This window comes from Bradyrhizobium sp. HKCCYLRH3097 (genome assembly GCF_051167875.1).
Classification (GTDB): domain Bacteria; phylum Pseudomonadota; class Alphaproteobacteria; order Rhizobiales; family Xanthobacteraceae; genus Bradyrhizobium.
In genome coordinates this window covers 335,207-450,549 of the sequence record NZ_JBNPTX010000005.1, presented here as the reverse complement: position 1 = coordinate 450,549, position 115,343 = coordinate 335,207, and the positions used below count along the sequence as shown (strand labels likewise).

General features: G+C 65.4%; 98 protein-coding genes and 3 tRNA genes (2 of these 101 running past the window's edge). 55 read left to right on the top strand and 46 right to left on the bottom strand.

What is annotated here, in order from left to right; translation table 11 throughout:
- The 7 genes from ACQR0U_RS16000 to ACQR0U_RS15970 form a co-directional block, all read right to left on the bottom strand.
- Positions 1–438, bottom strand: partial view of an amidase gene (locus ACQR0U_RS16000; protein WP_315749425.1) — the 5' portion only. The gene continues 984 nt to the left of window position 1, outside the view; 438 of the gene's 1,422 nt are visible here — the first part of the coding sequence; the start codon lies at positions 436–438; its stop codon lies beyond the left edge, outside the window.
- A gap of 65 nt (positions 439–503) precedes the next feature.
- Positions 504–1,667: a M20 aminoacylase family protein gene (locus ACQR0U_RS15995; RefSeq protein ID WP_315749426.1), complete on the bottom strand. Its 1,164-nt coding sequence runs from the start codon at positions 1,665–1,667 to the stop codon at positions 504–506.
- Positions 1,668–1,687: 20 nt separating this feature from the next.
- Positions 1,688–3,187 (bottom strand): M81 family metallopeptidase, encoded by a 1,500-nt coding sequence (locus ACQR0U_RS15990; protein WP_434843486.1) that lies wholly within the window; start codon positions 3,185–3,187, stop codon positions 1,688–1,690.
- A 295-nt stretch (positions 3,188–3,482) separates the two neighbouring features.
- The gene (locus ACQR0U_RS15985) at positions 3,483–5,129 is read right to left on the bottom strand and encodes an ABC transporter ATP-binding protein (protein WP_315714712.1); all 1,647 of its coding nucleotides are present in this window, start codon (positions 5,127–5,129) and stop codon (positions 3,483–3,485) included.
- 133 nt (positions 5,130–5,262) lie between these two features.
- A complete protein-coding gene (locus ACQR0U_RS15980; RefSeq protein ID WP_315714711.1) occupies positions 5,263–6,153 on the bottom strand; it encodes an ABC transporter permease in 891 nt (296 codons plus the stop codon).
- Between the two features lie 11 nt (positions 6,154–6,164).
- Positions 6,165–7,106, bottom strand: a complete 942-nt coding sequence (locus ACQR0U_RS15975) for an ABC transporter permease (RefSeq protein ID WP_315714710.1) — start codon at positions 7,104–7,106, stop codon at positions 6,165–6,167.
- A 407-nt stretch (positions 7,107–7,513) separates the two neighbouring features.
- Positions 7,514–8,644: a M20/M25/M40 family metallo-hydrolase gene (locus ACQR0U_RS15970; RefSeq protein WP_434843485.1), complete on the bottom strand. Its 1,131-nt coding sequence runs from the start codon at positions 8,642–8,644 to the stop codon at positions 7,514–7,516.
- A 269-nt stretch (positions 8,645–8,913) separates the two neighbouring features.
- On the opposite strand from ACQR0U_RS15970, the gene ACQR0U_RS15965 reads away from it, so the two are divergent.
- Positions 8,914–10,527, top strand: coding sequence for an ABC transporter substrate-binding protein (locus ACQR0U_RS15965; protein WP_315749432.1), 1,614 nt, complete (start codon positions 8,914–8,916; stop codon positions 10,525–10,527).
- 98 nt (positions 10,528–10,625) lie between these two features.
- Here ACQR0U_RS15965 and ACQR0U_RS15960 read toward each other — a convergent pair whose 3' ends face one another.
- Positions 10,626–10,766: a hypothetical protein gene (locus ACQR0U_RS15960; protein WP_434843484.1), complete on the bottom strand. Its 141-nt coding sequence runs from the start codon at positions 10,764–10,766 to the stop codon at positions 10,626–10,628.
- Positions 10,767–11,030: 264 nt separating this feature from the next.
- Between ACQR0U_RS15960 and ACQR0U_RS15955 the strand changes: the two genes are divergently transcribed.
- The gene (locus ACQR0U_RS15955; RefSeq protein ID WP_315826241.1) at positions 11,031–12,644 is read left to right on the top strand and encodes an ABC transporter substrate-binding protein; all 1,614 of its coding nucleotides are present in this window, start codon (positions 11,031–11,033) and stop codon (positions 12,642–12,644) included.
- A gap of 328 nt (positions 12,645–12,972) precedes the next feature.
- On the opposite strand, the gene ACQR0U_RS15950 is transcribed toward ACQR0U_RS15955, so the two are convergent.
- On the bottom strand, positions 12,973–14,376 hold the full coding sequence (locus ACQR0U_RS15950) for a methyl-accepting chemotaxis protein (protein WP_315826240.1): 1,404 nt from the start codon (positions 14,374–14,376) through the stop codon (positions 12,973–12,975).
- Between the two features lie 214 nt (positions 14,377–14,590).
- Between ACQR0U_RS15950 and ACQR0U_RS15945 the strand changes: the two genes are divergently transcribed.
- The 4 genes from ACQR0U_RS15945 (at position 14,591) to ACQR0U_RS15930 (ending at position 17,078) form a co-directional block, all read left to right on the top strand.
- On the top strand, positions 14,591–14,920 hold the full coding sequence (locus ACQR0U_RS15945; RefSeq protein WP_315714704.1) for an ArsR/SmtB family transcription factor: 330 nt from the start codon (positions 14,591–14,593) through the stop codon (positions 14,918–14,920).
- A complete protein-coding gene (locus tag ACQR0U_RS15940; RefSeq protein ID WP_434843483.1) occupies positions 14,913–15,398 on the top strand; it encodes an SRPBCC family protein in 486 nt (161 codons plus the stop codon). Before ACQR0U_RS15945 ends, ACQR0U_RS15940 begins: the two co-directional genes overlap by 8 nt.
- A 31-nt stretch (positions 15,399–15,429) precedes the next feature.
- Entirely contained in the window at positions 15,430–16,089 is a 660-nt protein-coding gene (locus tag ACQR0U_RS15935) for a glutathione S-transferase family protein (RefSeq protein WP_316172943.1), read from the top strand.
- A gap of 263 nt (positions 16,090–16,352) precedes the next feature.
- On the top strand, positions 16,353–17,078 hold the full coding sequence (locus tag ACQR0U_RS15930) for a Crp/Fnr family transcriptional regulator (RefSeq protein ID WP_434843482.1): 726 nt from the start codon (positions 16,353–16,355) through the stop codon (positions 17,076–17,078).
- A 36-nt stretch (positions 17,079–17,114) separates the two neighbouring features.
- Here ACQR0U_RS15930 and ACQR0U_RS15925 read toward each other — a convergent pair.
- The 5 genes from ACQR0U_RS15925 to ACQR0U_RS15905 form a co-directional block, all read right to left on the bottom strand.
- Positions 17,115–17,201: transfer RNA gene (locus ACQR0U_RS15925), tRNA-Leu, on the bottom strand.
- Position 17,202: 1 nt separating this feature from the next.
- Complete coding sequence (locus ACQR0U_RS15920; protein WP_434843481.1) at positions 17,203–17,880, bottom strand: hypothetical protein; 678 nt, start codon at positions 17,878–17,880, stop codon at positions 17,203–17,205.
- 153 nt (positions 17,881–18,033) lie between these two features.
- On the bottom strand, positions 18,034–18,486 hold the full coding sequence (locus ACQR0U_RS15915; RefSeq protein ID WP_315826231.1) for a DUF2721 domain-containing protein: 453 nt from the start codon (positions 18,484–18,486) through the stop codon (positions 18,034–18,036).
- 26 nt (positions 18,487–18,512) lie between these two features.
- Entirely contained in the window at positions 18,513–19,994 is a 1,482-nt protein-coding gene (locus tag ACQR0U_RS15910) for a DUF1254 domain-containing protein (protein ID WP_316175584.1), read from the bottom strand.
- 179 nt (positions 19,995–20,173) lie between these two features.
- Complete coding sequence (locus ACQR0U_RS15905) at positions 20,174–22,660, bottom strand: arylsulfatase (RefSeq protein WP_316175588.1); 2,487 nt, start codon at positions 22,658–22,660, stop codon at positions 20,174–20,176.
- An 896-nt stretch (positions 22,661–23,556) separates the two neighbouring features.
- On the opposite strand from ACQR0U_RS15905, the gene ACQR0U_RS15900 reads away from it, so the two are divergent.
- From ACQR0U_RS15900 to ACQR0U_RS15885, 4 genes are all read left to right on the top strand, one after another.
- Entirely contained in the window at positions 23,557–24,600 is a 1,044-nt protein-coding gene (locus ACQR0U_RS15900) for a SphA family protein (protein WP_315714978.1), read from the top strand.
- A 444-nt stretch (positions 24,601–25,044) separates the two neighbouring features.
- On the top strand, positions 25,045–25,518 hold the full coding sequence (locus tag ACQR0U_RS15895; RefSeq protein ID WP_315826227.1) for a hypothetical protein: 474 nt from the start codon (positions 25,045–25,047) through the stop codon (positions 25,516–25,518).
- A gap of 40 nt (positions 25,519–25,558) precedes the next feature.
- Complete coding sequence (locus ACQR0U_RS15890) at positions 25,559–26,125, top strand: hypothetical protein (RefSeq protein ID WP_316202845.1); 567 nt, start codon at positions 25,559–25,561, stop codon at positions 26,123–26,125.
- Positions 26,126–26,784: 659 nt separating this feature from the next.
- Entirely contained in the window at positions 26,785–27,159 is a 375-nt protein-coding gene (locus ACQR0U_RS15885) for a hypothetical protein (protein WP_409999229.1), read from the top strand.
- A 16-nt stretch (positions 27,160–27,175) separates the two neighbouring features.
- On the opposite strand, the gene ACQR0U_RS15880 is transcribed toward ACQR0U_RS15885, so the two are convergent.
- Positions 27,176–28,375: an FAD-dependent monooxygenase gene (locus ACQR0U_RS15880; protein ID WP_315714693.1), complete on the bottom strand. Its 1,200-nt coding sequence runs from the start codon at positions 28,373–28,375 to the stop codon at positions 27,176–27,178.
- A gap of 10 nt (positions 28,376–28,385) precedes the next feature.
- Positions 28,386–28,628 (bottom strand): zinc-finger domain-containing protein, encoded by a 243-nt coding sequence (locus ACQR0U_RS15875; RefSeq protein ID WP_315714692.1) that lies wholly within the window; start codon positions 28,626–28,628, stop codon positions 28,386–28,388.
- 292 nt (positions 28,629–28,920) lie between these two features.
- Here ACQR0U_RS15875 and ACQR0U_RS15870 point away from each other — a divergent pair, with 292 nt between their 5' ends.
- Together ACQR0U_RS15870 and ACQR0U_RS15865 are read left to right on the top strand one after the other, a co-directional pair.
- Positions 28,921–30,072 (top strand): hypothetical protein, encoded by a 1,152-nt coding sequence (locus ACQR0U_RS15870; protein WP_409999219.1) that lies wholly within the window; start codon positions 28,921–28,923, stop codon positions 30,070–30,072.
- A gap of 147 nt (positions 30,073–30,219) precedes the next feature.
- Positions 30,220–30,969 (top strand): alpha/beta fold hydrolase, encoded by a 750-nt coding sequence (locus ACQR0U_RS15865; protein ID WP_315714691.1) that lies wholly within the window; start codon positions 30,220–30,222, stop codon positions 30,967–30,969.
- Positions 30,970–31,090: 121 nt separating this feature from the next.
- Here the strand turns inward: ACQR0U_RS15865 and ACQR0U_RS15860 are convergent, their stop codons facing one another.
- Positions 31,091–32,455: a hypothetical protein gene (locus ACQR0U_RS15860; protein WP_409999228.1), complete on the bottom strand. Its 1,365-nt coding sequence runs from the start codon at positions 32,453–32,455 to the stop codon at positions 31,091–31,093.
- A gap of 447 nt (positions 32,456–32,902) precedes the next feature.
- On the opposite strand from ACQR0U_RS15860, the gene cysE reads away from it, so the two are divergent.
- Both cysE and ACQR0U_RS15850 read left to right on the top strand, forming a co-directional pair.
- A complete protein-coding gene (cysE, locus tag ACQR0U_RS15855) occupies positions 32,903–33,733 on the top strand; it encodes a serine O-acetyltransferase (RefSeq protein ID WP_315714689.1) in 831 nt (276 codons plus the stop codon).
- Between the two features lie 266 nt (positions 33,734–33,999).
- Positions 34,000–34,212 (top strand): DUF3126 family protein, encoded by a 213-nt coding sequence (locus ACQR0U_RS15850; RefSeq protein ID WP_006611186.1) that lies wholly within the window; start codon positions 34,000–34,002, stop codon positions 34,210–34,212.
- Positions 34,213–34,660: 448 nt separating this feature from the next.
- On the opposite strand, the gene ACQR0U_RS15845 is transcribed toward ACQR0U_RS15850, so the two are convergent.
- On the bottom strand, positions 34,661–35,359 hold the full coding sequence (locus tag ACQR0U_RS15845) for a hypothetical protein (protein WP_316200533.1): 699 nt from the start codon (positions 35,357–35,359) through the stop codon (positions 34,661–34,663).
- Positions 35,360–35,555: 196 nt separating this feature from the next.
- Here ACQR0U_RS15845 and ACQR0U_RS15840 point away from each other — a divergent pair, with 196 nt between their 5' ends.
- Both ACQR0U_RS15840 and ACQR0U_RS15835 read left to right on the top strand, forming a co-directional pair.
- Positions 35,556–35,885, top strand: coding sequence for a DUF6949 family protein (locus ACQR0U_RS15840; protein WP_009027540.1), 330 nt, complete (start codon positions 35,556–35,558; stop codon positions 35,883–35,885).
- An 83-nt stretch (positions 35,886–35,968) separates the two neighbouring features.
- Positions 35,969–36,499: a gamma carbonic anhydrase family protein gene (locus tag ACQR0U_RS15835; RefSeq protein ID WP_316200534.1), complete on the top strand. Its 531-nt coding sequence runs from the start codon at positions 35,969–35,971 to the stop codon at positions 36,497–36,499.
- Between the two features lie 28 nt (positions 36,500–36,527).
- Here the strand turns inward: ACQR0U_RS15835 and ACQR0U_RS15830 are convergent, their stop codons facing one another.
- Both ACQR0U_RS15830 and ACQR0U_RS15825 read right to left on the bottom strand, forming a co-directional pair.
- The gene (locus ACQR0U_RS15830; RefSeq protein ID WP_316164487.1) at positions 36,528–36,695 is read right to left on the bottom strand and encodes a ribosome modulation factor; all 168 of its coding nucleotides are present in this window, start codon (positions 36,693–36,695) and stop codon (positions 36,528–36,530) included.
- Entirely contained in the window at positions 36,692–36,997 is a 306-nt protein-coding gene (locus ACQR0U_RS15825; RefSeq protein WP_316200535.1) for a hypothetical protein, read from the bottom strand. Before ACQR0U_RS15825 ends, ACQR0U_RS15830 begins: the two co-directional genes overlap by 4 nt.
- A gap of 75 nt (positions 36,998–37,072) precedes the next feature.
- On the opposite strand from ACQR0U_RS15825, the gene ACQR0U_RS15820 reads away from it, so the two are divergent.
- The 3 genes from ACQR0U_RS15820 (at position 37,073) to ACQR0U_RS15810 (ending at position 38,296) form a co-directional block, all read left to right on the top strand.
- Positions 37,073–37,555: a hypothetical protein gene (locus tag ACQR0U_RS15820; RefSeq protein ID WP_316200536.1), complete on the top strand. Its 483-nt coding sequence runs from the start codon at positions 37,073–37,075 to the stop codon at positions 37,553–37,555.
- A gap of 158 nt (positions 37,556–37,713) precedes the next feature.
- Positions 37,714–38,013, top strand: a complete 300-nt coding sequence (locus ACQR0U_RS15815; RefSeq protein ID WP_315714683.1) for a hypothetical protein — start codon at positions 37,714–37,716, stop codon at positions 38,011–38,013.
- Positions 38,014–38,143: 130 nt separating this feature from the next.
- The gene (locus ACQR0U_RS15810; RefSeq protein ID WP_315715000.1) at positions 38,144–38,296 is read left to right on the top strand and encodes a hypothetical protein; all 153 of its coding nucleotides are present in this window, start codon (positions 38,144–38,146) and stop codon (positions 38,294–38,296) included.
- Positions 38,297–38,403: 107 nt separating this feature from the next.
- Here ACQR0U_RS15810 and ACQR0U_RS15805 read toward each other — a convergent pair whose 3' ends face one another.
- The 5 genes from ACQR0U_RS15805 to ACQR0U_RS15785 all read right to left on the bottom strand — a co-directional run bounded on the left by ACQR0U_RS15805 (position 38,404) and on the right by ACQR0U_RS15785 (position 42,597).
- Positions 38,404–39,216: a dienelactone hydrolase family protein gene (locus ACQR0U_RS15805; protein ID WP_410052169.1), complete on the bottom strand. Its 813-nt coding sequence runs from the start codon at positions 39,214–39,216 to the stop codon at positions 38,404–38,406.
- Positions 39,217–39,611: 395 nt separating this feature from the next.
- Positions 39,612–40,127, bottom strand: coding sequence for a hypothetical protein (locus ACQR0U_RS15800; RefSeq protein WP_315714681.1), 516 nt, complete (start codon positions 40,125–40,127; stop codon positions 39,612–39,614).
- 254 nt (positions 40,128–40,381) lie between these two features.
- Positions 40,382–40,798 carry a hypothetical protein gene (locus ACQR0U_RS15795; RefSeq protein ID WP_315714680.1) on the bottom strand — a complete coding sequence of 139 codons (417 nt, stop codon included), beginning with the start codon at positions 40,796–40,798 and terminating at the stop codon, positions 40,382–40,384.
- A 225-nt stretch (positions 40,799–41,023) separates the two neighbouring features.
- Complete coding sequence (locus ACQR0U_RS15790) at positions 41,024–41,650, bottom strand: transglutaminase-like cysteine peptidase (RefSeq protein WP_315714679.1); 627 nt, start codon at positions 41,648–41,650, stop codon at positions 41,024–41,026.
- Positions 41,651–41,982: 332 nt separating this feature from the next.
- Positions 41,983–42,597, bottom strand: a complete 615-nt coding sequence (locus ACQR0U_RS15785; protein WP_315714678.1) for a PilZ domain-containing protein — start codon at positions 42,595–42,597, stop codon at positions 41,983–41,985.
- 183 nt (positions 42,598–42,780) lie between these two features.
- On the opposite strand from ACQR0U_RS15785, the gene ACQR0U_RS15780 reads away from it, so the two are divergent.
- Complete coding sequence (locus tag ACQR0U_RS15780; RefSeq protein WP_316203810.1) at positions 42,781–43,767, top strand: MBL fold metallo-hydrolase; 987 nt, start codon at positions 42,781–42,783, stop codon at positions 43,765–43,767.
- A 205-nt stretch (positions 43,768–43,972) separates the two neighbouring features.
- Here ACQR0U_RS15780 and ACQR0U_RS15775 read toward each other — a convergent pair whose 3' ends face one another.
- Positions 43,973–44,530, bottom strand: a complete 558-nt coding sequence (locus tag ACQR0U_RS15775; protein ID WP_315826219.1) for a PAS domain-containing protein — start codon at positions 44,528–44,530, stop codon at positions 43,973–43,975.
- A gap of 522 nt (positions 44,531–45,052) precedes the next feature.
- Between ACQR0U_RS15775 and ACQR0U_RS15770 the strand changes: the two genes are divergently transcribed.
- Positions 45,053–45,850 carry a rhomboid family intramembrane serine protease gene (locus ACQR0U_RS15770; protein ID WP_315714976.1) on the top strand — a complete coding sequence of 266 codons (798 nt, stop codon included), beginning with the start codon at positions 45,053–45,055 and terminating at the stop codon, positions 45,848–45,850.
- Between the two features lie 275 nt (positions 45,851–46,125).
- Positions 46,126–46,554, top strand: a complete 429-nt coding sequence (locus tag ACQR0U_RS15765; RefSeq protein WP_315714675.1) for a CBS domain-containing protein — start codon at positions 46,126–46,128, stop codon at positions 46,552–46,554.
- Here ACQR0U_RS15765 and ACQR0U_RS15760 read toward each other — a convergent pair.
- On the bottom strand, positions 46,541–47,560 hold the full coding sequence (locus ACQR0U_RS15760; RefSeq protein WP_315714674.1) for a patatin-like phospholipase family protein: 1,020 nt from the start codon (positions 47,558–47,560) through the stop codon (positions 46,541–46,543). The two genes, ACQR0U_RS15765 and ACQR0U_RS15760, sit on opposite strands and share 14 nt — an antisense overlap.
- A gap of 240 nt (positions 47,561–47,800) precedes the next feature.
- On the opposite strand from ACQR0U_RS15760, the gene ACQR0U_RS15755 reads away from it, so the two are divergent.
- From ACQR0U_RS15755 to ACQR0U_RS15745, 3 genes are all read left to right on the top strand, one after another.
- Positions 47,801–48,877 (top strand): hypothetical protein, encoded by a 1,077-nt coding sequence (locus tag ACQR0U_RS15755; protein WP_315714673.1) that lies wholly within the window; start codon positions 47,801–47,803, stop codon positions 48,875–48,877.
- Between the two features lie 81 nt (positions 48,878–48,958).
- Positions 48,959–49,129, top strand: coding sequence for an RNA polymerase sigma factor region1.1 domain-containing protein (locus ACQR0U_RS15750; RefSeq protein WP_316170248.1), 171 nt, complete (start codon positions 48,959–48,961; stop codon positions 49,127–49,129).
- A gap of 920 nt (positions 49,130–50,049) precedes the next feature.
- Positions 50,050–52,524: a putative bifunctional diguanylate cyclase/phosphodiesterase gene (locus ACQR0U_RS15745; protein WP_316202883.1), complete on the top strand. Its 2,475-nt coding sequence runs from the start codon at positions 50,050–50,052 to the stop codon at positions 52,522–52,524.
- A 238-nt stretch (positions 52,525–52,762) separates the two neighbouring features.
- Here the strand turns inward: ACQR0U_RS15745 and ACQR0U_RS15740 are convergent, their stop codons facing one another.
- A complete protein-coding gene (locus ACQR0U_RS15740) occupies positions 52,763–53,326 on the bottom strand; it encodes a nitroreductase family protein (RefSeq protein WP_316164494.1) in 564 nt (187 codons plus the stop codon).
- Positions 53,327–53,612: 286 nt separating this feature from the next.
- On the opposite strand from ACQR0U_RS15740, the gene ACQR0U_RS15735 reads away from it, so the two are divergent.
- Complete coding sequence (locus ACQR0U_RS15735; RefSeq protein WP_409998608.1) at positions 53,613–54,515, top strand: hypothetical protein; 903 nt, start codon at positions 53,613–53,615, stop codon at positions 54,513–54,515.
- Between the two features lie 127 nt (positions 54,516–54,642).
- On the opposite strand, the gene thrS is transcribed toward ACQR0U_RS15735, so the two are convergent.
- Entirely contained in the window at positions 54,643–56,709 is a 2,067-nt protein-coding gene (gene thrS / locus ACQR0U_RS15730; RefSeq protein ID WP_315749462.1) for a threonine--tRNA ligase, read from the bottom strand.
- A 315-nt stretch (positions 56,710–57,024) separates the two neighbouring features.
- Between thrS and ACQR0U_RS15725 the strand changes: the two genes are divergently transcribed.
- From ACQR0U_RS15725 to ACQR0U_RS15715, 3 genes are all read left to right on the top strand, one after another.
- Entirely contained in the window at positions 57,025–58,323 is a 1,299-nt protein-coding gene (locus tag ACQR0U_RS15725) for a hypothetical protein (RefSeq protein WP_315750024.1), read from the top strand.
- Positions 58,324–58,425: 102 nt separating this feature from the next.
- Entirely contained in the window at positions 58,426–59,601 is a 1,176-nt protein-coding gene (locus tag ACQR0U_RS15720) for an MFS transporter (RefSeq protein WP_315826214.1), read from the top strand.
- Positions 59,602–59,749: 148 nt separating this feature from the next.
- Positions 59,750–60,100 carry a hypothetical protein gene (locus tag ACQR0U_RS15715; protein WP_315714667.1) on the top strand — a complete coding sequence of 117 codons (351 nt, stop codon included), beginning with the start codon at positions 59,750–59,752 and terminating at the stop codon, positions 60,098–60,100.
- Between the two features lie 21 nt (positions 60,101–60,121).
- Here ACQR0U_RS15715 and ACQR0U_RS15710 read toward each other — a convergent pair whose 3' ends face one another.
- Positions 60,122–61,357: an alpha/beta hydrolase gene (locus ACQR0U_RS15710; protein WP_434843477.1), complete on the bottom strand. Its 1,236-nt coding sequence runs from the start codon at positions 61,355–61,357 to the stop codon at positions 60,122–60,124.
- Between the two features lie 316 nt (positions 61,358–61,673).
- Between ACQR0U_RS15710 and ACQR0U_RS15705 the strand changes: the two genes are divergently transcribed.
- Both ACQR0U_RS15705 and ACQR0U_RS15700 read left to right on the top strand, forming a co-directional pair.
- Entirely contained in the window at positions 61,674–63,047 is a 1,374-nt protein-coding gene (locus ACQR0U_RS15705) for an APC family permease (RefSeq protein WP_315826213.1), read from the top strand.
- A gap of 1 nt (position 63,048) precedes the next feature.
- Positions 63,049–64,287 carry a hypothetical protein gene (locus ACQR0U_RS15700; protein ID WP_434843476.1) on the top strand — a complete coding sequence of 413 codons (1,239 nt, stop codon included), beginning with the start codon at positions 63,049–63,051 and terminating at the stop codon, positions 64,285–64,287.
- 9 nt (positions 64,288–64,296) lie between these two features.
- Here the strand turns inward: ACQR0U_RS15700 and ACQR0U_RS15695 are convergent, their stop codons facing one another.
- Together ACQR0U_RS15695 and yidD are read right to left on the bottom strand one after the other, a co-directional pair.
- Positions 64,297–64,509 carry a hypothetical protein gene (locus ACQR0U_RS15695; protein ID WP_315714664.1) on the bottom strand — a complete coding sequence of 71 codons (213 nt, stop codon included), beginning with the start codon at positions 64,507–64,509 and terminating at the stop codon, positions 64,297–64,299.
- A 157-nt stretch (positions 64,510–64,666) separates the two neighbouring features.
- Complete coding sequence (gene yidD, locus ACQR0U_RS15690; protein WP_315749469.1) at positions 64,667–65,017, bottom strand: membrane protein insertion efficiency factor YidD; 351 nt, start codon at positions 65,015–65,017, stop codon at positions 64,667–64,669.
- A 262-nt stretch (positions 65,018–65,279) separates the two neighbouring features.
- On the opposite strand from yidD, the gene ACQR0U_RS15685 reads away from it, so the two are divergent.
- Positions 65,280–66,170 carry a hypothetical protein gene (locus ACQR0U_RS15685; RefSeq protein WP_434843475.1) on the top strand — a complete coding sequence of 297 codons (891 nt, stop codon included), beginning with the start codon at positions 65,280–65,282 and terminating at the stop codon, positions 66,168–66,170.
- A gap of 110 nt (positions 66,171–66,280) precedes the next feature.
- Here ACQR0U_RS15685 and ACQR0U_RS15680 read toward each other — a convergent pair whose 3' ends face one another.
- Complete coding sequence (locus ACQR0U_RS15680; protein WP_315826211.1) at positions 66,281–66,742, bottom strand: iron-sulfur cluster assembly scaffold protein; 462 nt, start codon at positions 66,740–66,742, stop codon at positions 66,281–66,283.
- Positions 66,743–66,969: 227 nt separating this feature from the next.
- Between ACQR0U_RS15680 and folE the strand changes: the two genes are divergently transcribed.
- The 4 genes from folE to ACQR0U_RS15660 all read left to right on the top strand — a co-directional run bounded on the left by folE (position 66,970) and on the right by ACQR0U_RS15660 (position 70,774).
- Entirely contained in the window at positions 66,970–67,677 is a 708-nt protein-coding gene (gene folE / locus ACQR0U_RS15675) for a GTP cyclohydrolase I FolE (protein ID WP_315714660.1), read from the top strand.
- 29 nt (positions 67,678–67,706) lie between these two features.
- On the top strand, positions 67,707–68,135 hold the full coding sequence (hisI, locus tag ACQR0U_RS15670) for a phosphoribosyl-AMP cyclohydrolase (protein ID WP_315714658.1): 429 nt from the start codon (positions 67,707–67,709) through the stop codon (positions 68,133–68,135).
- Between the two features lie 149 nt (positions 68,136–68,284).
- Entirely contained in the window at positions 68,285–69,310 is a 1,026-nt protein-coding gene (locus ACQR0U_RS15665; protein WP_434843474.1) for a lytic transglycosylase domain-containing protein, read from the top strand.
- Positions 69,311–69,598: 288 nt separating this feature from the next.
- Positions 69,599–70,774: a DUF2336 domain-containing protein gene (locus tag ACQR0U_RS15660; protein WP_315714656.1), complete on the top strand. Its 1,176-nt coding sequence runs from the start codon at positions 69,599–69,601 to the stop codon at positions 70,772–70,774.
- Between the two features lie 270 nt (positions 70,775–71,044).
- Here ACQR0U_RS15660 and ACQR0U_RS15655 read toward each other — a convergent pair whose 3' ends face one another.
- The 5 genes from ACQR0U_RS15655 to ACQR0U_RS15635 all read right to left on the bottom strand — a co-directional run bounded on the left by ACQR0U_RS15655 (position 71,045) and on the right by ACQR0U_RS15635 (position 76,214).
- Positions 71,045–71,629: an Hpt domain-containing protein gene (locus tag ACQR0U_RS15655; protein ID WP_434843473.1), complete on the bottom strand. Its 585-nt coding sequence runs from the start codon at positions 71,627–71,629 to the stop codon at positions 71,045–71,047.
- A 124-nt stretch (positions 71,630–71,753) separates the two neighbouring features.
- Positions 71,754–72,299, bottom strand: coding sequence for a response regulator (locus tag ACQR0U_RS15650; protein ID WP_172107934.1), 546 nt, complete (start codon positions 72,297–72,299; stop codon positions 71,754–71,756).
- 124 nt (positions 72,300–72,423) lie between these two features.
- The gene (locus ACQR0U_RS15645) at positions 72,424–73,203 is read right to left on the bottom strand and encodes an NAD kinase (protein ID WP_315714654.1); all 780 of its coding nucleotides are present in this window, start codon (positions 73,201–73,203) and stop codon (positions 72,424–72,426) included.
- Positions 73,204–73,364: 161 nt separating this feature from the next.
- Complete coding sequence (locus tag ACQR0U_RS15640) at positions 73,365–75,512, bottom strand: CHASE2 domain-containing protein (protein WP_434843472.1); 2,148 nt, start codon at positions 75,510–75,512, stop codon at positions 73,365–73,367.
- Between the two features lie 18 nt (positions 75,513–75,530).
- On the bottom strand, positions 75,531–76,214 hold the full coding sequence (locus tag ACQR0U_RS15635) for a hypothetical protein (RefSeq protein ID WP_315714652.1): 684 nt from the start codon (positions 76,212–76,214) through the stop codon (positions 75,531–75,533).
- Positions 76,215–76,447: 233 nt separating this feature from the next.
- On the opposite strand from ACQR0U_RS15635, the gene ACQR0U_RS15630 reads away from it, so the two are divergent.
- Positions 76,448–78,040, top strand: coding sequence for a S10 family peptidase (locus ACQR0U_RS15630; protein WP_434843471.1), 1,593 nt, complete (start codon positions 76,448–76,450; stop codon positions 78,038–78,040).
- 17 nt (positions 78,041–78,057) lie between these two features.
- Here ACQR0U_RS15630 and ACQR0U_RS15625 read toward each other — a convergent pair whose 3' ends face one another.
- On the bottom strand, positions 78,058–79,446 hold the full coding sequence (locus tag ACQR0U_RS15625) for a serine hydrolase domain-containing protein (RefSeq protein WP_316225266.1): 1,389 nt from the start codon (positions 79,444–79,446) through the stop codon (positions 78,058–78,060).
- A 145-nt stretch (positions 79,447–79,591) separates the two neighbouring features.
- Positions 79,592–80,137, bottom strand: a complete 546-nt coding sequence (locus tag ACQR0U_RS15620) for a tetratricopeptide repeat protein (RefSeq protein ID WP_315714649.1) — start codon at positions 80,135–80,137, stop codon at positions 79,592–79,594.
- A 290-nt stretch (positions 80,138–80,427) separates the two neighbouring features.
- Here ACQR0U_RS15620 and ACQR0U_RS15615 point away from each other — a divergent pair, with 290 nt between their 5' ends.
- The 4 genes from ACQR0U_RS15615 (at position 80,428) to ACQR0U_RS15600 (ending at position 82,850) form a co-directional block, all read left to right on the top strand.
- A complete protein-coding gene (locus ACQR0U_RS15615; protein WP_434843470.1) occupies positions 80,428–80,769 on the top strand; it encodes a hypothetical protein in 342 nt (113 codons plus the stop codon).
- Positions 80,770–80,945: 176 nt separating this feature from the next.
- Positions 80,946–81,377 carry a hypothetical protein gene (locus ACQR0U_RS15610; protein WP_409998611.1) on the top strand — a complete coding sequence of 144 codons (432 nt, stop codon included), beginning with the start codon at positions 80,946–80,948 and terminating at the stop codon, positions 81,375–81,377.
- Positions 81,378–81,676: 299 nt separating this feature from the next.
- Positions 81,677–82,390, top strand: a complete 714-nt coding sequence (locus tag ACQR0U_RS15605) for an outer membrane protein (protein WP_434843469.1) — start codon at positions 81,677–81,679, stop codon at positions 82,388–82,390.
- 220 nt (positions 82,391–82,610) lie between these two features.
- Positions 82,611–82,850, top strand: a complete 240-nt coding sequence (locus ACQR0U_RS15600; protein ID WP_315714646.1) for a DUF6719 family protein — start codon at positions 82,611–82,613, stop codon at positions 82,848–82,850.
- 240 nt (positions 82,851–83,090) lie between these two features.
- Here the strand turns inward: ACQR0U_RS15600 and ACQR0U_RS15595 are convergent, their stop codons facing one another.
- Complete coding sequence (locus tag ACQR0U_RS15595) at positions 83,091–83,336, bottom strand: hypothetical protein (protein WP_315714645.1); 246 nt, start codon at positions 83,334–83,336, stop codon at positions 83,091–83,093.
- Positions 83,337–83,516: 180 nt separating this feature from the next.
- On the opposite strand from ACQR0U_RS15595, the gene ACQR0U_RS15590 reads away from it, so the two are divergent.
- Positions 83,517–83,624 (top strand): hypothetical protein, encoded by a 108-nt coding sequence (locus tag ACQR0U_RS15590; protein WP_041750859.1) that lies wholly within the window; start codon positions 83,517–83,519, stop codon positions 83,622–83,624.
- Positions 83,625–83,688: 64 nt separating this feature from the next.
- Here the strand turns inward: ACQR0U_RS15590 and ACQR0U_RS15585 are convergent, their stop codons facing one another.
- The gene (locus tag ACQR0U_RS15585) at positions 83,689–84,201 is read right to left on the bottom strand and encodes a hypothetical protein (protein ID WP_434843468.1); all 513 of its coding nucleotides are present in this window, start codon (positions 84,199–84,201) and stop codon (positions 83,689–83,691) included.
- A 242-nt stretch (positions 84,202–84,443) separates the two neighbouring features.
- Between ACQR0U_RS15585 and ACQR0U_RS15580 the strand changes: the two genes are divergently transcribed.
- From ACQR0U_RS15580 to ACQR0U_RS15570, 3 genes are all read left to right on the top strand, one after another.
- Entirely contained in the window at positions 84,444–85,109 is a 666-nt protein-coding gene (locus tag ACQR0U_RS15580; RefSeq protein ID WP_316192311.1) for a TetR/AcrR family transcriptional regulator, read from the top strand.
- A gap of 250 nt (positions 85,110–85,359) precedes the next feature.
- On the top strand, positions 85,360–86,001 hold the full coding sequence (locus ACQR0U_RS15575; protein ID WP_434843467.1) for a DUF3313 domain-containing protein: 642 nt from the start codon (positions 85,360–85,362) through the stop codon (positions 85,999–86,001).
- Positions 86,002–86,173: 172 nt separating this feature from the next.
- Positions 86,174–86,770: a DUF2147 domain-containing protein gene (locus tag ACQR0U_RS15570; protein ID WP_316164500.1), complete on the top strand. Its 597-nt coding sequence runs from the start codon at positions 86,174–86,176 to the stop codon at positions 86,768–86,770.
- 53 nt (positions 86,771–86,823) lie between these two features.
- Here ACQR0U_RS15570 and ACQR0U_RS15565 read toward each other — a convergent pair.
- A tRNA-Thr gene (locus tag ACQR0U_RS15565) sits at positions 86,824–86,898 on the bottom strand.
- Positions 86,899–87,087: 189 nt separating this feature from the next.
- Positions 87,088–87,588 carry a hypothetical protein gene (locus ACQR0U_RS15560; RefSeq protein WP_315749493.1) on the bottom strand — a complete coding sequence of 167 codons (501 nt, stop codon included), beginning with the start codon at positions 87,586–87,588 and terminating at the stop codon, positions 87,088–87,090.
- 364 nt (positions 87,589–87,952) lie between these two features.
- Here ACQR0U_RS15560 and ACQR0U_RS15555 point away from each other — a divergent pair, with 364 nt between their 5' ends.
- Both ACQR0U_RS15555 and ACQR0U_RS15550 read left to right on the top strand, forming a co-directional pair.
- Positions 87,953–88,414, top strand: coding sequence for a hypothetical protein (locus tag ACQR0U_RS15555; RefSeq protein WP_316192744.1), 462 nt, complete (start codon positions 87,953–87,955; stop codon positions 88,412–88,414).
- Positions 88,415–88,471: 57 nt separating this feature from the next.
- Complete coding sequence (locus ACQR0U_RS15550) at positions 88,472–88,936, top strand: hypothetical protein (RefSeq protein WP_315714638.1); 465 nt, start codon at positions 88,472–88,474, stop codon at positions 88,934–88,936.
- Positions 88,937–88,993: 57 nt separating this feature from the next.
- Here ACQR0U_RS15550 and rlmB read toward each other — a convergent pair whose 3' ends face one another.
- Entirely contained in the window at positions 88,994–89,824 is an 831-nt protein-coding gene (gene rlmB, locus ACQR0U_RS15545) for a 23S rRNA (guanosine(2251)-2'-O)-methyltransferase RlmB (RefSeq protein WP_316192743.1), read from the bottom strand.
- 216 nt (positions 89,825–90,040) lie between these two features.
- On the opposite strand from rlmB, the gene ACQR0U_RS15540 reads away from it, so the two are divergent.
- The 7 genes from ACQR0U_RS15540 to ACQR0U_RS15510 all read left to right on the top strand — a co-directional run bounded on the left by ACQR0U_RS15540 (position 90,041) and on the right by ACQR0U_RS15510 (position 113,224).
- Positions 90,041–90,126 (top strand) — tRNA-Tyr (locus tag ACQR0U_RS15540).
- A 611-nt stretch (positions 90,127–90,737) separates the two neighbouring features.
- Positions 90,738–92,267, top strand: a complete 1,530-nt coding sequence (locus ACQR0U_RS15535; protein ID WP_315729346.1) for a TolC family outer membrane protein — start codon at positions 90,738–90,740, stop codon at positions 92,265–92,267.
- Between the two features lie 252 nt (positions 92,268–92,519).
- On the top strand, positions 92,520–94,703 hold the full coding sequence (locus tag ACQR0U_RS15530) for a type I secretion system permease/ATPase (protein WP_315714635.1): 2,184 nt from the start codon (positions 92,520–92,522) through the stop codon (positions 94,701–94,703).
- 1 nt (position 94,704) lies between these two features.
- On the top strand, positions 94,705–96,039 hold the full coding sequence (locus ACQR0U_RS15525; RefSeq protein WP_315749499.1) for an HlyD family type I secretion periplasmic adaptor subunit: 1,335 nt from the start codon (positions 94,705–94,707) through the stop codon (positions 96,037–96,039).
- A 301-nt stretch (positions 96,040–96,340) separates the two neighbouring features.
- Positions 96,341–97,324: a transglutaminase-like cysteine peptidase gene (locus ACQR0U_RS15520; RefSeq protein ID WP_316164502.1), complete on the top strand. Its 984-nt coding sequence runs from the start codon at positions 96,341–96,343 to the stop codon at positions 97,322–97,324.
- Between the two features lie 113 nt (positions 97,325–97,437).
- Complete coding sequence (locus ACQR0U_RS15515) at positions 97,438–97,755, top strand: hypothetical protein (protein WP_315714632.1); 318 nt, start codon at positions 97,438–97,440, stop codon at positions 97,753–97,755.
- Between the two features lie 412 nt (positions 97,756–98,167).
- Positions 98,168–113,224, top strand: a complete 15,057-nt coding sequence (locus ACQR0U_RS15510) for a VCBS domain-containing protein (RefSeq protein WP_434872183.1) — start codon at positions 98,168–98,170, stop codon at positions 113,222–113,224.
- A 92-nt stretch (positions 113,225–113,316) separates the two neighbouring features.
- Here ACQR0U_RS15510 and ACQR0U_RS15505 read toward each other — a convergent pair whose 3' ends face one another.
- Positions 113,317–113,745, bottom strand: a complete 429-nt coding sequence (locus tag ACQR0U_RS15505) for a hypothetical protein (RefSeq protein ID WP_434843488.1) — start codon at positions 113,743–113,745, stop codon at positions 113,317–113,319.
- A gap of 276 nt (positions 113,746–114,021) precedes the next feature.
- Here ACQR0U_RS15505 and ACQR0U_RS15500 point away from each other — a divergent pair, with 276 nt between their 5' ends.
- On the top strand, positions 114,022–115,343 hold the 5' portion of the coding sequence (locus ACQR0U_RS15500) for an acyltransferase family protein (protein WP_316202811.1). Its footprint extends 577 nt past the window's final position; 1,322 of the gene's 1,899 nt are visible here — the first part of the coding sequence; the start codon lies at positions 114,022–114,024; its stop codon lies beyond the right edge, outside the window.

Sequence of the window (115,343 nt, the reverse complement as noted above, 5' to 3'; positions counted from 1 at the left end):
GAAGCTCGACAGGCCGGACGACAGCATGCCGTAATCGGGCATCGTGGTCTTGGCGAAGATGATCGCGCCGGCCTCGCGCAGCCGCGCCACCGGCGGCGCATCGGCGGCGAGCGGCGTGCGCGTGACGCTGGCTGCGCCGAGCGGCATCGGCTGACCCTTGGTGGCGAGATTGTCCTTCACCGTCGCCGGTACGCCGTCGAGCACGCCGGCCGGCTCGTCATTGGCCCAGCGCGCGGTCGACGCCTCGGCCGCGGCCCGCGCGGCGTCGGCGTCGAGCAGATACAGCGCCTTGATGTGCGGCTCCCACGCCGCCACGTGCGCCAGGACCTCGTCCATCACCTCGGACGGCGAGAACTGGCGCGCGCGATAGCCGGCGATCAGGTCGACGGCGGAGAGATCGTGAAGCGAGGTGACGTCATCCGAGACGGGCTTGTGCATGCTGGTACTCCCACGCCGAAGTTCATCTCGATCTGCCGCCCGCTCATTGACGTATGTCAGTCGCGCTAGGCCGCCGGCAGCCGCGTCTCGATGATGCGGGCGAACATGCTGGCGCCGATCGGCAGGATCTTGTCGTCGAGCACGTAGCCGGGATTGTGCACCGGCACCGAGCCGTCATGGCCGACCCAGAAATAGGCGCCGGGAATCGTCTGCAGCATGTCGGCGAAATCCTCGCTGCCCATCTTCGGCGTCGAGCGCGTCAGCACCTTGGATGGATCGACCACGGTGCGCGCGACCTGCTCGACGACCTTGGACTGCTCCTCCTGGTTCACCAGCACGCTGAACGTGTCGCGGATGTCGACATCGATCTCGCAATTGAAGGCGGCCGCCATGCCGGCGCAGATCGCGCGCATGCGCTCGCGGACCAACGCGCGCACGGGATCCGAGAACGCGCGCACGGTGCCGCACAGCCAGGCATCGCCGGGAATGACGTTGTAGGCCGAGCCGGCGTGGATCTGCGTGATCGAGACGACCGCGGCCTGCAGCGGCTCGACATTGCGGCTGACGATGGTCTGGATCGCCTGCGCCACGCTGGTCGCGATCACCACCGCATCCTTGGAACGCTCGGGCATGGCGCCATGAGCGCCGTAGCCGGAAATCCGGATGTCGAAGAAGTCGGCGCCGGCCATTGCCGGACCGGGCAGGATCGCGATCTCGCCGTGCTCCAAGTCCGGCGCGTTGTGCAGGCCGTAGAGCTCGTCGCAGGGAAACTTCTGGAACAGGCCGTCCTTGATCATCGCGCGTGCGCCGCCGAGGCCTTCCTCCGCCGGCTGGAAGATGAAGTGCACGGTGCCGTCGAAGTTGCGGGTCTCGGCAAGATAGCGCGCGGTGCCGAGCAGCATCGTGGTGTGGCCGTCATGGCCGCAGCCGTGGAAACGGCCGGGGATGGTCGAGCGCCACGGCAGGTTCGTGTTCTCCTCCATCGGCAGCGCATCCATGTCGGCGCGCAGGCCGATCTTCCTGCCGCTGTCGTTCTTGCCCTTCAGCACGCCGATCACCCCGGTGCCGCCGAGGCCGCGATGCACCTCGATGCCCCATTGCGCAAGCTTCTCGGCCACGATGCCGGAGGTGCGCGTCTCCTCGAAGCCGATCTCCGGATGCGCGTGCAGGTCGCGGCGGATGGCGGTGAGCTCGTCGGCGTAAGCCTGGATGCGATCGATGGTGGGCATGGGGCGTTTCCGTTGTCGGGTTAAGCTTCGAACGCCGGGCCGTTCGGCTTGAGGCGGATGCCCGGACGCAAGCTGGTCCAGGGCAGGGTGGAGGGATCGGCGGGCATCGCGCCGGGCGCGGCGCAGATCAGGAGATGTTCGGCGATCGGTTCGAAATCGGCGCGGAAATGCACCGAGCTCTTGTTGACCAGGATCGCCTGCGCGGTCGGCTCGATGCCGACGAAGCGGTACATCTCCTGGTCGGCAAGCTGGGACTTGTGCGAGGCCACGACGACGCGGACGTCGCCAATGCGCAAACACGCTGACGGTCCCATTTCCATCTTGCGGCCGCCGTAGAACGGGCCGGGTGCGACGAAGCGGCCGTCGGAGATCTTCTCGACGATGAAGCTCTCCTCGAACGGCGCATCGCCGGGAATGCCGCTCTTGCCGCCGAGCGACAGCGTCACGGTGGCCCCTTCGCCGGCCGCATGCGCGGCGATCGCCGCTTGCGGATCGTAGATCATGCCGATCGCGGCGCGGCTGGCGCGATTGCGCACCAGCGCGCGCAGCATGCCGGTCGTATCGGAATCGCCGCCCGCGCCGGGATTGTCCTGGGTGTCGGCGATCACGATCGGACGCGTCGCCGTCTTCGCCAGCATCATCGCATGGCGCACGCCGTCATCGGGCGTGTAGATGCGGCCGTCGAAATCATCCTCGTGGCCCGCGACGATCGCCGCGATCGCATCCGCCGCGGCGTCCGCGTCGGCCTGCGTCCGGCCATAAGCGAACACGCTCGGGCCGCAATGCGCGAAATCGGCGGCGGGAAAGCCGGGCGCGAACGACAGCGTCGGCACCGCCTCGCTCTGCAGCGCCGCAAGCTTCTCGTAGATGCCCTTGGTCGGCTGGTCATTGGTGCACTGCCAGCTGATCGGGATCAGGAACGGCAACTGCCGGAAGGCTTTCGCCAGCGGCGTCTTTGCGCGCAGCAGCAGCGCGAGGTGCTCGGCGCTGGCGCGACCGGTGTCGGCCATGTCGGTGTGCGGATATTTCCGGTAGGCGATCAGCGCATCGGCATGTGCCATCATCTCGGGGGTGACGTTGGCATGCAGGTCGAGGCTCGCGACGAGCGGCACGTTCGGGCCGATCACCTCGCGCACGCGCGCCAGGATCTCGCCTTCGCCGTCGTCGAGATGCTCCGTCACCATCGCACCATGCAGGTCGAGATAGACGCCGTCGAGCGGGCCGGCGGCCTTGATGCGGTCGACCATCACGCCCGTGATGCGCTCGAACGCATCCCTGGCGACATGCGCGGAGGGACTCGCCGCGCAGGCGATGGTGGGCACGACGTCCCAACCGTTGGCTTCCGCGACTGCCATGAAGCCGGCCTGGCCGGCATTGATGCCGCGCATCGTCGTGAGCACGGAGGCCGCATCGGCGATCGAGGCGCGGCCGCCGCCGTGCATGAACGCGTCGTAGTCGGCTTTCGTCGGTGCGAATGTATTGGTCTCGTGCAGGAAGCCGCCGATCGCGACGCGCGTCATTACTTCGCCTCAGGCCGTTGAACGTGTCATGACGTTAGACCGGCCCTCGTGGCGCAGGCAAGCGAAGGAGCGATGCCGTTTTGCATGCGGGCCACGATGACGGCGCGCCGGCCTGCACGGACTCTCTCCGCGCGTCATTCCGGGGCATCGCGCGGCGATGAGCCCGGAATCCATACCCACAGGCGGTCGTTGGGAAGCAGGCTGTCGACCAGCCGATATCACCACACCCGCCTGTGGGTATGGATTCCGGGTTCGTGCTGCGCACGCCCCGGAATGACAGCGGTGGGTGGCGCTGCTACGCCACCGCCTCCGCCACCGGCCGGAAGTTCGCGAAATCCCAGTTCCGTCCCGGCGCGGCCTCGAGCAGGGACTTGGTATAGGCCTCCTTCGGATGCGTCAGGATCTCGCCGGCCGGGCCCTGCTCGACGATGCGGCCCTTCTGCATCACGACGACGTCGTCGCAGATCTGCGCGGCGACGCGCAGGTCATGCGTGATGAACAGGATGGCGATGCCGAGCCGGCGCTGGATCTCGTCGAGCAGCTCCAGCACCTGCGCCTGCACCGAGACGTCGAGCGCGGAGACCGCTTCATCCGCCACCAGCACGTCGGGATCGAGCGCGAGCGCGCGCGCGATCGCGATGCGCTGGCGCTGGCCGCCGGAGAACTGGTGCGGGTAGCGCGAGATCGCGTCCGCGGGCAGGCCGACCAGCTCGAGCAGCTCGCGCGCCCGCGCCATCGCCTTGTCATGCGAGGTGCCGTAGTTGACCGGTCCCTCGGCGATGCTCTCGCCGACGGTCAGCCGCGGGTTGAGCGAGCGGTAGGGGTCCTGGAACACGATCTGGATGCGCTTGCGGTGCGGCTGCAGCAGCCGCCGGGTCAGGATCGAGATCTCGTGGCCGGCGAGGCGGACGCCGCCGGAGGTCGGATCGATCAGGCGCACGATGCAGCGTGCCACCGTCGACTTGCCGGAGCCGCTTTCGCCGACGATGCCGAGCGTGCGGCCCTTGCGCAGGGTGAGCGTGACGTTCTGCGCCGCGACGACTTCGCGCGCCTTGCCGAGGAACGAGCGCTCGCGATAGACCTTGCCGAGCTCGTTGGTCTCCAGCACCACCGGCTCGGTGCTCTCGGGCCGCGGCGGGCGTGGGATCAGGCTGGGGACGGAGGCGAGCAGGTTGCGCGTGTAGTCCATCTCGGGGCTGCGCAGGATCTTGTCGAGCGCGCCGGTCTCGACCAGGCGGCCCTGGCGCATCACCGAGACGCGGTCGGCGATCTCGGCGACGACGCCCATGTCGTGGGTGATGAACAGCACGGCGGTGCCGTGATCGCGCTGCAACTCGCGGATCAGCGAGAGGATCTGCTTCTGCGTGGTGACGTCGAGTGCGGTGGTCGGCTCGTCGGCGATCAGGAGTTTCGGCTCGAGCACCAGCGCCATCGCGATCATGATGCGCTGGCGCTGGCCGCCGGACAGGCGATGGGGATAGGAGCCGAAAATGCGCTCGACGTCGGGCAGGTGGACCTGCTCCATCATGTCGAGGATGCGCTTGCGCCGCGTCCGCGCATCGAGGGACGTATGCGCGCGCAGGACCTCGTCGATCTGGCGGCCCACCGGCACGACCGGATTGAGCGCGGTCATCGGCTCCTGGAAGATCATCGCCATCCGGGTGGCGCGCAGCTCGCGCAGCCGGCGATCGCTCGCGGTGAGCAGCTCTTCGCCGACCAGCTTGACGCTGCCGCCGACGGCATGCAGCGCGTTCTTCGGCAGCAGGCCCATCGTGGTCAGCGAGGTCACCGATTTGCCGGAGCCGCTTTCGCCGACGACGCAGAGCGTCTCGCCCTTTTCGACCTTGATCGAGACGCCGTCGATGATGCGCGGGCCGTTCGGGTTCTTCGTCTTGCCGACGGTGACGACGAGATTGTCGATGTCGAGGATGGTGTCGGTCATGTGTTCATTTCTCCAGCGTCATTGCGAGGAGCGAAGCGACGAAGCAATCCAGAGTTCCGGGCGTGGCCCTGGATTGCTTCGCTTCGCTCGCAATGACGAAAAGTGAGATGATCATCCGGGCTACGAAGGGCCGTCACTTGCCGGCCTCGCGCTGCTTCATGCGCGGGTCGAGCGCGTCGCGGGCGGCGTCGCCGATCAGGTTGATCGAGAGGATCGCGATCGACAGCAGCAGGCCCGGCCAGAAGATCAGCGACGGCTTGATCTGGAAGTAGGAGCGGCCCTCGGCCATGATGTTGCCCCAGGTCGGCGTCTCCGGGCTGATGCCGGCGCCGAGGAACGACAGGATCGCCTCGGTGAGGATCGCGGCGGCGCAGATGTAGGTGCCCTGGACGATCAGCGGCGCGATCGTGTTCGGCATCAGATGCCGCCACATGATCTTGGGCATCGACGTCCCCAGCGAAATCGCAGCTTCGACATAGGGCTCCTCGCGTGCCGTCAGCACGACCGAGCGGACCAGGCGCGCGACGCGCGGGATCTCGACGATGGTGATCGCGATCATCACGGTGCCGACGCTGGCGCCCGACAGCGAGACGACGGCGATGGCGAGCAGGATGCTCGGGATCGCCATCAGGCCGTCCATGACGCGCATCAGGATGGCGTCGACCCAGCGGAAGAAGCCGGAGACGAGGCCGATCACGAGCCCGATCGCGATCGAGATGATCGCGGCGCCGACGCCGACCAGAAGCGAGATGCGGCCGCCATAGATCGTGCGCGACAGCAGGTCGCGGCCATAGGCGTCGGTGCCGAGCAGGTGTTGCGCGCTCGACGGCTTGAGCCGCTGCGCCGGCGCGAGCAGCACGGGATCGTGCGGCGCCAGCAGCGGTGCGAGGATCGATATCAGCACGATGAGCGACAGGCAGACGGTCGCCACGGCGATGATCGGGGTCGAGGTGAGAAAGCCGAACCGGGGCCCCAGTCGCGTGGTGACCGGGATCGACGGCTCAGGGGTGGTGACGATCGCCATCGGAAAGGGCCTCAGTAGCGGATGCGTGGATCGAGCAGGGTGTAGGCGAGGTCGATCAGGAGATTGACCGCGAGATAGATGAAGGAGGTCAGAAGGATCATGCCCTGGATGACCGGATAGTCGCGCGCCAGCACGGCGTCGACGGTGAGGCGGCCGATGCCGGGCAGGTTGAACACGCTCTCGGTGACCACGACGCCGGAGATCAACAGCGCGAAGCCGGAGCCGATCACCGTGATGACGGGCACGGCCGCATTGCGCAACGCGTGGCGCAGCAGCACCGCGATCTCGCTGACGCCCTTGGCGCGCGCGGTGCGCACGAAGTCCTCGCCGAGCACGTCGAGCATCGCGGCGCGCGTCATGCGCGCGATCAGCGCGACGTAGATGAAGGACAATGCGCAGGTCGGCAGGATGATGCGCTCGAAGAACGGGCCGAAGCCGGCGCTGAGACTCTTGAAGCCCTGGACGGGGACCCAGCGCAGGTTGATCGCGAACAGCTGGATCAGGATGTAGCCGATGACGAACACCGGCACCGAGAAGCCGATCACCGAGAGCGCCATCACGAAACGATCGATCCAGGTGCCGTGCTTCCAGGCCGCGATGACGCCGAGCGGGACCGCGACGAGAATCGACAGGATGATGGTCGAGATCGCGACCGAGATCGACGGCTCGATGCGCTGGCCGATCATCTGCAGCACCGGCACCTTCGAGATCAGCGACACGCCGAGATCGCCATGCAGCAGCTGATTGATCCAGGTGATGAACTGGATGTAGAGCGGCTCGTTCAGTCCGAGCGTGGTGCGGATGCGCTCGAGCTGCTCAGGGGTCGCGTTGTCGCCGGCGAGAATCGCGGCGGGATCGCCCGGCGTCAGCCGCAGCAGCAGAAAGACGAACAGCGCCACCACGCCCATCACGGGGATGGATGCGAGGATGCGGCGAAGCAGATAACCGATCATCTTGAGAGAACCGCCTTCATGGTGCTGGGGCGACGCGCGCAACGTCGTGAGAGAGTGTGCATGTCACCGATATCCATCGCTTTCAAGGTCTCCGGTGTTCGCTCGTCCGCTCGTGCACGCGCGATGACACGGCGTTCGTGATCCGCGCGAACCGTCGCATTTGCGAACAATGTCGCAGCACTTTGCGGCGAACCTTGCGCGAAACTTTGCAAGCCGCATGCCATCATGCGCGCGCCGTGGAGCCGTTGTCTACTCACCGTCCTGGTCCCGGAAAATGAAACCGTGCTGCTGCGCAGCAGGCGGTGCGTAGCCGCGAGAGCGAAGCGACCCCGGGGTCTCGCGCTGCGGCGGTGACCCCGCATGTCGCTGCGCTCATGCGGGCTACGAGATCTTGCCCGGAGGCAATCCTACGCCAGGGTCGCGAGCAGACCCGCCATCAGGCGGCCACGCTCGGCAAGGCTGTCGATCTCGATGTGCTCGTTCAGGGTGTGCATGTCGGTGCCGCGCACCCCGAGGCCGTCGAGGGTCGGAATGCCGAGCGCGCCGGTAAAGTTGCCATCCGAGCCGCCGCCTGCCGAGCCGTGCGGCAGCGACAGGCCGAGCTGTTCGGCGATGCTGCGCGCCTTGTCGTACAGCGCCATGGTTCCGGAATCCGGCTCCCACACCGGCCGCGTCACGCCGCGCGTCACCTTGAAGGTCACGTCGTCGGTGGTGCCGGACAGCGCCAGCATCCGCTCCACGCCGCGGTCGAGATCGGCCTGCCGCTTCGCCATGCTGAGCGCTTCGCCGGTGGCGGTGGTGGCGACGCAGTTGACCCACTGGCCGGCATGCACGATGCCGACCGAGAAGGTGCAGTCCTCCGTCGTCATGCCGTCGATGGCGAGGATCTGTCGCGCCATTTCCCGGATCGCGGAACGGCCCGCGCCGAGCCGCGCGCCGGCATGGCTCGGACGTCCGATCGCCTCGAGATTGAAGCGGGCGATGGCATAGCGGCCGGTCACCACGCCGTTGTCCTGACGGCCCGGCTCGGGCACCAGCACGTATTTGTTGCGCTGCGCCTCGGCTTCGATGATGTCGCGGGTCGAGGGCGTGCCGACCTCCTCGTCCGGCGTGAACAGGATGGTGATCGGCAGCGGCGTCGCGATGGAAGCCTTGATCAGCTGGCGGATCGCTTCCAGCGTGAGATAGTTGCCGCCTTTCATGTCGCAGATGCCGGGCCCGTAGCATTTGTTGCCCTCGCGGCGCCAAGGCAGCCTGGCCAGCGTGCCGACGGGGTGAACGGTATCCATGTGGCCGGCGATCAGGATGCCGGGCTCACCCTGCCGCGGGTGCGGGAAGCGGGCGCGCACGCAGCCGGCGAAACCCTGGCGCCCGGCGATGCGCTCGATCGTCGCACCCAGGATGGCCATGTCGCGCGCGGCAAGATCCAGCATGCGCTCCACCGCGGCGGCGTCCCAGGTCGGACTTTCGCATTCGACCCAGCCGCGCAAGCCCTGCAGCATGATGTCGGTATCGAAGGGAAGATGGGCTGGATTCATTTGTGCTCTCTCAAGGCTTTGTCGCGATCTCATGACACGAGACGGAGTTGCGCACGTCTTGTAAAGCGAAAGCTACGCAGACGTTAACGGCATTCTCAGCCCAGGGCCGCATGCGCTGAATGCGGATTGACGCGAAAGGCGACGTCTGCAACTGTCGAAAGCTCGCGACTTACAGCATGTTAGTTCGCACAAGGATTGATCTGCACGCCCAACGAATGGTCTGGATCTGATGAGTTTCAGGTCAAGCCATCCACTCAGGAGACCTCGTAATGTTCCACAGCCCGCGCTGGAAACGTCTGACGCTCGCGACGAGCCTCGCCGTTTCCATGCTTTCGCTCTCGACGGCGCTGAGCACCCAGGCCATCGCAGCCGGCAAGAAGACGATCACGGCGGTGATGCATTCGGATCTGCGCGTCATCGATCCCGGATTCACGACGGCCTACATCACCCGCGACCATGGCTACATGGTTTATGACACGCTGCTGGCGACCGATTCGAATTTCAAGGTCCAGCCGCAGATGGCGGACTGGAAGGTCTCCGACGACAAGCTGACCTACACCTTCACCCTGCGCGACGGCCTGAAATGGCATGACGGCACGCCCGTGACCGCCGAGGACTGCGTCGCCTCGCTGAAGCGCTGGGGCCGCAATGACGGCATGGGCCAGAAGCTGATGGACTTCACGGCGAGCCTGGAGGCGCCGGATGCCAAGACCATCGTGCTCAAGTTGAAGGAGCCCTACGGACTCGTCCTGGAGTCGATCGCCAAGCCGTCCTCGCTGGTGCCGTTCATGATGCCGAAGCGTCTCGCCGAGACGCCGCAGGGCCAGCAGATTCCCGAGCAGATCGGCTCGGGCCCGTTCAAATTCGTCAAGGCGGAATTCCAGCCGGGCGTGAAGGCGGTGTACGAGAAGAACACCGACTACGTGCCGCGCAAGGAGCCGGCGAGCTGGACGTCCGGCGGCAAGGTGGTGAAGGTCGACCGCGTCGAGTGGATCACGATGCCTGACGCGCAGACCGCTGTGAACGCGCTGCAGTCCGGCGACATCGACTTCATGGAGAACCTTCCCTACGACATGCTGCCGGTGCTGGAGTCGAACTCCGAGCTCAAGATCGACGTGCTGAACAAGTTCGGCTACCAGACGCTCGGCCGCATGAACTTCCTCAACCCGCCGTTCGACAACGTGAAGGTGCGCCGCGCGGCCTTCCTCGCCCTGAACCAGAAGGACGTGCTCGACGCGCTGGTCGGCAACGAGAAGTACCAGAAGGTCTGCGGCGCCGTGTTCGTGTGCGGCACGCCGCTCGAGACCGACGTCGGTGCCGAGACGCTGATCAAGGGCAACGGCATGGCCGAGGCCAAGAAGGCGCTCGCCGAGTCCGGCTATGACGGCACGCCGATCGCGATCATGGCGCCGGGCGACGTCACCACCTTGAAGGCGCAGCCCGTGGTGGCGGCGCAGCTGTTGCGCGAGGCCGGCTTCAAGGTCGACCTGCAGGCCACCGACTGGCAGACGGTGGTGACGCGGCGCGCCAGCCAGAAGCCCGTGAAGGAGGGCGGCTGGAACATGTTCTTCACCAACTGGGTCGGCGCCGACGTCGCCAATCCCGTGGCGAACGTCTCGGTCGGCGGCCGCGGCACCAAGGGCGGCTGGTTCGGCTGGGCCGAGGATGCCGACATCGAGAAGCTGCGCGACGCCTATGCGCGGTCGTCCTCGCTCGACGAGCAGAAGAAGATCGCCACCGAAATCCAGAAGCAGAACTACGAGAAGGTGATCTACATCCCGCTCGGACAATATCTGCTGCCGAGTGGCTGGCGCAAATCGCTGACCGGCGTGCTCGACGGCCCGGCGACGCCGGTGTTCTGGAATGTCGACAAGAGCGAGTAGGCGGCGGACGCACTCGTGACGCAAACAAAGACGCGGCGAAGTGGAGACTTCGCCGCGTCTCTTTCTTGTTCCTGCATTCGCCCGTGCGTTAGCGCCCTTCAGCAGTGCGGATCGCGCACCGCTTCGAGACCCTCGACCATCAAGGGTGGGCTGATCTGATCCCGGGACGGGTTCTTATCGGTGCGGATCGGCATGGCCGGATGTCGGCTGTCCCGCGGTTTGGTGACTTCATTCGGCATCATCAGGCTCCTTGCTGCTGCGCATAACGGACGGGGCGCAGCCGAGTTCCAGATGGCGGGACGCCATCGTCGGCAGTCACGATGTGTGCAGCCGCTTGATGCGGTGACCCATGCGTCCATGGCGATTGACCTCCGATGGAACTGCTGCAAATCTTCCTCGCCGAGACTGTTTGCTGAGCGTTTGCAGACGCGACGCAGGACGCCTCGTCAGGCCTTGATCGGTATCGGGGCCCTCGGATGGATGCTCACGCCAAGAGAGATCGCATGTCACATACTCCGCGCCGGACCGCATCCGCGCTCGTTTCATGGTTCGTCGCCTCGGTCATGGCCGTGTCGATGGCGGGCGTGACGACCCAGGCCCTCGCCGCCGGCAAGAAGACGATTACGGCGGTGATGCATTCGGATCTGCGCGTCATCGATCCCGTGTTCACGCCGGCCTACATCACGCGCGACCACGGCTACATGGTATACGACACCCTGCTCGGGACCGACGCCAAGTTTCAGGTCCAGCCGCAGATGGCAGAGTGGACGGTTTCGGACGACAAGCTGACCTACACCTTCACCTTGCGCGACGGCCTGAAGTGGCACGACGGCGCGCCGGTCACCGCCGAAGATTGCGTCGCCTCGTTGAAGCGCTGGAGCCGCAACGACAGCATGGGCCAGAAGCTGATGGAGGCCACGGCCTCGCTCGAGGCCACCGATGCCAAGACCATCACCTTGAAGCTGAAGGAGCCGTACGGCCTGGTGCTGGAGTCGATCGGCAAGCCGTCCTCCTACGTACCGTTCATGATGCCGAAGCGTTTGGCCGAGACGCCTGCGAACCAGCAGATCTCGGAGCAGATCGGCTCCGGACCGTTCAAGTTCGTCAAGGCGGAATTCCAGCCGGGCGTGAAGGCGGTGTATGAGAAGAACACCGACTACGTGCCGCGCAAGGAGCCGCCGAGCTGGACGGCCGGCGGCAAGGTGGTGAAGGTCGACCGCGTCGAGTGGGTCTCGATGCCCGATGCGCAGACGGCCGTCAACGCGCTGCAGGCCGGCGACATCGACTTCATGGAATTCCCGCCGCTCGATCTCGAGCCGGTGCTATCAGCCAATCCCGATCTTTCGATGAACGTGCTGAACAAGTTCGGCTACCAGACCTTGGGACGCATGAACTTCCTGTTTCCGCCGTTCGACAATGTGAAGATCCGCCGTGCGGCGTTCCTGGCGCTGAACCAGAAGGATGTGCTCGACGCGCTCGTCGGTAACGCCAAGTACTACACGATCTGCGGCGCCGTGTTCGGCTGCGGCACGCCGCTCGAATCCGACATCGGCTCGGAGACGCTGGTGAAGGGCAACGGCATGGAGCAGGCCAAGAAGCTGCTGGCCGAGGCCGGCTATGACGGTACGCCCGTCGTGATCCTCGCGCCGGGCGATGCGATCACCCTGAAGGCGCAGCCGGTGGTTGCCGCGCAGCTATTGCGCGAGGCCGGCTTCAAGGTCGATCTGCAGACGACGGACTGGCAGACCGTGGTGACGCGGCGTGCCAGCCAGAAGCCGCCCAAGGAGGGCGGCTGGAACATGTTCTTCACCAACTCGGTGATCGCCGACTCCGGCAATCCGATCGGCAGCACCTTCGTCGGCGCACGCGGCCAGAAGAGCCCGTTCGGCTGGCCCGACGATCCCAAGATGGAGGAGCTGCGCGACGCCTTCGCCAAGGCCACGAAGCCGGAGGACCAGAAGCGGATCGCCGCCCAGATTCAGCAGGAGGTCTACGACCAGGTGATCTACGTGCCGCTCGGCCAATGGTTCATGCCGAGCGCCTGGCGCAAATCGATCACCGGCGTCCTGGAAGGGCAGGCCGTGCCGGTGTTCTGGAACGTCGACAAGAGCGAGTGACGAGATGTCGGCCGCGGCCCGTAGCCGCAGCCCGGATGAGCGATAGCGACATCCGGGTTCAAACGCGCTGTGGAGGAGACCCGGATGTCGCTATCGCTCATCCGGGCTACACGACTGCCGACGGGGCCGGCTCTCTCGCCGTCATTCCGGGGCATCGCGCAGCGATGAGCCCGGAATCCATATCCACGCGCCGTCATGTGGCGAAGACAAGCGCCACGGCCATCTCACACCACACCCTGTCCTGTGGCATTGGATTCCGGGCTCGTGCTGCGCACGCCCCGGAATGACGCGAGGATGGAGTGACGTGACGTCGGCAGCAGCCTCGTAGCTATGAGGCCCTGATCTCGTCCAGCGCCGCCAACACCTCGCTGGAAGCGACCTCGACCCTGCCGATCTCGTTGAGTGCTTCATCGATGCGCCCTGAGCTGAACAGGCGCGCGGCTTCCTTGCCGTGGCGGTGCACCGCCTCGTGAGGGCGTTCGAGGTTGCGAAATGCCGGATCGCCGGCCAGACGCTGGCCGCCTTCGCCATAGTACCATTTGCCGAGCCGGCACGTGTGATGATCGGAGAGCTCGTCGGCGCGAAGTTGCAGCCGGCCGACCGACATGTCCACCAGCCGCTTCTTCCAGATCACGTGATCGGCCTTGGCCAATCTCACCACCTGGTTGTCGAGCGAGAGCTTGGCGATCTCGCCCAGCATCTTGCCGACCTTTGCGTCCGTCTTGCCCATGGTGTCCGCGAGCGACATCACCTCGTTGGCATTGGCGGTCGCGAGATCGGCGATGATGGTGATGCCCTGCGCGACCTCGTCGGTTGCGGCGGACTGCTCGGCGAGAATGCCGGAGATCTCATCCATCTTGGTGCTGACCACCGCGGTCCGGGTGCCGGCCTGATCGATCGCCTGCGCCAGATCGTTCATCTCGGACATGCCGACCTCGACCGCCTTGGCGCCGCCGGCCATGGCCTCGACGATGCCGCTCATCTCGGCCTGCAGCCGCTCGATACGACCCTTGATGTCCTCCGTCGCCTTGGTGGTCTGCTGCGACAGGTTCTTGACCTCGGCGGCGACCACCGCGAAGCCCCTGCCGAATTCGCCGGCGCGCGCCGCCTCGATGGTGGCATTGAGTGCCAGCAGGTTGGTCTGGTTGGCGATCGCGTCGATGGTGCCGACGATGGATCCGATCTCGGCGGAGGCGGCGCTGAGATCGGCGATCTTCGCCGAGGTGTCGCGCACGGAGCTGGCGATGCCGTTCATCGTCTGCAACGTCCGTTGTACCGCGGTCACGCTGTTCTCGACGGCCTGGCGCGTCGCGGCAGCCTCGGCAGCGGCTTCGGTCGACGTCGACCGGATGGTGTGCACGGAGGCCTGCATCTCCACCGATGCGGCAGCGAGACTCTGACAGCGTTCGGACTGATTGTTGGAGGCGCCGATCAGGCGCGCCGCGCTGATCGAGGCTTCGTTGCTGTTGATGCAGATGTCGACGACGGAATCGAGATCCTGGGACGCGCGGGCCGCGAGCGCGGTGCCGAGACGATGGATGGCCTCGATCAGTTGCGGCTTGAGCTGGGCGCGCAGCGCGGCAGCATCGACGCCTCCGATATCGCGATTGAGCTTGCCGTCCGCCCAGTCACCGAGGCACTGGGCCAGCGCGTCCTGGAAGGCGTCGTGTGCGGAGGTGTCGGACGCAAGCGGGGCGTCCGATGGTTCGTTCTTTCGGCGGAATCCCAGCATCGTGCCTCTCATTGATGGCGAGCCCCGGCCAGCCTGAGCGACGTCGCACAACCCGCCCGGACGCCGGCAACCGTTGGTTCCACCCTGGTTCGGTTATGGTTAATGGCGGGTTTCTCCTTGCAACCGGCGGTGGCGAGATCTGCAGGGATCGGGGCTCTCGCGTTCTCCGGCCTGCCGCCTTGACGTTTATGTAAGTAGTGGCTTACAGTAAGCCATGACTTACGGAACGACACTGAATGTGCTGGCGGACCCGACGCGGCGGGAGGTGTTCGAACGGCTGCGCGGTGGACCGCGGCCGGTCCATGCGATCGCGGCCGGGATGCCGGTGTCGCGGCCGGCGGTCTCGCAGCATCTGAAGGTGCTGAAGGATGCCGGGCTGGTCGAGGAGCGCAGCGAAGGCGTGCGCCGCATCTACGCGTTGCGCCGTGAGGGGTTGGCCGAGCTGCGCGACTGGCTCGACAGCTTCTGGGACGACGCGCTGCTCGCCTTCAAGATCGAGGCGGAGCGCACGCATCGGCAGACGAAAGGGGGGATCGATGAGTGAGGGGGCCGTGATCGCGCCGGTGCGGAAGCTCGTCCATGTCCGGGCGCCGATCGATCATGCGTTCGACGTGTTCACGCGCGGCCTGACGCGCTGGTGGCCGCATACGCATGGGGTCGGCCGCAAGCCGATCGAGAAGGTGATGCTGGAGCCGAAGCTCGGCGGCCGCTGGCTCGAGATCGCCGAGGACGGCACGGCGACCACGGTCGCGACCATCACGCTATGGGAGCCGCCGCATCGCTTCGTCATGCTGTGGCAGATCGATGCGCAGTGGAAGCCGGACGCGGCGATGCGCTCGGAGATCGATGTGCAATTCGTTGCCGAGGGCCCGGACGTGACCCGCGTCGAGCTGCTGCACCACAAGTTCGAAACCATGGGCCGCGAGGCCGGCGCGTCGATGCGGCGGGATGTCGACGGCGGCTGGCCGGGGCTGCTGCAGCGCTTCGTGGCCGAGGCCGAGCGGCCGCCGGCGTCATCGTGAGCAGTTCATCATCAGCGTGGGGGAGATCGTGATGTCCGAGTTCGTCGTCCATTCCGTGCCGGGGAGCCCGTTCGGGCGCAGCGTGCTGATCGCACTGGAGGAGAAAGGCGCGCCGTATCGGCTCGCGGCGCTGGCGCCGGGCGACTCCAAGGGCGCGGCGCATCTGGCGCGTCATCCCTTCGGGCGCGTGCCGGTGCTCGCGCATGACGGCTTCGTGTTGTACGAGACCCAGGCGATCCTGCGCTATCTCGACCGCGTGCTGCCCGAGCCGGCCCTGACGCCCGCGGATATCAGGCAGGCCGCGCGCATGGACCAGGTGATGAACATCAGCGACTGGTACCTGTTCCAGGGCGTCTGCAACGTCATCATCTTCCAGCGCATCGTCGGCCCGCAATTCTTCGGCACGACCACCGACGAAGCCGCGATCGCGCGCGCGATGCCGCAGGCGAGAACCGTCATCGCGGAGTTGTCGCGGCTGCTCGGCGAGCAGCCGTTCATGGTCGGCGATCATCTGTCGCTGGCCGATCTGCAGGCCGCGCCGCAGGCGAGCTTCCTGTCGTTGACGCCGGAATGGGCGGAGCTGACCGCCGGCCATCCCAACCTTGTCGCCTGGATCGAACGGCTGGAGGCGCGGCCGAGCTTCAAGTCCACCACCATGGCGGAGCTGACGGCGCGAGCGCGAGCGGCGTAGGCGCGTGTGGCGTCAATCATGCTTCGGGTGAGATCCAAAGCCCAAGCGAGCGATCGCGCCGCGACGGCCGCCGGGATGGATGCGCGACTTTCAGCCGTCTGATTAATCCAGGTTATATCGCTGCGGGCCGGTTCCATTTTAGCTGCGACGTAGGTCGAAGGGCCTCGGCATCCGCCGCACCCGATCGACCGCCACAGCGTCCCGATGACCGAATGACGAAGCCGGGTCGGCGGGACGGATTGGACACAAGCGCGCACCCCTTGATGCTGCGATCAGAACCCGATCTCCCCGGCTGCTGCGTCTCCTGCACCCACGTCGATTCCGGATTCTGTGCCGCGCTTTTCAAGGCCTGCCGGGCGCAGTCGGCGCTGCCGCGGCTCCATCAGCAGTTCTTCACCGTCCGGGCCGGCCAGCAGATCAAATGCCAGAGCGAGGCGCGCGACGATGTGCTCGTGCTCTGCAGCGGCTGGGCATTCCGTTACATCCAGTTGTCGGATGGCGGCCGCCAGATCCTGCGCTTCCTGCTGCCGGGCGACATCTTCTCGCCGGCGGCGATCTTCGCCAAAGGCATGAGCTTCTCGGCCAAGGCATTGACCCAGGTCCAGGTCAGCCGGCTCGATGGCGAGGAGGTCCGCAAGCAGTGCCGCGCCGACGAGCTGGTCATGATGGAGGTGTTCCGCTCTCTCGGCGACAACGGCCGGGCCTCCTACGAGCTCATCACCGTGCTCGGCCAGCGTCCGGCCGAGCGTCGGATCGCGCATCTGCTGCTCAGCCTGATGCGGCGCGTCGCGGTGGACGGTGTGGTCCGGCACCACCGCTATCCGTTTCCCTTGAAGCAGCAGCACATCGCCGACGCCGTCGGCCTGACCTCGGTCCATGTCAGCCGCGTGCTCGCGCTGTTTCGCGATCGCAAGATCCTGACGATCTCGGAGGGCAGGCTGGAGGTTACCGATCTCGCCGAGCTCGAGCGGCTGGCGGCGTTGAACTGAGCCGGGCAGGGCGGTCAAGGAAGGTGCGCATAGCGTTGGTGCGGACGGTGGGACTCGAACCCACACGACGTTGCCATCGAGGGATTTTAAGTCCCTTGCGTCTACCTGTTCCGCCACGTCCGCCCTATTGATTTCCATAGCTTTTTCGTTCCAGGCCGGCAAATGTTTTCCAATCGAACCCTTGCGTTTTGCCGGCGCCAACGTGGCCGGCGCGCTCCCGGTCGCGCAGCCAGTGGCTCACCCGGGTCTGCAACTGCTTCTCGGACGGCCACACCGTCCCGTCGTCGCGGACAGCGATCAGCCCGTCCGCCCGCTGCACCTTCAGCTCGCCCATGAAGGCCTGCAACTCGGGCAGCACCGGTAGGTTCACGAATTTGTCGTTCTTGCGCGCCCTGTAGCGTGCGAGGAACAGGCAAATCTTGATTTCGAGCGGAGCGTTCTCGCGCGCGAATTGCCACTCCTCTGGCTCCCACTCGCGGTTAGCGTTGGGATCGGCCTTGTGGGCCTTCTCGACCAAGAATTTCCGGTCTTTGCGGAAGAAGCGCGAGCGCGTTCCGGCATATTCGAACGCGGTATCGTTGAAGTCGCCGCGGACCGACGTGTCGTTCGCGTGATCCATAGCGTGGCGATGTTGCGAGCTTTGCCATAGCCCTGTCTCCGCCTGATGGCAGCCGCTGCACGCTTGGCTGCCGACAAAGCTCAGCTCTGCTACGCTGGTCGGCCGAGACGAGGTATCCGGCGTCTTGAACCAGGACAGCCCGCTTGCAAGCAGAGGAAACAGCGCACCCGACCCGATTGCCAAGAGCGCGGCAGTCCGCAAGCGGAATGTTGGCGCGGAGCGTTGAGCAGGAGTCGGGCTTGTTCAGGCCGGGCCGTCGCGGTGGCCTTCTGACGCCCGCGCCTCTTCCGAGACCTCTTCGTCACATCCGATCACCCCTCGACTGCCCTGGAAGACTTACACGCGCAGGTCGTTGTCGTGAAGTGCAATTCGGGTTTCGCGGGCGAGGTCGATGAGAGAAGCGCAGAACGTCAGCAGCGCAGCCATGAACAGCAGCGCCACGCCATATTCGTGGGCAACATCGAACAGGGCGCTGATGAAGGCAACGATGATGATGAGGGCGGTGAGGATCGCAGAAAGGATGGAGCAGAACAGCGACCTGTTCAGGAGCGAAGCCCGGTGCCGCAGCCGGGGAATATCCGTCTTGAGGTAAGCCTTTGAAGCATCATCATCGGTGATGCCGTGAAGGAACTGGGCCCGGTCGACCACACGGTTGATGCGGGAAATAAGAACCGAGATGAAGGACGCGACGGCTCCCAGCAGGAAAGCCGGGGCCGCCACGTTGCCGATGATCCGTGCCAGCTGGTCGATTGAAGGCGTTACCGGCACTAACTGGATTACACTGTCCATCTCCTCGCGCAGTCCTTGCAAGTTCTTCAGGTGTCGCGAACGCGCCGGATGGGCGGGATCTTGAACGTGCCATCCTTAAGGGCAGTCTTGGGCTGATAGACCCTGACGCTGAGATTGAAGGGCAGGCTCGGCGGACACGGAAGCCAATTCGTCTCCTTGTCGGCGCCTGGTGATTGCGCCTGGATGTAGATATCGAGCGAGCCGTCTGGATTGTATTTGATCGGCATCGCCGAAGTGATGCCGTAGCGGTTGATCGCGTTCCGAACATAGAAATTCTCGCGATAGGGCGAGACCGACCAGACCCCAGCTTCGGATGGGAATATCTCGTCCTTCTCCAGATGGAGAACATACTTCGCCGCGCCGTCCAGCACGTTGCCGTCGCCATCGACAAAGGCGGTTGGATAGACCGCATCGTCCGATGTCAGCGCCCCCAATCCAAACCAGGCGATGAATGCCCGCGTGGTGTAGTCGGTACCGAAGCGACCGATATTCAGCGCGCCCTGCCAGCCGTTGACGGTCGGCGCAGTGTAGGGGCCTGTTTCCAGCTTGTACCAGACCTCGGCCGGCGCCCGGTTGATCCCCCGCAGAACGGCCGGATCGAGCTTGGACGGTTCAAAGTCCTTGCCGACCTCGATCCCGATGCGCTTGAGCTTGTCGATAGTCTTGGCGTCGTCAGGGTAAGGCGGGTTGTCCTTCAACGCAGCGGCGAGGCGCTTGAAGAACATCTCGCCGGTCATGAGCCGCACCTGATCGTACGGCGTCGCCGTTGTATCGACACTGGTGTCGATCGGCACATCGGAGGGTGGCGTGTAGGACTTGCCCCAGGCGCTGAGCGGCGTCAGTTGCAATTCATCCTGCAGCTTGTTGATTGCAACGAACTCCTTGGGGCTGTCGCATGCGATCTGGACCAGAACAGATGCGTAGCGGGTCGTCGAACGGAACGTTTGCTTGATGCCATTGGGCGCAACACCGTTCCATTTGGGGCCGGCGATCAGGAAGTTTCCGGCGCCAGTTCCGGTCGTCCGACTGCCCGCCGAGGCGAAATCGTCGGTCCACATGTTGAGCGCCTGCATGATGATGTATCGCCCCTGAGTGTCGGGCTGAGAATAGACGAACGGCTCCTTGTCCAGGTCGATGAATGAAAACGCCCAGAGGGAGTTGACGCTGATGCGGACGCAGTCTTTGAAATCCGGATCGACATAAGTCCGCATCCTGCCGAACTGGTTGACAGGCGCTTTATACTGTTCGGACTTCGACGTGGCCGTCATCACCGCTCGGGTTGCGTCCATCATGACAAGCGGAAAGCCGTAGACATAGCATTCCAACGCAAGAACATACGCCAGTTCTTCCTCGACATCGCCCTTCAGGTCGCCGAGTGCGCGCAGCAGCGGGCCGGCGGCCTCGCTTCTTGTGGATGACAAGGCTGTGCCCAGCCCGGCACCGAGTGCGGTCGTGAGCAGGCAGCGGCGATGAAGCGAAATGCCTTCCTGTCCAGCAGATGAATTCATGAGCGATCTCCTTTTCATTAGCGCGCCGCTCGACCCATATTTGACCTAAGCTCGAAACGTCCCGTCTTTCGGTCGCAAGCCGTGGAAGAGGGAGACCGCCGCAGATGACGCCCGGAACATATCGGGTTCTGAGAGTGGGGAGCTTTTTGCTCCCCACTGCTTTGCTGGGAATGACCAGGCTAGTCGTTTGCTTTGGTCGCGGCCTTCTGCATGGCTTTGAGATCTTCCTCAGCCAACTGTTCCGGCTTGATGTTGTAGGTCAGTTTGTCGATCTTGCCGGTGAATCGGAATGGCAGCGTATAGCTATCATCGACCGCGGTGCGGGTATCGAGCCCAACGTCCATGGATTCATCGATCGCCATCATGAATGGAATCGTGTGTTCCATTTTTTGTTGCGACAGCACTCGGCCGTCAACCGAAAGGACACCGCTGCCGCCTTTGCCGAGTCCGGGTCCATCGTATTTGAAGTCGAAGACGATCTTGTGCTTACCCGGACTGAGCGCCTGGCCCAGCCAGTCATCGGCTCCAACGCCGCCCTCCCAGCGGTAACGTTTGAGATTGAGAAGATTGTAGACGAAGACCGGTTTACCCTTGAGCAGGTAAAGGCCGTAGCCACCGAACCTCCCGCCCATCGTAGCGATCATCCCTTCGGCACCGCCACTGGGCACGGTGATCTCGGCTGTGATTGTGTAGTCCCTGTTCAGGAGGCTGGGAGCATTGGCAATCGGAATGTCAGCGTTCTCACCGACATAGGTGAACTCCGTTCGCCCTGCCGTCCCACTCGGCCGCGGCGTGAGAAGCCGCGGGAGCACCGAGTTATCCAGCGGAAACACCTGGTACCTGCTCGCCTCCGCCGCAAACACCGCCTGCAGTTCCTTGAGCTTCTCGGGATTCGTCGCCGCAAGGTCGTCCGCCTGCGAGAAGTCCTCGGCAAGATTGTAGAGCTCCCACTTGTACTGCTCGACCGGCGGCAGCGCCTTCGTGCCGACAAGCCACGGCGGCTCGGGTGGTGTGGTCGCGGCGTACCAGCCTTCGTGGTAAATGCCGCGGTTGGCGAACATCTCGAAGTACTGGGTCGTGCGCTTCGACGGTGCGTTGGCATTTGCCTTGTCGAACGTGTACGCCATGCTAACGCCTTCAATGGGCTTCTGCTTGATGCCGTCGACCATGTCGGGCGCCTTGATGCCGGCCGCCTCAAGGATTGTGGGCACGATGTCGATCACGTGATGAAACTGGGGGCGAATGCCTCCGACATCGTTGATGTGGCCGGGCCACGAGATAGCCATACCCTGCCGCGTCCCACCGAAATGCGACGCGATCTGCTTGGTCCACTTGAAGGGCGTGTCGAACGCCCACGCCCACGGCACGGCCATGTGCGGATAGGTCTGGTCCGAACCCCAGGATTCGTAATATCGAAGATACTCGACCTCCGGCAAATCGAGCACGCCATTGGCGACCGTCAGCCAGTTTGGCGTACCCATCATCGAGCCTTCCGAACTCGTGCCGTTGTCGCCGTTGATGTAGATGATCAACGTGTTGTCGAGCTTGCCCATGTCTTCGACGGCCTGGATCACCCGGCCGATCTCATCGTCGACATAGGCGGTATAGGCCGCGAACACGTCGGCCTCGCGAATGACGATCTTTTTCTTCACCTCCGAGAGCGAATCCCACTTCGGCAAGACGTCCGGCCACGGCGTGAGCTGCGTGTTTGCGGGAATCACGCCCAATCGCTTCTGGTTGGCGAAGATCTGGTCTCGCAACTTCTCCCAGCCCTGGTCGAACAGGTGCATCTTGCTGATCTTGTCGATCCATTCCTTGGTTGGCTGGTGCGGGTCATGGGTCGCGCCAGGTACGTAGTAGACGAAGAACGGTTTCTCGGGCGCCGCGGCGTCAAGTTCCTTCATGTAACGGATCGCGTCGTCCGCCATGTCGGTGATCAGGTTGTAGCCCTTCTTCCCGACCCACGGGTAAACGGGGGTGTGGTCGCGGAACAGGTACGGCGTCCACTGGTCGGTCTCGCCACCCATGAAGCCGTAGAAGTACTGGAAGCCCATCCCGCTCGGCCATTGGTCGAACGGACCGGCCGCGCTGTATTGGAAGGACGGCGTGTTGTGGTTCTTGCCGAACCACGATGTGGCATATCCGTTGTCGCTCAGAATCCGGCCGATAGTCGCGTTCTCCGGACCGATGACCGAGTCATAGCCCGGATATCCAGTCGCCAGTTCGCTGATCTGGCCGAAGCCGACCGAGTGATGGTTGCGACCGGTGATCAGAGCCGCTCGCGTCGGCGAGCAGAGCGCCGTCGAGTGGAATTGGGTGTAGCGCAGGCCATTCTTGGCGATGCGATCGAGCGTTGGCGTTGGGATCACCCCGCCGAATGTGCTCGGCACGCCATAACCGGAATCGTCGGTCATGATCAGCAGAACGTTCGGCGCACCTTTACGCGGCACGACCGTCGGAGGCCACCACGGCTTCGAGGTCTTCGCATCCTCCGTGATCGTGCCGCCGAATTTCGGCGGTGGCGGTGGAAGCTGGTCGCCCGGAATGGTGATGGTCGCGGCCGGGGAGCCGAGCGGCGGCGTAGTCGGTTGCGCTTGCTGTGCAAACGCGGGGGCGGATATCGCCGACGTCAAAAACAATATGGAAGCAATCGCACGAAAATTCATCGCAGGCCCTCCCCAAGAGGTGCGCGCAACCGCGCAGATGCTTGTGATCCTCTAGGACGGCGCAAGGAGCGACGTTGACGCAGATCAACCCACGCGCGAAGGCGCCTACGGGCAGATGCGATCGCCTGGCTGTGCTAACCAGCGGGGCACGCTCATCTATTGTATGGACCTGCCGATGTCTCACGCCGGTCAGGCATCTGCAAAGAGCCATCAAATATCGAAGAAATATTGAAGAGCAGGACACGCGCACACGCTCGGCATCGTGCTGCACCGAACAAGTCGAATGACGGACCTTGGGCGAAATCAATGGGGAACATTTTCTGAGTCTCAAACCGTCAAGGGCAAGCTTTCCTGGTCTTCCTGGATCGACAGCGATACGCTATGCTCGCTTACAAGCTCAATCATCCCGTCGTCGGCGCCGCGCTCGCGATCACCTTGGTTGCAGCAGTTTCGTTGGTTTCTTGGCAGAAGCTTTCTGCGAAGCATCGGCTTGCGATCAAGAGCGATCGTCTCGAGTAGGGCAATCGTCTTGATCTGGGAGATGGCTGTGCGGAGGCCGCGTGGCCCTATGGATGTAGCTGGCAGCTGCCTCCTGAAAGACGAGAAACCAAAAGGCACTTTCCCAAACGGCGACAAGGTTTGTCTCTCATGATCACGCGCGAGGCTGTCCTGTCTCTCAGAGCGCCGCGTGAATTTCCCTAGGAACAAACAAGCAATTCTTTGCTAAGCGGCGGACCAGCGCGACACTGTGCTTCACTTGCAACATCCGGTTGCAAATTGTTCCCTGTCATCGTGACGGCTATCGCCCGGCGCAGTACGGCCTGTCATACTGTCAGCATCATGCTCGTCACTCACTATGAGCGAGGGTCGTGGTTCGGCAGGAGATTGCCATGAGAATGACGAGGGCGCTTGGCGCTATTGCATTTGCGACCATTGCATCAGTACCGACGATTGTCTCGGCAGATGAGAGCGGCATCAGCTTTTGGATTCCGGGCACATTCGGTAGCCTTGCCGCCACGCCTCAGCAGCCCGGTTGGTCGGCTGCGTCAATTTACTATCATACCTCAGTGTCTGCCGGCAGGGACGTGGCGCGCGCTCGTGAGATCCAGATCGGCCGTATTCCTGCGAATCTGACAGCTACCTTGAACGCAAACGTCAATGCGAACGTCGATCTTGGCCTGCTGAACGCGACCTACGTCTTCGCGACACCGGTTCTCGGTGGTCAGGCGTCTGCAAGCCTGATCGGAATCTACGGCGCAAATACAACCTCGCTCAATGGATTGGTGACGGGCTCGCTTTCAACACCGGGCGGCTCAATTCCGTTCTCGCGCTTTGATTCCGTCAGCGATTCCATCACTGGCTTCGGCGATTTGATCCCCCAATTCGCACTGCGCTGGAACGCGGGCGTCAACAACTACATGACCTATGTGATGGGTGACATCCCTGTCGGCGCTTACCAGTCCACGCGCCTCGCCAATATCGGGATCGGGCATGGGACGATCGATGCGGGCGGCGGCTACACCTATTTCAATCCACAGAGCGGACATGAGCTCTCCGGCGTGCTAGGCTTCACCTACAATTTCACAAATCCTGACACGCAGTATCAAAGCGGCGTCGACATGCACTTCGACTGGGGCGCTTCGCAATTCCTGAGCAAGCAGGTCCAGATCGGGCTGGTGGGCTACGTCTACAAGCAACTTGGCTGCGATAGCGGCTCCGGCGATCGCGTCGGCTGCTTCCGCTCGCAGGTCGCGGGTGTCGGCCCGCAGGTCGGGTTTATCTTCCCGGTTGGTGACATGCAAGGCTACCTCAACTTCAAGGCCTACAAGGAATTTGCCGCGGAAAACCGGCCTGACGGCTGGAACGCCTGGGTGACGTTTGTCATCTCGCCGGCAGCACCAACACCGACCGCGCCACCGAGGCGGATGATAACGAAATAAGGCTTTGATGAGCCGTGGCGGCCCAGCTCCCGCCTCCGGCAATCGCCAGCTGACCTGCCCGGCTCTCCCCGGCGAACGCGCTGCGCCACCGCTAGCTACACCACCACCGGGGACACGACCTCGGATCCGGCACGGTTGGTTGTGGATGCACGAGGAGCGGGGACTGATGTGAAGATTGCGCCTGCTGGAGTCGAGCTGTTCGCATGAGAAATTGCCACAGAGCATTCAACTCTTGCGGGTGTGGCGCTATTTTTGCAGCTTTGTGACTAGCAACGACTAATCGTCATCTTTGCGGCATATGGTACCTCCAGCCCACGCAAGGGCGATCATTCGATCAGGGAGGCTATTTTGCATCGCTCTTCCATTCTGGTCCTCGTCGGTGTCACTGCAAGCGCGGCGGCGTTTGCTCATGATCACCCCAGTCGGCTTCGCGGGACCTATGCGATGACGGGCGCATCGGACTGTATCCAGAACTCGGCGTCGATCGGATTCGACTCGAACTTCTTGCCGAAGGGTCCGGTCGTGTTCTTCGCCACCACCGTCGACGGCGTCATGGTGTTTCGCGCCGACGGCACCGGCACGGTGAACAACCGGTCCTTCACGGTCGACGCCGGCGAAGGGACGACCAGCGATATCTCGTACCAGATCACCTACTCGATTGACCCCGGTGGCAAGCTGTCGGTCAAGGCGGTGCCAGGTACGTACAGCTCCACGACCCTGACCGGACCGAACGCCGGGTTGACGCAAGTCGTCGATGTTCCCGACACCAGCGGATTCATCGGCGAAGGAGCACGGGCCATCGTCCTCGCTCCGCCCGCGCCGACCGTCCTGACGGTCAGTCGTTCCAATGGCACCCAGTTTGCCCGGATCTGCAATGGATCTCTCATCATGACCCGCCTCAGCGACGACGACCGCTGATGTAAGGGCGAGCCATTGTTCTGATCGGGGAGGAAACCATATGCACCGCTTTCTTATTTTGGCCGCCGCTGCGACGGCAAGCACGGCCGCGTCTGCGAATGATCATGCAAGTCTACGCGGAACCTATGCGTTAGCTGGCAAATCGTTGTGCATCCGGAATCCGGCCGCTGTCGGATTCAATTCGAACTTCACGCCAAAGGGCGGCCCGCTGAAGCTCTTTTCCTTCACCGTCGAAGGCGTCATGGTGCTTCGCGCCGATGGCACCGGGATGATGGATGTCCAGGACTTCTCGGTGGACACCGGCGGAGGCGAGACCGGCGTTACCTCATACAAGTTCACCTACACGATCGCCTCCGATGAGAGAGTGTTGCTCAAGGCGGTGCCGGGCACGTACAGCCACACGATCCTGACCGGCCCGATCGCCGGGCTGACGCAAGTCGCCGACGTTGCAGATGCGACTGGGGTGATCAGCGAGGGCGCGCGGACCATCACATTCGCCCAGCCCGCGCCGATCGTCCAATTGGTCAGCCGTTCCGATGGCAACCGGTACGCTCAGATCTGCAATGGATCGCGCATCTATATTCGCATCGGTGATGCCGATCGCTGATCTCGCCAACGGCGGCGCTCTGTGGCCGGCGCCGCCGTCCCGCCCCGAAGCTTGTTTCTCTCGCTCGGGCGGCCTCCTCGTCGCTCCCTTGGGCGCGGGGAGATCGGGGCCGACCTGTCCCGCCGCCCGCAGCAAGGGATAAGAGGGGATGGTGTCGAAACCGATTGACCGCCCGCACCATGAAAGGGATCGGATCAAGGTGAAAAACCGTAAGCGTCCGGCAATGGCGTGCCTGACGAAGCTCCTGCTCAAGCCAGCGCGAGCGCCTTGGTAAAGCCTCAATCCGGCCGTCACCAGCTGCTTTGAGATGCCTTCGCGTTGAGGCGCTTTGCCAAGTCTGGGATCACGTGGTGCAAGACATGGACGAAGCGGCCGTTGTAAGGCACGGACCCATCACGAGAATCCGATTCGGATCCGCATCCCTTGCGGGCCGGTCGTTGGGCGAGGTGAGCGTGACGAATCCGAGGACCATCGCAGAGACGAATGCTGCCGCCGTTCGGGCCGATGTCCGCGGCCGATCAGCCCATGATCGAGCCCAGGATCGAGCCAATGGCTCGACGCCGCTGCACGGTCGAGGCTGCGTGACCAGCGATCGGCTTCGCGTCGCGCTGGCCGCGGGACTGCTGGGGTTGGGATCGTTGCTGTCGGGCTGCGCCGGCATGAGCGACAGCGTGTCGACCGCCTTCGCGGATCCGGCCAAGTATGAGCTCTATGACTGCAAGCAGCTCGAGGCCGAGCGCAAGGCGCTGGCCGGGCGCGCAGCCGAGCTGCAGGGCCTGATGGCCAAGGCAGAGACCGGAGCCGGCGGCGCGGTGGTGGCCGAGGTCGCCTATCGCAACGACTATATCGCGATCCGTGGCCAGACCCAGTTCGCCGAAGAGGCCTGGCGCCGCAACAAGTGCCAGGAGACCCCGGCACCGCAGCCGGCTGCTGCGAAATCCGGCAAGCCGGTCAAGCCGGCGCGTCCCGCGCGGCCGATGGCCTCCGGTGCGGGCACGCCGTCGACCCTGCCGCGGGACGGCTCGGTCTACTGAGACCGGGCCGCTTCGCCTACGGCCGCCAGTCGTAGATCCAGCTCTGCCGCGCCGACAGGCGCTGCGGGCCGAGCGCCTTGATGCTGAGGTCGCGGGCCAGCGCCAGCGGTCCGGTCATGTGATAGAGGCGGCCCTGATTGCGTGCGGTGCGCTGCACCTGGCCGACGCGCGGGCGGCGCAGCTTGGCGTAGCGTTTCAGCGCAGCCGGGATCGCGCCCGGACCGTCCGGGCGCGCCTCGCTCAGGCACTTGGCGAGCACCACCGCGTCCTCGATCGCCATTCCCGCGCCCTGCGCTGCAAAGGGCAGCATGGCGTGCGCGGCGTCGCCCAGCAGCGCGACGCTGCCCTCGGTCCATTCGATGCCTTCGGGGACGCCGAACAGCGCCCATTTGCGCCAGCCGTCGACCGCATTGAGCAGCAGCCGCGCCGTCGCGGGCCAGCGCGGCGGCGCGAACGCCGCCTTCAGCTCGCTCGGATCACCCTCCGTGCTCCAGCCCGGCCGGTTCCAGGTCCCCGGCACCACCGCGACCACGTTGACCTGGCGGCCGGCCGAAATCGGATAGGCGACGAGATGGGCCTCGGGGCCCATCCAGAGCTGCACCCGCGCTGCCGTCAATTCGCGTGGCAATTGCCGGGCGTCGAGCGTGCCACGCCAGGCGATCAGGCCGGAGAACTCGGCGCGGACCTGCGGAAACAGGTGGTGCCGGACCGCCGACCACACGCCGTCGGCGCCGATCAGCGCCAGCGCCACGTCCTGGCGGCGCTCATTGCCGCGGCGATGCACCACGGTCAGACCCTTGGCGTGGGCGGCGACGTCCTCGAACTGGCAGCCGAGCCGCAGTTCGACGTCCGGATGCGCCATCACCTCCGCGGCCAGCGCCGCCTGCAGATCGGCGCGGTGGATCACCCAATAAGGCGCGCCAGCCGCCTGGCTCGCGGCCTCGCCGAGCGGCAGGCGGGCGATCTCGCCGCCGGCCCGCGCGCTCATGATGCTGACGGCGTCGGGCACCACGGCACGCGCGGTCAGCCGCGGCCCCAGGCCGAGATCGAGCAGGATACGGCTGGCGTTGGGCGAGAGCTGCAGGCCGGCGCCGACCTCCTCGAGCCGTTCGGCCTTCTCCAGCACGACGACGCGGAAGCCCTTGGTGGCGAGCGCGAGCGCAGCCGTCAGGCCGCCAATTCCGGCCCCCGCCACATAGACGGTACGCGATGCCACGACACGCCGATCAGGCGACGTCCTTCAGCACGCATTCCGGCGGCCGCGCCTCGCCGGCGGCGAGGTCCGGCGCATAGCGGTACAGCGTCGAGCAGTACGGGCAGATGATCTCTTTGTCGTTGCCGAGATCGAGGAACACGTGCGGATGATCGAACGGCGGATTGGCGCCCACGCACATGAACTCATGCGAGCCGATCTCGATGACGGGGACTCCGGCATCGTTGTTGAAATGCGGGACGATGTTATCGGCCATCGGTATCACCTCGCGTGGCAACGGGAGCGTATGCGGTCAGCACGACGGAGCAGGACGGGACTGAGGTCGCACGGCCGCGCGCGTCGAAAACGGCGCGACCATACTGAGCCTTAAGGCCAATTCCTAGTGCTGGGAACCCGCGTTTGGTGCAACGCACGCCGTTATGTTGTGGCCTGTGGATTCGACACAAACTCAGGGCCGCCGAGAAGCCCTTCTTTCGTCGGGGCCGTTGTGTCAGGCACAAAAATTATTATGTCTCTCCGCATCGTTCCCGCGAAAACGTGAAGGCGGCGTGATCTCGAAGCGAATCAAGCTGGGACTCGGTCTGGCGCTGGCCGGGCTCGCCGTGAGCGCCGCGGTCGGCGCTGCGATATGGCCGCACGCCTATGGGGCCGGAGCCATCGTCGTGGCGCAGGACGATCCGGCGAGGCTGTCGGAGCTTCAGATCGCGTCCGTTCTGCAGAACGATCCGGCGCGGATCATCAGCAATATCGAGGACGCGCTCGCCGCCGGCGATCCAGATCTCGCGGAGAGCTTCGTCGCGCTCGCGCGGGATCAGCAGGTGGTGCTCGACGAGGGGCTGGTGCAGCGCGTGAGCGATGCGGTGGCCGCCGAGAAGGCGCCGGCCAGCGTTGCCAAGCGGTTCGCGACCGGGCTCGTCACCGGCCAGGCCGACGACGTCGCGAGCCTGTCCGGCACGGTAGCCGGCGATCTCTTCGTGTTCGGCGACATCCGCGACGCGGTCCGCGAAGGCAAGCATCTGGTGATGGGCGAGGAGACCGACCGCCTGGTGCTGGGCCTGGCCACGGCCGGTCTTGCCGTCACCGCCGCAACCTATGCCTCGGCCGGCACCGCCGCGCCAGTGCGGGCCGGGCTGACGCTGGTGAAGGATGCGCGAAAGGTTGGCCGGCTCGGCGAGGGGCTCGCCGCCTGGGCGGGACGCTCCGCGCGCGAGGTGGTCGATGCGCCGCTGTTGCAGCAGGCGGTGGCCTCGGGCTCGGTGCTTCGTCCGGGCCAGACCGCGACCGCGATCCGGGCGGCGTTCCGCGCCGAGAAGGCCGGCGCGCTGGTGCGGCTCGCCAAGGATGTCGGCCGCATCACCGAAAAGGCCGGCACGCGCGGCGCACTGGATTCGCTCAAGCTCGCCGAAGGACCGAAGGACATCGCCCGCGCGGCCCGCCTGGCGGAGGCCAAGGGCGGGCAGACGCGGGCGATCCTGAAGCTGCTCGGCCGCGGCGCGCTGCTGCTGACCGCGGGGGCATTCAATCTCGCGCTCTGGCTGTTCGGCGCGCTGATGACGCTGCTCAGCTTCGTCGCATCGCTGAAGGCGATGACCGAGCGGGCCACCCAGGCCTGGCTCGACCGGCGCCGGCGGCGCCGCCTGCGCCGGATGCAGGCCGCGGCCGTCGCTCCCGAACTGGCCGCAACCGCGTCCTGCGGCTAGAGCATGATCCGGAAAAGTGGAAGCCGGTTTTCCGAAAAGATCATGCTCAAACAAAGGGATAAGATCATGATGCGATTCCGTGGAATCGCATCATGATCTAGACTTCGTCCGACCAGCTTCACTCCAGCGTTCCGGGATTCGCGACCGATGCCGAGCTTTCACAACGGCGCCGTTGAAATTGCCTTCATCGACGAGGGGGAGGGCGATCCGATCGTGCTCGTCCATGGCTTTGCCTCGAGCAAGAACGTCAACTGGGTCTATCCGGCCTGGATCTCCGAATTGCGCAAGGATGGCCGCCGGGTGATCGCGCTCGACAACCGCGGCCATGGCGATTCGGCCAAGCTGTACGACCCCACGCTGTATTCGATCGCGGAGATGGCGAGCGACGTCACGGCGCTGATGGATCATCTCGGCCTCGCCAGCGCCGACGTGATGGGCTACTCGCTCGGCGGCCGCATCGCCGCGCATATCGCGCTGACCGCGCCAGAGCGGCTGCGTTCGGCGATCTTCGGCGGCATCGGCATGGCGATGATCGAAGGCGGCGGTCCCGGCGAGAACGTCGCCGCCGCGCTCGAGGCGCCCTCGATCGATAACGTGACCGATCCCGTGGGCCGCACCTTCCGCGCCTTCGCCGACCAGACCCGCTCGGACCGCCTGGCGCTGGCCGCCTGCATGCGCGGCTCGCGCGGCCTGATCTCGCGCGACGACGCCCGCCGTATCGCCGTGCCGGTGCTGGTCGCGGTCGGCACGGCCGACGAAGTGTCGGGCTCCGGTCCGGCGCTCGGCGCGCTCATCCCCGGTGCCGAAGTGCTCGATATCCCCAATCGCGATCACATGCGCGCGGTCGGCGACAAGGTCTACAAGGCCGGGGTGATCGACTTTCTGTCACGGCGCTGAAGCCGTAGCCCGGGCGAGCGCAGCGCCCCCCCGGGGTCTCCGGCACAGCGCGCGAGATCCCGCATGTCGCTATCCCGACGCCTTGCGGCGCCGGCTGTCGCTGATGCGGGCTACGGAGGCGTCATGCGGCGGAGCCGTCCACACGCTCGCCGCTGAACCACCTCGTCGCCGCGATCAGCGCGGTGAAGGTGGCGATCCACACCATCCGGGCGCCGTAGCGGTCATGCGGGCCGGAGATGACGCCGCAGATCACGGCATTGCCGAGCAGTGCCAGGGTCACGGTGATGGCGAGCAGGGCCACGTCGTCGCGTCGCCGGCGCCAGATCGCGTGCGCCGCGATCGCCGCCGCCGCCAGCATCGAGGCCAGCGCGACCGGCACGTGCAGCCAGTTGATGACGGCGAAACTGATCTCCCAGTGCTGCTGGTGTGCGGCGCGCATCTTCTTGACCTGCGAGGGGATGTAGCGCTCGATGATGCCATAGGTGTGCGGTAGCCAGCCGTTGGTGCCCTCGCCGGTCGCCACATGCACCAGCTGCTCGGCGGTGGCGACCGCGGCGGCCCTGGCCTGCCACAGCGGGTAGGCCGCGAGCGACCGCTTCACGATGAAGCCCATCTCGTCGTTCATGCCCTCGAAGCGGCCGAGCTTGTTGAACATGCTGTTGCCCCACAGGAAGTCGTCGGCGGTGGGCGGCAGCTCGTTGCGATAGGGGCAGAGCTTCAGCTTCTCGCGGGCGCAATGGTCCTTCAGATATTGCGCCACGATGCCGTCCTGGAGCATGCGGCCGAAGGCGACGCCGGTACCGCCCGGCGTCCACGCGAGCTGGCCGGACAGGGCAAAGTTGGCCGCGAGCAGCATCGCCGCACCCGCGACGATCGTCATGCTGGCCTGGATCAGGCCGGAGAGCGCGATCTGCCGGCGCAGCCAGGGATAGGCGATCCAGCCGGCGCAGCACAGGCCGAACAGCACGCCGAGCGTGGCGCTGTGGGTGGCGGAGGCGAAGGCGACGAAGCCGAACAGCGCGCACTTTTCCAGGACGGTGGTCCGGCGCGCCTGGGTGACCATGATGTAGAGCGCGAGCACCGACAGGCCGGCGAAGATGTCGGTCAGCAGCATGCTGGCGAGCCAGGGCAGGGCGGTGGTCAGGATCAGCAGCAGGCCGATCCAGAGCAGACGCAGCGGTTGGGCCAGTCCCAGCAGGCGCAAGGTGAGCTGCAGGATCCACAGCGTCGCCAGCGCCTGCAGGCCGAGATTGAGCCAGAAGCTCGAGCCCTCGCCCCAATGCAGATAGAGCCCGAACACGGTCGAGCGGCTCGGCACCAGATAGCCTTCGTACCAGCGCGCGAGATAGCCCCCGGTGTCCCACTGCAGCAGCGGGTAGCCGTTCCACAGCGCCGGCGCGACCAGGAAGAGCGGGATGACGATGACGGGGAGCCAGGCCAATCCGGCCTCGGTCGCGCGTTCGTCCAGGATCTGAGTGTTACTGATACCCGTGTCCCCCCGATCAGGAGCACCGTGGCCGAAGTATGGTCAGGGCGATATTCACTAGTAGACGCAGAGCGATGGATGGTAAAGCCGATCCTGTGATCGAACGGGGGCCGCCGGCCTTCGATCCCCCGGGTGGTTCCTTTTTGCCGCAGCCACCGGTATCCGCCCCATCCGCCCGCAGGGTGCTCCAGGGGCGGGAACCGATTGCTTCCCCGGTGATCGTCTTGATTTCGGGTTCCTGCTGCCCACCTTGAGCCGACGCGGTGCCGAATGGCATGGCGGCGCAACCGGGACGTCACCGGCGGGGCGTAACGGAAATGTCTCAATCCCGTGTTCTCTGGGAGGCAGGCTGGCTGGAATGGATCCCCGGCCTCGCGCAGCCCGCTGAGGACATCGTTCCATGCGCCGTGCTATAAGGCCCGCCCACTGAAACTGCGAGAAGCAGCCATGGCTATGCATCAGACCAATCCGCAGCAGGGCAGCAAGCTGGCGACGCTTGATCCGATATGGGATCGGATCCGCCACGAGGCAGAAGAGATCGTGCGTCGCGAGCCCGAGCTTGCGACCTTCATCTATTCAACCGTTCTGCACCACGGCCGTCTCGAGGATTCGGTCGTGCACCGGGTTGCCGATCGTCTCGATCATTCCGCGCTGTCGGGCGACCTGATCCGCCAGACCTTCGACGACGCGCTGCGCGACGAGCCGGACCTCGGCCATGCGTTTCGCGCCGATCTCGTCGCCGTCTACGATCGCGATCCCGCCACCACGCGCTTCATCGATCCGTTGCTCTACTTCAAGGGCTTTCACGCGCTGCAGACGCACCGGCTGGCGCATTGGCTGTACCGCAAGAGCCGCAAGGATTTCGCGTTCTATCTGCAGAGCCGGTCTTCGGCGGTGTTCCAGACCGACATCAATCCGGCGGCGCGCATCGGCCGCGGCATCTTCCTCGATCACGCCACCGGCTTCGTCTGCGGCGAAACGGCCATCATCGAGGACAACGTCTCGATTCTGCACGGCGTGACGCTCGGCGGCACCGGCAAGGAGAACGAGGATCGGCATCCCAAGATTCGTCACGGCGTGCTGATCGGCGCCGGCGCCAAGGTGCTCGGCAACATCGAAGTCGGTCATTGCGCGCGCATTGCCGCCGGTTCAGTCGTCGTGAAGCCGGTGCCGAACAACGTCACCGTCGCAGGCGTGCCGGCGAAGATCGTCGGCGAGGCCGGTTGTGCGGAGCCGTCGCGCACCATGGATCAGATGATCAACGCGATCGGGATCTGAGCCGCGAGCGCGTCGGCGACAGCGAAGTCAAGACCTTCTCATCCAGGGAAATTCGTGCGAACACATTGGCGTCTGTGGATTTGACGATCCGCCGTTTGTCTTGGCGGAGTGAATGTGAGATCCACGGCGTCCCTTTCAGGTCGTTCGACATCGCCGGCTCGTCTTGCCTCGATCGATGGGCTGGAATGTCGAACTCATAAGGACACGGACGTTCGCGCTGCAACGTCCGCATCATCTGCAAACCTCGCTGTCGATTGGAGATCACCGTGGACGTTCAGGAAGTCAGGAAGCTCGACGCGTATCTGAAGCGCGTGTTCGGCAATCCCAAGATCCGTGTGGTGCCGCGGCCGAAGAAGGAAGACTCCGCCGAGGTCTATATCGGCGAAGAGTTCATCGGCGTGCTGTTCGTCGACGACGAGGACGACGACCGCTCGTTCCAGTTCCAGATGGCGATCCTGGAAGACGATCTGGTCGAGTAGTTGCCGGATGCAGCGGCCCGCATGAGCGCGAAGCGCATGCGGGGACGCTTGCGAAGATGGCGGCGTTGCCAGAACGAATCGTGGTGCAGGCGCGCCCAGGGGCGCGCTCGCGCGGGTTGAGAGAGCAGCTCCCGCAGACCGGCTCCAGTGTGCTTACGCACACGCTGTCAGCACGCAATCCGTCCGCGGATGAGCCCGGCTTCCATCCACGCCGTTATTCCGGGGCGCGCGAAGCGCGAGCCCGGAATCCATAGCCCCAGGACGGCGTGAGACGCGCGATGGCCGTGGCGCATGTGGTCGCCCCAACATCCGCTCGTGAGTATGGATTCCGGGCTCACGCTTCGCGTGCCCCGGAATGACGATCGGAGAGAGTTTGGCAGCTCTCACATTTGACGTCCGTGCGCGGGCTGCGCTCATCCGGCCCACGATTTCAACGATTGCCTACGACCTACTTCACCGCGTGCATCTGCGCAGTCAGCCGCTCCATCGCGCTCGCCACGTCCTGCCATTGCGACAGCCAGCTGCGAGGGTAGCGAAACACGAGATCCGCGCCCTCGACGCGGCGCTCGCTGAGGCACATGCCCGGCGTGGCGGCATCACGCGTGCAGCGGGCGACCAGCAAAGGCTGCTCGGCCGTGAACAGATCCTCCATGTCGTACGCTGTGCCCGCGCGGAAGCTTCGCATGCTCAATCCGTCCTGCACCGGCACGGCCGTCGGATTGAGATAGCGCGGATAGATCGTCTTCAGTCGCATCTCGGGCGACATCGCGTCGTGATGCGCCGATATCGAGACGAAGATGCGATCGATCGGGTGCGGCGCCTGATCGATCTGGTCGGCGCTGACGTGATGCGGCGCCTCGGGCGGCGTGAGCGAGGGATATTCGAAGCCGAGATCGACGCGCTCCTGCGGCCCCGTATGGCGCTGGATCTTCACCCGGATGGCGGCCGCCGGCACGTTGAACACGGTGCCGCCGATGCTGACCGGCAGGCGCTCGGGCCCCTTGAAGGTGCTGGCGCGCCAGGTCGGCCAGAGCAGGTAGGCGACCAGCGCGATTGCCGCTGCCGCCAGCACGCAGCCCAGGATGATCGGCACGGCATGGCCATGTCCGTTCGAAGGGCGGGCACTGCGGACCGAAAACATCGTCATGGCGGGCAGGGGATCTCAAGGACCGAATCAGCGCCGACTATGCCATGGCGATGCGGCATTCTGCAGAAACTTACCTGCAGGGAGCCGCGCACCGGCCGTGGCCGCCATTAACCCTTCCTTAAGGATAATGTGGCGGGCGCGGTCGCTTTTTGCCAAACCAGCATCGGTCAGTTCTGCAAGTGTGTGAGTGCGTACGATGTCGGCAGAGGCGTTCAATTCCCTGTTCTCGCTCCTCATCGGTTTCGCCTTGGCCGGCGCCTTGGCGAGCGGCTACCAGGCCTATGCCGAACGTCCGCCGGGATTCGAGCTGCTGCAGGAGGGCGTCACGCCCCGGCGGTTCGCCGCGGTGCCATTCCTGGTGTTCGCCGCGCCCTTCATCATCATGCGCAACACGCTGCGCGGCGCCCGCATCGAGCGCCGTCGCTTCGAGTTCGTGATGCTGGCGACCGTGATCGCCGGCTTCTGGAGCATGATGTGCGGCACCTTCGTGGTCATGACGCTGCGCGCCGCGGGCGTGCTGGCCTAGTTCCCGCGCCGGGCGCCGCAGCGGCGCTTGCTTGAAATCGCTCTGGGGGCTGTGCCAAAGTCGCCTGCGAACGGGAGACCTCGATGGCCATCTACGAACTCGACGGGCAGGCGCCCGAGCTGCCGGCGGACGGCAACTACTACATCGCCGACAATGCCACCGTGATCGGCCGGGTGAAGCTCGCCAAGGAGGTCACGGTCTGGTTCGGCGCGGTGATCCGCGGCGACAATGACTGGATCGAGATCGGCGAGAGCTCCAACATCCAGGACAACGCCACCTGTCACGTCGATCCTGGCTTCCCGCTGCGCGTCGGCCGCAACGTCACCGTCGGCCATAACGTGATCCTGCACGGCTGCACGGTCGAGGATGATGCCCTGATCGGCATGGGCTCGATCATCATGAATGGCGCGCATATCCGCCGCGGCAGCGTCGTCGGCGCCGGCGCCATCATCACCGAGGACAAGGATTTTCCGGAATACTCGCTGATCATCGGCGCGCCCGCGCGTGTCGTGCGCACGCTGGAGCCGGCGCAGGTCGAGCGCATGGGCATCGCGGCCAAGGCCTATGTCGCCAAGGGACCGCGCTACACCAAGGGTCTGAAGAAGATCGGCTGACATCACGGCCGATGGAGTCGGAGATTCTTCACGTCCCTTCGGACTCGCCTGCCTCCACTGCGCTGGCGACACGTTCGTGGCCGCTCGCCCACAGCGCATGCTGTTCGCTGCCGTCCTGATAGGGATTGGCCTCGGCCGGAATGTTCGCGCGCGCGGCGCGCTCGCCCTGTTCGAACGGATCGGGGTCGGTGCTCATGCTGGCGTCCTGCTCCTCTGCTTCGGCTTGTGCTTCGACTGGTTTCTGGACTTGTCGTCGGGCTCGTTCTTGCGTTTGCGCGCAGGCTTGCCTGCGCCATCGCCATCCTCCGCAGCGCTCTTGCGCAGCGCGTCCTTCAGATCCGCCGGTACGCCGTGCTTTTCCAACAGGTCCATGAACGCCTCGTCGGCGAGGTCCTGCAGACTCAGCATCTGATCGCGGCCGAGCTGCTTGAGCTTGTCGAACGTGTCCTCGTCGAAGGCGATCAGCTTGCGCACGGCTCCTTGCTCTCCTCGCCCCATCAATCCTCTCCGATCAACATTCGTTCCGGAACGCGGTCCGTCCGGCTGGGTTGAAGTGTAAAGGGAGACGGTCCCATGGCCAGGTTTTCATTGGGCACCTTGATCGTGATTGCAGGCCTCGGCACGGCCACTGCGGTGTTCGCGCAAGGCGGTGGCGGCGGTGCGGGAGGCGCTGGCGGTGGAGCGAGCGCAGGTGGCGCGGCGAGCGCGGGAGCCGCCGGCATCGGCACGACCGGTACCGCTGCAGGATCAGGGAACGTCGCCGGTCTCGGCAACGCGCAGAACGGAGCCGGAAGCGGCAGCAATCCCTCGCGGCTGTCGCAACCGGGGGCGGCAGCTGCAAACGGGACTAACAGCCTCGGCACAGCGCAGTCGTCCGGCTCGGGCGCAAGCCGGGTGGGGTCGAGCAATTCCGGCGTCACGACCGGCGTGGGTCGTGGAGCGGCGGGAGGCACCGCGGCGACGGGACCGAACCGCGCCAGTGATACCGATGAGCAGGTTCAGCAGGAGAACAAGACGGCCGACCGGAAGGTGAAGAGCATCTGCCGCGGTTGCTGAATATTGCCCGCGGCTCCGGACGTCACCTAACGACATCGAAATCGCGCAGATGTGAGCGGGGTTGCCCGCGCGCCGTTCCAAATCCGGCTTAGAGACATTCGATGGACAGTACCGAGTGCAATGACATTGTCATGCCGGTTGAATTTGGAGACGGATCGATGCGCAAGAGATTGATGGGATTGCTGGCGGGCGCCGTAATCGCGGCCGCAATGATTCCGGGCATGGCGTCGGCGCACGGGCCGGGCGGTTTCCATCATGGCTTCGGCCATCGTGGCTTTGGCCCGGGTTTTGGACTCGGGTTTGGCTTGGGTTTTGGTTATCCCGGCTACTACGGATACGGAGGCTATCCCTATTACTACCCGTACACCTACGAGGACCTCGGCGGCTGTTACGTCGCCCGCAAGCGTGTGCGGACAGCGCGCGGCTGGCGCTTCCGCAACGTCGAGGTGTGTGAATGAAGCTTGGGCGAGGCGACCGGCCGATCCGGTCACTTCGCCTTAACGACATCTCGTGACGATTTGTTGCCGCTCCGATCGGCGGAGCGGCGGCGGAGAAGTAGCTGGCGCAACGCTTGCATGGGATCCAGGCATGATCAACACACTCACATCCCCTGAACTCACGTTTGTCTTCATGGGCGTCGTCGTCAGCCTGGGCGCCGCGCTGGTCTGGATGGCCTGGGAGCTCGAGCAGGGCGGCAGGCAGCTGGCGAAGATCCGTCGCGACGATCGTCGCCTGCGCTAGCAGCCGACGGTCCGGCGCCCGCATGAACGCAAGCGACATGCGGCAAGCGACATGCGGGAAGCCTCGCGGGCGCAGTCTGACGGGTTCGCTCGCCCGGGCCGCGGCTGTCAGCTCAGCACGCCATATTTCTTGAACCACGCCTGCATCTGCGCCCAGCCGTCCTCGGCGGCGTCCTTGCGATAACTGGGGCGATAATCGGCGTGGAAGCCATGCGGCGCGCCGGGATAGATCTTGAACTCGGCGGTCTTCTTGTTGGCGGCGAGCGCGGCCTTCATGGCCTCGACGCTGGCGCCGGGAATGCCGGTGTCGGCTTCGCCGTAGAGGCCGAGCACGGGCGCCTTCATCTCGGGTGCGAGCTGCGTCGGGCTCTTCGGCCAGGCGGGATTGGGCGGATCGATCAGCGGGCCGTAGAACGCAACGCCCGCCTTCAGCGCCGAACTATGCGCCGCATATTCCCACACGGTGCGGCCGCCGCGGCAGAAGCCGACGATGCCGAGACGCGAGGTGTCGCCGCCCTGCGACTTGGCCCAGGCCACCGTCGCGTCGAGGTCCGACAGCAGCTCCGCGTCGGGCTTGGCATTCACGATCGGCAGCAGGTCCTTGATCTCGGTGATCTTGGTGAGGTCGGTCCCGCTGCGGAAGTAGTAGTCCGGCGCCACGGCGAGCGCGCCGAGCTTGGCGAGACGGCGCGTCACGTCCTTGATGTACTGATGCAGGCCGAAGATCTCCATCGCGACCAGCACGACGGGCGGATTGCTGGCGCTGGCGGGGCGCGCGAAATAGGCCGGCATGTCGCGGTCGCCGACCTTGATCTTCGCATCTCCGGCATTCAGGCCGTTGGTGTCGGTGGTAATGACCTCGGCCCGCACCGGGCCGGCAGCCAGCGTGTAGCCGGCCGTCACGGCAGCGGACGCGGTCATGAAGCCGCGGCGTGAGAAGGGGGCGACTTTTGTCAGACCGATGACATCGGACGTCAGTGCTGGATCGGCGGACATGGGGGCTCCTCTGCGTCTTACGGGCGCATTGAGCCGAGAATTGACGGGGAAAAGCAAGTCACCAGCCGGAGAGCCGCGGCGTCGGATCCGTTCCGGGCGGTCGAACGCGCCGCCACAAAAAACAAGGCCGTCGGCGCAGTATGGCGCCAACGACCTTGCCAGCCCCGGATATTGAAATTGGCCCTGTGCCATCCTGAAATTGGCTCGCCATCCGGTGAAGGCAGGATGGCGTGACTCCCGGTTTCAATCTGTGAAGCACTTCACAGGATCCTGGGAATATTCGGCGGGAATTCTACGAGCAGGCGTCGGGACCGGCCGTCTCAGGATCGGTTGCGACGATGCCGATGGCCGCCGCGGCTGGCATGGGCGCGGGCGCGGATGCTGCGGTTGCGTGGAGCAGGCGCGGCCTGCTCCGAGCTCTGCGTGCTGGCGAACGACTGGCGCAGGCCATCGATGGAGTCCTTCAGGGTCGAGACCTGGTCCGACAGGCGCTTGGTGTCGGCCTGCTGGGCCGCGAGCAGGCGGCGCATGCTCTGCAACTGCTCCTGCATCATCTGCAACTGGTCGATCGATTCCTGCTGGGTGGCCTCCAGGCCCTTGGTCTTCTCCACCAACTGCTCGGACGCCTGCACCGTGCGCGCCTGCAACTGCCGCGTCACCGCGCCGCGCTCGGCTTCCGGCGCGCCGCCATAGGCACGCCACAACATGATGCCGCCGATGCCCGCGATCAGCACCACGAGCGTCGCGGCTGCGAGCGCGATCGGCTGGGCGCCCTTGACGGGGGCCGGGCTGAGCTTCTCGGGGTAGCGTCTGGTGTCGCGCGTCACCGGATTCATCACGAAACCACCCAAATTGAAAAAGCTTCGGATGCTCCTCCCGAAAACTGGGAGAGGCGAAAAACTCGAGCAGAGAACGCTGTCCGCCCAGCCCGCAAATCGTGCATCTGGCGAACGAACCAAGTCGTCAGGTTTTGATTAGGAAATCCGACAAAAGCGAGGCCTGCAAGCCCGAAATGGCGCGCCCGCCGCATGCACCACGCCGGTTCCGGGGCGCGGTCGCGACCAGCCGAAAACTGCGGCCGGACAAATGCTTACTGCGTTGCGCTGCAGTTCCGGCAGATCGTGAGCTTCTGCTTGAGGCGGGCCTCGTCGGCGAGGTCGGCCGCCTGTTCCTCCTCCCAGCTCATCCGGCCGCGATAGCCGGAGCTCGACTGCGCGGACATCACGTCGACCCGCGAGTCGCCACGGCGCTTCGCGCCTTTGCGCGACGTGCCGATGTCCGGCTCCGTCACCATCTCGGTGTCGGCGTCGGAGGTGGCGACACGGCCGTCCCAGTCGGCCGCAGCGCTCGTCGGCTGCGCGGTAATCACCGCGGGCGTAGCGGCCATCGCCGGCGCGGCTGGGCCCGCCGCGGCCAGCGGTCCCGAGCAGCCGGCGCCGGACATGCAGCAGTTCGCCAGGGTCAGGGCCGCGGCCAGCAAGGTCGCGCTTCGCAGGATCATCATCATGCCGAAAACCTAAACCCGACGGTCGAGGGAAAACAAGGTTGGCCGGCCGTTGCCGCGCCCCGCCTGCGACATATCGTCAAAGCAAGGCCAAAAAAAGTTGCGGCCAGGCCTTGGGGGAGGCCTGGCCGCGCGCGAACCGGTCTGGGACGGGGAGGGGTGGGGATGTGACCGGGTCGCGTAACTCGAATTCGTGTCTCGCCTCTCTGATCAGCGCTTGCGGACGCCTTAGCGTTCTCTGGCGCTGGCGGTGGCCACTGCCGGGCGGCCGTCGCCGAGCGAGACCCAGACGTTGGGGTCGCTCTGCGACTGCCGCTTGACGAAGCGGTAGCCGGTCTCGGTCCAGGCGACGACGCTCTCGTTCTGATTGTCGAGCACGTACTCGCCCTTGTCGGTCTTCACGGTGAGGACGGCGTGTCCTTCACCCTTCTTGTCGCGCACCACCGTGATCAGCAGCGCCTCGCGGGGCCAGCCGGCATCGATCAGCAGCTTGCGCTTCAGCAGCACGTAATCCTCGCAGTCGCCGTAGCCGTCCGTCGGCAGCGACCATTTCTCGACCACGCCCCAATGGTCCATGTCGGTGATGGGTTTGACGTTCTCGTTGACCCAGCGATTGACCTTTAGCAGATCGCGCCAGGCGGTCTGGGACAGCACGATGTCGCGGGGCTGCGACGCGCCGCCGCGGCATTCCTCGGGCGCCTCGGTGCAGAACTCGACCCAGCCGATCGGCGCCCGTGCGGTGTCGCCCAGGCTCGCATAGAGCACCCGGTCATCACCGGCATGCGCCATCCCGCCCATCGCCATCAGGAAGGCTGCGACCGCCCACCCCGTTGCCTGTCCCGTCCGCTTGACCATTTTGGCCCCCGTTTTCGTTGGGACCATGTGTCTCACAAAGATTTTTCGCTGCCGCTAAATCGCCACGATGGATTTGACACAAATCCAAGTAAAACAAAGGGCTTATTCGACTTTCACTTGAATCGAATCTAGCTAAAATTTGAATCATTCGCGGTTGAATCGAATGCGCTGCATTAAGCCGGGAACCACTGCCGTTGCAGGGTCCCCTGCGCTTTTCCCGTCAACTATTAACTGCGCCGGATCACCTGTGCGCTGGCCGAACGCCACACGGCGCCCGTGGTGGCGGACGCCGTGTGCTCCGTGAAGTTGCGGGATTTCAGAGGCTTGCGGCTTTACCGCGCGGTAACGCTGTCTTCGAGCGTTTCGGCGAGCTGGGCGTGCGTGAACTCGATCGCGAAGCCGCCTTCGAGATTTCGCACCACGCGCGCCTGGACGCGGCCGAGCATGACCTGCGATTTCAGCGGCGGCCTGGTCTCGGCCGCAATCGCCGCGCCCGACAGCGACATGTCGATGATGCGGCAGGTCATCTTGGTGCCGTCCTCGAGCGTCAGCACCGCGATCGGGTTGCGCGGAATGATACGGTCGTGGCGGCGATCCTCCGGCAGATTGAGGATGTCGCGGTTGGCGAGCCAGGTCAGCTGCGCGGCGAGCTTGTCGCGCTTGCGCGCGGTGGCGCCGATCGTCATGGCGAAGCCATTGTCGATGATGCGGGTGATCTTGCCCTCGACGCGGCCGATATGGTCGAGATAGGCGATCACGCGGTCGCCGACATTGCCGATGCCGGGCGCGAGCAGCGCCAGCCCGCCCGGCGACATGTTGATCACCTGGCAGGGAAACTCGCGCCGGTCGGGCAGCATGTAGCGGCCGAGCAGGTGGACCTTGACCCGCTGGAAACGGCGGCGCTCCTCGGCGGCCGGAAGAGAGAGTTTTTTGTTCGGCAACGCCATGTTTCGCCACTCAAAGCCGGCTCTTAGCGTGCCGGATGATCCAGTGTTGAAACTAAGTCCTTCACGGTTAATTCAGCGTTACGTTGTGCTCCTGCAGCACTCTGCCGCGGGCCATGACGAGCTGATAGAATGGGCAGGCGCGACATCGCGCCAATGACGCCAACGGAGATGGGAGAGACGTTCATGCGGAGCTTGTTGGGAGCCGTCGTGGCGGTCGTGGTCTGCGTGGTGGCTGGATCGCCGCCGGCCGCGGCAGCCGAGATGAAGGTGACCCTGCTCGGGACAGGCACTCCGACGCCGCGGCTGTCGAGCTTCAGCGCCTCGACCCTGATCGAGGCCGGGCCTGAGCGGCTGCTGTTCGACCTCGGACGCGGCTCCACGATCCGCCTGTTCCAGAAGAGCATCCCGCTCGGCAGCATCACCGCGCATTTCCTCACCCATCTGCATTCCGATCACGTGGTGGGACTGCCCGACATGTGGCTGAGCGGCTGGATCGGCACGCCCTGGGCCTCGCGCAAGGGGCCGATGGTCGTGTTCGGACCGAAGGGGACAGTGGCGATGACGGAGAATCTCACCAAGGCCTTCTCCGAGGACATCCGCATCCGCATCGATGACGAGCACTATCCGCCGGAAGGCGTCGCCTTCGCCGCGGCCGACATCGGGCCCGGCGTCGTCTACGAGCGCAACGGCGTCAGGGTGAGCGCCATCGAGGTCAATCACGGCGAGAAGATCAAGCCGGCGCTCGGCTATGTCGTCGAATTCGACGGCAAGAAGGTCGTGCTGTCCGGCGACACCAAGCCCGATCCGCGGGTGGAGAAGGCGGCGGAGGGCGCCGATCTTCTGATCCACGAGGTGGCGGTGATCGATCCCGAACTGATCAAGACCTATCCGAACTATCGTGCGATCGAGGACCATCACACCTCGCCGGAGGAGGCCGGCAGGATCTTCACCGAGGCGAAGCCGAAGCTGGCGGTCTACTCGCACATCGTGTTCGCCACCGTGAAGCCGGTCCAGGACGTGCCCGAAGAGGCGCTGATCGCGCGCACGCGGACGAGCTATCAGGGCCCGCTCGTGGTCGGGCGCGATCTCACGTCGTTCGTCATCTCGGATCAGGTCGCCGCGTTTGCTCCCGACGGCAGTCCGATCACGCCGCTGACCGGCTCACATTGAGGAGGCGGGACGGCAGCCCAGATCCCGTAGCCCGCATGAGCGCAGCGACATGCGGGGACGTCTGTCCGCCGGCGATTCACCGTCGGCGTGCGACAGCTTCGACGCGGGCACGCGATGTAAGGATGGTCTGTCCCGGATGTCGCTTTCGCCTGCGCCCTTCGGGCTCCGGCTGGCGCTCATCCGGGCCACGAGATCGGCGCTGCACTCAGCGCAGTCCCTCATACACCATCAGGCCGCGGGCGAGCGCGAGCTTGCGCAACGCGCGCGGCACGATCGGTCCGGCGGGCGGATGGATGTAGCGCCATGACACCATCTCCAGCGGACCGAGCGCGCCTTGCGGCGTCTCGAACGGGGCGAGCAGGCCGGTCAGGCTGATCGGCTCATGCGCGCGGGCGGCGAACGGCAGCAGCAGCAGTTCGAAATGCGCGGTCGTGCGATCCGGCGCCTGCGCCGTCACGCCGGCGATCGCCGGCAGCGTCTCTTCGCAGACCACCGCGGTGATCTCCTCGATCTCGCGGCGGCTGGCGGGCGCGAACTGCGCCGGAAAGCTCCTGTCCTTGACGTCGCCGCCGAGCAGGGCGCACAGCCGCGTGCCCGCCATGCGGAACGGAAAGCCGCTGTCGGCATCGCAGGACAAGACGAAGATGTCGCCGAGCAGCTCGCGCACGGCCGACGGCTCGAAGTCGCAGCGCTCCGGCGCTTTGGCATGGCCGCGCCTGTCGTTCCAATAGGCGAAGAGCTCGCGATTGGACGGATGTTTCATCTCGGTGATCCCTCGCGCCCTCGACGTCACGGAGGACATTGCTGTCCCGCTTTCGTCCAGGCGCCTCCCTGGTTTGTTTTCGCAGGAGGGGTGGTGCAGCGTCCATGCCGATGGTGCGATCGTGCCGGCTTTCCCCCGGCCTTCCGCGCGTTAAGGTTAAATTAACGATGAGCTTGGCGGCCGCCGAGCGATCGTTAACAATGCGTTCATCAGATCGCGGCCGGAAGGTGGAAGGTCCGCCGCGATACGGTGAGTTACACGCAGGCGGCGTCAAACAAGTCTGGTCGTCGCGACGGGGCGGGGTGGGGAAAACGACCCCGGGCGCTCCGGACGCGGCAAAGGCCGGCAAGTCTCGGAGGGAGGGTTTTCTCAGAACCCTCCCTCTTTCTTTTGGCGGATCGGCTGTCCTTTCGCCTCCGCAGCCCGGGGCTGCACATCAACTCTGCCGCCATGCGCTTGCACAGGCCGGCCAAAGCCGCCTATCTGACGGATCTGTTCCTCTCGTCGAAGGCGTGCGTTCCGTTGGATTCCCCCTCGTCAGACCTCACGCAGGATCCGCCGCTCCAGCAGGCGCGGGAGCCGATCCTCAATCTGCCGGGCGCACTGACCGCCTACATCCTGCTGATCGCGGTGATCCATCTGCGTGTGCTGCTGCCGGACGAGTGGAACGGCTGGATCATCGACCTGTTCGCCTTCGTCCCGAAACGATACGACCAGACCCTGATGGACGGGGCGTTTCCCGGCGGCACGCCGGCCAAGATCTGGACCTTTTTCAGCTACTCGCTGCTGCACGCCAATCTGGCGCATATCGGTTTCAACGTGCTTTGGCTGCTGCCGTTCGGCAGCGCGCTCGCGCGCCGCTTCGGGGCGGTCCGGTTCTATCTGTTCATGGCGGTGACGGCGGCGGCCGGTGCGCTGGCGCATCTGCTCACGCACGAGCACGCGCTGGCGCCGATGATCGGCGCCTCGGCCTCGGTGTCCGGCACCATGGCGGCGGCGATGCGCTTTGCCTTCGTGAGCGGCAGCTTCCTGTCGTTCACCCGCGGCGATGCCGAGGCGGCGGCCAGGGTTCCGGCGCTGTCGCTGACGCGTGCGCTGCGCAATCCGCGGGTGCTCGGCTTTCTGGCAGTGTGGTTCGGCGTCAACATCGTGTTCGGCATTGGCGGCATCACGCCCGGCGCCGAGGGCGCCGACGTCGCCTGGCAGGCTCATATCGGCGGATTCATCGCCGGACTGATCCTGTTTGCGCTGTTCGATCCCACCCCGCATGTGCGTGACGATGCTGCGCCTGCGTTGCCATCCGACGTGGTCGACCGTTAGGTGCCGCGATCCTGCGCTTGCGAGCGCAGGTGATTTCATTCATCATTTGCGTCCACTGCAACCGGGGCACGATTCCGGATGAACGAAAGCAGGCGATTTGTGCCGCGCAGGCCAGCTTGCGGAGTGCAATGCAACCAAAGCGCGATCAGAAGGATTGGATCCGTTGCATTGCCAGACTGTTGATTGAAGACTCGCTTGACTGACGATCGCTGGAAGCATCGGCCGCAACGACGCCTCGCTCAAGAAGGCACACCGGCCCCTCAAGGAGACGAGCAATGACAGTACGTGCGATCCTCGACACCAAGGGCCATCAGGTCGAGAGCGTCGAGTCCCAGACTACACTCGCCGAAGCCGCCAAGCGGCTCGCCGACCGCAAGATCGGCGCGGTGCTGGTGATGTCGGGTTCCCGGATGGAGGGCATCCTCTCGGAGCGCGACATCGTCCGCGCGCTCGGCGAGCGCGGCGCCGCCGCGCTGACCGAGCCGGTGTCGAACGTGATGACGCGGCGGGTGGTGAGCTGCAAGCCTGCGGATACCGTCGCCTCGATCATGGAAATGATGACCAACGGCAAGTTCCGCCATCTGCCGGTGATCGAGGGCGGCGTCGTGGCCGGCCTGATCTCGATCGGCGACGTCGTGAAGTGGCGCGTCCAGGAATACGAGGCCGAGCAGGAAGCACTGCGCCAGTACATCAAGACGGCGTAGTCGCTCCGCCGCCGGTCGGCGTCACCGCGCCGATCGCTTCCTGGATGGAATCCAGCGCACGTTCGGCCGCCCTGGTGCCGAACGCGATGAGGTCGGCCGCGCGATGAAAGTCGAACCAGCCGATCTGGCCGACGCGCGGCGAGATCAGAAGGTCCGGCGGATCGCCCGCGAGGCGCGCGCGGGTGATGCGGTCCTGCATGATGTTGAAGGCGTCGACCATCACCGACGAGATGCCCGGCCGGCCGCCCTCGCCGAAGAACTGCCGCTTCACCGCGCGCTCCGGCGAGAACAGCCTGCGGAAGCGCCGCTTCGGCGGCGCGCTCTCCATCACTGTCTCCGGCACCTCGACCGGCTGGCCATGCGAGTAGATCGTCGTCGAATGCGTGAACACGTCGCTCGACAGGTTGGCGGCGATCACGATCTCGGCGCCGAGCGCGCGCGCCGCCGACACCGGCACCGGATTGACCATGGCGCCGTCGACCAGCCAGCGGTCGCCGATCAGGACCGGCGCGAAGATGCCGGGCAGGGCGTAGGAGGCGCGCATCGCGTCGACGAGGCTGCCATGGGTCAGCCAGATCTCGTGCCCGGTGCGGATCTCGGTCGCCACGGTCGCCACCTTCATCGGCAGCTCCTCGATGGTGACGCGGCCGAGCGAGGCTTCGAGTTGGGCGGCGAGCTTCTCGCCGCCGATCAGGCCGGAGCCGTTGAGGCGGATGTCGAGATAGCCGAGGATGTTGCGCATCTGCAGGCTGCGCGCCCATTCCTCCAGCGTATCGAGCTGGCCGGCCGCATAGGCGCCGCCGACCACGGCGCCGATCGAGGTGCCGACCACGACATCGGGCACGATGCCGTGCGCCATCAGGGTCCGGATCACGCCGATATGGGCAAAACCGCGCGCCGCGCCGCCGCCAAGCGCAAGGCCGATGACCGGCTTGCGGATCGTGCCGAGACCGACATCGGAACCTTCGGTTCCGTTCGCACGGCGTCCTTTCAGAATGTCCAGCACCGAGATCTCCACGCCTACGCAAACTGTGTGCAACGAGTCGGCAACGGACTCATGACGCATGACAGCCTAGCACCAGCCTACCAGAAGCATCCTTTATGCCGGGTCGACGGGAGCGCCGGATGCCGCTGATTTGAACTCTCCGCCGGAGAATGCGACCAAGTCGCGCGCTGCTTACGGGGTTCCTCCGGGACAGTTGAGTAGAGGCTTGAATTTGCCGCGTTTTTGTTCAAAAGCAAGACGATGACGACAGGTCGCGGGTTCACCAGATTCCGGCGCAGCGGGCGGCTATGGCTTGTGCTCGCCTTGTCGTGGCCGCTGACCGGGCTCGTGACGCCGCCGGCCGCGGCGCAACTGTTCAGCGACCGGCCACCGCCGATTCCGCCGGCTTCGGTGCCCGATCCCGGGGCGGCGGTGAGCCTGGCGCCACCCTCCGGCCCCGCCGCCGGTCCCATTCCGCCGCCGGCCCCGCAGGTGCTGCCGGGACCGCCCGTCGCCGCGATCCCACCCGGCGCGCCGGCTGCGATCCCGCCGGTTGCTGCTCCACCCGCCGCGGCTCCCAATCAGGGCGTGCTGTCGCTGTCGGCGCGGTTCGGAAAGGACCTGCCGAACATCAATGGCGGTCTGGTCTGGCGCGTGTTCGCCGACCGGCCGGACGAATCCGGCGCCTTCAAGATGCTGCGCGAGGATCGCGGCCCGACGCCGAACATCGTGCTGCCGCCCGGCACCTATGTCGTGCATGTCGCGCTCGGCCTCGTCAGCGCGGTCAGGTCGGTGAACCTGAAGACGGAGACCGATCGCGAATCTTTCGTGCTGCCGGCCGGGGGCCTGCGCCTCGAGGGCAGGGTCGGCACCAGCAAGATCCCGCAGAACCAGATCTCGTTTGCCATCTACAAGGGCAGCCAGTTCGACGGCCGCGAGCGGGCGCCGCTGGTGCCGAACGTCGCCGCCGGCGACATGCTGATGCTGCCGGAGGGCACCTATTACATCGTCTCCAACTATGGCGACGCCAACTCGGTGGTGCGCTCCGACATCCGCGTCCAGGCTGGCAAGCTCACCGACGTCACGGTGACGCACCGCGCCGCGGTCATCACCTTGAAGCTCGTCTCCGACAAGGGCGGCGAGGCGCTCGCCAACACCGCCTGGTCGGTCATCAACCCCGGCGGCGACGTGATCAAGGAATCGATCGGCGCCTTCCCCAAGGTCGTGCTGTCCGAAGGCGACTACCGCGCCATCGCCAAGAACGAAGGCAAGGTGTTCGAGCGCTCCTTCAGCGTCGTCAACGGCGTCGACGGCGAGGTCGAGGTGCTCGCGCGCTGAGCGGCTCGCACGCGAAATGGCCCCGCAGAAGGACACCGACTCTCCCCGCTATCTATGAGAGCCAGTCTCCGGGAGAGCCGCATGCAGATATCCCACATCATCCGCCAGGCCATCGAGATCGGCGAGCGCAAGGGCTGGATCACGTTCGACGAGCTGAACGCACTTTGCCCGGGTAACACAGTCGAACCCGAGGACATCGAGCGGATCATGCGGGCGCTCAGCGACGCAGGCATCCGTCTCGAGGAGGACTGATGCAAGAACAGCGTTTTTGGCAGGAGCGCGCCTGACCACGGGTGTCGTCCCGGCGAACGCCGGACCCATACCGCGGATGCTATCGGGGGACGTCGCTGTCAGTGGTCCGCATCACCGCGGCCGGTGGCTATGGGTCCGGCTCAAGGCCGGGACGACAGCGGTGATTGTCGAAGCAGTGGTGCGCGACACGACTCGCTAAGTCGTGCACATCTGCCCGTCGGGTTACTTTGTCGCAGTTATTAGTTCTTGTGTCGTCGGGCAAATCAGGCGGATCTTTCCGCGCATCCCGCCTCGAGATGAGGGGCGTATCGCGGTCGTCACGAGACGCGAGGCGGGGAGCGGTGGGCGTGGTGGATTGCAGCGCGGGTTGCCCGCGCCGACGAACAATTCGCCACGCACGGTCAAGTCGCGCGGTCCTGATATCCCGATGCTGATGTCAACTCACGTTGAGGCTTCGCTTCGCGTGGGGATGGTGGCCAGAAAGCCCGGCGCACCAGGGAGAACGCGAAGCAGCCGTTCAGCCATCGCGCAGGGAGGGCCGGGTTTCCGGCTGACCTGTGGTACCTGCCGCCTGCATTTTTTTCGCAGGCGGGCCACGGGCCTCAGTCGAGGTCCGGCTCTCCCTGCGCCCTCTGTTCGAAGGGGGCGGTTCGATTAGCAAAACTCGGGCAGATATTGTCGCGAGATCGCAGGTTCACGTCCGCATCTATGCCGTATCCGTATCGACCTCGCCGTTGCGACATCGGCGACGAACGTGAAGCGATGCTGTCATAGTCGCTAATGCGCGATAACCATGGAACCACTTAAAACTGTCACAATCGCTGCGCGCGAGGCGCGAAGCCAATGCATTTACAGCTCGTTAAAGCCGTGTCTGCTTCAGATACCGTCGGGACCGACAGGGTGGCGATTGAGTGGGAATGATGCGTGCCGCGACGACCAAGGCGTTGACGACGATCAGCAGCGATCTGTTTGACGACATTCCGGTGCTCAGGCGCAAATGGCAGGCGGCATTGAAGCCGGGCCAGCGCCTGCCGCGCTACGAGGACGTCATGCTGGGCAGCCTCGGCCGTCTCGCCGATCATATCGCGGTGCTCAACAACGAGGACGGTGGCCTCCAGATTTCGCGCAGCGGCCGCTACGTCCAGCAATGGCTGCAGGACGAGCGCTGGGACGTCGCGGTCGAAGCCGTGTCGCCGGATTGCGCCACCGTGCTGGTGGAGGCGGCCAATTGCGCGCTCGTTAGCGGCCAGCCCTATCTCGCTCATGCGCATTGCGTCCGCGACGGCATGGTCCGCAGTTATGACGTGCTGGCGCTGCCGACCAACTCGCGGTGGGGCAGTACGCTGGTCGGGACCTACGTCAACGAGCGCGACGCGCAATATAATCTGCTCGATGCGATCTTCTCGACGACGGACGACGGCGTGGTCTCGCTCGCGACCATCCGCGACAGCGTCGGCATGCCCTGCGATTTCCAGGTGGTTCATCACAATCGCGCGGCGGCCGACCTGCTCAGGCTGCCGTCGGCGACGCTGCAATGGCATCGGCTGAAGCAGGGCGGCAACATGCTGTGCACGCCCGAGGTGATGGCGCGGCTGTTCGACGTCGTCACGCACGGGCGGAGCGACCAGTTCGAGCTCGACAGCGAGGCGCGCAGTCTCAGGCTCGGCGCCCACGCCTTTGGCGACATCATTTCATTGACCATTGCCGACGTGACCGCGCTGAAGCGGCGCGAGGCCTCGTTCCGGCTGCTGTTCGACGCCAACCCGGTGCCGATGTGCATCCTCGATGCGAAGACCGCGCAGATCCTCAATGTCAACGATGCGATGGTCGGGCACTATGGCTACGGCCGGGCGGATCTGCTGTGCATGAATGTCTGGGATCTCTGGCCGCCGGGCGAATGGGAAAGCCTCGATGACGCGCTGCTGCGGCTGGCCGACGGTGATCTGTTTCACCGCGACTGGCGCCATCGCAAGGCCGATGGCAGCGAGATCGAGGTGCTGACCTACGGCCGCGAGATCACCTTCGATGGCCGCGACGGCGTGCTGGTCGCGATCGTCGACATCACCGAGCGTCGTCGCGCCGAGGCGCGCATCGCCTACATGGCGCACCACGACGGGCTGACCGGCCTGCCGAACCGCGAATTCTTCCAGCAGCGCCTCGCGCAGGAGCTCGACGGCGCCGGGGCGGCCGACCGCCGCATCGCGGTGATGTGCATCGACCTCGATCTGTTCAAGACCGTCAACGACTCCTTCGGTCATCCGATGGGCGACCGGCTGCTGCAGGCGGTCGCGGGCCGCCTGACACAGCAGATGCATGGCGGCAAGCTGGCGGCGCGGCTGGGCGGCGACGAGTTCGCGGTGATCATCAGTCAGAGCTGCGGCGCCAGCGACGCCAGCGAGTGTGCCGCCCGCCTGATCGCGGCGCTCAGCGCGCCCTATGACATCGACGGCAACGAGCTCGTGATCGGTGCCTCCATCGGCATCGCGCTGTCGCCGGGCGACGGCGCGAGCTGCGAGGAGCTGATGAAGAACGCCGACATGGCGCTGTACCGCGCCAAACAGGACGGCGGCCGCGTGCATCGGTTCTTCGAAAAGGAGATGGACCGCCAGGCGCAGAAGCGCCGCGACATGGAGCACGATCTGCGCCGTGCCTTCGCCCAGGGCGAGTTCGAGCTGCACTACCAGCCGCTGGTCGACGTCGCGACCGGCGCGATCTCCGCATTCGAATGCCTGCTGCGCTGGCGTCATCCCGACAAGGGCATGATCTCGCCCGCCGATTTCATTCCCGTGGCCGAGGACATCGGCCTGATCGTGCCGCTCGGCGAGTGGGTTCTGCGCGAGGCCTGTCACGAGGCGGCGCGATGGCCCGACGGCATCAAGGTCGCGGTGAATCTCTCTGCGGTGCAGTTCCGCAGCCGCAACCTCGTGCAGGTCGTGGTCCAGGCGCTGGCGCAGTCGGCGCTGGCGCCGGAGCGGCTCGAGCTGGAGATCACCGAGTCTATCCTGCTGGCCGAGACCGAGGCCAATCTGGCGACGCTGCATCAGCTTCGCCAGCTCGGCATCCGCATCTCGATGGACGATTTCGGCACCGGCTATTCCAGCCTGAGCTATCTGCGCAGCTTCCCGTTCGACAAGATCAAGATCGACCGCTCCTTCGTGAAGGATCTCGCGCAGCGCTCCGACTGCCTCGCCATCGTCCGCGCCATCTCCGGCCTCGGCAAGAGCCTCAACATCATCACCACCGCCGAGGGTGTCGAGACATCGGATCAGCTCGAGTGGCTGCGCGCCGAGGGCTGCAACCAGGTCCAGGGCTTTCTGTTCAGCGCGGCCAAGCCGGCCTCGGAGATCGCGGGCCTGCTGGCGCAGTTCGGCGCGAGATCATCGCAGGCGGCGTGAGGATTAGAGGGAAGCGTACGGAATGTTGCACGCGGCTTCGGAGTGCCAATTAGTTGGGGGCTGAGGCATCTCCGCGCGTCATTGCGAGCGCAGCGAAGCAATCCGGACGGCTTCCGCGGAGGAATCCTGGATTGTTTGCGCTCGCAATGTTGGGCGGATGGAGCGTGGCGCGGCAATGAGCCGAGCGATCGCCGGGCGTCTGCTCCTGAAGGTCGCGCCGGTCCCGCGCGTGCCTTCGTCAGAACCGCGTCACGATGTCCGCGAGCGCCGGACGCGGCCGGTCCTCGCTCGGCTTGGCCGGCTTGCCGATGTGAATGAGCCCGGCGAGCTTCTCCTCCGTCTTGAGGCCGAGACCGTCCATCACGTCGCGGTCGAACATGAACCAGCCAGACAGCCAGCAGCCGCCATAGCCGAGTGCGGTGGCCGCGGTCAGGATGTTCATCGCGCTCGCGCCGGCGGAGAGCTCCTGCTCATAGGCCGGCACCTTGGGATGCGGCCGGGTGAAGCTGACGAGGCCGATCACCAGCGGCGCCTCCATGAGGCGATTCTTCTCGACCTCCAGCTCGGCGGCGCTCGCCTGCGGGTTCTTCCTGGCGAACACGGCCGCGATGACCTCGCCGGCGCGGCGGCGGCCGTCGCCCTCGAACACGATGAAGCGCCATGGCGCAAGCTTGCCGTGGTCTGGCACGCGGGCGCCGATGGTCAGAATGGTGTCGAGCTCGGCGGGCGAGGGGCCGGGGCCGCTCATCTCGCGCGGCTTCACGGAGCGGCGGGTCTTCAGCAGTTCAATCGCGTCGGTCACGTCGGTGGGTCTCGTTCGTTGCACGCGCGACAGATAGCATGGGCCTCCGCCTGCAACGAGACCACGGCACGGCGTTTTGATCGGTTCTACTGCACCCGGCGCTGCAGCCTTTGCGGGTTTCGGCGAAGACTTCGCGCGGGACGACGCGGATCGGGGCATATCCGATGCGGCCATCTGTCCTAAGCACGATATTCCCAGCGAATTGTCGAACCTTGGGCGGGCCGGTAAAAACATAGTGCTAAGAGATCCGCCGGGAGTTGCCTCGAGTGCAAGATCTGACGTGCCGATGACCGCACTGATTCCGTCACCTGACGCCGTCGCGCGGCTGCGCGGGACGGCTGGTTTCGCACGGGCGATGCGGGCGTCGACGGCATCGGCGATCAGGCTGTATCGGGGCGATCGCATCCTCAATGCGCTGCTGAGCGACCGGGCGCGGGCGCTGTTTCCGCACGTCGCGCTGTATCTGCATTTTGCCGAGGAGCGCGACGGCGAGCTCGGTCTCACCGTCGGCGCCATGAAGGAGATGTGTGCCAGGCTCGACCTGTGCAGCGGCGGCCGCTGCGAGGCCATGCTGGCGCTGATGCGGGCGACCGGGCTGGTGGCGTCGGCCTCGAATCTGGACCGCCGGCGGCGGCCGCTGGTCCCGACCGACAAGCTGATCGCGCTGCATCGCGAGCGCTGGGGCGTACAGTTCGACGCCATGAGCGCGGTGCTGCCGGCCGCCGTGGGTTACCGGGCTGCGTTGAACGATCCGGCCTTCGTGAAGAGCTTCGTGCTCGAGCTCGGCCGTCGTTTCATCGCCGGCGTCCGGATCCTCGACGGAGCGCCGGAGCTCGAGCCGTTTGCCGAACGGACCGCGGGCATGGTGATCCTGTTCAGCCTGGCCCAAGGCGCCGGGCCGGACCAGCCATTCCCGCCCGACGGCCCCGTGCCGTTCTCAATCAACGGTCTGGCGACCCGCTTTTCGGTGTCGCGCAAGCACGTGCTGACGCTGCTGCGAGACGCAGAGGAGAAGCGCCTGCTCATCCGCAGCACCGACGCCATCACCATTCTGCCGCTGGGGCGCGAGGCGATCGAGCGGATGCTCGCGACGATGTTTCTCTACATGGCCGAATGCGCCGACGTGGCGCTGCAGGCCGCGGGTCGAGACAGAGGTTCGGCGGATGCTGTCGCCAGTCTGTCGGCGTAGCCGCGTAGCCCGGATGAGCGCGCGCCGGAGCCCGTCAGGGCGACGGCGGGAGCGACATCCGGGATCTCACGCGCTGTCGCGGCGACACCGCATGTCGCTGCGCTCGTGCGGGCTACGCGCTACGACGTCACGCCGCCTCGCGCTGACGGCGCCGCACGTCCGGCGGCGTCGCCTCGTCCACCAGGGCGGCGATGGCCTCCGCGGTCGGCATCACGGTCTGGCCGTCGCGGCCGAGCCGGCGGACGGAGACCGAATGCGTCTCGGCCTCCTTCTTGCCGACGACGAGCAGGGCCGGGATCTTCTGCAGCGAGTGCTCGCGGACCTTGTAGTTGATCTTCTCGTTGCGCAGGTCGATCTCGCATCTGAGCCCGGCGCGGCGCAGCGCAGCCAGCACCTGCTTGGCGTATTCGTCGCCTTCCGAGGTGATGGTGGTGACGACGACCTGGGTCGGCGCCAGCCACAGCGGGAAGCTGCCGGCATAGTGCTCGATCAGGATGCCGATGAAGCGCTCCATCGAGCCGCAGATCGCGCGATGGACCATCACCGGCGCCTTCTTGGCGCCGTCGGCGTCGATGTAGAACGCACCGAACCGCTCCGGCAGGTTGAAGTCGACCTGCGTGGTGCCGCACTGCCAGTCGCGGCCGATGGCATCGCGCAACACATATTCGAACTTCGGCCCGTAGAACGCGCCTTCGCCTGGATTGATCTCGGTGCGGATGTGGTTGCTCTGCGCCTTGATCTCGTTCAGCACGGTCGCCATCACGCGCTCGGCGTGATCCCACATCTCGTCGGTGCCGACGCGCTTCTCCGGGCGGGTCGAGAGCTTCACCGTCAGTTCGCCCTCGAAGCCAAAATCCGAGTAGGTCGACAGAATCAGGTCGTTGATCTTCAGGCACTCGTCGGCGAGTTGGTCCTCGGTGCAGAACACATGCGCGTCGTCCTGGGTGAAGCCGCGCACGCGCATCAGGCCGTGCATCGCGCCGGAGGCCTCGTAGCGGTGCACGACGCCGAATTCGGCGAGCCGCAGCGGCAGGTCGCGGTAGCTCTTCAGGCCATGCTTGAAGATCTGCACGTGACCCGGACAGTTCATCGGCTTCAGCGCGAACCAGCGCTTGTCCTCGGCCTCGTCGCCGGCGGACTGCGCCGCGAACATGTTCTCGCGATACCAGTTCCAGTGGCCCGAGGTCTCCCACAGCGACTTGTCGAGGATCTGCGGCGCATTCACCTCGTCATAGTCGCCGGCGAGGCGCCGGCGCATGTAGGCGATCAGCGCCTGGAAGATGCTCCAGCCTTTCGGATGCCAGAACACGACGCCCGGGCCTTCCTCCTGGAAGTGGAACAGGTCGAGCTCGCGGCCGAGCTTGCGGTGGTCCCGCTTTTCGGCCTCCTCGATCTGCTTGAGGTAGGCGTCGAGCTGCTCCTGCTTGGCGAAGGCCGTGCCGTAGATGCGGGTCAGCATCGGATTGTTGGAATCGCCGCGCCAATACGCGCCCGCCACCTTCATCAGCTTGAAGGCGTTGCCGATCTTGCCCGTCGAGGTCATGTGCGGACCGCGGCAGAGATCGAACCAGTCGCCCTGGTAGTAGATCTTGATCGGCTCCTCGCCGGGAATGGCGTCGACCAGCTCGACCTTGAAGGCCTCGCCCTTGTCGCGGAACACCTGCTTGGTCTTCTCGCGGTCCCACACCTCTTTGGTGAAGGGTTTGTCGCGGCCGATGATCTCGCGCATCTTCTTCTCGATCGCGGCGAAGTCTTCGGGCGTGAACGGCTCGTTGCGGAAGAAGTCGTAGTAGAAGCCGTTCTCGATGACAGGGCCGATGGTGACCTGGGTGCCCGGCCACAGCGCCTGCACAGCCTCGGCCAGCACATGCGCGCAATCGTGCCGGATCAATTCCAGCGCGCGCGGATCGTCGCGGTCGACGAACTCGAGCCTGGCGTCCTCATTGATCGGATCGTTGAGGTCGACGAGATCGCCGTTCAGCGCCATGGCGACGGTGCGCTTGGCGAGCGAGGGCGAGATGCCCTTGGCGATGTCGAAGCCGGTGGTGCCCCGGGGATATTCACGCCGGGCGCCGTCGGGGAAGCTGATGGTGATCTTCTCGACCGGAGCGGCGGGCTTCAGGTTGCTGAGGCTGTATTGGAAATTGGACTTTTGCTGGTCGGACTTGGAATCAGGCGATTTCGGATCGGACATGGGTCACTCCTTGAGCTCACTCCTGCGAACGAGCGCAGGTAAGCGGGAGCAAGGGGTATAGCAGGGGATTTTCAGGCTGCAACCGGGAGAGGGACGGGAAAACCGCCCAATTGCGGCTGGTGCGGCGATGCGGAGATTGCCGCCGCGGGCCGGTATGATACAACTTCAAGTGTTCGGGGCGTGGGGACGCGTTTGGCGATGGAGTCTGCAGGAGAGGCGCCGCTGTCTGTGTGTCGGCGCGGCGGCATTCATGTTGGGGCCGCGCTGATCGTGTTCGTGTTGTCGAGCCTGTCGTCGCTCGCGGCCGTTCCGGCGATGCCAAAGCCGGCGACCCAGCCAAAGCCCGCGGCACATGCGAGGCCGGGTGCCCCGGCCAGGCCTGCAACGGAGTCCAGGCCGGCCGCGCGCCGCGCCGCGTCGCCGTGGGTCGCCGACGGCTCGACGCCGATTGCGTTCGCTCTCGTCAAGGGCTCCTCGGACGCCTGTGGACATGGCTGTGACAGCTGGATCGCCGCCGAAGGCAAGATCGACGGCGGCGCCGCGGCGCGCTTTCGCAAGTTCATGAAGCAGATCGGGGAGCGCAGACTGCCGATCTACTTCAATTCGCCAGGCGGCAATCTGCAGCAGGCGCTCGCCATCGGCGACATGCTGCGCGAGCGCAAGGCCGCCGTGCGGGTGGGACGCACCACCTTGCGCGAGTGCGGCTTCGAGCCTCAGGAGGGCGAGGCTTGTACCAAGCTGAAGCTGTCCGGGCGCGAGCTGCATGGCGAGGTCTGGACGCGGGGGGCGATGTGCAATTCGGCCTGTCCCTACATGCTGCTCGGCGCGCCCACGCGTGAGATCGCAGCGGATGCGACGCTCGCGGTGCATTCGCCGCGCGTCATCCTGAACTTCACCGGCGGCGTGCCGACCCGCGAGATGCGGGCGCAGGCGATGCAGCAGGCGATGGCGCGGGCCGACAAGATGGTGCTCGACTACATCACCAAGCTCGGCGCGGATCCCGCTCTGCTCACGGTGGCGCGGTCTGTCCCGTTCGAGAGCATGCGCATCCTGACGCGGGAGGAGATCGCGCGGTTTGCGCTCGACAGGCGGCAGCGGGTCGAAAGCTCCTGGATGTTCGAGACCGCCAGCCGTGGGATTGCCTACAAGACCATTCTCGCACGCAAGGACGGTGAGAGCACGTTCCAGACCACGCGCTTGCAGATGGTCTGCTTCGATCAGGACCGCTTCGAGCTCGACGTCGAGCGCATCGCGCCGGCCGGCTCGCCGCCGGGTCCGCTGGCGATGGCGAGCGGAGATATGCGGCTCAATTTCCTCTCGCCGCCGCGGCGGTCGGGCGATCGCGAGACCTGGGGCGTGTTCCTGAATGCAAGCCAGGTGAAAACGCTGTCCTTGATGCCGTCGGCCGAGCTGAGCGATTCCCTGTTGAATGTCGCGCGTCGCAATGTCTCGACATTTCCGGTGAGCAGCGAAGGCCTGCAATCTGCTCTGAAGATGCTGACCGAGAGCTGCCCGCCGTCCAAGGCCATCGCCCGTCCGACGAGTACGCCGGTTCCGTGGACGCAGATTCCCTCGCCGCAGGCCTCGGCGGCGCAGTCCGCCCCCGCGCCCTGACGAGAAGGGCGGCCAGGACGAAGGAGGGAGGACGAGAGAAAGTCATGGGCGGCATGAGACATTTTCATGCAAATGCATGAAATTCTCTGCTATTGAGGCGCGATGACATCCACTTTCGCTTCCGGGCGCTTTGCGCCGACCGCGCTCATGCTCGGCAATCTCGTCACCGGCTGCTCGGTGCTCGCGCCCGCCGGCCTGCTGTCCGAGCTCGCCGCGGATCTCGCTGTCGGCGTTCAGACGGCGGGACTCCTGATCACCTTCGGCGCGGTGGTGCTCTGCATCTGCTCGCCCTTGACCGCCTGGCTGACGAGCCGCTTCGATCGCCGCCGTCTGCTCGCAGCGACGCTCATGGTCCTCACGCTCGGCAATCTCGCCTCGGCGTTTGCGCCCGATTATGCGAGCCTGCTGGTGCTGCGCTTGGTGATGCTCGCGGTCGGCGCGCTCTATACACCGCAGGCCGCCGGGACGGCGGCGCTGATCAGCCCGGTCGAGAGACGCGGCAGCACCATCGCCTATGTCTTCCTGGGCTGGTCGCTGGCGGCCGCCGTGGGGCTGCCCATGATCACCTTCATCGGCAGTCATTCTGGTTGGCGGGCTGCCTATCTCGCCGTCGGTGCGGCCGGCGCGGTCAGCTTTGTTCTGCTGACATGGCGCCTGCCATCCGGCCTGAAGGGCGCGCCGGTTGCGTTGAAGACCTGGACCGAGCTCGGCCGTAACCGTCTGGTGGTTCTGCTGCTCCTGGTCACGACCCTGCAGATGTCGGGGCAGTTCGTGATCTTCACCTTCATGGGACCGCTGTTGAAGCGCCTGACTGGCGCGGACTCCAACCAGATCGGGCTGGTGTTCGCGATCTACGGCGCCTGCGGCTTTCTCGGCGTCGTTATCGCAACCCGGATCGTCGATGGCTGGGGGGCCTACCGGACATCGCTCTTGTTCACCTGCCTGATGTTCGCCGGTGTGTCGGCCTGGACGCTGGCGGCGGGCACCTACGGCCTCATGGCGGTGGCGGTCGCCATCTGGGGGTTGGGGTTTGCGTCCACCAATTCGATGCAGCAGGTTCGGCTGGTGGCAGCCGCGCCGCCGCTTGCCTCGGCCTCGGTGTCGCTCAACACCTCCGTGCTCTATATCGGCCAGGCCATCGGCTCCGCGATCGGCGGCAGCCTGTTTGCACGCGACCTGCTCGGAGCCACCGGCTACGTCGCACTGATGTTCCTGACCCTGGCGTTGCTGGCAATTCTGGCCAGCCGCCAGCGCGCGCGGACCGCGGTTCCGGCCTGAGCAGCGGGTTGGCGCTTGGCAAAGCCGGCCCGACCGGATTAAAGGCCGATGTCGTGGGGGGCTGCTGGGGCGTGGATTCTGCCACGGCCGGCGAGTAGCATCGACGGACGTCCTCGCGTGCCCACGGGTCGGATGAGAGAGATATGGCATGAAGAAGATGATGTTGAGCCTGGCCGCAGTGCTGCTGTGCACCCCTGCGCTGGCCCAGAGCGCGCCGATGGTCGGTGACCGTCCGCTGGTGCAGGTCAAGCCGAAGGGGACGAAGACCGCCGCCGCCGCGCCGGCCAAGCCGCAATCGGCGGCCGCCAAGCTCCAGGCCTGCCTGGAGATCGACGACGGAACCAAGGAGCGCCTGAACTGCTACGACGCCGTCATTCCGCCGGCGGCCAAGCCGAAGGCGATGAAGGCCAAGGTGGTCGGCGACTGCAAGTTCACCAAGGAAGAGGATGAGCGGCTCGCCTGCTTCAACGGCTTCGTCGAGAAGCTTCCGAAGTCCTGAGGCATTGCGGCGGCCTCTGTCTCAGCGGCTCGACACGCGGTTCGACATGTCCTGGGCTCCGGCCGCGATCCGGATCGGCGGCTGGGCGGCCGCCATCTTGACCAGCAAATCCTTGATCGGGTTGCGGGTCCATGCCTGCGTGACGTAGTCGCGATGGGTGATGCCCTCGTCGGTCTCGACGAAGACGACGCTGCCCGGGCGCAGCGGCCGGTCCATGTCTTCGGAGACTTCGATGCCGCGATTGCGCAGCATCGCCATCAGTTCCTGATCATGCCGCGCAGTGTAGCGCGTGTAGGAGCTGATGAAAAAGCCGGAGCGGTTGCGCTCGACCCAGTTGGCGAACTTGTCGAGCTGGCCGTAGACCGCATCGAGCAGCACGACGCCGCGCACGCGGTCGCCGATGCCGCCGACCTCGAGGCTCCAGGCCGTGGGAAGGAAGCCACCGCTGTAGCCGACGATCACGATGGGCATGCCGGCGAACGTCTTCGCGGTGGCCGGATTGCCGGTCAGGCGGGCGAGGCTGGCCGCGGCCTCGTCCATGAATCGCTTGAAGCCGCCGGGCTGCCAGAACTTGCCGGCGCTCGAATCGGCGGCGTCGACGGCCATCTGCGGCGCGAGCAGCACCGCGTTGACGCCCGCCGCGGTGATCTGCTGCGGCACCAACTGGCGGTCGCGCACGTCGCGCTCCAGCGTGGCGCCGTTGCCGTGGAAGAACACGACGATCACGCCCGGCTTGCGCACATCGAATTGTTCGGGGACGTGCACCAGCACACGGCTGTCGTTGTAGGTCTGGTCCTGCCAGTAGACGCGGCCGGACAAGCTGCGGTGGCCGCGGCGCTCACCGTTACTGACGTTCAGGAATGGCGCGTCGGATGCCGGATTGTTACCGAAATAGGGAAAGGCCGACGACTGCATGCTGACGAGGGTCGTCAGATCCTCACGCTGCCGCCGTTCCGACCGTTGCGGCTCCAGGGATGCGATCTGTGAGGGCGCCGGCTTCGGAGCGAAGTCGGAGGGCGTGTGAAGCCGGAAGCTCTCCTGCGCGGACGGGAAGCGGTCGCTGAATTCAGGTGCCGGAAAACGATCGTCGAAGGTCAGCCCCTGGGCCGTCGATGCGTTGGCGGCCAACGCCTCGGGATTGGGCGCCTTGCCGCAATGCGTGAAGGAAAGGCAGATTGCCAGCGCCGATGCCGCGCGCCACCAGAGGCACGAGCCCCTGCGCACAGACGTCACCGCTTTCTCGTCTTCCCCGATCATCCGTCCCCAAAGACGCGTTTGAGCCGCAACACGGCTCTTCAACCAGCGGATTTCGTTCAACCTGCGCCGCCGAAATTGAGGTCGCGTTAAGGATCGTGTCCGGTCGACCCCGGGCGTACCGGGACACACCACGCGAACGTGTCGCGATTGTGGGACGGCCGGCGGCCCGATGCAATGCCGTAGCCCAGCCCGGCCGAAATCGGTTCAAAAATACCCTTGAGGAAGGTCATATTTAACGCCCGTTAACGATGTTTGAATGCTTCGGCGGGAACCTGGGCTGAGGCAGAGGAAGGGGCGCCGGGCGTCCCTCGACGAGATGGCTGCATCCGAGGCGGACGATCCCGGCCGGGGCCGGACAGACGGCGACCGGGTTCCATCCGTGTCCTTGCCGGTCGCGACCGCGATCGTCATCGCCGACATGATCGGAGTCGGCGTCTTCACCAGCCTCGGCTTCCAGGTCCGGGACATCCCGTCCGGCTTCTCCATTCTGGCGCTGTGGGCGGTCGGGGGACTGGTGTCGATCTGCGGGGCGCTGTCCTATGCCGAACTCGGCACGATGTTTCCGCGCTCGAGCGGCGAATACAATTTCCTCACACGAGCGTTCCATCCGGCGATCGGCTTCATGGCCGGGTGGGTCTCGGCGACGGTGGGCTTCGCGGCGCCGGTGGCGCTCGCGGCCATGGCGTTCGGCGAATATGGTCGGGCCGTCATCACCAGTGCTCCGCCGATGCTGCTCGCCACGGGTGCAGTCTGGCTCGTGACAGCGGTGCAGCTCGGCGGCATCAGGCAGTCGAGCCGCTTCCAGCTGTTGTCGACCATGCTGAAGCTCGCGCTCATCACCGCCTTTCTCATCGCAGGCTACACCATTGCCGCCCCGCAGTCGGTCACTTTCCTGCCGACCGCGGCCGATATCGGCCACGTGACGAGTGCGGCGTTCGCAACCGGACTGGTGTTCGTGATGTACGCGTTTTCCGGCTGGAACGCGGCGACCTACATCATCGGCGAACTGCATGCGCCGGAGCGGACCTTGCCGCGCGCGCTGCTGCTGGGCACGGTGATCGTTCTGGTACTCTACATCGCGCTCAACGCTGTTTTCCTGCGGGCTGCACCGATGGACGCGCTCGCAGGCCAGCTCCAGGTCGCGAGCATCGCGGGCAGTCATATCTTCGGCGAGACCGGCGGGCGCTTCGTGGCCGCGATGATCTGCGTCGGACTGGTTCCTTCCATTGCCGCGATGATGTGGATCGGCCCGCGCGTGCTGATGACGATGGGCGAGGACATTCCGGCGCTGTCGGTGTTTGCGCGGCGCTCGCGTAATGGGGCGCCGGCCTATGCCGTGCTGTTCCAGCTCACGGTCGCCACCCTGATGCTGTTCACGGAAAGCTTCGAGGCGGTGCTGGACGTCGTCCAGTTCTCGCTGTTGTCCTGCTCGCTTCTCGCTGTGCTCGGACTGATCAAGCTGCGCATCGCGCAGCCCGAACTCACGCGACCCTACCGCGCCTGGGGCTATCCGGTCACGCCGTTGATTTTCCTCAGCGTGACCTTCTTCATGATGTACTATCTCATCACAACGCGGCCCTTGCAGGCAGGGCTCGGCGCAGGCGCAATGGCGTCGGGATTGGTGATCTATTGGTTCGCTCACGCGCGATCGCGCCGTATCGCCGCAACGCTCGCATCGGGTTCGGATTGAAATGCTGTTGGTCTCGAGAGTCTGGTTCGCCGTCGCATGTCTGATCCTTGCCATGAGCTTCGAGGCTCGGGCTCAGACCACCACGCCGGACGACACGGCGCGGGTGCTGGCGGGCATGCCGCCAGCAGCGGGCTCGCCGCTCCTGCCCTTCGTGCAGGATCCGGCGTGGCGGCGCCACGCGGCGTTCTTCGACAACGCCTTCAATCAGCTCGAGCAGCGACAATTGTCGAAGATCAGGGCCTGGGCGGATGCCAATCTGGCCGCGCCGCGGCCGTCGATGTTCTATTTCTTCTCGGGGCCGGATTTTCTCTATGCCGATGCCTTTCATCCGAAGGCAACGACCTATGTCCTGGCGGCACTCGAGCCGACCGGCCCGATCCCGGACCTGACCAGATTGCCCCGAGGCAGCATCGGCCCGGCGCTGTCCTATGTCGAACGCTCGTTGCAATCGGTCCTGAGCTTCTCCTTCTTCATCACCAAGGACATGAAGGTCGACCTGCGCGAAGGCGAGCTCGAAGGGACCCTGCCGATCCTCTACGTCTTCCTGGCGCGCACCGGCAAGACGATCCGCGAGGCCAGTCTGATCTGGTTGGACGAGAACGGCGGATTGCACGGCAACGACGAGGCGCCGACGCGCAATGCGACCAAGGGCGCGCGCATCCTGTTTGCCGGCGCCGACGGGGCCGCCAAGACGCTCTACTACTTCTCCAGCGATCTCTCCGATTCCGGCGTGAAGGCGAGCGGGTTGCTCAAGTTCTGCGCGCCGCTGGGGCCGGGCGACAGTCTCCTGAAGAGCGCGTCCTATCTGTTGCATGAGAACGGCTTCGGGCGGGTCCGTAGCTGGCTGCTGAAGAACAGCGCCACCGTCATCCAGGACGATTCCGGCATCCCGCTCGCAAGCTACGAAGCGCGGGCTTGGCGTTTCCTGCCGTTCGGACGCTACGCCGGGCCGATCGACAAGTTTCCGGACATGTATCAGAGGAGCTATGCGAAGCTGTTCGAGCGCGCGCAGCCGCTGGAGTTCGGGATCGGCTATCGCTGGCGCACGCGTGAATCGAATGTCCTGCTCGCGGTGAGATCGCCTCCGGCCGACGCGACAGTCTCGGCCGAAGCGAGCGTCCTTCCAGAGACGGATTACCAGCCGCCGCCGCGCGCCCGGCGCGTGCCGCGGGCGCCGGAGCCGGTTCCTCTCTATCCGCCGCCGCGGCGCGACGATTTCATCTTCTGGCCGAGATGGTAGGGGCGAATCTCACCAGTGCACGCTCTGGCTGGGCACGATGTAGGACGTCGTCGGCGGGGGCAGGGCGGTGCTGTCCGTGAGATAGCGCCAGGCACCGACAATGACGATCAACAAAGCGATGATGCAGAGCAGGTCCACCTGGCGTGCGTCATGATGGCCGGCATGATCGGGACCGACACTCTTGCGCGCTCGGTGGCTTCTGGGGCTGATTGTCCAGCGCATCGTTGTTTCCTCCCGAAGGAAGCGTCACATCAATGCCAGTCCAAGCGGCGCGGTTCCTGCTGACAGCGCCGTCGCATTACAGAAGCATAGTCCCGGCGTGGGATTTCGCCAGCGCCATCTGCGAGGTCGATCGATTCGGTACTTGTTGCGCTGCACCTCAGTTCGGCCCGTTGACGCCGCGCCATCGCGCATAGCGCCAAGGCAGGTACCAGCGGGCGCGCGCAGGAGCCGTCGTTGGGACGTTGTCGATGCCGGAGGTGCCAAAGGGCTGGCAGCGCAGCAGCCGGGCGAGCGTCATCCAGCCGCCTGCCCAGAGCCCGAAGCGCTCGATGGCTTCATCAGCATAGACCGAGCACGTCGGCAGGTGCCGGCAATTGTAGCCGACCAGCGGCGACAATGTGTGGCGATAAAGCCAGATCAGCGCGTGAGCCGCGCGGCGCGGGAGTCGCCCCAGCAGCGACCCGATGTGCGCAGAATGGCAGCCGATGTCGGAGCATGAGTGCTTCATGAGCGAAATGCCAGATGGATGTGCGAGCTTCTGACCGGTTCCTCGGCAGGGAACCTTGCTCTCGTTCATTTGTGGTGATGTGATGCAACAATGGCCAGTTTTCAGCGGCGCCGCAGCACGCCGCAGCTGGACGGTCGGTGATTGCCCGGATACGTTTCCCGACAAGGATGTGACAGACTAATAACGGATTTGAGGCCAGCTTGTCAGGTCTTTCCGCAAGAAAACCGAGGAACTGCGTACCGAGCTATACGAGGGGGACGGATTGCGCGTGAGATTGCTGCGGTCGCATGAATTGCGCTGGATGCTACTCGGTGTGGCAGCGCTTGGTTTGGTGGTCGGTGGGGCGATCACCGTTATGTCCAACACGGCGCGCGCCGGCGGCGCGCTCGAAGAGCGCAAACTCCCGATGCGGTTCGGTTGGGTCGCCTGCGAGCCGAATTGCGGCTGGGTCAGCGCGGTCGGGATCGTTACCGGCGATACGCCGAAGGATTTCGAGGATTTCGCGAGGGATCGCGACCTGACGGGCACCACCCTGGTGCTCGACTCCAGCGGCGGTTCGGTCAACGACGCCATCACCCTGGGTCGCCGGTTCCGTGGGCTGAAGATGCGCACGACGGTCGGCATGACCCAGCGTCCGAGCCGCGCGGGTGACCGGCCGCGCGTGGTGCCCGAGGCCTATTGCGAGTCGATGTGCGTGTTCCTGCTGTTGGCTGGAACCACGCGTTACGTTCCGGACACCGCCCATGTCCGCGTTCACCAGATCTGGATGGGAGACCGCGCCGACGACGCCAAGGCGGCGAGCTATACGGCGCAGGACCTGATGATCGTCGAGCGCGACATCGGGCGTCTCGCCAAATACACCTTCGACATGGGCGGAGCGGGCGATCTGCTGTCGCTGGCGCTGAACGTGCCGCCCTGGGAGGACCTGCATGAGCTGTCGCGCGCCGAGCTGCGGCTGACCAATATCGTGACCACGGATCTGGTCGCCGAGGTGCTGCCGCCAAAGGGGGCGGTACCCGTCGCCGAGCTCGCGCCGAAGCCGCAGGCCAGGGACAAGCAGCAGGACCGCTTCCCGGCCGCGCTCGACAAGCAACTCTCCCGCACCGCCGAAGCGCTTCCGGCGGCGACGGTGGCGGCGACGCCGCCGCAATAGGCAGCGACGTCGCTGGCGAACCGGCGCCAGCGTCCGAAAGGGGCGACAGATGCCGCTACGCTCGCGCGAGCTGGCTATGCGATTTTGACGTGCGGGAGAATGATGCCGCCTCAGCCCTGGGCCGCGGCCGGCTGCTCGCCGTTGGCTTTGGCCTCGATCTGGCCGATCGCATCCACCACGGCATCGAAGGTCAGCATCGTGGAGGCGTGGCGGGCCTTGTAGTCGCGCACCGGCTCGAGCAGGGCGATGTCGGCCCATTTGCCTTCCGGCGGCGCACCGTTCTCCTTCAGCATCCTTCTCACCGTCTCCCGCAGCTCGCGCAGCTCCGCGGCGCTGGAACCGATGACGTGGCGAGCCATGATCGAGGAGGAGGCCTGGCCGAGGGCGCAGGCCTTCACGTCGTGGGCGAAGTCGGTCACCACGGGCCCGTCCATCTTGAGGTCGACCTTGACGGTCGAGCCGCACAGCTTGGAATGGGCGGTGGCGGTGGCGTCCGGGTGGTCCAGCCGTCCGAGCCGCGGAATGTTGCCAGCCAGCTCGATGATGCGCTTGTTGTAGATGTCGTTCAGCATGTGCCTGACGTCCCGGAATTACCGGCGTGGCGGCCTTGGCGGCCGGGTTTCATCGCCCTATATTGCGAGTATATGGAAACGATTGGCAGGAATTCCAGCCACATCCACAGGCGTCCGGCGCGAGAGGCGCTCAGCCTGCGTGTGGCACCTCTGCAGGTGACGCCCTCAAGGTGATGCTGTGCCGGTGACACTCCGGTCGGACCGCCGACCGGTCGAACGGAGTTGAGATGGACACTTTGATCAAGACGTTGCGCGCGAACAAGCCCGAGGGCAAGCCGTTAGACGCCAAGCTGACTGACCCCCGCGCTGCAGAGCTCGATCCTGCCGATTTTCTCGCCGCCGCCGTGCGGCCGGATCGGCCACGGCCGTCGCGCGCGGAAGCCGAGGCCGCGGTTTACACGCTCCTGAATTACATCGGCGAGGATCCGACCCGCGAGGGGCTGGTCGACACGCCGCGCCGGGTCGTCGAGGCCTATGATGAATTGTACCAGGGCTATCACCAGTGCCCGGCCGAGGTGCTCGACCGCACCTTCGGCGAGACCGCCGGCTATGACGACTTCGTGCTGATTCGCGACATCGAGTTCACGTCGCAATGCGAGCATCACATGATGCCCTTCTACGGCCGCGCGCATATCGCCTATACGCCGGTCGAGCGGGTGGTCGGCCTGTCCAAGCTGGCGCGCCTGACCGACATCTTCGCCCGCCGCCTGCAGACCCAGGAGCATCTCACCGCCCAGATCGCGGCTGCGATCGACGAGGTGCTGAAGCCGCGCGGCGTCGCCGTCATGATCGAGGCCGAGCACACCTGCATGTCGGTGCGGGGCGTCGCCAAGCACGGCGCCATCACCTTCACCAGCCGCTTCACCGGCATGTTCAGGGACAATCCGGCCGAGCAGTCGCGCTTCCTGTCCATGGTGCGGTCGCCGCAACGGTAAGCCTGCCAACCCGTTGAGCAGAGAGTTTCGTGTCTTCATCCTCAGTTGAGCGCGAGGAGGGCTTGGCCTTCCTGCCCAAGTTCGACGCGGCCGGCCTCGTCACCTGTGTGACGACCGATGCCGTGAGCGGCGACGTGCTGATGGTCGCCCACATGAACGAGGAGGCCCTGCGCAAGACGGTGGCGACCGGCGAAGCTTGGTATTTCAGTCGCTCGCGCAATGCGTTGTGGCGCAAGGGTGAGAGCTCGGGCCAGACCCAGCGCGTGGTCGAGATGCGCACCGATTGCGACCAGGACGCGGTCTGGCTGCGCGTCGAGCAGGCCGGCGCGGCGTGCCACACCGGCCGCCATTCCTGCTTCTATCGCAAGGTCGAGCGATCGGATGACGGCAGCGGTGCGCAGCTCGTCTTCGTCGATGCCGACCGGCTGTTCGATCCGGCCGAGGTCTATCGCAAGTAGGCCAGCGACCTGCCTCCGGGTCTATCCGGTCGTTCATTGGCCCGGCCGGGCCCAGCGAATTAACTCGCCATTAACCATGCCCGCCGCATTTTGCCGGACGTTTCCGGCGCGTTCGTCTGCCAGCAAATCTGCAAACAGCGGGTCTTCCCATGTCGGTCGACGCATCCAACTCCTCGTCCACCGGTTTCCTCGATGGCGTCCGGGCGAAGGTCGCCGGCGCGATCAAGCAGGCCGCTGACAGCGTCGGCACCAGCTTCGAATATCTGCTGTCGACCGCCAAGATGGAGTCCGACTTCAATCCGACCGCCGGCGCCTCGACGTCATCAGCGCGCGGGCTCTACCAGTTCATCGACCAGACCTGGCTCGGCACGGTGAAGGAAGCCGGCGCCGATCTCGGCTATGGCCAATATGCCGACGCAATCACCCGGACACCGTCGGGCGACTACACGGTCAGCGATCCCGCCATGCGGCAGGCGATCATGAAGCTGCGTGACGACCCGCAGGCGTCGTCCGCAATGGCGGCGGCGCTTACGCAATCGAACAGCTTTCAGCTCACCGGCAAGATCGGCCGCCGGCCGACCGACGCCGAGCTCTACATGGCGCACTTCATGGGCGTTGGCGGTGCCGCGAAGCTGATCACCAGCACCCAGGAGACGCCGAATGCGTCGGCTGCGCGGATGTTTCCCGGCGCCGCCGCGGCCAACCGGCCGATCTTCTACGATCGCGACGGACAAGCCCGCAGCGTGTCCCAGGTCTATGCGGTCCTGAACACGCGCTATGCCGGCGCCGCCAATTCCTCGGCCACCCGGGGCGCGCTTGCACTCTATGGTGGGACGAATGTCGCAGCCAATGCGGCCGGCGGCGGCGCGCTGCCGACCACCGACACCGCAACCTTCCTGTCGATGTTTCCGGATGCGCGCGGCTCATCCCGGTCCGGCTCCTCGACGACGGCCGATGCGTCGGCGGTCAACCGGCCGGCAGATCCGATGTTTCGTTCGCTATTCCAGGTTGACGGCCAGTCGAGCCAGGCGGTCTCGCCGACCGTGCGCGAGTTGTGGGGCCATTCATCGGTTGCTAGCGCGACCCCGTCGGAGAGCGGTAGTATCGATGCCAGCGGCAATGGTCAGCGCAGGCTCGACCTGTTCAGCGATCCGCACGGCACCTTCTCGGGCTGATGCGCCGGCGAAGGCGGTCGCGCTCGTCGCTGAACCATTGATCAAAAAGAACTATTTTGAAGTCCCGCCGCGGCTCGCGCCGCTGGCGGCGGCCGCATTTCCCCCGTCGGATTACGGCCAAATGCGGCGTTGAGTGGTATCATAGTATGTAAACAACCTGCCGCCTTAACAAAACATCAACAAAACCAGCCACTTATGGTGAACGCTTTGTTAAGCGTCGTGGTTTATTTTCGGTGCTGTTGAGGCCCTCGTGGCCTTTGTCTGCAAGTTGCGTAAGCCGGAAAGACCATGATCGTTCGGCAGTTTCTCAGTTGGGTCAGAACCGCACCCGCCGGTGAGCGGGCAGAGGCCACCAGGGCGCTCGCGCGGGCGTGGCTGTTGTCGGATCTTTGCGATGAGGATCGCGGCGCCGCGGAGGGCGCGCTCCTCATGCTGCTGGACGATCCGTCGCCGCTGGTGCGGCAGGCGATGGCGGAGGTGTTCGCCCGCTCGGAGGAGGCGCCGGCCGCCATCGTCCAGGCGCTCGCCACGGACCAGGCTTCCGTGGCCGCCATCATCCTCGAACATTCGCCGCTCTTGATCGATGCCGACCTCGTCGACATCGTCGCGACCGGCAACTCCGACACGCAATGCGCGATCGCGCGCCGCGTCGGCCTGCCCGCGCCGGTGTGCGCCGCGATCGCCGAGGTCGGCAGCGCCGCCGCCGCGCTCGAGCTGATCGAGAATGCCTATGCCGAGCTCGCGCCGTTCTCCTGGGACCGCATCGTCGAGCGCCACGGCCACCTCGCCGCCATCCGCGAAGCGATGCTGGTGCTGGACGACCTGCCGGCCGCGACGCGCGCGGCGCTGGTCGACAAGCTGTCCGAGACGCTGGCGCAGTTCGTCGTCGCCAGGAACTGGCTCAGCGCCGACAGGGCAGGGCGCATCACCAATGAGGCGCGCGACCGCTCGACCATCACCATCGCGGCGCGCTCGCGCGGCGAGGAGCTGCGCGGGCTGGTCCAGCATCTGCGCGCAACCTCGCAACTCACCGCGGGCCTGATCCTGCGCGCGCTTCTCTCCGGCAACGTCGAATTGTTCGAGATCGCGCTATCGGAGCTCGCCGACATGCCGCGGGCGCGGGTGTCAGCGCTGCTCAACGATCGCGGTCGCGCCAGCCTGCAGGGGCTGCTGCGCAAGGCCGGCATTCCCGACACCACCTTCGACGCGTTCAGCATCGCGCTCGAGGTCTGCCGCGAGAACGGCTTTGCCGACACCCTGAGCGGAGCAGCGATCCTGCGTCGCAAGATGGTGGAGCGCGTGCTCACCCATTGCGCCACCGACCGCGACGCGGCCGCGCCGCTCTTGATCCTGCTGCGGCGCTTCGCCACCGAATCCGCACGCGACGAGGCCCGCGAGTTCTGCGACGAGGTGATGGCGGAGGATTTCGTCGCCGGGCTGGAGTTCGGACTGATCGCGGCCTAGCGCAGCTCGCCTGTTCGTCCGCGGATTCCTCAGCAGATCAAGGCCGACATCTCTCCGCCCGTCATTCCGGGGCGCGCGAAGCGCGAGCCCGGAATCCATAACCACAGGGCAACGTGCCGAGGCAAGCTGTCACCGCTCGCGCGCCTCACATTCCATTCTATGGCGATGGATTCCGGGCTCATCGCTGCGCGATGCCCCGAAATGACGCCAGGATGGATGGTGGCCAACGATCCTGCGATGGAATGAATGGATAGTGAGCGGCCAGCCGGCCTATGGCTGATCGCTCGGCACGAGGCTCGGCGCCAGGATCGCTTCGAGATGCTCAGGCCGGTTGCGGTTGACCTGGATCAGATAGTCGTCCGCCACGCGGCGCAGCCGGCGGCTCAATTCGCCTGCGACCGTCGCGCTGTCATACTTCGTATGATCATGCACGATCGCCTGGATGGCGTTGACGTGATGCTCGAACAGCTCGGCGGGGACCTTTTCGAGGTCGGGCGCGTGCTCGATGATCCGGCACAGGCTATCGGCAACCTCGGCAGCGGCGGGATAGCCGAAGGTCGCTGCGTCGCCCTTGATGTCGTGGGCGGCGCGAAACATCTCCTCGCAGGCGTCGTCGTCGAAGCCGGTCCTGAGCACTGCTGCATAGGCCTTGGTCAGACGATCGGCCTCGGTGTCCATCCACGATTTGAACTCGCCGGACAGCTCGGCCAGCGCGGCTTCCGCGCGTGCGATCGGATCGTCGAGATCCTTCTCCTCGGCGCGGCGCAGCACCTTCTTCAGCGGATTGGGCTGGGTGATGACGTGATGCGAGGCGTAGGTCTTGACCTGGACCGCCGGGGCCTTGTCTTTCGCCATCTCGATATCCCCTGATGATGCCGACCAACGCAAATCGACTCACTTCCCCGATTCATAGCCGAGGACCTTGGCGCGCTGGGCGCCGATCCCCCGATTGCGTTAACGCGGGCTCACTGCCGCGCCCCTAAACTGCGGAGCGCGCTTTATCCAGAAGTGACGGCTGCTGGAAGATCTCCGCCTCGCCGCCGATCCGGCGCTCCGGCCCGATATAGGCGGTGTTGGTGTTGCGGCGCCGGTCCGGGCCGAAATAGGTCTTGGTCTTGATGAAGGGCCGCGGATTGGCGACCACGTTGAGGATGCGCTGATACAGGCCCTTGGCCGAGATCGGCTTGGCGAGGAATTCCGTGACGCCGGCGTCGCGCGCGACGGTGACGCGGCGCTTCTCCGAATGTCCCGTCAGCATGATGATCGGCGCGTAGGGATTGCCCTTGGCTTCCGGCTGCCGGATCATCTGCGCGAGCTCGAGGCCGTCGAAGATCGGCATTGCCCAGTCGGTGATGACGATATCCGGCGAGAAATGAGTATACATCTCGAGTGCGGTCGCGCCGTCCTCGGCCTCGTTGACCTCGCGGGCGCCGAACGAATGCAGCAGCGTGCGCAGGATGCGGCGCATGTGCGGGTTGTCGTCGCAGACGAGAAAGCGCAGCTTGTTGAAGTCGATGCGGTACATTTGGCCGGCCCGAAGGGATCACCGGTGATGGCGGTATACCCGCATTAACCATACGGAGCCGCGGGTTAACAAAGCGTTGCGCAGGGCGGCCACGGAGCAAAAAGGCGCGGAAAACCGCCCGATGTCAGTAGCCGAACTGCTCGCTCAGGATCCGCTCTTCCAGGCTGTGGCCGGCGTCGAACAGCATCCGCATCGAGATCGTCTTGTCGGAGAGCACCTCGACCCGCTGGACGTTGCGGACCTCGTCATGGTCGGCCACCGCCGCGACCGGCCGCTTGTCGCCTTCGAGCACCTCGATGATCACATAGGCCGTGTTCGGCAGCAGGGCGCCGCGCCAGCGACGCGGCCGGAACGCGCTGATCGGCGTCAGCGCCAGCAGCGCGGCGTTGATCGGCAGGATCGGGCCCTGCACCGAGAGGTTATAGGCGGTGGAGCCTGCGGGCGTGGCGACGAGCACGCCGTCGGCGATCAGCTCCGGCATGCGCTCGCGCTCATCGATCAGGATGCGCAGCCGCGCCGTCTGTGCCGTCTGTCGGAACAGGTAGACCTCGTTGATGGCGTGGTGGATGTGAACGACGCCCGCGGCATCGGTCGCCCGCATCAGCAGCGGATGGATCACCGATTCCTGGGCCGCTTCGAGCCGTCCGTGCAGATCGATCGTGCTGAACTCGTTCATCAGGAAGCCGACCGTGCCGCGATGCATGCCGTAGATCGGCTTGCCCGAGCGCATGTGGTCGTGCAGCGTCTGCAGCATCAGGCCATCGCCGCCGAGCGCGACCACGACGTCCGCCAGGTCCGGATCGGAGTTGCCGTACAGCGCGGAGAGCTGCGTCAGGGCGGCCTGGGCTTCGGCACTCGGACTCGCGACGAAGGCGATCCGCTCATATCGCTTGGACGTGGTCATGCGTCGCAGGGCTCGCTGGTCAGTTGGCCGGTGACAGGCGCCGTGTCGTCTAGCCGACCTTGCCCGTGCTTGTCCATCGCGGCCGGTATCCTGGGGCAATGGGGCCGGGATGAGGCTGATATGGCCCGGACGTGCGCGCACGCACGGAAGTCATCGTGGCGTCATTTTTCCTGCAGGCTGCGCACGGGGTCCCAGGCCAGGGACCCGGTCGCCAAGCTTGCTTTCACGCGTTCGGCGAAGAAGTGGCTTGGCCGATCGCTCAGTGCGCTGTGCGCGAAGCAGTCGACCGCTTGCGGCAGCTCGCCGGCGCGCCAGTGCGCAAGGCCTGTGGCATAGCTGGTGAGGAGGGTCTGTTCCTCCGGCGTGAGCTCGGCTGCGCGGCCATGCAGCTCGTAGATCTTCAGTGACTGCTCGCGGCCCTTGACCCGGATGGTGTCGAGCTCGCGCCAGGCAAACTCGGTGCCGGCGAGCGCCACCGTGCTCTCCGAGGCGATGATCGTGGTGCCGTAGAATTTGTTGGCGCCCTCCAGCCGCGAGGCCACGTTCACGGCGTCGCTCATGACGGAGTAGTTGAAGCGGCGTTGCGAGCCGAAATTGCCGACCAGCGCGGCGCCGCTGTTGATGCCGATGCGCTGTGCCACCTTGATGCCCTGGAACGCCGTCGACGAATGGTTGAGCTCGGCGAGCTTCGCCTTGCAGTCGAGCGCCGCACGCGCCGCGCTGCGCGCATGGTCGGGATCGTCGAGCGGAGCGCCGAACACGGCGACCACGGAGTCGCCGATGTATTTGTCGACATAGCCGTCGTGGCTTTCGATGACGTCGGTCATGGCCGAGAGATATTCGTTGGTGAGCGCCATGAGCTGCTCCGGCGTCATCTGCTCGGCGAGGCGCGAGAAGCCCTCGATGTCGGAGAAGAACACGGTGACCTCGCGGGTCTCGCCGCCGAGCTGCGGCAGCCGGCGCGAGGCGAGCATGCGGTCGATCTCGTGCGGTGCGAGGTAATAGGCGAAGCTCTTCTGCAGCAGCCTGCGGTCCTTGTCGGTGACCATGAAACGATAGCCGGTGGTCGCAGCCAGCGCGAGCACACCGGCTGCGAGCGGCTCCGTCAAGGGCAGCCCGTAGGCATGGTCGAAGAGGATGGTGGCGAGCGCGGTGTAGAGCAGCGCGAGCCCTGCCAGGATTGCCGCTGCAGAGGCGGGGCGCAGCAATCGGGCGAGCAGCGCAGCCAGCAGGGCGATGGTTGCGGCGATGGCGAAGATCGCTGGGCGTCCGAGCTCGGTGACCGCGTCCTGCCGAACCAGATTGTTCACCGCCGTGGCGTGGATGTAGACGCCGGCAATGGTGCTGCGGGCGAACGTCTCGGAGATCCTGCGCTCGTCCAGAACGCAGCGCGGCCGCCGCGCGCCCTCGGCGCGGGTTGCGAAGCGCTTCGAGGTGAGCCGCCGATCCTCGATCCCGACGGTGCCGAGCAGGACGACCTTGCCGGCGAACTCGCGGCGAAAATAGTCCTTGTCGCCCTTGAGCGCGCAGGCGCGCAAGTCGGCAAACGAATAGGTCGGAATGTCCTGGGCGCCGCCGGCGAAATTCAGGGTCATGGTGCTCGGCACGCTGCCGGGCACCTCGTACGCACCGAGTGTGACGCCATCGGCGGCAATGACCGGCGCGGTGCCGGTTGCGCGCCCCGCCAATTCCAGCGCCATGCTCGGAACGGCCTTGCCGTCGACCGACAGCGTCAGCGGATGGCGGCGGACGACATCGTCGCTGTCGGTATAGGTGTTGAGCGGACGAAGGTTCTGCTGCTGACGCACCGCGATGCGCTGGCCGGGCGCGGGCAGGATCGGCGGCTCGGCAAAGATCTCGCCCAGCACCACCTTGCCGCCGGCGGCCGCGGCCGCGAGCGCACGCAGGAAGTCGCGATCGAAGCCGCGCGTCTTCTCGCCGAGAGTGCTGTCGCCGAGCGGAATCTCCGACTGCTCGATCGAAGTCTGGAACACGATGTCGAAACCGACCACCTTGGCGCCGCCGTCGAGGACGGCCGTCAGCACGCGCCCGATCTCGCCGGTCCAGGTCAACAGCGGCGCGCCCTTGAAGGGGGGCGCCTGATAGCTCTCCTCGTCGACCGCGATCACCACCGCCGGACTCGCTGCTGCATCGTGACGGTTGCCGAAGGTCTCGAAGCGCAGCCATGTCAGCGCATCCAGCGACAGGCCGCGGCCGCGCTCGAAGAGGGGCGACACGAACAGGCCCGCGCACGCCAGCGCGATGGCGATGACGGCAAGCGCGTCGCGCGTCCGGCGTCCGATCGCCACCGACGAGAGCCTTCGGTCTCAGTTGAACCGGATCAATCGCCCGACCGCAGGGCCGGGGCCCGCCTTGGCCTGTGCGTCGACCTTGAACACGATGCGCAAGTTGCTGAAGCTCGCGACATAGGTGCCGCCGGGCGTGAGCGGGTGACTGGTGCCGGCGAAATCGTAGAATCGTCCCTTGTATTGCCGGCCCGAGAGCTCGACCTGCTGGCGCTCGCCGGGCTGGTCGAGGCGTTCGACGGTCAGCGTGCCGCGCCCTTTGGCCTCGAAGATGGGTGACGCGCTGTAGATGATCGCCTGCGCCACCGGCGCGCTGTCCGGTCCAACGCTGCGCACGATCGTGGCCGCGACCTCGCTGGTCTCGCGCGAGGTGGCCTGTGCATGGCTGGCGTCGCAATTGACGATGTCGCTCTTGAGCGTCGCGCCGTCGACCGTGCTTTCGCCGGGGCCGACGGTGACACTGCCGGCGCCGTTGACCGTCTCGCGCCGGCACGATTTGAGGTAGCTCATCACCACGGCGCCATCCGGGCCGAGCTTGATCACCTGGCCGGGCGCGACATAGTCCATCAGCTCGGCGCCGGCCACATCACCCTGGACGTCCTCGACCAGCGCCGCCGGCGGACCGGCCCAGGCTGCCGGCGATCCGATCACGGCCGGTCCGGCGAGCCCGGAGAGGGCTGCGATGATGAGCGTCGGCAACTTCATGATGAACTCCGTGATCGCAATCGGCGGCGGCCTCTTGCCCCAAACCTGGGTGTCCCAGTGATGGGACGTCGGAGGCGATGGAGAGGTTCGAGCCCATAACACACCTGAGGGGAACAGGCACTGGTGCGGATGTGACTTGGATCACGGAAGAGTTGCTTGAGCTTGCTTCCAAGCCGCGGTTCATGCCCTTGCAGAGGTGGCGTGTTGCGCCAAGCGCCTAGGGGAGTGAGCTGATGGCAGGGATGAGATCATCCGTCGCGTGGCCGAGACTGATGGCTTTCGCCTTGACGGCACTGCTCGCCGGCCCGGCCCTGCACGCCGAGGATGCGCCACCGGCGGCGCACGACGCCGCAGCGCCGGGCTCGCATCGCACCGGCTCGGCCGGAAATCGCGCCGCGAGCCCGCCCGGCTCAGCATCGACCGCCGAGCAGCACAAGCTGCCGCCGGACTCTACCACGACACAGAAGCTCGAACTGCCCGGCCGCACGCTGTCGTTCACGGCGACTGCCGGTTCGATCCGCCTGTTCGACGACAAGAGCGAGCCGCAGGCCGACATCGCCTACACTTCGTATCAGCTCGATGGCGCCGACCGCGCCAGCCGCCCGGTGACCTTCTTCTTCAACGGCGGGCCGGGTGCCTCGTCCGCCTATCTGCAGCTCGGCAATGCCGGTCCGTGGCGGATCGGAATCGACGCGGCCAGCGTGACGCCGTCGTCGAAGCTGGAGCTGATGCCGAATGCAGACACCTGGCTCGACTTTACCGATCTGGTGTTCATTGATCCCGTCGGGACCGGCTACAGCCGTTTCGTCGCAACCGGCGACGAGGTGCGCAAACGGTTCTTCTCGGTCGACGGCGACGTGCGTTCGCTGTCGCTCGTGGTGCGTCGCTGGCTGGAGAAGCACGACCGTCTCGCATCGCCCAAATTCATCACGGCCGAGAGCTATGGCGGCATTCGCGGTCCGAAGATCGTCAACAACCTGCAGCATGACCAGGGCATCGGCATCAGCGGCCTGATCCTGCTGTCGCCGCTGATGGACTTTCGCGACTATTCCGGCTCGAGCCTGATGCAATATGTCGCGAGCCTGCCGAGCTATGCGGCCGTCGCGAAGCAGATGAAGGGGCCGGTGACCCGCGCCGATCTTGCCGATGTCGAGCGTTACGCCAGCGGCGACTTCCTGCTCGATCTCGTCAAGGGCGAGGCCGATACGGAAGCCACCAATCGGCTCGCCGACAGGGTCGCGACCCTGACCGGCATCGACCAGGTGGTCAGCCGCAGGCTGGCCGGCCGCTTCGACGTCTCGGAGTTTCGCCGTGAGTTCGACCGCAAGAACGGCCGCATCACCGGGCGCTATGACGGCTCGGTGCTGGGCATCGATCCCTATCCGGATTCGAGCCGCTCGCGCAGCTCCGATCCATCCGGGGACGTGCTCACCGCGCCGTTGACCAGCGCCGCGGTCGAGCTGACGACACGCAAGCTGAACTGGCACCCCGACGGCTCCTATGAGCTGTTGAGCGGGGCGGTGAACCGGTCATGGGATTTCGGAAAGGGCACCAACCCGCCGGAGTCCACCGGCGAACTCCGGCAGATTCTCGCGCTCGATCCCAAGCTCAAACTCCTGGTCGGCCACGGCCTGTTCGATCTCGCCACGCCATATTACGGCTCGAAGATCCTGCTCGACCAATTGCCGGCCTTCGCGCGGCCGCCGCGGGTCAAGCTCGTGGTCTATCCGGGCGGCCACATGTTCTATTCCCGCGACGATGCGCGCAAAGCCTTCCGCGGCGAGGCCGAGGCGTTGATGAAGGAGGGCAGGGAGGAGGCCCGATGAGTGCAGCGACACCCGGGCTATGAGTCTTTCTTGCGCCGGCCCTTGGGATATTTCCGCTCCATCTCGGCCTTCACCACGCGCTCCGGCCGCACCCGTGCGCCGGCGAGCCAGATCTCGCTGACGCCGGACTTGGTGCGCACGCGCCGCACCGCCTCACCATGGCTGGCATAGCCGGCCGCGTGCACGATGCGCCCGGTGTCGCGTCCGGTCACCTCGATGCGGGCGGCATCGAGGAACGGGTTGATGAATACCGGATTGGCGACCATGACCTTGTCACCAAACGGGACGAGATCGACGGCGCCCCACAGCGTCCACCAGCGGCCGGTCCAGTCGCGCGTCTTGCGCGACGGCGCGCCGTGGGTGGCGAAGGCCTGCAGGATGAACTTGACGCCATTGGCCCAGCCGGGTGCCCAGCCGTCGACGGCATTGGTCAGCACGGTGATCGTGATGTCGCGGGCGGGAATGACCGACGTCCGCGAGATGTAGCCCTGGAAGCCGCCGCCATGGCCGAACCAGTCGAAGCCGGCCGTTGTCCCGCTCATGAGCGCCAGGCCGTAATAGGCCTCTTCGACGTCCTGGGGCACGCGCCATTGCCGGCGCACCATCTCGCGCCGGCTCGCGACCGACAGCAGGCTCTTCTTCGCGTTCGGGGCAAGCTGGGCGAAGAAGCGGGCGGTGTCGGCCGCGGTCGCGACGATGCCCGCTGCCGGCATGATCGCGTTGGTCGGATTGTCGCCGGGAATCACGACGCGGCGGCCCACGGGGACGACGCGTGAATGGCCGCGCGCGAACGGGACACTCTTGCCGAGCAGCGTCATGTCGGGCGCGCTTTCTCGCAAGGCCAGGGGCGTCATGACCTCGCGCTGCAGCCAGGCCGGGTAGGGCTCGCCGGTGATCGCCTCGATGACCAGGCCGAGCAGGCCGTAGCCATGGTTGGAATATTTGAACCGGCTGTTGGGATCGATCGCCGGCGGCTGCTTCAGCTCGGCCAGCAGTTCGTCCTTGTCGAGATATGACCGGCCATCCGTGAACTGGCCGGAATCCTTGCCGTCACGGATCAGGCCTGCCGTGTGCGACAGCAGCTGGTTCAGTGTGGCCGCGGCGACATCCGGATGCAGATCCTCGACGTACTGTCCGACGGTGTCGTCGAGCTTCAACCGCTTCTGCTCGCGCAGGCGCATGATGGCGGCGGCGGTGAACGCCTTGGTGTGCGAAGCGATACGGAAGCGGTGCCGCGGCGTCAGCTTCTCGCCGCTGTCGAGATTGGCGTGCCCGAAGGCCGCCTCCAGCACGATCTCACCGCGATGGGCGATCGCAATAATGCAGCCGGGTTGCTCGGAGACCGCGACCTGAAAGGCCAGCCAATCCCTGATGTAATCGAGTGCTGCGCCAAGCCAGGACTCCACGAGGCAATCTCCCATTCAAAAATCTGATGAAAATCGTCTGCACGAGGTTTCATCCATAGCGGATCAACGACAGCGGACAAACGAAAATGGCGCAACCCTTTCGGGTTGCGCCACTGTCGAGATCGGAGCTGGTCCGATCGCGTCGTCAGTAGACGAGGCCGGTGCCCGGCTGCTTCTCGAGCGCGTCGGCCAGCGAGCGATATTCGGGGCTGTTGGTGCCGGCGAGCTGCGCGACCTTGTCGAGGTGGTACTTGGCCTGCTCGCGGTTGCCCTGTTCGAGCTGCCACAGGCCGTAGTACTGCCAGGTGCGCACGTGGTTCGGATCATCCGCCAGGGCCTGCTCGTAGTACTGCTTGGAGGCCTGGTAGTTGCCGAGCTTGCGGTAGGAGTAGCCGATCAGATTGGCAACGTCGGCGACGTCCTCGCGGTTCAGCGCCTTGAGCTGCTGGATCGCGGTGGCGTAGTCGCCGCGATCATAGATCGAGGTATAGGCCGTGCGATAGGCCGCCAGGAACTTCGGATCTTCGATGCTCGAGCTCTTGTCCTTCTTCTTCTTGCCCGAATCCGACGCCGGCGGCGACGACGGGGTATCGCTGCCCGCGGCATAGGCCTTCGACAGAAGCAGCGGCCCGGAGGCCACGGCCATCGAGAACAGAGCCAGCGTGGCAATCCTGAGCGCAGACTTTTTCATTCGTATCTCCCGAGTTGTCGATCCAACAGGTGACTGCGTACGGGGAAGAACTCCCGCAGCTGCGAAATATTCCCGGCCATTTGCGCGGATTTTGCGCCGCGATCGGTGCATTATACGGACGACATGATGACAGACCAGTCACCTCGATGACTATCCCTTCATGTCCATGAACCGAAAACAGCGCTTTACTTCAGGGTGGGTTCAGTGCCGGTTCCCTATCGTCGTCTCCATGATCACGAGCCCATCCAGACTGGATGGTGCCTCCAGATCTTCACATCACGGAGACGACCATGCTGAAGTCAATGTCTGTTGCGCTGCTCGCCGCGTCGATCCTGACTGCGCCCGCGTTCGCTGCTGGTGCTGCAAAAACCGATACGTCCGCGAAGTTCAGCCAGACCACTGGCACCGCGAAGACCGATGTGAGCAAGACCGATGCGGCCAAGACCAACGCCACCAAGCCGGGCGCGACGCAGGCCGGCGACAAGGCGAACGAGATGAAGCCCACCGTCGGCAAGACGAAGACCAAGCCGCATGCCTCGCTTGTCCGCCACAAGCATCGCCACGTGGCGCATCTCAGCCATCACAACAAGGTGAGCTTCAAGCGCGTGACGCCGGCGACCCGCCGCGGCTGATCTAGCCAAGGCCACGCAGAGCCGATCTGGTCGTTGACCGCCGGGGCGCGCCAGAGCGCTCCGGCGGCAGCGGCTTGACGAAGGCGTGAGCCGGGACGGATTTCCCGGCCTCTGGCTTTGAGCTAGAACGGCCCCGGGATTGGCTTTCAAGAGTTGGGCGCCTGGGGATGGGGAGAATGAGCTGGTGGCCGGCAACCGCGCTGGCGCTGCTGTTGGCGGGGTGCGCCAGCGGAGGTCCTGCCGCGTTCATGAGCGAGGACAATCGCGGCATCTCCTACACCGGCGATCGTGGTGTCGGCAGCCAGCCGTTTCCAGCCAACCACCGCAGCGAGATCCTGTCCTATCTCAGGACCTACCTGAACAATCCGGTCGGGGTGCGCGACGGCGTCATGGCGGAGCCGGTGCAACGGACGGTCGGTGGCCGGCTGCGCTATGTGAGCTGCCTCCGCTATGCGGCGCGCGAGTCCGACGGCAGCTACCGTCCGGCGCAGGAGCGCGCGGCGGTGTTCGTCGACGGCCGGTTCGACCGTCTGGTCGAGGATGCCGGCGAGCTCTGTGCCGGGTCGACTTACGCGCCATTCCCGGAGCTGGCCGGCCTCACGCGCTAGGCCGCGGCGTTTTCAGGTCCCGGCGTTTTCGAAGGATGGCCACGTCGTCGCAGCGCCTTGCCAAGCCGCTTGCCCGATCACAAATCAGGGATGGACCGAACGCTTTGTCGCCTCGCGGCGACCAAATATCGGGCGAGGCGTCAGCTTCACGAAATATTCGGGAAGCCTATGGAACAAAAGGCCTTTGTTGCCCTCTGGTGACACCGCAGCAGCAATCACAGCTGCGTCACCGCCACCGGGCAACCCAAATGCGGCCATGATGTTCGATAGATGTCGCAAACGAATAACGGGGACGTCCCATGAAGCGGTTTTTATTCAGTGCAGTGGCTTTGACCACATTGGCTGCCCCGGCTTTCGCCGCCGATATGCCTCCGCGCACCTACACCAAGGCACCGGTCTACACGCCGCCTCAGGCGATCTACAACTGGACCGGCTTCTATCTCGGTGGTCACCTCGGCGGCGCCTTCGCGGGCAATAACAGCCTGGAAGGCAACAACGGCCGCTTCCTGGGCGGCGTGCAGGGCGGCTTCGACTACCAGTTCGCCCCGAACTGGGTGCTCGGCATCGAAGCCCAGTACAGCTGGATGGATCGCAATACGACCAATTTCGGCTTCCCGGGGGCTGCGGTCGTGACCTCGACCGGCGCCAACCAGCTCGGCTCGGTCGCCGGCCGCCTCGGCTACACCTGGGGACCGGCATTGCTCTATGCCAAGGGCGGTTATGCCTGGCGGGACGGCAACAATCTCGGGGTGAGCGTCGCCGGCGTGCCGACGGGCTTCACCACGTCCGGCAATACCAAGGACGGCTACACCGTCGGCGCCGGCCTCGAATACATGTTCGCGCCGAACTGGTCGGCCAAGGCTGAATACCAGTACTACAATTTCGGCAATACGACCTTCACGGGTGGGCCGGCTCCGGTTGTGGGCAGCCGCTTCAACAGCGACGAGCATACGGTGAAGGTCGGCGTGAACTACCGCTTCGGCTGGGGCGGACCAGCCGCCAGCAAGTACTAAGCGAGATCGCCGAGCCCGTGACCGGCGGCGTTCGGCTGGAAGCGGATCACGCCTCAATTCCAACACGCCCGCGCCGTCTGGTGCGGGCGTGTTGCTGTCCGGTGGTTGGCTGGCGATGGTTTCGGGATCGCTCACGCAGTGCGAAAAAATTTTCAAACCTTCGTGAAACTTTCGCCATCAGTTGATATTATCGGTGCGCCGGTTTGATGGATCATCCCACATGCGTATCTTGGTGTCCGTGCTGTTGTTGTCGGCGGCTGTTTTGCCGTGCTCCGCCCAGACCGTTCTGAAGACCGAACCGTTGATGCTGGCCCCCTACGAGGTGGCGCTGGTGCAAACCGCGTCCTGCCCGTCGGGCAAGGTGCTGAAGGTGACCGGTGCGATCCGCGGTGTCAGCCGCAAGCGTGCCTGTGTCGCCCTTCCGGCCGAAACGGCATCGCTGGCGACGGCGACGCCCTGAGAACGGGCTTCATGGCGACCTTCCAGCGGGCAGCTCCGGCTGCCCGCTGATCGCGGGTCTGTCTGTCGAAAAATCCTTGATGAAGGCAAGTCGTCCGCGGGACCGGACTGGCATGAAGACGTGAATGTCTTCTGCCGGCGGCTTCCGTCCAGGCCCGCCGAGGCTCGGGGACAGCAGCGCACAGAGGCTATAAGTATCACCCGAGAAGTATCACCCGCGGCGCGCTTCCGCCGCAGCCGCTCAGGATGCGAACGGGATGTTGAACTCCTGCTCGGCTTCGGCACGGTTCTGCCAGGGATCTTCCTCGGGCTCGGCGGCGCAGGGCCGGATCTCGTAATCATTGTCGAGCTGCAGATGCGCGGTCGATCGCGCATTGATCATCACGTCCACCACCAGCCCGCTCTGCCGCGCCAGCCGCCAGACATCCCCCTCGGTCGGATAGGCCTTGCTCAACTTGGCGTCGTTGCAAAACAGCGCGTAGGGCATTCCAAACAGCTCCAGAGAAGCGAAGGATGAACCGAGAATGAACGGCACGTGCAGCGAGACACTGGCGCGCCTGGGGCAGGAAAGGGGCCTTTTCGGGCGGCCGAGTCGTAAACGAGTCCTAAATTTTTGAAAAAAGAATCCGTGGGACTCCGGGGCTAGAATCGCCAGATGGTTAAGCCCATGGGAACCGATCTCCACATCTTCTGCGGGCGGATCCAGCTGACGCTCGCCTTTGGGCTGCTGCTCGCCTTCGTCGCCAATGTGGCGCTGCTGTGCGCCTGGCTGTGAGCCGGCGCGGCGATTGCGGATATGTTTGTGTACCCTCGGCCATAGATCCCCGGCGCGGTCGCCTTTAGTCCTCAGGGAGGGCGCTCCGTCCGGCCGATGCTTTCAGGCGCGCGAGTGTCGCGCTGAAATATTCCTGACGCTCCCGATTGAAGCGCTCCTGATGGGCCCGGAAGCGCGCGACGCGGGCGCGAATCTCCGCCTGCATGTCGCGCTGCAGATCGAGCTGCGAGGCGATGCTGGTGAAGCGCTCCGCAGGGACCGGGCTCGGGGCGGCGAACGAAGCCTCGGACGCAATGGCGTCGGGCGCTCTCGGCCTTGCAGGCTCCCCCACGGCATTGGGGATTGCGACTTGCACGTTGCCGCCGCGACGTGCCTCGGCTTCAACGGTGTTGCCGATCACGTGCTCGACAGCGGCGTGCGTCGGGCGACCGGCCACGGCCTGCTGCGGTGTGATGGGGGTGCCGGCCGGAACGGTAGGCAGCTCGAACTGGGCGAAGTCGGCCGGCTTGCCGGTCACAGACTGCACGAAGGCCATGGTCTGCGCGATCAGCGCATCACGCTCTTCCTTCCACGTCATGACGCTTGTCCCCCGATGCCTCAATTGCAACAAAAGCGGCTGACGAAATCAAGTTGAAGACCAGTGACTTCTGGGGATAAGCAGGAGTTCTAGGTGAGATGTGACAACAATGTTGCCACAGTCTGAACTCGTTTCGTCCCCCACCCGCAAAAGGCGATACCGGCAATCCAATCCCGCACAGATGGTTCCTAAGCGGCGGTTTTTCCGGAGCTCTTCTTGACAGAGGAGCGCGGCTCGCCCCTATGGCCGAGCCGCCCCGGTCTTCGGGGCATCATCTGCTCGCAACCTTCGTGCACCGTCCGGGCACTTCGCAGACTTCGATGGACAACCCCTCACGCTCCGAGCGGTCGCGCAAGGCCGCGCTCACCGCCGCCCTCACCATCATCGCCCGCGATGGTCCGGGGCGGCTGACGCTCGACGCCATCGCCCGCGAGAGCGGGCTGAGCAAGGGCGGCCTGATGCACCAGTTTCCCAACAAGGAAGCGGTGCTCAAGGCTCTGCTGGAACAGCAATTCCTGCACTTCGACGAATTCGCCAGCAGGTACAGGGCTGGAGCCGGCAAAGCGGCTGATCAGCCCGAGCTCGCGACGCAGATCGCGATCTCGCGGGAGCTGATCGCCCAGCAATATTCGGTGGCGCAGGCCATGCTCGGGGCGCTCGCCCAAGAGCCGGGATTGCTGGCCGATGCCCGTGCCAAGGATGCCGAGAGAGTAGCCGAGATCCGCGGCGAGGCCGATGACGCTGATCTCGCGGTCCTGCGATGGGCGGCGGCACGTGGGCTTGCCTTGATGACGATGCTGCGCGTCTCGCCGCTGGAGCAGCCGGACCTGGACCGTCTGTTTGCCCGCCTGCTCGACGACCAACAATGGACTGCATTCCGGCAGGCCGGGACGACCGGGGAGCGATGACACGCTCGAGCTCGGCGCCATCTCCATCATTGGACGGTTCGATCTGAGCGAAGTCGGGCTGGCTTGCCGTCCGACTTCCGTCCGCCGATGCCTCCTGGAGGTCCCCTGCCGACCGCCTCGACGTGTGGAACAATTCTTTTCATTCGATTCTCTATTTACAAGCCGTCTGGTCGGTTTATTGAGGTGGCCATGTGGACGCGCTGGCAACGGCGCCGCAATCGTGGAGGAGGGGATGAGGAGTCGATTTCCGATGTCTGGCTTCGCGGCGATCGCCGCGAGCCTCTGTGCCGGATGCAACACGGTGGCGCCGGTGGCCTATTCCGGGGTGGCGTCGGCGCGCTATCTGGCGCCCAACACATCCGATCCATCGGGCCGGGTGCCTTACCGCTACGGGGCTGCCACCGACTGGCGCAGCTACGACAAGGTGACGCTCGATCCGGTCGTGATCTATCGCGGCGCGGATCATCAGTTCGGCGACATGTCCGACCGGGACAAGGCTGCGCTCGCCGCCTACATGCAGCGGCGTTTCCTGGAAAGTCTCTCGGCGCGCTTCCAGATCGTCCATCAGCGTGGGCCGAATACGCTGCGCGTGCGGCTCACCCTGACCGGCGCCGTCGCCAACACGCCGGTGCTCGGCACCGCCTCGCGCTTTGATCTCGCGGGAGCCCTCTACAACGGCGTGCAGAGTGCACGCGACGGTGAGGGACTGCTGACCGGCTCGGTATTCTACGCGGCCGAGATCTTCGATGCCGCGAGCGGGCGACTGCTGAGCGCCTTCGTCAGCAAGCAATATCCCTCGCCCTACGACATCAAGGCCAGCGTTGGTGCGCTCGCGGCCGCCGAGGCCGGAATCGACAAGGGCGCCGAGGCCCTGGTCGCGCAGCTCCAGTGAGCGGGCCGTGCGAACGATCGCGTCGCGCGGGCAGATGGCCCCGCATCGGGGCGCCTTCGTGTGCGCGCTTTGGCATCGAGGGCACGGCCAGATCTCGGGCAGTCAGCGGTGACGTCAACCCGGCCGTACGAGCGCGTGGCTCGAGGCCATGGAGACAGTGAGGTCCCTGGACATGACATTGAGATTCGTTCTGCGCGTCGGCTTACGCATCGTCGTCGGCCTGCTGCTGTCGATGGCGGAGGGCCGCGGTCACGCCGCTCCCGTCGGCGATCCGTTCGGCACATGGTTGACCGAGGACGGCCGCGCCCGCGTCCGCGTCGAGCGCTGTGGCGCGATGGCCGACCGCGTCTGCGGCTACATCGTGTGGATGAAGGCGACGGCGGATGCCAAGGGGCAGCCGTTCCGCGACCGGCTGAATCCCGATCCGGCCAGGCGCGGCCGTCTGCTGCTGGGCCACCAGATGCTGCTCGGCCTGAAGCTGAACGCCGAAGGCCGCCACAGCGGCGAGGTCTACAACGCCGAGGACGGCAAGACCTATGCCGTCTCGATCTGGCGCGAGGGCACGAAGATGCTGGCGGTCAAGGGCTGTCTGCTCGGGCTGTTCTGCGCGACGCAAGGCTGGGTGCTGGTCACGGATCAGGTGCCCGGCCAACTCATCGGAGCGACCGGCGAGGGCGGCGGGCCGCTGCCGGATCCAGAGTGGACTGCGCCCAGGCTGCCGTCGGCGACCGGCATCGCCAGACCCGCGGTCAGGACGAGGGCGAATTGACGCCTAAAGCCGGTGACAGCCATTGCCGCAGCAAATCCCAACTTCACGGAAGCTGGTGCCGGCTGAGGGGATTGAACCCCCGACCTTCGGTTTACAAAACCGCTGCTCTACCGCTGAGCTAAGCCGGCGAATGCTGGTGGCGGAGATCTCGTCGTCAGTTTGCGACGAGGTCTCGCGAAGCGCGGTGTTCCTACCAGAGTTGATGCAGTCCGGCTACTCCCCGCGTGAGCGCCGCTTCTGCCATCAGCCCAGCAAAAAGGGCGGCCGTTGGGCCGCCCCTGTCGGAGCCGATCGTCGAAGCCGCTCCGGCTCGATCTTTACTGGCAGATGTGCATCAGCCCGTCGCTGCCCTTGAACATGGTGCCGGGGCGGCAGACCAGGCCGTTGCGGGTCGCGTAACTGTTCCAGTCGCCATAATAGCCGTTCGGGCCGCGATCATAGCTCGGTTGGCCGTAAGAGGGGCCGGGACTGTACGCATAGGCATCCGCGGTGCGGAACGGCGCGGTCGCGATGGCGCCGGCGGTTCCGATGGCTGCGCCTGCGATGCCGGCAGCGGTGCCGACCGCTCCAGCGGCGACGTCAGCCGGCCAGAAGCCGCTGTTGCGGCGATCGCTGTTGCGGCGATCCCAGCCGTTGTTGTTCCATCCGGTATCGGTGCGCTGCTGCATCATGGCCCCGTCCTGGCGGGCCATGTGCCGGTGCTGCATCATTCCTTCCTGCTGGTGGTTCATATGCCGGTGGTGCACGTCGCGCGCCATGGCCGGACCGGCGAGCGCCGTTGCGAGTACCGCAGCCCCGAGAATAGCAAATCGTGTCATGGAATACTCCATCGTTGCGCCCCACCTGCTAAGCGCAAGCCGGCCCCGTCGTTCCCGCCGCGACGGGAATGTTTTGGAACGGCATGAGGCCCGGTGCCTTCGGAGGCCGGAGCCGCGGTTGCGGTCCGGCTTGCTCCGACCCGAAGGCTGTTAGTCTCGCGGACAGGGCAGGCGGGGTTGATGCTGGCAATATTGTCGCTCATCGGCTGATGATCAGCCATTAACCCTCGCACTCGAACCCCACCCGGGCTTTAACCCGGAATGGTGGCTCCCGCGTTAGTCTTACCAGCAGATTGATGTGCGCGTTTAACCCATCGGGGCGCGCGTTGCGGTATTGGTAGGATGGCAACCGGGGCGTGAATTCATGCGTACTACAACGGCTCTTGTGATTCTGATTGGAGCGTCTTCCGCCGCGCTCGCCAGCGAAGGCTTCGAGATCGTCATTCCGCAGCGGCCCGGCGTGCCCGTCGTCATCAACGGCATCGATGCGTCCTACGCCGTCGTCGAAGGCCAGTACGGTCTTGGCAGGGGCAACTACATGCAGCCGACGATCTATGGCGGCCGGCCGGTCGAGCCCGAGCCATATGTTGGCCATTACTATCCAACCCTCGGGGCAAGGCCCGGCTATGGCCGGATGGAGATCGAGCCGCCGGCCGATCGCAAGCTGCCGAAGCCGGCCGAGAGCTATTCCCGCTCGTGGGGCGCCCAATCCCAGATGCAGCCGCCGGAGCCGGCGGTGCCGATGTATCCGCCTGCCGTCATCCTGGCTCCGCCCGATGGTGATCCTCACGGCTATCCCAATCGGCCGCCGGCCTACCGCCGCTAGCCAGCAACTCACCATCGACAGCCAGACCAAGCAAGAACAGATCAACAGGAGAGAGTTATGCGTGGAGTAGTTTCAGGACTTGTCGCCATTGCCGGCCTCGCCGTCGCCGGCAGCGCGCCGGCCGCGGCCTGCGGCGCCACCGCCTGCGGCCCGTGCGGCTACGCCGCGCCGTGCGCGCCGCAGGTCACCTATCAGCCGACCGTCACCTATCAGCCGACCGTGACGTACCAGCCCACGGTGACGTATCGGCCGCAATATTTCTATCAGCCCGGCTACACCTACACCTACGGCCATGGCTGCGGCGCCTGCGGCGCGAGCTATGAGCGGCTGCCCGAGCCGACCCGGCAGTATTACTATGTCAACCAGGGCCCGACCTACAGCGGTCCTGGCGCCTTCGCGCCGTATCCTGCCTATGAGGAGCAGGCGCTTCCGGTCTACAGCTATCATCACCGCCGCCACGCCTATCGCTGGGGCGCTTCGCCTTATTATCACGGGCAGCGCGTGCTGCGCCGCTATTACTGATCAGACGGACGTTCGTTCGCGCCAACGCCCGTGCGCCTCATGCGCGCGGGCGTTTCGTCATTTTGACATCAAGCCGAGCCGGCTCGCGCCGATATAGAGCGCGAGCACGGCGGCATTGGAGACGTTGAGGCTCTTGATCGCGCCGGGCATGTCGAGCCGCGCCACGACGCTGCAGGTCTCGCGCGTCAATTGCCGCAGGCCCTTGCCCTCGGCGCCCAGCACCAGTGCGAGCGGCTCGCGCAAGGCGACCGCCGCGATGTCCTCCTCGCCCGCGCTGTCCAGCCCCACCGTCTGAAAGCCGCGCTCGTTCAGCCGCGTCAGCGCGCGTGCGAGGTTCTGCACCGTGACGATCGGCACCAGCTCCAGGGCGCCCGATGCGGACTTGGCCAGTACACCGGTGGCCTCCGGACTGTGGCGGGCGGTGGTCACGATTGCCTTTACGCCGAACGCCGCTGCCGAGCGCAAGATTGCGCCGACATTGTGCGGGTCGGTGATCTGGTCGAGCACCAGGATCAGTCCCTCGGCCGCGAGCGTGTCGATGTCCGGCGAGGGCAGGGGCTCGGCCTCCGCCAACAGGCCCTGGTGCACGGCGTCCGGACCGAGCCGCTGGTCGATCTGGCTGGGGCGCACGATCTCGGGCGTCACCCGCGTCTCGATCCGCTCGTCGGCAAGCCGCCTGGCGGCGTTCTCGGTCAGGTAAAGCTTGCGAATCCGCCGCTTCGGATTGGCGAGCGCCAGGGTCACGGTGTGCCAGCCATAGAGAATGACGGGGGCATCCGAGTCCTGGTCGCGCTCCCGCCACGGCTGGGGGCGCTCGAATCCGCGCGGTTTGCCGGAGAATTTACCGCCCGGACGGCGAAAAGGGGGCTTTCGGTCGCGTTCGCTCATGGCCCGAGCTTCTGTCACGGCCTGCGGATTCTGGCAATTTGGCACCGCTGAGACGGGAAAATTCGTCGTCCCTTGGTTGACTTCGAGGGCCGGGTTCGATCATAAGGGCCCCGGCCGCGCGCGCCCGCTCCTTCGGGCCCCGCGGTCTTACCGTCTCCATGGCGCTGATGGTCCCGACGCTGCTGTTCCGCGGCCGGCCCGAATTGCCATCGATACGGGGGAGTGTCCCGAGTGGCAAAGGGAGCTGACTGTAAATCAGCCGCCTCATGGCTTCGCAGGTTCGAGTCCTGCCTCCCCCACCATTCACTGCCTCTCAGCTCCACGAGATTTTTCGAGGACAATGGACCCCATTGGCCATTGCTTCCCTGCAGACTATGCGTCGAAATATATGGGGCGCATCTGGGTCTGCCTGCCGGTCGCGATCTTGGATCCTTCGTTGTTCGCGATCCCTGGGCGGCGATCGCTCACGGCTGTCGTGACGACGCGCCAGAACCCAGGCTTCCGACATCTGCGGGGCCGACGTGGCAATGGCGGGCGACTGATCGCCTGTTGCCGTTCCGCCGTCTCGGGTGAGGGCCCCGGCTACGACATCTCAGTTAATGCCGCGGGAGCGGTCCATATTGAAGACAAACACGAAAAACTCGACATTCTCTGACGCGAGATTTTTCTTTATGAAATAAATAGCTGACTTTAAATCACCGCCTCAGCTTCACGTCATCCCCACGACGTTGATTTCGCTTCAGATTCTGAAATCTTTGCCCTGAGGAATATGGCGGAGCGTAGCTATTCTGCCACAACCGGGCGGCTTTTCGCCGCAAATGTGGCGAGTCACATTGCGAGCCGATCTCGGGTTTGTTATCGGTTCCCTATGTTGAAGATCGTATATACACCCATTTTCATATGTGTTGTGGGAATGAGCTTTAGCCCGGCATTGGGCGCTGAGCCGTTCACCATCCAAGACGCCATCAACCAGGCGGTGAAGACCAATCCCGGTGTCGGAGAGGCCGCCGCCAATCGGCGGGCCACCGAAGCCGAGCTTCGCCAGTCCCAGGGGACGCTGCTGCCGCAGGTCCGGCTCGATGCGAGCGCCGGACCGGAGATGCTCAAGCAGTATGTCTCGCCGGCGCCGAGCAACAATGGCCGCTACCTGCGCGGCCGCGAGGCCGGCGTGGTGGTCCGTCAATTGCTGTTCGATGGCTTTTCCTCGATCAATGAAGTGTGGCGACAGGCCGCGCGGGTCGATGCCGCCGCGTACCGCGTGCTGGAGCGAACCGAACTGATTGGTCTCGATGCCGCCGAAGCCTATGTCGACGTGGTGCGCTACTCCAGGCTGGTCGCTCTGGCCGAGAAGAACCTCAAGGTTCATCTCGAACTGCGCAAGAACGTGCTGGCCCGTTTCCAGGGCGGCCGGGCCGGCGAGGGCGACACGCAGCAGGCCGAGGAACGGGTTGCGGCAGCGCAGGCCGTGCTCGAAGAATTCCGTCTCAGCCTCGAAGTGGCGCGCGCGAAGTACCGCAAGGTCGTCGGCGTCGAGCCTTATAATCTGCGTTTCCCCGGCCGGCTGTCCGACATGCCGCGGGACAAGGCGGAATCGCTCGACATCGCCTACAAGTTCAATCCGACCCTGCGCGCTGCCGCGGCGGATGTGACGGCCGCCAAGCGGGGATTCGATGCCACCACCGGCACCTTCCTGCCGACGCTTTCGCTCGAAGGCCGCGCGACGACCGGCAAGGAATCGATCACCTACAACAATCGTTATGACGAGGTCAGCGGCAAGGTCGTTGCATCCTGGGATATCTTCAACGGCGGCCAGAACAGCTGGCGCCGCGAAGAAGCCGCGCAGCGGATGATCCAGGAGCAGCAGAAGCATGCTCGCCTGCAGCGCGATGCGCTGGAGTCGATCGATAAGGCCTGGGCGGCCCGGATCATCACCGCCGATCGCGTCTCAGCTCTTGTCCGCGATGTCGAAGCCGCCCGCCGCACGTTCGTCGCCTACAACAAGGAGTATGAGCTCGGCCAGCGCACGCTGATCGATCTCTTGAACTCCCAGAACCAGTACTTCAACGCCAACGTGTCGCTGGTGTCGGCGCGCGGTGTGGTGGTGTTTGCCGACTATCAGCTGCTCGCCGCGATGGGCCAGATGCTGAACTACCTGAAGACCGGGCATCCGCCGGAGACCGAGCCGGTGGACACGCCGAGTGGCTTCATCGGCTACAGCCTGGCGCCCATTCGGCTGAGTGCGCCGGCGCCCGGACCGCAGCCGCTGAGCTCCGCCGGTCCGGTGCCGATGTTCGGCCTGCATGACGGTACGCCGAAGCATCCCGCGCCGATTACCTTTGGCGATCGGTGGGCCTCGAGCGATCCCGAGGATACGACGCTGTTCGTCGCGTCCGGAAAATACGGCGGATACGCTCAGAGCCCCAACGGGCACGCGCCGAAATAGGTGAGACTAACAAGAGCCGGTGCATGTCGCGCCGGCTTTTCACCATACGCATTTACTTTGCGCTGAGTTTGTCGCGAAACACCTGTAAAAATCTCAGAAAAGCCAAGTGCGGGCCAAAGAATTAGGCTAAGGCAAATTATTAGCAAGAAGCAATGGGTGCCGGTCCGCGTTGCTCGGTGGGCCAGATGGATTTCCGAGGCGTCGTTGAACATTCGTCCGACAAGGTTCGAGCTCGAAGAGACGGCGCACGTGATGCCCCAGATGAGCGCAGCCGCACCAGCAGCTGATCCTCTCAGTGACAGTCTGCTTTACCTCGCTGCTCATCACGGCCGCGCCCTGAGCCGCAGCGCGCTGCTGTCCGGATTGCCGCTCGACAGCGGCGTGCTCAGCATCGCGCTCTACGAGCGCGCCGCGCAGCGGGCCGGGCTCGAGGCGCAACTGGTCGAACGGCCGCTGAGCGATATTCCCGCGCTGGTGCTGCCCTGCGTGCTGATGTTTCACGACGGCACCACGCGCATCCTGCTGACGATCGACGAGGCCGCCGGCCGTCTCACCATCGTCGATCCTTCGCGCCGCGAACAGCCGGCGATCGAGCGCTTCGAGGCGGTCGCGGCGCGGTATGTCGGCTTCGCCTATCTGGTGCGGCCCGCCACAATTGCCGATCCGCGCGTGGCGGCAGCCGGTGAAGTGCCGAAGACGCACTGGTTCTGGTCGGTGGTCAGCCGCTTCGGCGCCAATTACGGCCATGTCGCGATCGCCGCGTTCATCGTCAACATCCTGGCGCTGGCCGCGCCCCTGTTCACGATGAGCGTCTACGACCGCGTGATCCCGAACGGCGCGATCCCCTCGCTGGTCGCACTCGGCGTTGGCCTCATGCTGGCCATCGGATTCGACTTCCTGCTCAAGGTGGTGCGCAGCCGCATCATCGACATGACCGGAAAGAAGATCGACGTGGTGCTCGCCGCGAACATCTTCGAGCACGTGATGTCGCTGAAGATGGACAAGCGGCCGCCATCGGTCGGCATCCTCGCCAATCAGCTCCGCGACTTCGATTCGGTGCGCGAGTTCTTCACCTCCGGCACCGTGGTGTCGGCGACGGACATGCTGTTCGCGGTCGTGTTCATCATCGTGCTGTTCATCATCGCCGGTCCCATCGCCTGGATTCCGCTGCTGATGCTGCCGGTGATGATCGCCGTCGGGCTGCTGATCCAGCGGCCGCTCGAACGCGCGATGCGGCAGATGCAGGCGCAATCCGCCGCGCGTCACGGCATTCTCGTGGAATCGCTCAACGGGATGGAGACGGTCCGCGCGGTGGCCGGCGAGAGCCGGGTGCAGACGGTGTGGGAGCGTTCGGTGGCGGCGCAGGCGCGCTCCAGCGAGGACGTCCAGTTCTGGGCCTCGATGGCGATGACAGCGGCGAGCGTCGCGAGCCAGTTCTGCAGCCTGCTGCTGGTCGTCGTCGGCGTGTTCCTGATCCTCGACGGCAAGCTCTCGGTCGGCGCGCTGGTGGCGGCCAACATGCTGTCGGGTCGCGTGCTCGGTCCGATCGCAGGCATCGCCGGCCTGATGACGCGCTTCACCCAGACGACGTCGGCGTTGCGCTCGATCGACCGGCTGATGTCGCTGGACCGTGAGCGTCCGCCGGAGAAGATCTACGTCGCGCGCGAGATCAACCAGGGCCGCATCCAGTTCAAGAACGTCAGCTTCTCCTATCCGGGAAGCCAGACCAAGGCGCTCGACAACGTCTCCTTCGACATCAAGCCCGGCGAGAAGATCGGCATCATCGGTCGCGTCGGCTCGGGCAAGACCACGGTCGGTCGCCTCGCCACCGCGTTCTATCCGCCGACCGAAGGCAGCATCCTGATCGATGGGATCGACATCCAGCAATACGACCCGGCCGATCTGCGCGCCGGCATCGGCTTCGTGCTGCAGGATACCGACCTGTTCTACGGCAAGCTGCGCGACAACATCACGCTCGGCCGTCCGGCGGCGACCGATGAGGAGGTGCTGGAGGCCGCGCGGCTCGCCGGCGTCGAGACCTTCATCGCCGGTCATCCGCAGGGCTACGAGATGATGATCGCCGAAGGCGGCCGCAGCCTGTCGGGCGGGCAGAAGCAGGCGATCGGGCTCGCGCGCGTCCTGATCCGCAAGCCGCGCGTGCTGTTCCTCGACGAGCCGACCGCACATTTCGACGTCCGCAGCGAGGGCGAATTCCTCGAGCGCCTGAAGTCGCTGGCCAAAGGCGAGATGTCCATCATCGTCTCGACCCACCGACCGTCGTTGTTGTCGCTGGTCGACCGCATCCTGGTATTCGACTCCGGCAAGATCGTCGCCGACGGGCCGACCGCGCAGATCCTCACCATGCTGCGTCCGCAGCAGCCCGCGGCGGCGCCGGCCGCGAGCCACGCGGTGAAGCCGGTCCAGGGGACGAGGTGACATGGCGCACAGCGATTTCGCGTTCTCCAACGACATCAGGGCTGCCGTCGAGCTGCGCACGCCGAAGACGGCGCGGATGCTGCTGCTCGCCTCGCTCGGCCTGTTCTTCACCTTCCTGATCTGGGCGCATTTCGCCGTGCTCGACGAGGTCAAGCGCGGCAACGGCAAGGTCGTGCCGTCGCGCCAGACCCAGGTGGTGCAGTCGCTGGAAGGCGGCATCATCGCCGACCTCCTGGTGCAGGAAGGCGCGATCGTCGAGAAGGATCAGCCGCTGGCGCGCATCGAGGACACCAATTTCGCCTCGCAGTTCGGCGAGATCCGCGAGCGCCGCGGCGCGATGGCGGCCCGGGTGATCCGGCTCGCGGCGGAGACCGAGGGCCGCAGCCCGGTCGAGTTTCCCGACGACCTCGTCGCCGACGCCCCGCGCGCGGTGCAGACCGAGCGCGCGGTGTTCGACGCCCATGCACGCAAGCTCGCGCAGGACATCGACGTGGTGCAGCAGCAGGAACAGCAGAAGAGCAAGGAGATCGACGAGCTCAGGGCCACCGAGAAGCGCTTCTCGGAGACGCTGGCGCTGCTCAATCGCGAGCTGGGACTGACCCGCAAGCTGTTCGACCAGAAGGTGGTGCCGGAGATCGAGATGCTGCGCGCCGACCGCCAGGCGACCGACATGCGCGGCCAGCTCGCGGTGGTGCAGGCGAGCATCGTGAAGACCGAGGCGGCGGTGCAGGAGGCGCGCTCGCGCCGGCTCAACATCGTCACCGCCTTCCGCGCGCAGGCCGAAGACGATCTCGCGAAATCCCGCGGTGATCTCGCCGTGCTCGACGAGAACATCAAGTCGGCCCAGGACCGGGTGCGACGCACCGAGCTGCGCTCGCCGGTGCGCGGCATCGTCAACAAGCTCAACGTCACCACCATCGGCGCGGTGGTCGCGCCGGGCGCCAGCCTGATGGAGATCACGCCGCTCGACGACACGCTGCTGGTCGAGGGCCGCATCCGTCCGCAGGACATCGCCTTCATCCGTCCCAACCACGAGGCGGTGGTCAAGCTCAGCGCCTATGATTCATCTGTGTACGGCTCGTTGCACGGGCGCGTCGAGCGCATCAGTGCCGACACGATCACCGATGAGAAGGGCGACAAGAACGAGCGCGGCGAGACCTTCTATCGCGTGATGGTGCGCACCGAGAAGAACCATCTCGGCACCGCCCAGCAGCCGCTTCCGATCCTCCCCGGCATGGTCGCGACCGTGGAGATCCTGACGGGCAAGAAATCGGTGCTGGACTATCTGGTCAAGCCCGCCCGCATGCTGCGTGACGAGGCGCTGCGCGAGCGCTGAGCAGGCGTCCGCGCGAGCGCACCGAAACCCGGGTTCTCCACGAAAGCGCGTGTGACCCAGAATGCCGCTGCGCTCATCCGGGGCGCCCCGTGCGGCGGACAGCGTTGCCAAAATCTGAATCGTTCAAATGCGACGCGATTTGGTCGGCCGTGATTAGTCGCGTTCGCAGCTTGGCGGCGAACATCACCGCGGTTTAACCGGCCCGCAGCAGCGCCGGCCCTATCCCTGATCCGATAACAACCGGGACAGGGATCGACGCGATGACGTCGGCCGATGCCCCGGAGCATACGGGGCGTCACTGATGTTGCGGATCGATCGGCCGCGGGTTCTCCCGCGCGCGCTGGGGCTTGCGCTTGTGTTGTCGGTCGTGGCCGGTTGGGCCGGCGCTGCGTTTGCCGAGACTTCGAATCGTAGATCTCCGCAGGACACCGCGCATGGCGCGCTGCCGGTACCGCCGCCCGTCCGTTTCTTCACCATCAATGCCGTGCTTGCCAAGCATGACGGCCTGCGTCGCGCCGCCTCCGCTGCTGTGGAAGTCGCATCGACCGACCCGGCCGGGCCTGCGGGATCAGTCAGCGACGCTCCGCAGGGACCCGCGGTCGCGACTCCCAGCGACGAGCCGTTCGGCCTGATGACGTTCCGCGCACCCGAGGGTGTGCTGTGGGTGAAGTGGCGTGGCATTCAGGGCGCGATGGCGAGCGAGCGGATCTCGGTCGAACGTTGCAACCGCGATGACGCGCGCTGCTCGGCCTCGGAGCGCCTTTTCGTCGCGCTGACCCGGTCGGCGTCTGCGGCGAGCGACGGCCGCACGCGCGCGGAAATGATCAATCGTGGCGTCAACCAGGCGGTGCGCTACGTCAGCGACGATCAGCAACACGGCCTGCCGGACGTCTGGAGTTCGCCACTGCAGACCTTGCGCAGTGGACTCGGTGACTGCGAAGACTACGCGATTGCCAAATACGCGCTGCTGCTGGCGGCGGGGACGCCCGAATCGGATCTCAAGCTGCTGCTGGTCCGAGACCTCGCCGTGCGGCAGGATCACGCCGTCGTCGCCGTGCGGCTCGACGGCAAATGGTCCGTGCTCGACAACCGGCGGGCCGCTCTGATGGAAGGCCGCGATCTGCAGTCCTTCATGCCGTTGTTTGCCATCGATCACCGCGGCGTCAGCCTGTTCGCTGCGCCCTATGCCGAGCGGCCGCACCACGAAAGCGAGAGCGACGTCACGCCGGCGGCGGAGGCCGACATCGGCGGTGGCGGGAATCCGGGGCGGCCGCTGCTGCTCTGAATGTCGCAGGTGGACGGCTTGTAGCCGAGGTCATTTGCGGTCTTAATGCGCGCAGGGAAGCTGGCGAGCAGGGGGCCGCGGTGAATATCAAGCAAGTCATGGTTTGCGGGGCATTGGCCCTGTCGGCGATCGGTGGATTCATCGGCGGTGCACAGGCTCACGCGGTGATGCTGCCGGGCGCTGCGTTTTCGATCGCCTGCGAGAATGGCGGCAGCTACGTGCTGCGCTCTCGTCCCGTGCTCGCGCCGGGCGAGATCGTTACCGCGCAACTCTACCTCCATCCTCACCGTGCGATTCCGGTCCGTCTCGTCCCGATGGGCGACGGCTATCGCTATGCGGGCCGCGGCGTGTGGCTCGATGGCATCGGTGACCAGGCATTGTTGTATTTCCGCAAATACGAACCGGTGGCCTGCGTGGTCAGTCGCATCTGAGGCAATCTGCCGCGACTTCGACGCTCCTCAAGAATAGTTCCTGCCTTTCGCAAATAATTCGCGAGAGGCCGGTTCCATTTCGGCCGTTTCATGGCGGCAAGCTTTTATTCCCAACAGCGTGCGTGTTGTTCCCCAAGTATTGTGTGATCGAATAACTGCCAATTAGCAGTAATTCTCCCGGCCCTGCCTCCATTTATTCTTGTCGTTCCGCCCCTGCCGCGCGGGGGACGGAAGCATAGGCACAGCCTTGTTTCCCTTCATAAATGCCGCTGCACTTGACTGCATTTACCCAAAGTCCCTAAAGTCCGATTAACAAGAACCGGTAATATTGACCCGTATTCTCGTTTAATAATAGTTTAACGATTAGAAATGGGGCGCCACCAAAACGCCCCATATTTGGAGGTTTTGGCGCATGAATGCTCCTGTCCTGCTGGCCCAGTTGACCGGCACGTCCACGCAGCCATCCAGCGCCTCGGCCAAGCACCTCAAGATCGGGAAACCGCCGGGCAATCAAGCCGTTACGATTCATCTCGACGGCCAGAGCCAGATCGATTTCAGCGATATCGCCAGCGAGCGGCTGACCTTCGTCAAGATCGGCGACCGCCTGATCATCCTGTTCGACAATCAGTCGACGGTCTCGATCGACCCGGTTTTCGACGCCAACGGCGCCCCGCTGAAGGACGTCAGCTTCGAAGTCGGCCCCGACCGAATCATCAATGGCGATCAGTTCGCCGAGTTGTTTCCGATCACCACCGACCAGTCGGTGCTGCCCGCCGCGGGTACGCCCGGTGCGCCCGGCGTGCCTGCCGGCGCGAACTTCGGGACGTTCAAGGTCGACCCGCTGACCGTCGGCACGCCGCTCGGGCTGCTGGGACCCGAGGACTCCACCACCAAATTCGGCGACAACCCGGTCACGCCGAATCCGACGCCAATCGCCGGCGTTGCCGACAGCGTGGTGCTCAACGAGGACGGCCTGTCCGAAGGCCGGCCCGGCGGCAGCGGCGACATCGGCGGCGTGGTGACGAGCTTCACCGGTTCGCTGAACGTCGACTTCGGCACCGACGTGATCGGCCGCGCCTTTGCGTTCGCGGCGTCACAGCCTGGTCTTGCCGGGCTGACGTCCGGCGGCCAGGAGGTGCATTTTGCGATCACCACGGTCAACGGCCAGCCGGAACTGATCGGCTATATCGGCAGTGATCCTTCGATCGTCGCCAACCAGGTCTTCACCGTCACGCTCGACGCCAACTCGACGATCGCGGGGACCTACACGGTTACGCTGCTGCAGCCGCTCGATCATCCGGTCTTCGGCACCGAAGACACGCTGAACCTCACCATCAACGTCATCGCCATCGACGGCAGCGGCGACACCGCGCCGGTGACGATCGTGATCGGCGTCAACGACGATTCGCCGGTCGCCGGCACCGTCGAGGCGATCAATGTCGCCGAGCACACCGGCGGCGGAAGCGAAGGCGGCGGCGAGAGCGAGCTCGTCGCCAAGGTCGTGGGCGGCGACGGCTTCGAGCCGTCCACCGCGAGCGTGGACCTCAACATCGGCTGGGGCGCCGACAACGGCAACAGCAAGGTCGATGGCGGCTCCAACGGCACCGTGGTCGACGGCGACCGCTCGCTGGTGTTCGATGCGTCCGAGATCGCGACCTTGCAGGCGCTGGGCCTGACCTCGAACGGCGAGGCCATCTCCTACACGCTGTCGGCCAACGGCACCGAGATCATCGCGACCGCGGGCGAGGGTGAGGGCGCACGCACCATCTTCACCGTGTCGCTGTCCGACACCGGCTCCGGCAGCGCCACCTTCACGCTGTCCGACAATATCGACCACAACGGCGCCAACGACGCCTCGCTGCCGCTGACCTTCAAGGTGGTTGCGACCGACGCCGACGGCGACCCCGTCAACAGCGCCTTCACCGTCAACGTCGCGGATGACGGCCCGAGCTTCGGCGAGAAGCCGAGCTATTCGGTGGTCGACGAAGACGGGCTCGGCAATGCCGGCAACAGCTACGCCGACGGCCATGATGCCTATGGCGAAGACCTGACGGTCACGGATACGCTCGGAATCCGCTGGGGCTCCGACGACGCCAACAACAATGTCGACGGCGGCATCAACGGAACGCCGGTCAATGGCGACCGCGCCGTCACCTTCGCCGCGAACGTGGCGGCCTCGCTCGAGGCAAAGGATCTGACCTCAGACGGCTTTGCCCTGCGCTACGAGGTGTCGGGGAACGGCACCGTGCTGACCGCCTATCGCTATGATGCCGCGCACGAGACCTATGTCGACGCCAACGGCAAGCCGCTGGAAGGCGAGGGCCTGTCGGGCGCCGTGGTGTTCACGGTGTCGCTGTCAGACCAGGGCCATGGCTCCTATACCTTCGCGCTGTCGGGCAACCTGGATCACCCGGTGCACGGCACCGAGGACGACATCACCCTCAACATCGGCTTCGTCGCGACCGATTCCGATGGCGATGCCATCACTGATACCTTCACGGTGAAGGTCAATGACGACGCACCGAGCTTCGGCGAGAAGCCGAGCTATTCGGTGGTCGACGAGGACGGCCTCGGCAACGCCGGCAACAGCTACAAGGACGACGGCGACGCCTATGGCGAAGACCTGAAGGTCACCGATACGCTCGGCATCCGCTGGGGCGCCGACAGCGCCAACAGCCATGTCGATGGCGGCATCGATGGCACGCCGGTCAACGGCGACCGCGCCGTGACCTTCGCGGCCGACGTGGTCGCGACGCTCGACGCCCAGAATCTCACCTCGAACGGCTTCGGTCTCACCTACGTCGTGTCCGAGAACGGCACGCTGCTGACCGCCTATCGCTATGACGCCGAGCACGAGACCTATGTCGGCGCAGACGGCAAGCCGACGGATTCGGCCCACGCGACGGTGTTCACCGTGGCGCTGTCCGATCAGGATCACGGCTCCTACACGTTCGAGCTGAAGGGCAATCTCGATCACCCGGTGTACGGCACCGAGGACGACATCACGCTCAACATCGGCTTCGTCGCCACCGATTCCGACGGCGACGCAGTCACCGACAGCTTCACCCTGAAAGTCAACGACGACGCGCCGGTGTTCGGCGATGCGCCGAGCGCTGGCGTGGTCGACGAGGACGGACTCGGCAATGCCGGCGACAGCTATGCGCAAGGCAGCGACGTCGCCGGCGCCGATCTCACGGTAACCAAGACGCTCGCGATCCTGTGGGGTGCCGATAGCGCCAACAGCCATGTCGACGGCGGCATCGATGGCGCCCCGGTCAAGGGTGATCGCGCCGTCACTTTCGCCGCCGACACCGTTCCCTCGCTCGAGGAACTGGGGCTGACGTCGAACGGGATTGCGCTGAGCTATCAGGTCTCCGAGAACGGCACGCTGCTGACCGCCTATCGCTACGACGCCGCCCACGAGACCTATGTCGACGCGAACGGCAAGCCGACGGAGGACCTCGCCAGCGCCACGGTGTTCACCGTCTCGCTGTCGGATCAGGACCAGGGCTCCTACACGTTCAATCTCACCGGCAATCTCGATCATTCGGTCCACGGCAGCGAGGATAATCAAGGGCTGTATTTCGGCTTCGTCGCCACCGATTCCGACGGCGACGCAATCCACGGCAGCTTCAATGTCGAGGTCAACGACGACGCTCCGGTGTTTGGAGAGCGCGTCAGCTACTCCGTGGTCGACGAGGATGGTCTCGGCAATCCCGGCAACTCCTATTCGGACGGCAAGGACGCAGCCGGCGCCAATCTGACGGTGACCGATTTCCTCGGCATCCGTTGGGGCGCCGACAGTGCCAACAGCCATGTCGACGGCGGCATCAACGGTACGCCGGTCAATGGCGACCGCGCCGTCACCTTTGCCTCCGACGTGATCTCGACGCTCACCGGCCAGCATCTGACGTCGAACGGCGTCGCGCTGACCTACACCGTGTCCCCCGACGGCACGCTGCTGACCGCTTACCGCTACGATGAAGCGCATCACACCTACGTCGACGGCGAGGGCCATGCCACCGGTGATCCGGCCAAGGCTGCGGTGTTCACGGTGTCGCTGTCCGACCAGGGGCAGGGGTCCTACAGCTTCACGCTGATCGACAATATCGATCATCCGGCCCACAACACCGAGGACGACGTCACGCTCACCCTCGGCTTCGTCGCCACGGATTCGGATGGCGATGCGGTCTCCGACACCTTCACGGTCAAGATCAACGACGACGCGCCGGTGCTGAACCGGGAGATTGCGACCGGCGTGGTCGATGAGGACGGGCTCCCGACCGGGCTCGCGGGCGGGTCTGGCGACGTCCCCGGCCAGAACACCGTCGCAACGGGCGATCTCGGCATCTCCTGGGGCAGCGACAGCGCCAACAATCTCGGCAATGTCGGGATCACCGGTGCGTCCCCGGTGAACGGCGACCGCGCCGTCACCTTCGCGTCCGACGCCACCACCACGCTCGCCGCGCAGCACCTGACCTCGAACGGCGTCGCGTTGACCTACGACGTCAGCGAAGGCGGCACGTTGATCACGGCCTACCGCTTCGATGGACAGCATTACATCGACGGCAACGGCAACTGGACCGGCAACAAGGCCAATGCCGCCGTGTTCACGGTGAAGCTGTCCGACCTCGATTCCGGATCCTACAGCTTCACGCTGCTCGACAATCTCGACCACCCGGTGCCCAACACCGAGGACAGCATCGCGCTGACATTGAAATACGTCGCCACGGATTCCGACGGCGACCAGGTCAGCGGCACGTTCAAGGTCAGCGTCAACGACGACAGCCCGGAGGCGCATACCGGGACGGCCAAGAGCATCAGCGAAGCTGATCTCAACGCTGGCGGTGGCGATTGCGGCCCCGATTTCGGCGGTCACGATTTCGGCGGTCACGATGGCGGCAGCCGCGATCCCCAGGTGACCGGCGCGCTCAACATCAAATGGGGTGCCGACAACAACGACAGCGGCGCCGCCGATCGCTCGGTTCGCTTCGCCAATACGTCCAACGCCGCCGACGACGTCCATGTGACCAACGGCAGCGACGTCGGCCTCAGTGGCCTGACGTCGGACGGTCAGCAGGTGAAATACGCCTTCGATCATGGCGCGCTGGTCGGCTACACCGGCAACAGCCTCAATTCCGGTCAGCGCGTGTTCGAGGTCTCGCTCGATGACGACGGCACCGGCACCTACACCTTCAAGCTGCTCGGCAATCTCGATCATCCGGCCGGGCAGGAGAGCAACGTCGTCAAGCTGACCTTCGATTACACCGCGACCGATTCCGACGGCGATTCGAGCAGCAGCACGTTCACCGTCACCGTGGTCGACGACGTCCCGACGATCGGACACGCCGAGAGCGAGACCGTCAGCGAAGCCAACCTGCCGACCGATCTCTATGACGTCCTGTTCCCGGATTCGCCGTACTCGACGGTGCAGACCGGCCGTCTCGCGATTTCCTGGGGCGCCGACGACAATGATTCCGGCGCGACCAACAACCGCTCGGTGGCGTTCTTCAACACGACCGCACCGGACGGGCTCACGTCGAACGGCTATGCGGTCAGCTATGTGGTCTCGTCCGACGGCACCACGCTGAGCGCGGTCACCACCGATCACCGCACCGTTTTCACCGTCACGCTGAGCGATGACGGCGACGGCAGCTACAAGTTCACGCTGCTCGACAACCTCGATCATGGCAAGTCGGGCACCGACAGCCTGGCGCTGAGCTTCGGCTTCAAGGCCACCGATTCCGACGGCGACAGCGCCGCGAGCAGCTTCACGGTGGCGGTGACGGACGACGTCCCGACCGTCGGCTGCCCCGAGGACGAGACCGTCAGCGAGGCCAGCCTGCCGACCGACGGCTACGACACCAGCCATCCGGATGCATCGAACTCGACGGTCCAGACCGGCAGCCTCGACATCTCCTGGGGCGCCGACGACAACAATACGGGTGTCGGGCACAACCGCGCGGTGGCCTTCACGACCGCCGCCGGCGCCGCGGGCCTGACCTCCGACGGCTCGGCGATCAGCTACACGATCTCCGGCGACGGCACCTTGCTGACGGCGGTCACCGCGGATCACCGCACCGTCTTCACGATCCAGTTGTCCGACAGCGGCGATGGAAGCTACAAGTTCACGCTGTACGACAACATCGACCACCCGGCGTCCGGCCAGAACGATGACAGCCTGCCGCTGACGTTCGGCTTCAAGGCCACCGATTCCGACGGCGACAGCGTCACCAGCAGCTTCAAGGTCACGGTGCTCGACACCGCGCCGGTGGCGGCGGCCGGCGATGCCAGGACCGTTGACGAGGACGATCTGCCGGGCGGCACCGATGTCTCCAAGGAGCCGACCGCGGTCAGCGGCGACCTCAACATCAGCTGGGGCTCCGACGACAGCAACAAGACCTCGGGCGGCGGGCTCGGCGACCGCTCGGTCAGCTTCCGCTACACGAGCGCAGGCGCGAATGTCGACGCCGAGGACAGCGCAGGCCGCAACCTGGCGCTGACGTCGGACGGCCAGACGGTGAAGTACAGCTTCGAGAATGGCGTGCTGGTCGGCTACGCCGGCAGCGATCTCGCCCACGGCACCCGCGTGTTCGAAGTGTCGCTGAGCGACCAGAACGACGGCTCCTACAGCTTCAAGCTGCTCGGCACCCTCGATCATCCCGCCGGCAGCGGCGAGAACATCGTCAAGCTGTCCTTCAGCTTCACGGCGACCGATGGCGACGGCGACACGTCCAGCAACAGCTTCACCGTCTCGGTCAAGGACGACGTGCCGGTGCTCGGTTCGCCGACCGCAGCGACGGTGACCGAGAACACCACCGGATCCGCCGGGGCGGAGGTGTTCCAGACCCAGACCGCGTCCAATGTCGCGCTCAACATCAATTGGGGCGCGGACGACAACAATTCGGGCGCGGCCAATCGCAGCGTCGCGTTCGATAGCGCGATCCATACCGGCGACGTGGTCAAGACCACCGGCGCAGGCAGCCCGACGCTGACGTCGAACGGCACGGCGGTGCAGTTCATCCGCGTGTCGGACACCGAGATCTGGGGCGTCGCCAACGACAATGGCGGCCAGCTCACGACGAACGACCGCAAGGTGTTCCACATCACGCTGTCCGACGACGGCTCCGGCAGCTACACCTTCGAGCTCCTGGACAATGTCGATCACGTCGGCTCGGGCCAGACCAATGCACTGTCGCTGAAGCTCGGCTTCACCGCGACCGATGCCGATGGCGATACCGCCTCCGGCGGCAACTTCACCGTCACCATCAATGACGACAACGGCCGGCCCGCGATCGGCACGGCTGATGCCGGGACCGTCGACGAGGATGGGCTTTCCGGCGGCAACACCGGAGCGGCCACCGGCGACGTCGCCGGTGCCAATGTCACGGCCAACGGCTCGTTGGCGATCTCCTGGGGCGCCGACGACAACAACAGCGGCAGCGTGAACCGCGCGGTCGCGTTCAGCGGCATCACCAACGGCCAGAACGCCACTTCGGACGCGGGCTCGCTGACGGTCGAGGGCGTCCAGGTCAAGCTCTGGGTCGTCGGTAATACGGTCTATGGCTACACCGGCAGCAATCCGACCAACGGCAACCCGCCGTCGGTGGCCAGCCAGGTGTTCAAGGTCTCGCTCGATGATTCCGGTGCAGGCAGCTACAGCTTCACGCTGCTGAAGCACGTCGATCATCCGGCCGGCCAGAACGAGAACGACGTCAAGCTGACCTTCGGCTTCACCGCCACCGATGCGGATGGCGACAGCGCCAGCTCGTCATTCGCCGTGACGATCGACGACGACACCCCCGTCGCGACCGCGACGGTGTTGAGAGCGGCGGTCTACGAGAGCGAGCTGCCGAACGGAACGGTAGTGACCGCGACCGGCAACCATGGCGGCGACCTCAACGGCGACGGCAACGGCAACGATTCCTACTTCACCGGCAATCTGAGCTCGCTGGTGTCGTTCGGCGCCGACAGGCCCGGCACCTACACGGTCGAGAAGACCAACCTCGCGCCCGAGCTGCTGTCGCTGACGTCGGGCGGCGTGGCGCTGACCTACAGCATCGGAGTCGACAACACGCTGATCGCCAAGGCTGGCAGCGTCACGATCTTCGAGTTCCAGGTCGATGCCAACACCGGCCAGTATTCGTTCCGTCTGAAGGGCGCGCTGGACCATGTCGGCACCGGCCATGACAACACGCTGACGCTCGACCTGTCGACGGCGGTGACCGCCACCGATTCCGACGGCGATTCCGTTGCGCTGCACGATCAGATCATCATCACCGTCAACGATGACAGCCCGCAGTCGCAGGACGTCGACACCGTCGCGATCTCGGAGGCAGCCGGCAGCGTCTCGACCGGCGCGGTCGATCTGCGCATCACCTATGGGGCCGATGGCGACAGCTCCGGTCCGTCGGTGACCTTCCTCGGCGCGTCGCCGGTGCGCGTCTACGATGCGGCCGACCACCAGCTCTCCGGGCTGACCTCGCTCGGCTTCGGCCTGACCTATGTGATGTCGGCGGATCACACGACGCTGACCGCCTATCGCATGAGCGGTGGCAGCTATATCGGGCAGAATGGTCTGGTGACGGGCAACGCGGCTGATGCGGCCGTGTTCACGGTGACGCTGTCGGAGACCGGCACCGGCTCCTACAACTTCACCTTGCTGCAGCCGCTCGATCACCCCGCGCCGATCGGGACCTCGAGCGCGGCCGACCAGTATCTCGACATCAATTTCGCCTTCGCGGTCGAGGATCGCGACCATGACGTCTTCACCAACAATTTCACCGTCCGGGTCGATGCTGCCGGCACGGTGACGACGACTCGCTATGACGCGCCGAACTCGCCGGTGTTCGTCAATCTCGGCGATACCTCGGCGACGGTCCTCGGCGAGACGGTCGGGGCTCACAGCGTGACCGACCGCGCCGCGGTGACCGACAAGGTGGTCGGCACCGACAAGCTCGGCGGCGTGACCGAGGCCCACGGCTCAAATGGCGACGACATTCTGGTCGGCGGCAACGGCGTGGGCGGCGATGTCCTGTATGGCGGCGCCGGCAACGACATCATCATCGGCGGAGGAGGTGGCGACCGGCTGTTCGGCGGCGCCGGCAACGACACCTTCCTCTACACGGTGGGCGACGGCAGCGACGTCATCGACGGCGGCTCGGAGTCTGGCACGACCTTTCCGAACTACGACGTGCTCGCGATCACGGGCGATGGAAATGCGCGCAATTTCACCATCGGCAAGACCTCGACCGGCACCGAGATCAATCCGACGCTGAATGATCCCTCCGCCAGCAACGCCACCGACATTCTGGTGCGCTATGACGGTCCGAACGGAGCGACCATCCGCGCCGACGAGATCGAGCGCATCACGATCACCGGCGGCACTGCCAGCGACACGGTGACGATCACCGATATCAGCGGCACCGCGATCGCGCCGTCGACCATCGTGTTCAACGGTGGCTCCGGTAACGACACGCTGGATCTCTTCCGGTTTGCCGGCAACACCAGCGTTGTGTCCGACGGCGGATCTGACACCGACACCGTGAAGTTCGGCTTCAAGTTCGCCGAGGCGACCTACACCAAAGTGTTCGCCACCGACGGCGTGACGCTGATCGGCGTGCAGGTCACCCACAACGGCCTGACCGATACGTTCACGAACTATGAGAGCTTTGCCTTCACCGACGGCACGCGCACGCTGACCGGCGTCTTCAACACGCCGCCGGTGGCTCATGACGACGCGGTGCAAGCGAGCGAGGACAGCCCGCTCACGGTCAACGCGCTGCTCAGCCTGCTCAACAACGACACCGACGTCGACAACAACACCTTGACCGTCAGCGGCGTGTCGAACGCGACGCACGGCACCGTTTCGCTCTCCAACGGCAATCCGGTGTTCACGCCGGACAAGAACTTCTCCGGCGTTGCCGGCTTCGATTACACGGTCAGCGACGGCGATGGCGGGACCGCGACCGCGCATGTCACGGTCGACGTCGCACCGAAGGCGGACGCGCTGACGCTGGGCTTCATGGATCTCGGCCCGGCCTCGGGTGCCGAGGACACCACGATCAACCTGAAGCTCATCAGTGCCGCCGTCACCGACACCGACGGCTCCGAAAGCCTGCGGCTGCTTATTACAGGTTATCCGGCCGGCGCGACCTTCTCGGTCGGCCATGCCGGAACCGGCGCTGACGCCGGCAAGTGGGTGATCGATAGCGCCGCCGCGATCGCCGCGTTCGACAGCCATCCGCTGCAGATCACGCCGCCCGCGAATTACAACGGCACGTTCTCGCTGTCGGTGGTCGCGGAGGTTACCGACCAGGCTACGTTGTCGGACGGCAACGTCCACACCGACGTCGTCAACACCGCACTGCAGACGATCGATGTCACGGTGACCCCGGTCAACGACGCGCCGCAGATCCATGCGCCGACGCAGGTGACGACGAACGAGGATACGCCATTTGCCTTCACCGGCGCGAACGCGTTCTCCTTCTCCGATGCGGACGGCGATGTCGTCGAGTCCGTGAGGTTCGACATCTCCGGCGGCACGTTCGCGATACCGTCTCTCGGCGTCTACAACGCCAGCCAGACGCTCTCGATGAGCGGGTTCAAGATCAGCGACCTGAACACCTATCTGGCGTCGGCGGTGTTCACGCCATCAGCCGACAACGACGCGACGGGATCGGTCACGATCACCATCAACGACAACGGCAATGTCGGCGGCGGCAATCTGAGCGCGACGCAGACGATCACGATCAACATCAACCCGATCGAGGATGCTCCCACGGCCGTGGATGACACGGCCAGCGTGAACGAGGACACGACGCTGACCGTGTCCAATCCGCTGCAGGGCGTTCTGCACAACGACCGCGACCCGGATACGGGCGACACGCTGAGCGTGGTGGCGGGTGACTTCACGACGGCCAAGGGCGGCACGATCCATTTCAATGCCGACGGCACCTATGTCTACAAGCCCAAGGCCGACTTCTATGGCGCGGATACCGTGGATTACACGGTGCGTGATGCGGCCGGACAGACGGACACCGGCACGCTGACGATCAACGTGGCGCCGGTGAACGATGCGCCGGAGATCCATGCCCCGACGCATGTGACGGCCAATGAAGGCGCCTCGTTCGCCTTCACCGGAGCGAACGCGATCACCTTCTCCGACGCGGACGGCGATGTCGTCGAGTCCGTGAGGTTCGACATCTCCGGCGGCACGTTGTCCATTCCGTCGCTCGGCGTCTTCAACGCTGAACAGACGCTCTCGATGAGCGGGTTCAAGATCAGCGATTTGAACACCTATCTGGCCTCTGCCATCTTCACCCCGAACAGCGACCATCCGGGGTCGGTCACGATCACCATCAACGACAACGGCAATGTCGGCGGCGGCAATCTGAGTGCCACCCAGACCGTCAGCGTCGAGGTCATCCCCGCCAACCACCCGCCGGTGGCGAACTCCGACACCCATGCGGTGCTCGAGGATGACACGCTCAACATCTCAGTTGCGAATGGCGTCATCCGCGGCTCGACCGGCGGCTCGGTGGCCGACAGCGACGTCGACAACCCCGTCAGCTCGCTCGTCGTGTCCGGCGTCGTGGCTGGCACCGGCAGCGTGACGCAGGGGGCGGGCGTCGGCACCTCGATCGAGGGCGCCTACGGCCATCTGACGCTGAATTCGGACGGCTCCTACACCTATGTCGCCGACAAGGCCGATGCGCTGGCGGCGGGCGTGCCCGCGGTGGACACCTTCACCTATACCGACAAGGATCCGTCGGGCGCGGTGTCGAACACCGCGACGCTCAAGATCACGGTCACCGGCGTCAACGACGCGGCCGTGATCAGCGGTGACGCCACCGGCACCGTCGCCGAGGAGGGCGGCATCGCCAACAGCCAGAGCAGCCCGCTCTACGGCATCGCCCGCGGCGACCTCAATGCGACCGACGTCGACGGGCACAACGATGTGTGGCAGGCGACGTCCTCGAACACGGCCAACGGCTACGGCTGGTACGACATCGGCAGCGATGGCAGGTGGACCTACGGCATCTATAACAACGACCCGAGAATCCAGGCGCTGAAGGAAGGCGAGACCACGCTGACCGACAGCTTCACCGTCTACACCGAGGACGGCACCGCCAAGACGGTGACGATCCAGATCATCGGCAACAATGACGCGCCGACCCTGCAGAACGCGCTGGCGGACCGCAGCTCGGCCGAAGATCAGCCGTTCAGCTTCACCATCCCGTCGAACACGTTTGCCGATGTCGATGGCCGCTTCGATGGCACCGCGAACCCGCTGACGCTGTCGGCGAACCTCAGCGACGGCAGCAACCTGCCGGCGTGGTTGCACTTCGACGCCACGACCGGCACCTTCAGCGGCACCCCGCCGGCCAATTTCGCAGGCACGGTCAACGTCACGGTCTACGCCAGCGACGGCGAATATGCCGTCTCGGACGCCTTCACGCTGACCATCACGCCGGTCAATGACGGCGCTGCGAGCGTGACGGTGTCGGGCACGGCGACGCAAGGTCAGACGCTGACCGCCAATCTCGGCAGCGATCCGGATGGTGCCGCGTCGAACGTCGTCTATCACTGGCTGCGCGACGGCGCCGTCATCAACGGCGCGACGGGCTCGACCTACACGCTGGGCTCCAACGACGTCGGCCACAAGATCTCGGCCAACGTCACCTACACCGACGGCCAGGGCTTTGCCGAGAACGTGACCAGCGGCCAGACCGGCTCGGTCACGGCGCCGAACCACGCGCCGACCTTCGGGGCGGGAACGACCACGGCAAGCGTCACGGAGGACGCCTCCTATGCGGCGCCGAGCGGCAACCTGATCCAGAACGGCTCGTTCGGCTACTACAACGGCAACTTCTACACGCTGGATGCGTGGACGGTCGGGGGCGCCCATGCCGTCACCGTCGTGGGCGGCCGCACGGACGGCGGCTCGGCCGATTTCTACGGCGCATCGAGCTCGATGAGCCAGACCATCAGCACCGTCGTCGGCGTGACCTATACCGTCGACTTCTACGTGATGACCTACGGCACGGCCGTGACATCAGCCGTTGATGGAACAACCCTTCTGACGACGAGCGCCTGGAACTTTGGCTGGACGGAGCAGACCTACCAGTTCACCGCGACCTCGACGTCGACCACCATCAAGTTCGCGAGCGGCGGCGGCGCCGTCATCGACGACATCTCGGTGCAGCCCAGCACGGTCGTGACACCGGGAGTGGAGCAGGCGTCCGGCGCGATCGCCTTCACCGACGTGGACGGCGATGCCCAGACCGTGACCTACACGACACCGGCCGGCAGCAACTACTACGGCTCGTTCAGCGCCACGGTCGACAATACCGGCCACAAGGTGAACTGGACGTTCGCCGTCAATGACGCCGACATCCAGTCGCTGCGCGCCAGCGACCATATCGATCAGACCTATACGGTGAAGATCGATGACGGTCACGGCGGGACGACGATGCAGACCGTCACCGTTACGGTGAACGGCGTCAACGATGCGGCGTCGATCGCGGGCATGGCAAGCGGTGCGGTCAAGGAGGACGCCACGCTGACGGCAGGCGGGACCCTGACGGTCACCGACGTCGATAGCGGAGAAGCCCAGTTCCAGACGCCGACTTCGCTGGCGGGGACGTATGGCACCTTCACCTTCAATGCGGTGACGGGCGACTGGGGCTATACGCTGAACAATTCGGCTGCCAACGTGCAGGCGCTCAACAATGGCGACGTCAAGCATGACACGCTGACGGTGAAGTCGGTCGACGGCACGGCCAGCCAGGTCATCGACGTGACCATCAGCGGCACGAATGAGCCCGCGCCGTTGGCCGTGGTGGACACCACGAGCGCCGACGGACGCTATGCGCTGTCGAAAAACAGCGACTCGCCGAACGTGATCAGCCTGGATGCGGCGACGCTGTTCTCAGGCGGAACGGGGACGGTCACCTACACCTACAGCCTCGTCTACAGCTCGACCGGCGACGACAGCTGGATCCACCGGACCGGCAATCAGTTCACCGGAGATCCGAGCAACAACGACGCGGGCCTGTATGTCTACAAGGTCACGGCCACCGATTCGGTATCGTCCGTATCGACCTATCTGGCCTTCAACGCGCTCGACAATGGTGCGCTCAACCTCACCATCAACTCGCTGTCGGACAAGTCGTGGGTGGTCGGCTCGGCCCCGTGGCTGTCCGGCTACAGCGCCAACGACGGCGACGCGATCACCGCCACGGTCGACAACCCGCTCGAGGCCAATGCCAACAACGGCTACGACGTGATGATCGGGTCGGGCGGCGGCAACAACTTCAACGGCGGCGCCGACGACGACGGCATCTACGGCCTCGGCGGCAACGACACGCTGCTCGGCGGCGCCGGCAACGACTACATCAACGGCGGCGCCGGCAACGACTCCATCCGGGGCGGCAGCGGCAACGACGTCACCATCGGCGGCTCCGGCAACGACACCTTCTATTGGGGCGTCAACGACGGCGTCGACACCGTCGACGGCGGCATCGGCACCGACACGTTCGTCATCGAGGGGACGTCGTCGCAGGATCTGATCTATGTCACGGTTGCCGGCGGCGTGATCACCGACGTCAACGGAACCAAGCTCAGCAATATCGAGGCCGTGACCGCCGATCTCGGCGGCAGCAGCAGCGATACGCTGACCTACATCACCAGCGAGGACGTGACGGTCAATCTCGGTGCCGGCACGGCCACCGGCTTCAGCTCGATCGCCAATATCGAGCGCGTGACCGGCGGCTCGGGCGACGACATCCTGATCGGCAGCAGTGCTGCCAACGCGATCAATGGCGGCGACGGCGACGATATCATCCGCGGCGGTGGCGGCAACGACACCATCGATGGCGGGGCAGGGATCGACCTGCTCGACTTCTCGGATGCGACGGCCGGTTTTACGTTGACGCTGACTCAAAGCTCGACCGCCACGAATGTGTCCATTCCTGGTCTCGGCACGGACAGCTACAAGAATATGGAAGGCGTGATCGGTTCGAACTACAATGATACGATCAATGGATCGGGCAGCGCTGACGTTCTCATCGGCGGCGCCGGCTCCGACCAGCTCACGGGCAACGGCGGCTCCGACACGTTCAAGTGGAACGCCGGTGATCTCGCCGGTGGCGGGCTCGACACCATCCTGGACTTCCAGACCGGCACCTCCGGCGACGTCATCGACCTCTCGGGCCTCTTGTCCAGCGTGTCCGGCAACCATGCCGACGCGGTGCGCTTCGTCGACAGCGGCGGGCACACCAGCCTGGCCTCGGCCAATGGCAGCGGCGTGCTGAACAACGGCGACCTGACGCTGCAGGTCAATACCGGCTCCGGCTGGAGCAATGTGGCGACCATCAAGGACACCGGCACCAACCTTACGGGTGGCGACGACGTCATCAAGATGATCCTCGACAACAGCCACGCCCAGACGCAGGTCCACGTCTGATCCCGGCCGGCACGGGACACGAAAGCAAAGGGCCGCCCATGAGGCGGCCCTTTTTCATGGCTGGAGGCGGCGGCGCGCCGATACGCTGCGGCTCAGATCTTCTGCCCTGCCGGCCCGACGCCGACGTTGATCATGATCCGCTGCACTTCGGTGCGGCCCTGCGGGAACTTGACCTCGAGCGTCACCGTGTCGGTGCCGGCGAAGTCGGCCTTCGACTGATAGAAGGCGATGAAGCCCGGCACTTCCAGGGCGAGGCACTGCTTGTAGTTGGTGGCGCTGACCTTGCCGCGCTTGATCGTGACGGTGCCGTTGCCGGGCGGCGACACAAGGCGGATGGCGGGAAGGGGCCCGGATGAGCAGTCGGGCTGGACGTTGAGATAGATGCCGACCTGGATCGGCTTGCCGGCGACGCCCTTGGCGTTGCGCTCGACCGTGGTCTGAGCGGGACCGGACGCGGGAGCAGGTGTCTGGGCTTGCGCCGAGGCTGCGGTGGCCGCCGCCAGCAGCGCCGCGACGGCCATTCCCGCGAACGCTGCCCGCCATTCTCCTCGCAACAGGTTCATCACCGTCCTCAGCCCCGCATTGTCCCTCAGCGCCGCCAGATTGCCGTATTCGAGCTGATCGTTCAACGGATTGCCGAACTTGCGGCCGACTTCAGCAAACTTCCTTCACGTCCGCCATAGCATCGCCCGCGCGGTGTCATCGGATGGGTCCGATGACGTCATGACTGTTTCCCGCTGTTGCCATCCGTGTCTGCGCAACTCGTCCGCCTCGAGGAATGCGCGGAGTGGACGACATTGGAACGCAGTCATCGGGCTGACATCGATGCCCTTCGGGCGATCGCTGTCGTCATCGTCATTCTCTTCCATCTGAGGATCACCGGCTTCGAGGCCGGCTATGCCGGCGTCGACATCTTCTTCGTCATCTCCGGCTATCTCATCACTGGGCAGATCCTGCGCGATGTCGCCGCGCGGCGTTTCTCGCTGTCGGACTTCTATCTGCGACGGGCACGGCGCATCCTGCCGGCGCTGGTTGTGACCATTGCGGCCACGTTCGCGGTCGGCTGGCTGTTCCTGTCGCCGGAAGCCCTGCGCCAGCTCGCGAAGGAGGCGACACACGGCCTGCTCTCGATCGCCAACATCCAGTATTGGCGCGAGGCCAGCGCCTATTTCGCGCCGAGCGCGGATCAGTTGCCGCTGCTGCACCTGTGGTCGCTGTCGGCGGAGGTTCAATTCTACGCGCTGGCGCCGCTGCTGCTGATGTGGCTCGGCACGCGCCGGCATGTGTTCGGTGCCATTGCCGCGATCGGGTTGTTGTCCCTTGCCGCGGCCACACTCTGGTCATCGCGCGATCCGGACGCCGTGTTCTTCCTGACGCCGTTCCGGGTGTTCGAATTCGCCCTCGGCGCGCTCGCCATTCCGCTCGAGGCCCGGCTGGCAGCGTCGCCGCGCGCACGCTCTCTCGCCGCCGCCTGCGGCGACGTTCTGTTGTTCGGCAGCCTTCTCCTCATCGGCTGCTATCAATTCCAGGCAGGCGTCGCCGCGCTGCTGCCCTGCATCGCCACAGCCGTCATCATCGCGGCCAATGCCCCGACGTCGCTGGTGATGGCTCGCCCGGTTCGCGCCGTCGGCGCTGCGTCCTATTCGCTCTATCTCGTGCACTGGCCCGTGATCTTCTTCGTCCGCTTCATCTTCGGCGATGCGGCGCAGACCGCGGCGGGACTGGCGGCGCAGCTCGCGCTGATGGCGGTGCTGACCACGCTGATGTTCGTCATCGTCGAGCGGCCGCTGCGGCGGCTGCCGTGGCCGAGGGGCGCGCAGGTGGCGAGCTTTGCGACCGTGCTCATCGTCGGTGCGGCGCTCACCCATGTGACGTTCCGCGCCAATGGCGTCGTGTCGCGGCTGCCCGACGATCAGCTCGCGCTGTTCCAGCTGCAGGGCTTCGGCCTCAACAAATGCGGTCGCACCGTCGGCCGTCTGTGCGCGTTCGGCGATCTCGAGGGCACGCGCGGCGTCGAGCTGCTCGGCGATTCCTATGTCCAGCAATATGTCGCCGCGCTCGATGCGACGCTGAAGGCGCGCGGCATGATCGGGCACGTGTCCACCATGAGCGGATGTCC

Bases quoted from the DNA above. Each gene is read 5' to 3' on its own strand.
- ACQR0U_RS15995 (WP_315749426.1), bottom strand. From the start codon at position 1,667: ATGCCCACCATCGATCGCATCCAGGCTTACGCCGACGAGCTCACCGCC.
- ACQR0U_RS15990 (WP_434843486.1), bottom strand. From the start codon at position 3,187: ATGACGCGCGTCGCGATCGGCGGCTTCCTGCACGAGACCAATACATTC.
- ACQR0U_RS15985 (WP_315714712.1), bottom strand. From the start codon at position 5,129: ATGACCGACACCATCCTCGACATCGACAATCTCGTCGTCACCGTCGGC.
- ACQR0U_RS15980 (WP_315714711.1), bottom strand. From the start codon at position 6,153: ATGGCGATCGTCACCACCCCTGAGCCGTCGATCCCGGTCACCACGCGA.
- ACQR0U_RS15975 (WP_315714710.1), bottom strand. From the start codon at position 7,106: ATGATCGGTTATCTGCTTCGCCGCATCCTCGCATCCATCCCCGTGATG.
- ACQR0U_RS15970 (WP_434843485.1), bottom strand. From the start codon at position 8,644: ATGAATCCAGCCCATCTTCCCTTCGATACCGACATCATGCTGCAGGGC.
- ACQR0U_RS15965 (WP_315749432.1), top strand. From the start codon at position 8,914: ATGTTCCACAGCCCGCGCTGGAAACGTCTGACGCTCGCGACGAGCCTC.
- ACQR0U_RS15960 (WP_434843484.1), bottom strand. From the start codon at position 10,766: ATGCCGAATGAAGTCACCAAACCGCGGGACAGCCGACATCCGGCCATG.
- ACQR0U_RS15955 (WP_315826241.1), top strand. From the start codon at position 11,031: ATGTCACATACTCCGCGCCGGACCGCATCCGCGCTCGTTTCATGGTTC.
- ACQR0U_RS15950 (WP_315826240.1), bottom strand. From the start codon at position 14,376: ATGCTGGGATTCCGCCGAAAGAACGAACCATCGGACGCCCCGCTTGCG.
- ACQR0U_RS15945 (WP_315714704.1), top strand. From the start codon at position 14,591: ATGACTTACGGAACGACACTGAATGTGCTGGCGGACCCGACGCGGCGG.
- ACQR0U_RS15940 (WP_434843483.1), top strand. From the start codon at position 14,913: ATGAGTGAGGGGGCCGTGATCGCGCCGGTGCGGAAGCTCGTCCATGTC.
- ACQR0U_RS15935 (WP_316172943.1), top strand. From the start codon at position 15,430: ATGTCCGAGTTCGTCGTCCATTCCGTGCCGGGGAGCCCGTTCGGGCGC.
- ACQR0U_RS15930 (WP_434843482.1), top strand. From the start codon at position 16,353: ATGCTGCGATCAGAACCCGATCTCCCCGGCTGCTGCGTCTCCTGCACC.
- ACQR0U_RS15915 (WP_315826231.1), bottom strand. From the start codon at position 18,486: ATGGACAGTGTAATCCAGTTAGTGCCGGTAACGCCTTCAATCGACCAG.
- ACQR0U_RS15910 (WP_316175584.1), bottom strand. From the start codon at position 19,994: ATGAATTCATCTGCTGGACAGGAAGGCATTTCGCTTCATCGCCGCTGC.
- ACQR0U_RS15905 (WP_316175588.1), bottom strand. From the start codon at position 22,660: ATGAATTTTCGTGCGATTGCTTCCATATTGTTTTTGACGTCGGCGATA.
- ACQR0U_RS15900 (WP_315714978.1), top strand. From the start codon at position 23,557: ATGACGAGGGCGCTTGGCGCTATTGCATTTGCGACCATTGCATCAGTA.
- ACQR0U_RS15895 (WP_315826227.1), top strand. From the start codon at position 25,045: ATGACGGGCGCATCGGACTGTATCCAGAACTCGGCGTCGATCGGATTC.
- ACQR0U_RS15890 (WP_316202845.1), top strand. From the start codon at position 25,559: ATGCACCGCTTTCTTATTTTGGCCGCCGCTGCGACGGCAAGCACGGCC.
- ACQR0U_RS15885 (WP_409999229.1), top strand. From the start codon at position 26,785: ATGAGCGACAGCGTGTCGACCGCCTTCGCGGATCCGGCCAAGTATGAG.
- ACQR0U_RS15875 (WP_315714692.1), bottom strand. From the start codon at position 28,628: ATGGCCGATAACATCGTCCCGCATTTCAACAACGATGCCGGAGTCCCC.
- ACQR0U_RS15865 (WP_315714691.1), top strand. From the start codon at position 30,220: ATGCCGAGCTTTCACAACGGCGCCGTTGAAATTGCCTTCATCGACGAG.
- cysE (WP_315714689.1), top strand. From the start codon at position 32,903: ATGGCTATGCATCAGACCAATCCGCAGCAGGGCAGCAAGCTGGCGACG.
- ACQR0U_RS15845 (WP_316200533.1), bottom strand. From the start codon at position 35,359: ATGACGATGTTTTCGGTCCGCAGTGCCCGCCCTTCGAACGGACATGGC.
- ACQR0U_RS15840 (WP_009027540.1), top strand. From the start codon at position 35,556: ATGTCGGCAGAGGCGTTCAATTCCCTGTTCTCGCTCCTCATCGGTTTC.
- ACQR0U_RS15835 (WP_316200534.1), top strand. From the start codon at position 35,969: ATGGCCATCTACGAACTCGACGGGCAGGCGCCCGAGCTGCCGGCGGAC.
- ACQR0U_RS15830 (WP_316164487.1), bottom strand. From the start codon at position 36,695: ATGAGCACCGACCCCGATCCGTTCGAACAGGGCGAGCGCGCCGCGCGC.
- ACQR0U_RS15825 (WP_316200535.1), bottom strand. From the start codon at position 36,997: ATGGGGCGAGGAGAGCAAGGAGCCGTGCGCAAGCTGATCGCCTTCGAC.
- ACQR0U_RS15820 (WP_316200536.1), top strand. From the start codon at position 37,073: ATGGCCAGGTTTTCATTGGGCACCTTGATCGTGATTGCAGGCCTCGGC.
- ACQR0U_RS15815 (WP_315714683.1), top strand. From the start codon at position 37,714: ATGCGCAAGAGATTGATGGGATTGCTGGCGGGCGCCGTAATCGCGGCC.
- ACQR0U_RS15810 (WP_315715000.1), top strand. From the start codon at position 38,144: ATGATCAACACACTCACATCCCCTGAACTCACGTTTGTCTTCATGGGC.
- ACQR0U_RS15805 (WP_410052169.1), bottom strand. From the start codon at position 39,216: ATGACCGCGTCCGCTGCCGTGACGGCCGGCTACACGCTGGCTGCCGGC.
- ACQR0U_RS15800 (WP_315714681.1), bottom strand. From the start codon at position 40,127: ATGAATCCGGTGACGCGCGACACCAGACGCTACCCCGAGAAGCTCAGC.
- ACQR0U_RS15795 (WP_315714680.1), bottom strand. From the start codon at position 40,798: ATGATGATGATCCTGCGAAGCGCGACCTTGCTGGCCGCGGCCCTGACC.
- ACQR0U_RS15790 (WP_315714679.1), bottom strand. From the start codon at position 41,650: ATGGTCAAGCGGACGGGACAGGCAACGGGGTGGGCGGTCGCAGCCTTC.
- ACQR0U_RS15785 (WP_315714678.1), bottom strand. From the start codon at position 42,597: ATGGCGTTGCCGAACAAAAAACTCTCTCTTCCGGCCGCCGAGGAGCGC.
- ACQR0U_RS15780 (WP_316203810.1), top strand. From the start codon at position 42,781: ATGCGGAGCTTGTTGGGAGCCGTCGTGGCGGTCGTGGTCTGCGTGGTG.
- ACQR0U_RS15775 (WP_315826219.1), bottom strand. From the start codon at position 44,530: ATGAAACATCCGTCCAATCGCGAGCTCTTCGCCTATTGGAACGACAGG.
- ACQR0U_RS15765 (WP_315714675.1), top strand. From the start codon at position 46,126: ATGACAGTACGTGCGATCCTCGACACCAAGGGCCATCAGGTCGAGAGC.
- ACQR0U_RS15755 (WP_315714673.1), top strand. From the start codon at position 47,801: ATGACGACAGGTCGCGGGTTCACCAGATTCCGGCGCAGCGGGCGGCTA.
- ACQR0U_RS15750 (WP_316170248.1), top strand. From the start codon at position 48,959: ATGCAGATATCCCACATCATCCGCCAGGCCATCGAGATCGGCGAGCGC.
- ACQR0U_RS15745 (WP_316202883.1), top strand. From the start codon at position 50,050: ATGCGTGCCGCGACGACCAAGGCGTTGACGACGATCAGCAGCGATCTG.
- ACQR0U_RS15735 (WP_409998608.1), top strand. From the start codon at position 53,613: ATGACCGCACTGATTCCGTCACCTGACGCCGTCGCGCGGCTGCGCGGG.
- thrS (WP_315749462.1), bottom strand. From the start codon at position 56,709: ATGTCCGATCCGAAATCGCCTGATTCCAAGTCCGACCAGCAAAAGTCC.
- ACQR0U_RS15725 (WP_315750024.1), top strand. From the start codon at position 57,025: ATGCCAAAGCCGGCGACCCAGCCAAAGCCCGCGGCACATGCGAGGCCG.
- ACQR0U_RS15720 (WP_315826214.1), top strand. From the start codon at position 58,426: ATGACATCCACTTTCGCTTCCGGGCGCTTTGCGCCGACCGCGCTCATG.
- ACQR0U_RS15715 (WP_315714667.1), top strand. From the start codon at position 59,750: ATGAAGAAGATGATGTTGAGCCTGGCCGCAGTGCTGCTGTGCACCCCT.
- ACQR0U_RS15710 (WP_434843477.1), bottom strand. From the start codon at position 61,357: ATGATCGGGGAAGACGAGAAAGCGGTGACGTCTGTGCGCAGGGGCTCG.
- ACQR0U_RS15705 (WP_315826213.1), top strand. From the start codon at position 61,674: ATGGCTGCATCCGAGGCGGACGATCCCGGCCGGGGCCGGACAGACGGC.
- ACQR0U_RS15700 (WP_434843476.1), top strand. From the start codon at position 63,049: ATGCTGTTGGTCTCGAGAGTCTGGTTCGCCGTCGCATGTCTGATCCTT.
- ACQR0U_RS15695 (WP_315714664.1), bottom strand. From the start codon at position 64,509: ATGCGCTGGACAATCAGCCCCAGAAGCCACCGAGCGCGCAAGAGTGTC.
- yidD (WP_315749469.1), bottom strand. From the start codon at position 65,017: ATGAAGCACTCATGCTCCGACATCGGCTGCCATTCTGCGCACATCGGG.
- ACQR0U_RS15680 (WP_315826211.1), bottom strand. From the start codon at position 66,742: ATGCTGAACGACATCTACAACAAGCGCATCATCGAGCTGGCTGGCAAC.
- folE (WP_315714660.1), top strand. From the start codon at position 66,970: ATGGACACTTTGATCAAGACGTTGCGCGCGAACAAGCCCGAGGGCAAG.
- ACQR0U_RS15665 (WP_434843474.1), top strand. From the start codon at position 68,285: ATGTCGGTCGACGCATCCAACTCCTCGTCCACCGGTTTCCTCGATGGC.
- ACQR0U_RS15660 (WP_315714656.1), top strand. From the start codon at position 69,599: ATGATCGTTCGGCAGTTTCTCAGTTGGGTCAGAACCGCACCCGCCGGT.
- ACQR0U_RS15655 (WP_434843473.1), bottom strand. From the start codon at position 71,629: ATGGCGAAAGACAAGGCCCCGGCGGTCCAGGTCAAGACCTACGCCTCG.
- ACQR0U_RS15650 (WP_172107934.1), bottom strand. From the start codon at position 72,299: ATGTACCGCATCGACTTCAACAAGCTGCGCTTTCTCGTCTGCGACGAC.
- ACQR0U_RS15645 (WP_315714654.1), bottom strand. From the start codon at position 73,203: ATGACCACGTCCAAGCGATATGAGCGGATCGCCTTCGTCGCGAGTCCG.
- ACQR0U_RS15635 (WP_315714652.1), bottom strand. From the start codon at position 76,214: ATGAAGTTGCCGACGCTCATCATCGCAGCCCTCTCCGGGCTCGCCGGA.
- ACQR0U_RS15630 (WP_434843471.1), top strand. From the start codon at position 76,448: ATGGCAGGGATGAGATCATCCGTCGCGTGGCCGAGACTGATGGCTTTC.
- ACQR0U_RS15620 (WP_315714649.1), bottom strand. From the start codon at position 80,137: ATGAAAAAGTCTGCGCTCAGGATTGCCACGCTGGCTCTGTTCTCGATG.
- ACQR0U_RS15615 (WP_434843470.1), top strand. From the start codon at position 80,428: ATGCTGAAGTCAATGTCTGTTGCGCTGCTCGCCGCGTCGATCCTGACT.
- ACQR0U_RS15610 (WP_409998611.1), top strand. From the start codon at position 80,946: ATGAGCTGGTGGCCGGCAACCGCGCTGGCGCTGCTGTTGGCGGGGTGC.
- ACQR0U_RS15605 (WP_434843469.1), top strand. From the start codon at position 81,677: ATGAAGCGGTTTTTATTCAGTGCAGTGGCTTTGACCACATTGGCTGCC.
- ACQR0U_RS15600 (WP_315714646.1), top strand. From the start codon at position 82,611: ATGCGTATCTTGGTGTCCGTGCTGTTGTTGTCGGCGGCTGTTTTGCCG.
- ACQR0U_RS15595 (WP_315714645.1), bottom strand. From the start codon at position 83,336: ATGCCCTACGCGCTGTTTTGCAACGACGCCAAGTTGAGCAAGGCCTAT.
- ACQR0U_RS15590 (WP_041750859.1), top strand. From the start codon at position 83,517: ATGGGAACCGATCTCCACATCTTCTGCGGGCGGATCCAGCTGACGCTC.
- ACQR0U_RS15585 (WP_434843468.1), bottom strand. From the start codon at position 84,201: ATGACGTGGAAGGAAGAGCGTGATGCGCTGATCGCGCAGACCATGGCC.
- ACQR0U_RS15580 (WP_316192311.1), top strand. From the start codon at position 84,444: ATGGCCGAGCCGCCCCGGTCTTCGGGGCATCATCTGCTCGCAACCTTC.
- ACQR0U_RS15575 (WP_434843467.1), top strand. From the start codon at position 85,360: ATGTCTGGCTTCGCGGCGATCGCCGCGAGCCTCTGTGCCGGATGCAAC.
- ACQR0U_RS15570 (WP_316164500.1), top strand. From the start codon at position 86,174: ATGACATTGAGATTCGTTCTGCGCGTCGGCTTACGCATCGTCGTCGGC.
- ACQR0U_RS15560 (WP_315749493.1), bottom strand. From the start codon at position 87,588: ATGACACGATTTGCTATTCTCGGGGCTGCGGTACTCGCAACGGCGCTC.
- ACQR0U_RS15555 (WP_316192744.1), top strand. From the start codon at position 87,953: ATGCGTACTACAACGGCTCTTGTGATTCTGATTGGAGCGTCTTCCGCC.
- ACQR0U_RS15550 (WP_315714638.1), top strand. From the start codon at position 88,472: ATGCGTGGAGTAGTTTCAGGACTTGTCGCCATTGCCGGCCTCGCCGTC.
- rlmB (WP_316192743.1), bottom strand. From the start codon at position 89,824: ATGAGCGAACGCGACCGAAAGCCCCCTTTTCGCCGTCCGGGCGGTAAA.
- ACQR0U_RS15535 (WP_315729346.1), top strand. From the start codon at position 90,738: ATGAGCTTTAGCCCGGCATTGGGCGCTGAGCCGTTCACCATCCAAGAC.
- ACQR0U_RS15530 (WP_315714635.1), top strand. From the start codon at position 92,520: ATGCCCCAGATGAGCGCAGCCGCACCAGCAGCTGATCCTCTCAGTGAC.
- ACQR0U_RS15525 (WP_315749499.1), top strand. From the start codon at position 94,705: ATGGCGCACAGCGATTTCGCGTTCTCCAACGACATCAGGGCTGCCGTC.
- ACQR0U_RS15520 (WP_316164502.1), top strand. From the start codon at position 96,341: ATGTTGCGGATCGATCGGCCGCGGGTTCTCCCGCGCGCGCTGGGGCTT.
- ACQR0U_RS15510 (WP_434872183.1), top strand. From the start codon at position 98,168: ATGAATGCTCCTGTCCTGCTGGCCCAGTTGACCGGCACGTCCACGCAG.
- ACQR0U_RS15505 (WP_434843488.1), bottom strand. From the start codon at position 113,745: ATGGCCGTCGCGGCGCTGCTGGCGGCGGCCACCGCAGCCTCGGCGCAA.